The organism is Pseudomonas halotolerans (assembly GCF_039581215.1).
Taxonomy (GTDB): Bacteria; Pseudomonadota; Gammaproteobacteria; order Pseudomonadales; family Pseudomonadaceae; genus Aquipseudomonas; species Aquipseudomonas tehranensis.
The window spans coordinates 173,015-288,357 of record NZ_JBCNTJ010000003.1 but is presented as its reverse complement, the minus strand read 5'-3'; the positions used below and the strand labels follow the sequence as shown (position 1 = coordinate 288,357).

96 protein-coding genes and 2 pseudogenes (2 of these 98 running past the window's edge) are annotated in these 115,343 nt (G+C 59.7%); 50 read left to right on the top strand and 48 right to left on the bottom strand.

Features of this window, described 5'->3' with window-relative positions:
- From AAIS01_RS06020 to AAIS01_RS05930, 19 genes and pseudogenes are all read left to right on the top strand, one after another.
- Window positions 1-2,257, top strand: partial view of an efflux RND transporter permease subunit gene (locus AAIS01_RS06020; protein WP_343468241.1) — the 3' portion only. The gene continues 839 nt to the left of window position 1, outside the view; the window shows 2,257 of its 3,096 coding nt (coding positions 840-3,096); the start codon falls outside the window, past its left edge; it ends in the stop codon at window positions 2,255-2,257.
- 297 nt (window positions 2,258-2,554) lie between these two features.
- The gene (locus AAIS01_RS06015) at window positions 2,555-4,780 is read left to right on the top strand and encodes a type VI secretion system Vgr family protein (RefSeq protein ID WP_343468240.1); all 2,226 of its coding nucleotides are present in this window, start codon (window positions 2,555-2,557) and stop codon (window positions 4,778-4,780) included.
- Window positions 4,781-4,798: 18 nt separating this feature from the next.
- The gene (locus AAIS01_RS06010; protein WP_343468239.1) at window positions 4,799-5,245 is read left to right on the top strand and encodes a DUF6484 domain-containing protein; all 447 of its coding nucleotides are present in this window, start codon (window positions 4,799-4,801) and stop codon (window positions 5,243-5,245) included.
- Window positions 5,246-5,260: 15 nt separating this feature from the next.
- Window positions 5,261-6,373 carry a DUF2169 family type VI secretion system accessory protein gene (locus AAIS01_RS06005; RefSeq protein WP_343468238.1) on the top strand — a complete coding sequence of 371 codons (1,113 nt, stop codon included), beginning with the start codon at window positions 5,261-5,263 and terminating at the stop codon, window positions 6,371-6,373.
- Window positions 6,370-7,410 (top strand): hypothetical protein, encoded by a 1,041-nt coding sequence (locus tag AAIS01_RS06000; RefSeq protein ID WP_343468237.1) that lies wholly within the window; start codon window positions 6,370-6,372, stop codon window positions 7,408-7,410. The genes AAIS01_RS06005 and AAIS01_RS06000 overlap by 4 nt, the downstream gene beginning before the upstream one ends.
- Window positions 7,410-7,830 (top strand): annotated as a pseudogene (locus tag AAIS01_RS05995) (DUF4150 domain-containing protein); the annotation flags it as partial. The gene AAIS01_RS06000 and the pseudogene AAIS01_RS05995, both read left to right, overlap by 1 nt.
- A 560-nt stretch (window positions 7,831-8,390) precedes the next feature.
- A complete protein-coding gene (locus AAIS01_RS05990) occupies window positions 8,391-9,107 on the top strand; it encodes a hypothetical protein (RefSeq protein WP_343468236.1) in 717 nt (238 codons plus the stop codon).
- Entirely contained in the window at window positions 9,107-10,369 is a 1,263-nt protein-coding gene (locus AAIS01_RS05985) for a TIGR02270 family protein (protein ID WP_343468235.1), read from the top strand. Before AAIS01_RS05990 ends, AAIS01_RS05985 begins: the two co-directional genes overlap by 1 nt.
- Window positions 10,370-10,444: 75 nt before the next feature.
- Complete coding sequence (locus AAIS01_RS05980; protein WP_343468234.1) at window positions 10,445-11,224, top strand: SDR family NAD(P)-dependent oxidoreductase; 780 nt, start codon at window positions 10,445-10,447, stop codon at window positions 11,222-11,224.
- A gap of 127 nt (window positions 11,225-11,351) precedes the next feature.
- Window positions 11,352-11,801 (top strand): MFS transporter, encoded by a 450-nt coding sequence (locus tag AAIS01_RS05975; protein WP_431191905.1) that lies wholly within the window; start codon window positions 11,352-11,354, stop codon window positions 11,799-11,801.
- A gap of 130 nt (window positions 11,802-11,931) precedes the next feature.
- Window positions 11,932-12,951, top strand: coding sequence for a LacI family DNA-binding transcriptional regulator (locus AAIS01_RS05970; RefSeq protein ID WP_092398276.1), 1,020 nt, complete (start codon window positions 11,932-11,934; stop codon window positions 12,949-12,951).
- Window positions 12,935-13,939 carry an ABC transporter substrate-binding protein gene (locus AAIS01_RS05965; RefSeq protein WP_343468233.1) on the top strand — a complete coding sequence of 335 codons (1,005 nt, stop codon included), beginning with the start codon at window positions 12,935-12,937 and terminating at the stop codon, window positions 13,937-13,939. Before AAIS01_RS05970 ends, AAIS01_RS05965 begins: the two co-directional genes overlap by 17 nt.
- Before the next feature lie 48 nt (window positions 13,940-13,987).
- Window positions 13,988-14,809, top strand: a complete 822-nt coding sequence (locus AAIS01_RS05960) for an ABC transporter permease (protein WP_343468361.1) — start codon at window positions 13,988-13,990, stop codon at window positions 14,807-14,809.
- Window positions 14,806-15,600, top strand: coding sequence for an ABC transporter permease (locus AAIS01_RS05955; protein WP_343468232.1), 795 nt, complete (start codon window positions 14,806-14,808; stop codon window positions 15,598-15,600). Before AAIS01_RS05960 ends, AAIS01_RS05955 begins: the two co-directional genes overlap by 4 nt.
- A complete protein-coding gene (locus tag AAIS01_RS05950) occupies window positions 15,597-16,628 on the top strand; it encodes an ABC transporter ATP-binding protein (protein ID WP_343468231.1) in 1,032 nt (343 codons plus the stop codon). Before AAIS01_RS05955 ends, AAIS01_RS05950 begins: the two co-directional genes overlap by 4 nt.
- Window positions 16,629-16,653: 25 nt before the next feature.
- A complete protein-coding gene (locus tag AAIS01_RS05945; RefSeq protein WP_343468230.1) occupies window positions 16,654-17,484 on the top strand; it encodes a phosphodiesterase in 831 nt (276 codons plus the stop codon).
- Window positions 17,485-17,662: 178 nt separating this feature from the next.
- Entirely contained in the window at window positions 17,663-18,982 is a 1,320-nt protein-coding gene (locus tag AAIS01_RS05940) for an OprD family porin (protein WP_343468229.1), read from the top strand.
- 184 nt (window positions 18,983-19,166) lie between these two features.
- Window positions 19,167-19,640, top strand: coding sequence for a (2Fe-2S)-binding protein (locus tag AAIS01_RS05935; protein ID WP_343468228.1), 474 nt, complete (start codon window positions 19,167-19,169; stop codon window positions 19,638-19,640).
- A gap of 12 nt (window positions 19,641-19,652) precedes the next feature.
- A pseudogene (locus AAIS01_RS05930) lies at window positions 19,653-21,892 on the top strand (xanthine dehydrogenase family protein molybdopterin-binding subunit).
- A gap of 49 nt (window positions 21,893-21,941) precedes the next feature.
- On the opposite strand, the gene AAIS01_RS05925 reads toward AAIS01_RS05930, so the two are convergent.
- The 4 genes from AAIS01_RS05925 to AAIS01_RS25650 all read right to left on the bottom strand — a co-directional run bounded on the left by AAIS01_RS05925 (window position 21,942) and on the right by AAIS01_RS25650 (window position 25,750).
- The gene (locus tag AAIS01_RS05925) at window positions 21,942-22,850 is read right to left on the bottom strand and encodes an AraC family transcriptional regulator (protein WP_343468227.1); all 909 of its coding nucleotides are present in this window, start codon (window positions 22,848-22,850) and stop codon (window positions 21,942-21,944) included.
- Between the two features lie 244 nt (window positions 22,851-23,094).
- Window positions 23,095-23,841 (bottom strand): YkgJ family cysteine cluster protein, encoded by a 747-nt coding sequence (locus tag AAIS01_RS05920; RefSeq protein ID WP_343468226.1) that lies wholly within the window; start codon window positions 23,839-23,841, stop codon window positions 23,095-23,097.
- A 214-nt stretch (window positions 23,842-24,055) separates the two neighbouring features.
- The gene (locus tag AAIS01_RS05915; protein WP_343468225.1) at window positions 24,056-24,895 is read right to left on the bottom strand and encodes a hypothetical protein; all 840 of its coding nucleotides are present in this window, start codon (window positions 24,893-24,895) and stop codon (window positions 24,056-24,058) included.
- 147 nt (window positions 24,896-25,042) lie between these two features.
- A complete protein-coding gene (locus AAIS01_RS25650) occupies window positions 25,043-25,750 on the bottom strand; it encodes a methyl-accepting chemotaxis protein (RefSeq protein ID WP_431191908.1) in 708 nt (235 codons plus the stop codon).
- A 988-nt stretch (window positions 25,751-26,738) separates the two neighbouring features.
- On the opposite strand from AAIS01_RS25650, the gene AAIS01_RS05905 reads away from it, so the two are divergent.
- Window positions 26,739-27,887, top strand: a complete 1,149-nt coding sequence (locus AAIS01_RS05905; RefSeq protein ID WP_343468223.1) for a MalY/PatB family protein — start codon at window positions 26,739-26,741, stop codon at window positions 27,885-27,887.
- Between the two features lie 189 nt (window positions 27,888-28,076).
- Here the strand turns inward: AAIS01_RS05905 and AAIS01_RS05900 are convergent, their stop codons facing one another.
- Window positions 28,077-28,481: a VOC family protein gene (locus AAIS01_RS05900; RefSeq protein WP_343468222.1), complete on the bottom strand. Its 405-nt coding sequence runs from the start codon at window positions 28,479-28,481 to the stop codon at window positions 28,077-28,079.
- Window positions 28,482-28,635: 154 nt separating this feature from the next.
- On the opposite strand from AAIS01_RS05900, the gene AAIS01_RS05895 reads away from it, so the two are divergent.
- Complete coding sequence (locus AAIS01_RS05895; RefSeq protein WP_343468221.1) at window positions 28,636-29,493, top strand: SDR family oxidoreductase; 858 nt, start codon at window positions 28,636-28,638, stop codon at window positions 29,491-29,493.
- A 68-nt stretch (window positions 29,494-29,561) separates the two neighbouring features.
- Here the strand turns inward: AAIS01_RS05895 and AAIS01_RS05890 are convergent, their stop codons facing one another.
- Genes AAIS01_RS05890 through AAIS01_RS05880 form a run of 3 tightly spaced genes read right to left on the bottom strand, consistent with a single transcriptional unit; the run spans window position 29,562 to window position 31,043 of the window.
- Entirely contained in the window at window positions 29,562-30,008 is a 447-nt protein-coding gene (locus AAIS01_RS05890; protein ID WP_343468220.1) for a DUF421 domain-containing protein, read from the bottom strand.
- Between the two features lie 7 nt (window positions 30,009-30,015).
- Entirely contained in the window at window positions 30,016-30,534 is a 519-nt protein-coding gene (locus AAIS01_RS05885) for a hypothetical protein (RefSeq protein WP_343468219.1), read from the bottom strand.
- 8 nt (window positions 30,535-30,542) lie between these two features.
- Window positions 30,543-31,043, bottom strand: a complete 501-nt coding sequence (locus tag AAIS01_RS05880) for a CinA family protein (RefSeq protein WP_343468218.1) — start codon at window positions 31,041-31,043, stop codon at window positions 30,543-30,545.
- Between the two features lie 163 nt (window positions 31,044-31,206).
- On the opposite strand from AAIS01_RS05880, the gene AAIS01_RS05875 reads away from it, so the two are divergent.
- Window positions 31,207-31,818 carry a Yip1 family protein gene (locus tag AAIS01_RS05875; protein ID WP_343468217.1) on the top strand — a complete coding sequence of 204 codons (612 nt, stop codon included), beginning with the start codon at window positions 31,207-31,209 and terminating at the stop codon, window positions 31,816-31,818.
- 23 nt (window positions 31,819-31,841) lie between these two features.
- Here the strand turns inward: AAIS01_RS05875 and ligD are convergent, their stop codons facing one another.
- Genes ligD through AAIS01_RS05855 form a run of 4 tightly spaced genes read right to left on the bottom strand, consistent with a single transcriptional unit; the run spans window position 31,842 to window position 37,942 of the window.
- Window positions 31,842-34,415 (bottom strand): DNA ligase D, encoded by a 2,574-nt coding sequence (gene ligD, locus AAIS01_RS05870; RefSeq protein WP_343468216.1) that lies wholly within the window; start codon window positions 34,413-34,415, stop codon window positions 31,842-31,844.
- Window positions 34,412-35,575, bottom strand: a complete 1,164-nt coding sequence (locus tag AAIS01_RS05865) for a carboxylate-amine ligase (protein ID WP_343468215.1) — start codon at window positions 35,573-35,575, stop codon at window positions 34,412-34,414. The genes ligD and AAIS01_RS05865 overlap by 4 nt, the downstream gene beginning before the upstream one ends.
- Complete coding sequence (locus AAIS01_RS05860; RefSeq protein WP_343468214.1) at window positions 35,547-36,548, bottom strand: methyltransferase; 1,002 nt, start codon at window positions 36,546-36,548, stop codon at window positions 35,547-35,549. The genes AAIS01_RS05865 and AAIS01_RS05860 overlap by 29 nt, the downstream gene beginning before the upstream one ends.
- Before the next feature lie 8 nt (window positions 36,549-36,556).
- Complete coding sequence (locus AAIS01_RS05855; RefSeq protein ID WP_343468213.1) at window positions 36,557-37,942, bottom strand: iron-containing redox enzyme family protein; 1,386 nt, start codon at window positions 37,940-37,942, stop codon at window positions 36,557-36,559.
- 219 nt (window positions 37,943-38,161) lie between these two features.
- Here AAIS01_RS05855 and AAIS01_RS05850 point away from each other — a divergent pair, with 219 nt between their 5' ends.
- Window positions 38,162-39,499 carry a cation:proton antiporter gene (locus tag AAIS01_RS05850; protein ID WP_343468212.1) on the top strand — a complete coding sequence of 446 codons (1,338 nt, stop codon included), beginning with the start codon at window positions 38,162-38,164 and terminating at the stop codon, window positions 39,497-39,499.
- Window positions 39,500-39,503: 4 nt separating this feature from the next.
- Here the strand turns inward: AAIS01_RS05850 and AAIS01_RS05845 are convergent, their stop codons facing one another.
- Entirely contained in the window at window positions 39,504-40,040 is a 537-nt protein-coding gene (locus AAIS01_RS05845; RefSeq protein WP_092453516.1) for a hypothetical protein, read from the bottom strand.
- Between the two features lie 156 nt (window positions 40,041-40,196).
- Here AAIS01_RS05845 and AAIS01_RS05840 point away from each other — a divergent pair, with 156 nt between their 5' ends.
- Entirely contained in the window at window positions 40,197-40,427 is a 231-nt protein-coding gene (locus AAIS01_RS05840) for a hypothetical protein (RefSeq protein ID WP_343468211.1), read from the top strand.
- Window positions 40,428-40,452: 25 nt separating this feature from the next.
- Here the strand turns inward: AAIS01_RS05840 and AAIS01_RS05835 are convergent, their stop codons facing one another.
- The 3 genes from AAIS01_RS05835 to AAIS01_RS05825 form a co-directional block, all read right to left on the bottom strand.
- Complete coding sequence (locus AAIS01_RS05835; RefSeq protein WP_343468210.1) at window positions 40,453-42,384, bottom strand: hybrid sensor histidine kinase/response regulator; 1,932 nt, start codon at window positions 42,382-42,384, stop codon at window positions 40,453-40,455.
- 110 nt (window positions 42,385-42,494) lie between these two features.
- A complete protein-coding gene (locus AAIS01_RS05830) occupies window positions 42,495-44,816 on the bottom strand; it encodes an ATP-dependent DNA helicase (protein WP_343468209.1) in 2,322 nt (773 codons plus the stop codon).
- Complete coding sequence (locus tag AAIS01_RS05825) at window positions 44,813-46,480, bottom strand: VRR-NUC domain-containing protein (protein ID WP_343468208.1); 1,668 nt, start codon at window positions 46,478-46,480, stop codon at window positions 44,813-44,815. The genes AAIS01_RS05830 and AAIS01_RS05825 overlap by 4 nt, the downstream gene beginning before the upstream one ends.
- 205 nt (window positions 46,481-46,685) lie before the next feature.
- Between AAIS01_RS05825 and AAIS01_RS05820 the strand changes: the two genes are divergently transcribed.
- Window positions 46,686-46,910, top strand: coding sequence for a YgdI/YgdR family lipoprotein (locus tag AAIS01_RS05820; RefSeq protein WP_343468207.1), 225 nt, complete (start codon window positions 46,686-46,688; stop codon window positions 46,908-46,910).
- Between the two features lie 43 nt (window positions 46,911-46,953).
- Here the strand turns inward: AAIS01_RS05820 and AAIS01_RS05815 are convergent, their stop codons facing one another.
- The 8 genes from AAIS01_RS05815 to AAIS01_RS05780 all read right to left on the bottom strand — a co-directional run bounded on the left by AAIS01_RS05815 (window position 46,954) and on the right by AAIS01_RS05780 (window position 57,178).
- Window positions 46,954-47,340 carry a hypothetical protein gene (locus AAIS01_RS05815; RefSeq protein ID WP_343468206.1) on the bottom strand — a complete coding sequence of 129 codons (387 nt, stop codon included), beginning with the start codon at window positions 47,338-47,340 and terminating at the stop codon, window positions 46,954-46,956.
- 78 nt (window positions 47,341-47,418) lie between these two features.
- The gene (locus AAIS01_RS05810; RefSeq protein WP_343468205.1) at window positions 47,419-49,269 is read right to left on the bottom strand and encodes a polyurethane esterase; all 1,851 of its coding nucleotides are present in this window, start codon (window positions 49,267-49,269) and stop codon (window positions 47,419-47,421) included.
- Between the two features lie 115 nt (window positions 49,270-49,384).
- Window positions 49,385-50,734: a TolC family outer membrane protein gene (locus AAIS01_RS05805; RefSeq protein ID WP_343468204.1), complete on the bottom strand. Its 1,350-nt coding sequence runs from the start codon at window positions 50,732-50,734 to the stop codon at window positions 49,385-49,387.
- A 14-nt stretch (window positions 50,735-50,748) separates the two neighbouring features.
- Window positions 50,749-52,083 carry an HlyD family type I secretion periplasmic adaptor subunit gene (locus AAIS01_RS05800; protein WP_343468203.1) on the bottom strand — a complete coding sequence of 445 codons (1,335 nt, stop codon included), beginning with the start codon at window positions 52,081-52,083 and terminating at the stop codon, window positions 50,749-50,751.
- The gene (locus AAIS01_RS05795; RefSeq protein ID WP_343468202.1) at window positions 52,080-53,852 is read right to left on the bottom strand and encodes a type I secretion system permease/ATPase; all 1,773 of its coding nucleotides are present in this window, start codon (window positions 53,850-53,852) and stop codon (window positions 52,080-52,082) included. Before AAIS01_RS05795 ends, AAIS01_RS05800 begins: the two co-directional genes overlap by 4 nt.
- A gap of 133 nt (window positions 53,853-53,985) precedes the next feature.
- The gene (locus tag AAIS01_RS05790; RefSeq protein WP_343468201.1) at window positions 53,986-54,423 is read right to left on the bottom strand and encodes an AprI/Inh family metalloprotease inhibitor; all 438 of its coding nucleotides are present in this window, start codon (window positions 54,421-54,423) and stop codon (window positions 53,986-53,988) included.
- A 58-nt stretch (window positions 54,424-54,481) separates the two neighbouring features.
- Window positions 54,482-55,939, bottom strand: a complete 1,458-nt coding sequence (locus AAIS01_RS05785) for a serralysin family metalloprotease (RefSeq protein ID WP_343468200.1) — start codon at window positions 55,937-55,939, stop codon at window positions 54,482-54,484.
- Window positions 55,940-56,281: 342 nt separating this feature from the next.
- A complete protein-coding gene (locus tag AAIS01_RS05780; RefSeq protein ID WP_343468199.1) occupies window positions 56,282-57,178 on the bottom strand; it encodes a LysR family transcriptional regulator in 897 nt (298 codons plus the stop codon).
- 133 nt (window positions 57,179-57,311) lie between these two features.
- On the opposite strand from AAIS01_RS05780, the gene AAIS01_RS05775 reads away from it, so the two are divergent.
- Window positions 57,312-58,778, top strand: a complete 1,467-nt coding sequence (locus AAIS01_RS05775; RefSeq protein ID WP_343468198.1) for an MFS transporter — start codon at window positions 57,312-57,314, stop codon at window positions 58,776-58,778.
- 189 nt (window positions 58,779-58,967) lie between these two features.
- Window positions 58,968-59,246, top strand: coding sequence for a DUF1652 domain-containing protein (locus AAIS01_RS05770; protein ID WP_343468197.1), 279 nt, complete (start codon window positions 58,968-58,970; stop codon window positions 59,244-59,246).
- Window positions 59,247-59,308: 62 nt separating this feature from the next.
- On the opposite strand, the gene AAIS01_RS05765 is transcribed toward AAIS01_RS05770, so the two are convergent.
- From AAIS01_RS05765 to AAIS01_RS05745, 5 genes are all read right to left on the bottom strand, one after another.
- Window positions 59,309-61,777, bottom strand: coding sequence for a UvrD-helicase domain-containing protein (locus tag AAIS01_RS05765; RefSeq protein ID WP_343468196.1), 2,469 nt, complete (start codon window positions 61,775-61,777; stop codon window positions 59,309-59,311).
- 225 nt (window positions 61,778-62,002) lie between these two features.
- Window positions 62,003-63,649: a phosphoglucomutase (alpha-D-glucose-1,6-bisphosphate-dependent) gene (pgm, locus tag AAIS01_RS05760; RefSeq protein WP_343468195.1), complete on the bottom strand. Its 1,647-nt coding sequence runs from the start codon at window positions 63,647-63,649 to the stop codon at window positions 62,003-62,005.
- 122 nt (window positions 63,650-63,771) lie between these two features.
- Window positions 63,772-65,166, bottom strand: coding sequence for an aminotransferase-like domain-containing protein (locus AAIS01_RS05755; RefSeq protein ID WP_343468194.1), 1,395 nt, complete (start codon window positions 65,164-65,166; stop codon window positions 63,772-63,774).
- Window positions 65,167-65,262: 96 nt separating this feature from the next.
- Complete coding sequence (locus tag AAIS01_RS05750) at window positions 65,263-66,750, bottom strand: hypothetical protein (RefSeq protein ID WP_343468193.1); 1,488 nt, start codon at window positions 66,748-66,750, stop codon at window positions 65,263-65,265.
- A 682-nt stretch (window positions 66,751-67,432) separates the two neighbouring features.
- Complete coding sequence (locus AAIS01_RS05745) at window positions 67,433-68,458, bottom strand: zinc-dependent alcohol dehydrogenase family protein (protein ID WP_343468192.1); 1,026 nt, start codon at window positions 68,456-68,458, stop codon at window positions 67,433-67,435.
- Between the two features lie 256 nt (window positions 68,459-68,714).
- Here AAIS01_RS05745 and AAIS01_RS05740 point away from each other — a divergent pair, with 256 nt between their 5' ends.
- A complete protein-coding gene (locus AAIS01_RS05740) occupies window positions 68,715-69,629 on the top strand; it encodes a LysR family transcriptional regulator (RefSeq protein WP_047226434.1) in 915 nt (304 codons plus the stop codon).
- 799 nt (window positions 69,630-70,428) lie between these two features.
- On the opposite strand, the gene AAIS01_RS05735 is transcribed toward AAIS01_RS05740, so the two are convergent.
- The 3 genes from AAIS01_RS05735 to AAIS01_RS05725 all read right to left on the bottom strand — a co-directional run bounded on the left by AAIS01_RS05735 (window position 70,429) and on the right by AAIS01_RS05725 (window position 72,498).
- Window positions 70,429-71,199, bottom strand: coding sequence for a molybdopterin-dependent oxidoreductase (locus AAIS01_RS05735; protein ID WP_343468191.1), 771 nt, complete (start codon window positions 71,197-71,199; stop codon window positions 70,429-70,431).
- On the bottom strand, window positions 71,192-71,815 hold the full coding sequence (locus AAIS01_RS05730; protein ID WP_343468190.1) for a cytochrome b/b6 domain-containing protein: 624 nt from the start codon (window positions 71,813-71,815) through the stop codon (window positions 71,192-71,194). The genes AAIS01_RS05735 and AAIS01_RS05730 overlap by 8 nt, the downstream gene beginning before the upstream one ends.
- Before the next feature lie 71 nt (window positions 71,816-71,886).
- Window positions 71,887-72,498, bottom strand: a complete 612-nt coding sequence (locus AAIS01_RS05725) for a hypothetical protein (RefSeq protein ID WP_343468189.1) — start codon at window positions 72,496-72,498, stop codon at window positions 71,887-71,889.
- Between the two features lie 215 nt (window positions 72,499-72,713).
- Between AAIS01_RS05725 and AAIS01_RS05720 the strand changes: the two genes are divergently transcribed.
- The 5 genes from AAIS01_RS05720 (at window position 72,714) to AAIS01_RS05705 (ending at window position 76,447) form a co-directional block, all read left to right on the top strand.
- A complete protein-coding gene (locus AAIS01_RS05720) occupies window positions 72,714-73,409 on the top strand; it encodes a heavy metal response regulator transcription factor (protein ID WP_343468360.1) in 696 nt (231 codons plus the stop codon).
- Complete coding sequence (locus AAIS01_RS05715) at window positions 73,382-74,776, top strand: heavy metal sensor histidine kinase (protein WP_343468188.1); 1,395 nt, start codon at window positions 73,382-73,384, stop codon at window positions 74,774-74,776. The genes AAIS01_RS05720 and AAIS01_RS05715 overlap by 28 nt, the downstream gene beginning before the upstream one ends.
- A gap of 290 nt (window positions 74,777-75,066) precedes the next feature.
- The gene (locus AAIS01_RS25645) at window positions 75,067-75,159 is read left to right on the top strand and encodes an NAD(P)-binding domain-containing protein (protein WP_431191904.1); all 93 of its coding nucleotides are present in this window, start codon (window positions 75,067-75,069) and stop codon (window positions 75,157-75,159) included.
- Between the two features lie 150 nt (window positions 75,160-75,309).
- Entirely contained in the window at window positions 75,310-75,657 is a 348-nt protein-coding gene (locus tag AAIS01_RS05710) for a chorismate mutase (protein WP_343468187.1), read from the top strand.
- 136 nt (window positions 75,658-75,793) lie between these two features.
- The gene (locus AAIS01_RS05705; RefSeq protein WP_343468186.1) at window positions 75,794-76,447 is read left to right on the top strand and encodes a hypothetical protein; all 654 of its coding nucleotides are present in this window, start codon (window positions 75,794-75,796) and stop codon (window positions 76,445-76,447) included.
- Between the two features lie 377 nt (window positions 76,448-76,824).
- On the opposite strand, the gene AAIS01_RS05700 is transcribed toward AAIS01_RS05705, so the two are convergent.
- The 5 genes from AAIS01_RS05700 to AAIS01_RS05680 all read right to left on the bottom strand — a co-directional run bounded on the left by AAIS01_RS05700 (window position 76,825) and on the right by AAIS01_RS05680 (window position 80,667).
- Complete coding sequence (locus AAIS01_RS05700) at window positions 76,825-77,904, bottom strand: hypothetical protein (protein ID WP_343468185.1); 1,080 nt, start codon at window positions 77,902-77,904, stop codon at window positions 76,825-76,827.
- A complete protein-coding gene (locus AAIS01_RS05695) occupies window positions 77,891-78,145 on the bottom strand; it encodes a hypothetical protein (RefSeq protein ID WP_343468184.1) in 255 nt (84 codons plus the stop codon). Before AAIS01_RS05695 ends, AAIS01_RS05700 begins: the two co-directional genes overlap by 14 nt.
- A complete protein-coding gene (locus tag AAIS01_RS05690) occupies window positions 78,142-78,594 on the bottom strand; it encodes an SRPBCC family protein (RefSeq protein WP_343468183.1) in 453 nt (150 codons plus the stop codon). The genes AAIS01_RS05695 and AAIS01_RS05690 overlap by 4 nt, the downstream gene beginning before the upstream one ends.
- Window positions 78,595-78,608: 14 nt before the next feature.
- Window positions 78,609-78,827, bottom strand: coding sequence for a hypothetical protein (locus tag AAIS01_RS05685; RefSeq protein WP_343468182.1), 219 nt, complete (start codon window positions 78,825-78,827; stop codon window positions 78,609-78,611).
- Between the two features lie 721 nt (window positions 78,828-79,548).
- Entirely contained in the window at window positions 79,549-80,667 is a 1,119-nt protein-coding gene (locus AAIS01_RS05680; protein WP_343468181.1) for an NADH:flavin oxidoreductase, read from the bottom strand.
- Between the two features lie 101 nt (window positions 80,668-80,768).
- Here AAIS01_RS05680 and AAIS01_RS05675 point away from each other — a divergent pair, with 101 nt between their 5' ends.
- Window positions 80,769-81,152, top strand: a complete 384-nt coding sequence (locus AAIS01_RS05675; RefSeq protein ID WP_343468180.1) for a winged helix-turn-helix transcriptional regulator — start codon at window positions 80,769-80,771, stop codon at window positions 81,150-81,152.
- Window positions 81,153-81,177: 25 nt separating this feature from the next.
- Here the strand turns inward: AAIS01_RS05675 and AAIS01_RS05670 are convergent, their stop codons facing one another.
- Window positions 81,178-82,740 carry a carbohydrate porin gene (locus tag AAIS01_RS05670; RefSeq protein ID WP_343468179.1) on the bottom strand — a complete coding sequence of 521 codons (1,563 nt, stop codon included), beginning with the start codon at window positions 82,738-82,740 and terminating at the stop codon, window positions 81,178-81,180.
- A gap of 167 nt (window positions 82,741-82,907) precedes the next feature.
- On the opposite strand from AAIS01_RS05670, the gene AAIS01_RS05665 reads away from it, so the two are divergent.
- The 6 genes from AAIS01_RS05665 (at window position 82,908) to AAIS01_RS05640 (ending at window position 89,748) form a co-directional block, all read left to right on the top strand.
- A complete protein-coding gene (locus AAIS01_RS05665; protein WP_343468178.1) occupies window positions 82,908-84,182 on the top strand; it encodes an ABC transporter substrate-binding protein in 1,275 nt (424 codons plus the stop codon).
- Window positions 84,183-84,203: 21 nt separating this feature from the next.
- Entirely contained in the window at window positions 84,204-85,166 is a 963-nt protein-coding gene (locus AAIS01_RS05660; protein WP_343468177.1) for a carbohydrate ABC transporter permease, read from the top strand.
- Window positions 85,163-86,005: a carbohydrate ABC transporter permease gene (locus tag AAIS01_RS05655; RefSeq protein WP_343468176.1), complete on the top strand. Its 843-nt coding sequence runs from the start codon at window positions 85,163-85,165 to the stop codon at window positions 86,003-86,005. Before AAIS01_RS05660 ends, AAIS01_RS05655 begins: the two co-directional genes overlap by 4 nt.
- Before the next feature lie 30 nt (window positions 86,006-86,035).
- Window positions 86,036-87,181: an ABC transporter ATP-binding protein gene (locus AAIS01_RS05650; RefSeq protein WP_343468175.1), complete on the top strand. Its 1,146-nt coding sequence runs from the start codon at window positions 86,036-86,038 to the stop codon at window positions 87,179-87,181.
- On the top strand, window positions 87,178-88,680 hold the full coding sequence (locus AAIS01_RS05645) for a glycoside hydrolase family 32 protein (protein ID WP_343468174.1): 1,503 nt from the start codon (window positions 87,178-87,180) through the stop codon (window positions 88,678-88,680). The genes AAIS01_RS05650 and AAIS01_RS05645 overlap by 4 nt, the downstream gene beginning before the upstream one ends.
- Window positions 88,681-88,755: 75 nt before the next feature.
- A complete protein-coding gene (locus AAIS01_RS05640; protein ID WP_343468173.1) occupies window positions 88,756-89,748 on the top strand; it encodes a LacI family DNA-binding transcriptional regulator in 993 nt (330 codons plus the stop codon).
- Between the two features lie 56 nt (window positions 89,749-89,804).
- Here AAIS01_RS05640 and AAIS01_RS05635 read toward each other — a convergent pair whose 3' ends face one another.
- The 4 genes from AAIS01_RS05635 to AAIS01_RS05620 form a co-directional block, all read right to left on the bottom strand.
- Entirely contained in the window at window positions 89,805-92,480 is a 2,676-nt protein-coding gene (locus tag AAIS01_RS05635) for a M10 family metallopeptidase C-terminal domain-containing protein (RefSeq protein ID WP_343468172.1), read from the bottom strand.
- A 123-nt stretch (window positions 92,481-92,603) separates the two neighbouring features.
- Window positions 92,604-93,923, bottom strand: a complete 1,320-nt coding sequence (locus tag AAIS01_RS05630; protein ID WP_343468171.1) for a TolC family outer membrane protein — start codon at window positions 93,921-93,923, stop codon at window positions 92,604-92,606.
- 1 nt (window position 93,924) lies between these two features.
- The gene (locus tag AAIS01_RS05625) at window positions 93,925-95,244 is read right to left on the bottom strand and encodes an HlyD family type I secretion periplasmic adaptor subunit (RefSeq protein ID WP_343468170.1); all 1,320 of its coding nucleotides are present in this window, start codon (window positions 95,242-95,244) and stop codon (window positions 93,925-93,927) included.
- Between the two features lie 18 nt (window positions 95,245-95,262).
- Window positions 95,263-96,978, bottom strand: a complete 1,716-nt coding sequence (locus AAIS01_RS05620; protein WP_343468169.1) for a type I secretion system permease/ATPase — start codon at window positions 96,976-96,978, stop codon at window positions 95,263-95,265.
- Window positions 96,979-97,305: 327 nt separating this feature from the next.
- Here AAIS01_RS05620 and AAIS01_RS05615 point away from each other — a divergent pair, with 327 nt between their 5' ends.
- Window positions 97,306-97,911, top strand: a complete 606-nt coding sequence (locus AAIS01_RS05615; protein ID WP_343468168.1) for an SCO family protein — start codon at window positions 97,306-97,308, stop codon at window positions 97,909-97,911.
- Window positions 97,911-98,387: a copper chaperone PCu(A)C gene (locus tag AAIS01_RS05610; RefSeq protein WP_343468167.1), complete on the top strand. Its 477-nt coding sequence runs from the start codon at window positions 97,911-97,913 to the stop codon at window positions 98,385-98,387. The genes AAIS01_RS05615 and AAIS01_RS05610 overlap by 1 nt, the downstream gene beginning before the upstream one ends.
- A 49-nt stretch (window positions 98,388-98,436) precedes the next feature.
- On the opposite strand, the gene AAIS01_RS05605 is transcribed toward AAIS01_RS05610, so the two are convergent.
- On the bottom strand, window positions 98,437-98,862 hold the full coding sequence (locus AAIS01_RS05605; protein WP_343468166.1) for a VOC family protein: 426 nt from the start codon (window positions 98,860-98,862) through the stop codon (window positions 98,437-98,439).
- Between the two features lie 102 nt (window positions 98,863-98,964).
- Here AAIS01_RS05605 and AAIS01_RS05600 point away from each other — a divergent pair, with 102 nt between their 5' ends.
- The 8 genes from AAIS01_RS05600 to AAIS01_RS05565 all read left to right on the top strand — a co-directional run bounded on the left by AAIS01_RS05600 (window position 98,965) and on the right by AAIS01_RS05565 (window position 111,546).
- Window positions 98,965-99,834 carry a LysR family transcriptional regulator gene (locus tag AAIS01_RS05600; RefSeq protein ID WP_343468165.1) on the top strand — a complete coding sequence of 290 codons (870 nt, stop codon included), beginning with the start codon at window positions 98,965-98,967 and terminating at the stop codon, window positions 99,832-99,834.
- Window positions 99,835-99,998: 164 nt separating this feature from the next.
- Window positions 99,999-100,763, top strand: a complete 765-nt coding sequence (locus AAIS01_RS05595; protein ID WP_343468164.1) for a substrate-binding periplasmic protein — start codon at window positions 99,999-100,001, stop codon at window positions 100,761-100,763.
- Between the two features lie 209 nt (window positions 100,764-100,972).
- On the top strand, window positions 100,973-102,226 hold the full coding sequence (gene mexE / locus AAIS01_RS05590; protein WP_343468163.1) for a multidrug efflux RND transporter periplasmic adaptor subunit MexE: 1,254 nt from the start codon (window positions 100,973-100,975) through the stop codon (window positions 102,224-102,226).
- A gap of 15 nt (window positions 102,227-102,241) precedes the next feature.
- Entirely contained in the window at window positions 102,242-105,421 is a 3,180-nt protein-coding gene (locus tag AAIS01_RS05585) for an efflux RND transporter permease subunit (RefSeq protein ID WP_343468162.1), read from the top strand.
- Window positions 105,418-106,839, top strand: a complete 1,422-nt coding sequence (locus tag AAIS01_RS05580; RefSeq protein ID WP_092398134.1) for an efflux transporter outer membrane subunit — start codon at window positions 105,418-105,420, stop codon at window positions 106,837-106,839. Before AAIS01_RS05585 ends, AAIS01_RS05580 begins: the two co-directional genes overlap by 4 nt.
- A 328-nt stretch (window positions 106,840-107,167) precedes the next feature.
- The gene (locus AAIS01_RS05575) at window positions 107,168-108,223 is read left to right on the top strand and encodes a tetratricopeptide repeat protein (RefSeq protein ID WP_343468161.1); all 1,056 of its coding nucleotides are present in this window, start codon (window positions 107,168-107,170) and stop codon (window positions 108,221-108,223) included.
- Window positions 108,224-108,376: 153 nt separating this feature from the next.
- A complete protein-coding gene (locus AAIS01_RS05570; protein WP_343468160.1) occupies window positions 108,377-109,879 on the top strand; it encodes an ATPase domain-containing protein in 1,503 nt (500 codons plus the stop codon).
- Window positions 109,876-111,546, top strand: a complete 1,671-nt coding sequence (locus AAIS01_RS05565; protein WP_343468159.1) for a response regulator — start codon at window positions 109,876-109,878, stop codon at window positions 111,544-111,546. Before AAIS01_RS05570 ends, AAIS01_RS05565 begins: the two co-directional genes overlap by 4 nt.
- A 100-nt stretch (window positions 111,547-111,646) precedes the next feature.
- Here the strand turns inward: AAIS01_RS05565 and AAIS01_RS05560 are convergent, their stop codons facing one another.
- The 5 genes in view from AAIS01_RS05560 to AAIS01_RS05540 are tightly spaced (at most 5 nt apart) and all read right to left on the bottom strand, a layout consistent with a single transcriptional unit that may run on beyond the window.
- Window positions 111,647-112,024: a response regulator gene (locus AAIS01_RS05560; protein ID WP_343468158.1), complete on the bottom strand. Its 378-nt coding sequence runs from the start codon at window positions 112,022-112,024 to the stop codon at window positions 111,647-111,649.
- Entirely contained in the window at window positions 112,017-113,297 is a 1,281-nt protein-coding gene (locus tag AAIS01_RS05555) for a hybrid sensor histidine kinase/response regulator (RefSeq protein ID WP_343468157.1), read from the bottom strand. Before AAIS01_RS05555 ends, AAIS01_RS05560 begins: the two co-directional genes overlap by 8 nt.
- Before the next feature lie 5 nt (window positions 113,298-113,302).
- Window positions 113,303-113,890, bottom strand: coding sequence for a chemotaxis protein CheB (locus AAIS01_RS05550; RefSeq protein WP_343468156.1), 588 nt, complete (start codon window positions 113,888-113,890; stop codon window positions 113,303-113,305).
- The gene (locus tag AAIS01_RS05545; RefSeq protein ID WP_343468359.1) at window positions 113,887-114,702 is read right to left on the bottom strand and encodes a CheR family methyltransferase; all 816 of its coding nucleotides are present in this window, start codon (window positions 114,700-114,702) and stop codon (window positions 113,887-113,889) included. The genes AAIS01_RS05550 and AAIS01_RS05545 overlap by 4 nt, the downstream gene beginning before the upstream one ends.
- Window positions 114,702-115,343, bottom strand: the 3' portion of a protein-coding gene (locus tag AAIS01_RS05540) for a response regulator (RefSeq protein ID WP_343468155.1). The gene runs 2,841 nt beyond the window's last position; only the last 642 of its 3,483 coding nucleotides appear in the window; the start codon falls outside the window, past its right edge; the stop codon is at window positions 114,702-114,704. Before AAIS01_RS05540 ends, AAIS01_RS05545 begins: the two co-directional genes overlap by 1 nt.

The following is a 115,343-nucleotide window of genomic DNA, read 5'->3' as shown; positions in this document are numbered from 1 at the left end:
CCAATCGGGCGTCGTACTCGTGATCCGGCGACAGCCGGGGGCCAACATCGTCGCCACCGTCGATCGGATTCAGGCAGCCCTCCCCCAACTCAAGGCGTCCTTGCCAGCAGACATGACGGTCGAGGTGTTGAACGACCGGACCCGCACCATCCGCTCGTCCTTGCATGAGGTGGAGTTGACGCTGGGCATCGCGATCGTTCTGGTCATCGGCGTCATGGCGTTGTTCCTGCGACAACTGTCAGCCACGCTGATCGTCACCACTGTACTGGGGGTATCGTTGGTGTCGACATGCGCGGCGATGTACCTGGCCGGTTTCAGCCTGAACAACCTGACGCTGGTGGCGATTGTTATCGCGGTCGGTTTCATCGTCGATGATGCGATCGTAGTGATCGAAAACATCCACCGACACCTGGAGCTGGGTGCGGACAAACGCACAGCGGCGCTCAAGGGCATCAGTGAAATCGGCTTTACGGTGGTGTCCATCAGTGTGTCGCTGATTGCCGCCTTCATCCCCCTGCTCTTCATGGGCGGGGTGATCGGTCGATTGTTCCGCGAGTTTGCCCTGACCTCCGTGGCCGCCATCATGATTTCGGCAGTGGTCTGCCTGACCCTGGCCCCGACGCTCGCCTCCCTTTTCATGAAGGCGCCCAGTCATCGTGTGAAGTCGGACAAAGACTTCTTCGCCGCTTTGCTGAAGCTCTACGATCGCACATTGACTTGGACCCTGGGTCATCAGCGAATCATGCTAGGCGTGTTTTTTGGAACCGTGGCCCTCAGCGTGGCCAGTTTCATCGCGATTCCCAAAGGCTTCTTTCCGTTGCAGGACACAGCCTTCATCCTAGGATTTACCCAGGCCTCGGCTGACATCCCCTATGAGGAGATGGTCGAGAAACACAAACAACTGGAAGCGATTTTCAGCAAGGATCCTGCGGTCATCAGTTATAACCACGCCGTCGGTGGCACCATCACCGACTCGATCGGCAATGGTCGGGTCTGGCTGGTGTTGAACGACCCGGGGGAGCGCGACGAGACGGTCAGTCAGGTTATCGACCGGTTACGCCCGCAACTGGCACAAGTGCCTGGCATCCAGGTGTTTCTGCGCGCCGTGCAGGACATCAACCTCAGTGCCGGCCTGCCCCGTGCGCAGTACCAATACGTGTTGCGGGCGCAGAGCAGTGCCGAGCTGGCGACCTGGGCCACCGCGCTGACTGATCGGCTGCGAGCCAACCCGCTGTTCCGTGATGCTTCCCATGACTTGCAACTGGACGCCAACACCACCCGTATCACCCTGGATCGCGACGAGGCCGCACGCTATGGCTTCACCGCCCAAGACCTGGACAACGCGCTGTACGATGCCTTCGGGCAACGGCAGATAAGCGAGTACCAGACCGAGGTCAACCAATACCAAGTGATACTCGAGCTGAGCACGGCACAGCGCGGCAATACCGAAAGCCTCAGTTACTTCCATCTGCGTTCCCCGCTGACCGGGCAGATGGTGCCACTGCTCACGTTTGCGCGGATCGAGCCGCCGGCGAGCGGCCCTGTGGTCATCAACCACAACGGCATGCTGCCGGCCGCCAATCTGTCTTTCAACCTCGCCCCTGGCGTGGCACTCGGGCAGGCGGTGGCGGCACTTCAGGACATCGAACGCGAGATCGGCATGCCGACGTCAGTCAACGGCACCTTCCAGGGCTCTGCCCAGGCGTTCCAGTCGTCCCTGGCCAGCCAACCGTTTTTGATCCTGGCGGCGTTGGTGGCCGTCTACATCATTCTGGGTGTGCTTTATGAAAGCCTGGTGCATCCACTGACCATCCTTTCAACCCTGCCGTCAGCCTGCATTGGCGCGATTGTGTTGCTGTGGGCCTGGCAATTGGACTTTTCGATCATGGCACTGATCGGCCTGATCCTGCTGATCGGCATCGTCAAGAAAAACGGTATTCTGCTGATCGACTTCGCCATCCACGCGCAGCGCGAACGCAACCTCTCCGCTCGCGACGCCATCCATCAGGCGTGCCTGGCGCGTTTTCGGCCGATTCTCATGACCACGCTGGCCGCCCTGCTCGGTGCCGTGCCCTTGATGATGGCCTTCGGTACGGGTGCCGAGTTGCGCGAACCGCTCGGGGTCGCAATTGTCGGTGGCTTGATGCTCAGCCAGGTGCTGACATTGCTGACGACGCCGGTGGTGTTCGTGACACTCGATCACCTGTGCCACCGGAAAAAAGCTCAGCCTGTCGCCAACCTGGAGCACTCCGTGTGATTTGCAGACCGTCACGCCTTGCCAAGGAAGGCTTCGACACCAGCCGCCCGCCCTCCGGCAGTTGCCCCCCGACACATGTGCTATTGTCAGAGAGACGGATCTAATCGTACGTCTGCTCTGGCTCAGTGCAGATCGCAGGGCCGATATGGAGATCACCTCTGTGGTGAATGTACACCGATTGTTCGACACAAGATTGTTCGACACAACGCCTCCTGCTCCCCCCTATGGCGACGACCTTGAGTACGCCGTCTTCCTTACGGCCAACTGACGCCCGAACACGAGCCAAGGAAGCCGTCGATGGCAATCACTCAAAACAACCGTTTGGTACAGGTCGACAGCCCCCTCGGCGGCGATGTCCTGGTGCTGCAGAGCATGGATGGCAGCGAAGAGTTGGGGCGGTTGTTTCACTACGAACTGGACCTTACCTCCGAGGACCGGGCGATCAAGTTCGATCAATTGCTGGGCAAACCGATGGGTCTGACCCTGGAGTTGTACAACGGAGGCAAACGCTATTTCCACGGCATTGTCAGCAGTTGCCGGCAACTGACCGGCCACGGCCAGTTCGCGGGTTATCGGGTGAGTCTGCGACCATGGTTCTGGCTGCTCACGCGGACCTCGGACTGTCGGATTTTCCAGAACAAGACCGTGCCGGACATCATCAAGCAGGTGTTTCGCGACCTCGGTTTTTCTGATTTTGAAGACAGCCTCAGCGCCAGCTACCGTGAGTGGGAATATTGCGTTCAGTACCGCGAGAGCAGCTTCGATTTCGTCAGCCGGCTGATGGAACAGGAAGGCATCTATTACTACTTCCGCCATGAAAAGGAGCGTCATGTACTGGTGCTGGCCGACGCCTATGGCGCTCACTCCGCGCCGGCGGACTACGACTCGGTCCCCTTCTATCCGCCCGATCGGCAAATGCGCGAACGCGATCATTTCTACGACTGGCAACTGGCGCGGGAAGTCCAGCCCGGTTCACTGGCGCTGAACGACTATGACTTCCTGCGCCCGCGCGCCAGCCTTGAGGTGCGCTCCAGTGTGGTACGCAACCACAGCAACGCTGACCACCCGCTTTATGACTACCCGGGCGAATACCTGCAAAGCAACGATGGCGATCACTACGCACGCACCCGCATCGAAGCCATTCATAGCCAGTTCGAGCGCGTGCAGTTGCGTGGCCGGGCCCGTGGGCTGGGCTCCGGCCATTTGTTCACGCTGACGGGGTACGACCGTGCGGACCAGAATCGCGAATACCTGGTGGTGGTCGCGCGCTATCAGATCCGTCAGGAAGTCTATGAAAGCGGACAGTCAGACTCGGCTGAACAGTTCGTCAGCGAGCTGGACTGCATGGATGCCGGCCAGGCCTTCCGCCCTCTCCCTCTGACGCCCATGCCCATTGTCCGTGGGCCGCAGACCGCCGTGGTGGTTGGCCCCAATGGCGAGGAGATCTGGACCGACCAGTATGGCCGGGTCAAGGTGCATTTCCACTGGGATCGCCATGACCAATCCAACGAAAACAGTTCCTGCTGGATTCGCGTGTCCCAAGCCTGGGCTGGCAAGAACTGGGGGGCGGTACAGATCCCGCGGATCGGTCAGGAAGTGATCGTCAGCTTCCTCGAAGGCGACCCGGACCGGCCGATCATCACCGGTCGCGTCTACAACGCCGAACAGACCGTGCCCTACAAGCTGCCCGCCAATGCCACTCAGAGTGGCGTGAAAAGTCGTTCAAGCAAGGACGGTTCACCGGCCAACTTCAATGAGATTCGCATGGAGGACAAGAAAGGCGCGGAGCAGCTGTATATCCATGCCGAGAAGAACCAGGACATCGAGGTCGAGAACGACGAGACCCATTGGGTCGGCCACGACCGCAGCAAGACCATCGACAACGACGAAACCGTGCACGTCAAACACGACCGTACTGAGACGGTGGACAACAACGAAACCATCCAAATCGGGGTGGACCGCAAGGAAACCGTCGGCAACAACGAAACCATCTCCATCGGCGTGAACCGCACCGAAGATGTGGGCAGCGACGAGAAAATCACCATTGGCGCCAACCGCACTGAAAAGGTGGGCCGCAACGAGACCATCACCATCGGCGCGGACCGCACGGAAAAGGTCGGTGCCAACGAAAATATCACCATCGTCAGCAACCGCACCGAAGACGTGGGCGGTAACGAGACCATCGGCATCACCGGCAACCGCAACGAAACGGTCAAAGGCAACGAAGGGATCGAGATCAATGGCAACCAGAGCACCCAGATCGGCCAGAACGAATCCCGCGACGTCGCCCGCAACCGCACCACCAACATCAAGCAGAACGACAGCCTGGACGTTGGCAAGAACTTTGTCCTCAACGCCGGCGACTCCATCAGCCTGACCACGGGCGATGCCAGCATCACTTTGAAAAAGGACGGCACCATCATGATTCGTGGCAAGAACATCACCATCGATGGCTCCGGCGCCATCAACGTCAAGGCCAACAGGAACGTGGTGATCAAGGGACAGAAGATTTTGCAGAACTAGAACAGTGGAGATATCTCTATGACGGTTCAACAGCCCCTCCCCACCCAGGCCCGCATAGACACAGTCGTCATCGGCACCCTGCTCGATCTGCCGTACGCCAACGCGCCCACGGTCACTTACCCAGGTTGCGCGAACAGCAGTGGCATCGTTGCGCGTAACACTGCGTTGCTAAGCCCTGGGGACATCGGTTGTCAGGTGGCGTTGATGTTCGAAGGAGGCGACCCGGCCCGTCCGCTGGTGATCGGTCTTCTGCTTGGCGCGCCGGCCTCACCAGCGCCCTTCGCCAGCGTGCGGCTGGATGAGCAACGTCTTGAGCTGAGCGCCGAACGCGAGATCGTCCTGCGTTGCGGCAAAGCCAGCATCACCCTGACCCGCGCGGGCAAAGTGATCATCCAGGGCGTCTACCTGTCCAGCCGTTCCAGCGGGGTCAACCGCATAAAGGGTGGTTCGGTGCAGATCAACTAGACAGGTCAGCGACCTATGGAACTGCTCAACGCCAGCAAACTGCTTGCTGCCTATACCCTGGGCCTGGGGTCCGATGGGCGCGAATCCTTGGTCGTGGTGGCCAAAGGTACGTTCAGTCTACCGCTGGACGGCCGCGCCGCGACCCTCGCAGAGACCCAGCAACCGCTGCTGATGGCCGACACCTTCCTCGGCGAGCCTGGTCTGAGCCCCCCGTTGCAGGAAATGGATTTCGCCCCAGTCAAACCATGCTGCGATGTGCTGGTGTGTGGCAAGGCCTATGCACCCGGTGGACGGCCGGTGACGCAGTTGGCCGCCGGCATTCGCGTCGGTCGGGTGAGTAAGGCTTTTTCCGTCCTCGGCCCCCGACAATGGCAACAAGGGCTCCTGGGCGTCTCTCCCGGCTTGCCGCAACCTTTTACCGAACAAAGCATCTCCTACGCCCAGGCCTATGGTGGCTCTCATCCCGTGGCGAATGCACCGCAAATGCGTGACTGCTATCCGGATAACCCAAACGGTTGCGGCTGGTACTCACGCCGCATTAATAGCTCCGACATCGTCGGCATGCCCATGCCGAACACCGAGGAACTGGGCAAGCCGATCGACAGCCCCTTTGGCGACTTCCGCCCCATGGCCCTCGGCCCACTCGGGCGTAGCTGGCCGCAGCGTGTCCGCTACGCCGGTACTTATGACGATGCCTGGCTGGCCGACTGCTTTCCGTTTTTGCCAGGGGATTTCGACAACCGCTATTTTCAGGCAACGCCTGAGGATCAGCAGCTCGATTACTTGCGCGGCGGCGAAGAGGTGTTGCTGCTAAACCTCACCGCCCAGGAGCGCGCAGGCTTTCGCATTCCCAAAATGGACGTTCCGGTGACCTTTTTCCTGAAAAAAGGCGGTCATGAGACGGTGCACGCGATGATCGATACTCTGCTGATCGACACAGACGCTCGCCAGGTGCAGTTGACCTGGCGTGTTTCTCGTGCGCTTCGACGCAACATGTTCGAGATTGCCCAAGTGCTGGTCGGCACTGTGTCCACGGGCTGGTGGCGCGCCCGTGAGTTGGGCAAGGAGTATTACCCGTCGCTCGGCGCCCTGGTCAAAGCCACGCGTGCCCCCAAGGAAACGCCGTGATGAGCGCTCTTTGGATCATTGGCTCCGGCATGGTCAGCGCTGTCGGCCTCAGCGCACCGGCAAGCTGCGCGGCGATCCGCTGCGCCATCGACAACTTCCAGGAAACCCGCTTTATCGACAGCGGCGGCGAATGGCTGATCGCCGCCAGCGTGCCCTTGGAACAACCGTGGCTCGGCCGCACCAAGCTGATCAAGATGGCCAGCCGAGCAATCGCCGAGGCACTGCAGAGCACCCTCGGGGTCGATCCACACAAAACGCCGCTGCTGCTGGGTGTCGCGGAAGCCGAGCGCCCCGGCCGCCTCGCCGGTCTCGATCAGGGGTTGCTGCACGCCATCGAAGCCGAGCTGGGCCTGCGTTTTCATCCCGACTCGTCCATCATCGCCCGTGGCCGGGTCAGTGCCGCCGTGGCCCTGCTCAATGCGCGCACGCTGATTCATCAGGGCGGCCATCGCCACGTGCTGATTGCCGGCGTCGACTCGTTTCTTGAGGGAGCGACCCTGGCCGCCTTCGAAGAACGCGAACGTCTGTTCACCAGTCAGAACTCCAACGGTTTTATTCCCGGCGAGGGGGCCGCCGCCGTGGTAATCGCCGCCCCCTTTGCCAGCGATCAGCCGCAATTGGCCTGCATCGGCCTGGGTTTTGGCATGGAGCCAGCCACGGTGGAGGCCGAAGATATCCCGTTGCGCGCTGAAGGCCTGACCCAGGCCATACGCGCTGCGCTGAACGAAGCCGGCTGCGGGTTGGAGCAGATGGATTATCGTCTGACTGATATTTGCGGCGAACAGTACTACTTCAAGGAAGCCTCTCTGGCCCTGAGCCGCAGCCTGCGGGTACGCAAAGAGTTCTTTCATCTCTGGCATCCGGCCGACTGCATCGGCGAAGTCGGCGCCGCCATCGGCCCGGTGATACTCGCCGTGGCACTGGCCGCCTGTCGCAAGGGCTATGGCGAAGGGCCGAACATCTTCTGCCACCTGGGCAACGACGCCGGCCAGCGCGCGGTCGCGCTACTCAGTTATCAGACCGCGAGGGCTGCCTGATGGCCAATGAGGTTTTTGCCAACAATCGGGAGATTTCCTGCAAGGCGGGAGACGGAGTATCGATCGCCAGGTTTCCGGATGTCTGCTTCACCCCACCTCAGGCGCCGCCTACCCCGCTGGGTGTACCCATCCCCTATCCGAATACCGGTTATGCAAAAGACACGTCGCGCGGCAGCCGAACGGTCAGGATCAGTGGTAAAGAAGTCATGCTCAAAGACCAGAGCTACTTCAAAACCAGCACCGGCGACGAGGCCGGCAACGCGCCCAAGAAAGGTATAGTCACCAGCAAGATCAAGGGTAAGGTGTATTTCGTTTCATGGTCGATGGACGTCAAGTTCGAGGGGCAGAACGTCGACCGGCACCTGGACCTGACCACTCACAACCATGCGTCGATGCCAGCCCAGACGCCCCCGGGCCCGACCACTGACGGCGTCGCCCAGGATTCGTCCTGCCCTCATACCAACCTCAAGCGTGACCCACCCAAGGACGAACACGAGATCAACCAGCAGGTGCGCATCAGTCGACAGAAAAAATTGCAGCAGCGCAAGGAGCAAAAGCTGGATCGAATGGTGGACAAGGCCAACAAGGCCAATAGCCCCAGTGAGAAGCAGGAGCTGTTCGAGGCGGCGCTGAAATACGACACCCTGATCAAGGGTGAGCGCTTCGAGGTAAAAGTGGCTGAGCAGACCCAAGCGAAGGAAGTGGCGGTCAAAATAACCTGCCGGGACTGCGGCCTGGTGATCCAGGAGTTCGACGTGGTGACGCGTGAGGGTGTGGTCAAGGAGTGCAAGGCGAGCTGGGGCCAGGTCGGGCTCTCACAGTTCAAGCGGGAAGAACAGTTGGCACAGCGACCGGATGTGTTTGGCCCGGGAACCGTCGTGCACGTCGCCGTCCCGAAAGGCCAGCGGAGTAACCTGGAAAAAAAGTTCGGGAAGGAAAACAAGCCACACATGTCCGGAAAGATTCAGGAGCACTAGCGTATGGCGTTTTCGTATCCGATATCGCTCCATTTCCCTTCGCTACCTCGGGACAGTCTGAGAGGGAAGTTGCTGGCCGTGATTACGGCGTTGAAGACCCGACACATCATGGCCGCGAAATTGCCGGACTGTGTGTCAGAGTTGGTAGTAGACCCTGTTTCCGGCGAGTGGCTCGATACTGCCTCGATCGCGACCGACTGTGTGTCTCTGGAACAATGTCTGCAGCGGTATCGCTGGCTGAGCCTGGAGGTAGAGCTACGGCTCGGACAGGGACGTTATTTCGCGGCGCTGTGCAGTTTTCCTGATGGCGAAGGAACGGATCGCGGCGGGCTCCAGTTTAATTTCAGCGACCGTGCGTTTCCGGCAATCTTTGAGTTTGAGGACGGTACGGACGGTCAGTTCGATGCCGAGGTCAAGCGTGACTTCCTGGCCGTGTGCATGACGGTCGTGCGGCAGGTGGATGTCGAAGCATTCATCCTGCTTGCGGATCAGGGCAAGTTCCACAGCATCTCGCTGGATGAAATCATGCAGCGCCTCACCGCGCCGCAAATGAGTCTTCACGGACGCAGGCCGGGATCGATCACCGGGGTGCGCGAGCGCTATTTGTCCGCGCAACGGATGCGTGAGCTGTGGGAATTGCCCGAAGATGATCCGCGCTGTTTCAATGCGGCCGGCTATACCGTGCTGGACATGATCCAGCGGTTCGCGTGGAAGGATTGATGGACGGCGTGGTGGCTCAGACGGTCGCCCTTCACGCCGAGGAAGTTTCTTTTCTCAGCATGCTTCGCGGCTACGCCGTACGCGCCTCGCACTACGACCTGCAAGAGCTGCGCAAACTCGACCTGCGCATCGAGGCGCACATCGACGGCCTGGCCATCGCTGGCCAGGTGGGCTACGACACCTTGCTGGCCCAGATTGGACCAGACGCTGTCGGCGAGATGTTTGCCTGCGTGGTGCTGGCCTTCCAGTCGGCCGATGGGAAAATGTTGTCGTGCCTTAGCGAGCACTTACGACATGCGCCGGAAACAGAACGCGGTTATTTGATGGCCTTGGGGTGGCTCGACTGGGAACGGGTATCGCCCTGGATCGACCGTATGCTCGCCTCTCCCTCCCCGCTGTTCCGTCACCTCGGTCTGGCCGCCTGCGGCATGCATCGCCACGACCCTGGCCCCGCCCTGCTTGCCGGACTTTCCGATGCCGACCCCAGCGTGCTGGCACGGGCGACCCGTACGGCCGGCGAACTGCGCCGGCGTGACCTGCTGCCGGCGATTCGTACCCATCGTCTGCATGAGAATGCGGCCACACGCTTCTGGGCCAACTGGGCCACCGCACAGATGGGCGACGCGCAAGCCCTGGAGCCATTGCGCCAGTTTGCCGAGCAACCGGGCGAATTCCAGTACCGCGCACTCTGCGTATTGCTGGCCTGGCAGGAACGCGAACCCAGCATCGCCTGGATACGCCAGTGGGTACAGGATCCCCGGGATCGGCGCATCGGCATCCAGGCCCTTGGGCTGCTGGGCGATCCAGTCTGTGTACCGTGGTTGATTCAGCAGATGAGCGACCTGCCCTATGCCCGGGTCGCCGGTGAAGCCTTCAGCCTGATCACCGGCGCTGACCTGGCGTTGCTCGACCTGGAATTGCAGGCCTTGCCGGTTTTCGATGCGGGTCCGAACGACAACCCTGAAGACCCCAATGTCGCAATGGACCCCGATGAAAACCTGCCCTGGCCCGACCCGCAGGCAATCGAAAGATGGTGGCAAGCCAATAGCGGACACTTCCCGGCAGGTACTCGTTATATGCTGGGATTGGCCCATAGCGAACACAGCTTTCAGCAAGCCCTTATCCACGGCCAGCAACGCCAGCGCATCGCCGCCGCCTGCGGCATCGCCCGCTATCGACCGACCGAAGTGCTTTTCCCCACCAGCGCACCGGCCCGACGGCAAAAGCACCTGTTGGGGAGGACGGGGGTGTTCGGGTGTTGATCAGGGTGTTTATATAGCTCAAACGCAACTCAAGCTCCGACACCTGATCATCACTTGCACCCCTCTGGAGACGCCATGCCAAACGCAACCGGACAGAACCCTGTGGCCCTTGTCAGTGGGGTGGGAAGTGAGATTGGGATCGGCATGGCCATCGCGCGCAGGCTGGGTACTGCAGGTGCCAGACTGATCGTCACCGCCAGCAGTGCGCGAATCAATGATCGAGTCGCAGAGCTGCGTGCCGAAGGATTCGAAGTTCAAGGGCGGGCCGTCGATCTTACCGATGAGCATCAGGTGCGCGAGTTTATCCTATGGGCAGAGTCCGTCTGGGGGCAGATCGATATTCTGGTCAACAACGCGGGCATGGCCATGCAAGGAAGCCCGGAGTTTTTTTCCGACTTGGAGACCATGGATCTGCACACCTGGAACCTTACCCTGGCGCGAAATCTGACCACGGCTTTTCTGCTTACCCAGGGCGTTCTGCCTGGCATGCGGGCGCGTCGTTACGGGCGCATAGTAAACATCAGTTCCACGACCGGCACCCGCTGCAGTAACCCCGGTGAAGCGGCTTACAGCGCCGCAAAGGCCGCGATGGTTGGAATGAGCATGAGCCTGGCGCTTGAAGTCGCCCAGCAAGGGATTACCGTGAACAGCGTCGCTCCCGGCTGGATCACCACGGGGTCGACCACTGCCGAGGAAGCCAAGGCGGCAGAATACACGCCGATGGGCCGGGCCGGACGTCCCGAAGAGGTGGCCGCAGTGGTTGCTTTCCTTGCGTCTTCAGAGGCGAGCTACCTCACTGGCGAAGTCATCGTGGTGGATGGCGGAAACTGCCTGGTCGAGAACAAGGCCCCTTGACCTGTATCCATGGCCAGCACCTTTTCCCTGTGGGAGCGAGCTGGCTCGCGATGAAGGCTGCCAATCCAGCATCCCTGTCACTGAACCACCGCGATCGCGAGCAAGCTCGCTCCCACAGGGGGCCGAGGTGCTCGCGATCATAGTGGGCCAGTCACTTGAACAATTCGCTGCTCATGAAATCAATGAACCCCGCAGTTTCGGTGATCGCCATCTACGGGCATTGACCCTTGCCAGCACGGCACTGTTCGCCATCTCGGCCCTGATACTGGGTGCCATGAGCGCCAGCCCTGCTGCGGTCTACATCGCGGCGGCGGCCTGGGGAGTCGCTTTTGGCGGGGCCGGCACGTTGTTCCAAACGGCAATCGCCAAAACGGCCGGAGACGCGGCGGATCTCGCCCAGTCGATGCTGGTCACGGCCTGGAACGTCGCCATTGCCGGTGGCGGGATCGTGGGGGGCATTCTGCTCGATCATCTGGGTGTCGTTGCGTTTGCGCCTGTGCTGGTCGCGCTCTTGCTGCTGACGTTGGCGGTGGTGTGGTCCGCCAGGCAGTACGGGTTTACCGCAAACACGCGCTGAGCATGCGCCCTGGATAATCCTCAACGAAAGACCTCTGCAACTGACATCAAATCGTCATCATTGCGTCGCCGAAACGCCATACGCCCTGAGTAATGTCCTCGCCAATGAGATCGATCTCAAGCGAGTGACAATGACTGATTTGAAAGAAGTTGCACGGCTGGCAGGGGTTTCGCGGGCGACCGCGGCGCGAGCCTTTGCCTCCCCTGAAGTGGTCCGTCCGACCACCCGGGAACAGGTCTTCGCCGCGGCGCGGCAGCTGGGTTTTCGGCCCAATCGTCTCGGCCGGCAACTGCGCCTGCAGGTGACCAAGCTGATCGGTGTCGTGGTGCCCAACCTGCTCAATCCGGTGTTCGCCGAGCAGTTTCAGGCGATGGAGCGCGCTGCGCGTGCCCACGGCTACAACTTGTTGTTGGCAACCACCGACTACAACAGCGAGCGCGAAAGCGCAGTGGTTGAGGAGTTGTTACGTCAGCGTGTCGACGGGTTGGTCCTCACGGTAACCGACGCCGAGAGCAACCGGGTGCTGCAAAGCCTGGACAGTGAGGACACGCCCTTTGTGCTGGCTTATCACCAGCCGGGTAATCCGGATTACAGCGCGGTGTCGGTGGACAACCGCGCAGGCATGGCGCTCGCCACCCGTTATCTGCTGGAGGCGGGACACACTCGGATCGGCATGGTCGCCGGCCCTGCCCTGCAGTCCGACCGTGCTCGCCTGCGTTATGCCGGTTATTGCGAGGCAATGCGTGGGGCCGGTCTCGCCAGCCTGCCGGTGATTGAAATGCCCGCCCATACCCAGGCGGACTTCGCCGCCATCGAGCCGCTATTGCATGGCCCCCAGGCGCTCAGTGCGCTGGTCTGTTCCAACGATTTGCTGGCCATCAGCTTGATCGCCGAACTGCGCCGCAATGGCTGGCAAGTGCCCCGGCAACTCTCGGTCATCGGCTTTGACGGCATCGCCCTCGGCACCCAAATGCACCCGACGCTGTGCAGCGTTGTTCAGCCCATCGAGGCACTGGCCTGCACCGTGATTGATCAATTGTTGGCGCAGATTGCTGGCGCCACCCCGGTTTCCCATTGCCTGCCTTGTCATATCCGGCCGGGCGAAAGCACTCAACCCTACGAGGAGACGCTTGATGATCCACTTGCGTAAAACCCTGGCGACACTGCTGTTATGCGGCGCGGCCAGCCTGGCCCAGGCCGGCGAAACGGCCATTTGCTACAACTGTCCACCCGAATGGGCCGACTGGGGCACGCAGCTCAAGGCGATTGCCGATACCACTGGCGTGCAGGTTCCGCTGGACAACAAGAACTCCGGACAGTCATTGGCGCAACTGGTCGCCGAGAAAGCGGCGCCGGTGGCGGACGTGGTGTATTACGGCGTGACGTTCGGTTTGCAGGCGCAAAAAGCCGGGGTGGTCGGCACGTATAAACCCAAGGGTTGGGAGCAGATCCCGGCGGGTTTGAAGGATCCCGAGGGACACTGGTTTGCCATTCACTCCGGCACCCTGGGCATCATGGTCAACGTCGATGCCTTGGGCGGCCTGCCCGTGCCACAAAGCTGGGCCGACCTGCTCAAGCCTGAGTACAAAGGCATGGTCGGCTATCTCGACCCGTCCAGTGCTTTCGTCGGTTACGTCTCGGCGGTAGCGATCAACCAGGCCATGGGCGGCAATCTGGATAACTTCGCTCCAGCCATCGACTACTTCAAAAAGCTGGCGAAAAACTCGCCGATCGTGCCCAAGCAAACGGCTTATGCGCGGGTGCTGTCCGGTGAGTTGCCGATTCTGGTGGACTACGACTTCAACGCCTATCGGGCTCGTTACAAAGACAAGGCCAACGTTGCCTTTGTGATTCCCAAGGAAGGCAGCATCAGCGTGCCTTACGTGATGAGCATTGTTGACAATGCCCCCCATCGGGCCAACGCCGAGAAGGTCCTGGATTTCGTTTTGTCCGAGCAAGGCCAGGCGCTCTGGGCCAAGGCGTACCTGCGGCCGGTGCGGGCAATGAAAATGCCGGCCGACATCGCCGCGCAGTTCCTGCCCGACAGCGATTACGCCCGGGCCGGCGTGGTCAACTACGAGCAGATGGCCGCCGCGCAGGAAGCCTTTTCCGCACGTTATCTGAGCGAGGTCAAGTAAGTGACCGTCTCGGCAGTAAAAGCCCGGGACGTACGCTCGGGCTGGGCCATGGTGCCGCGCTTGCGGCCGACCGCTGCCTGGGCGCTTGCGCCCGCGGCGGCGGTGCTGTTCGCCTTCTGGTTGTTGCCGCTGGCGCACCTGGTCTTGCTCGGTGGGCAACGTCGCGATGGCAGCGACAGCGGCTATTGGCAGGTGCTGAGCAGCGCGCAATACCTGGGCAGCCTGGTGCAGACCTGCCTGCTGGCCCTGGCAACGACCCTTGCGGCGTTGTTGGTGGGCGGCTTCAGTGGTTTTTTTCTCAGTCGCCAGCGTTTCTTCGGCCGTTCGGTACTTGTCGCTTTGTTGACCTTCCCGCTGGCATTTCCCGGCGTGGTCGTTGGTTTCCTGGTGATCCTGCTGGCCGGCCGCCAAGGCTTGTTCGCCACCCTGGGGCTGGCCCTGGTGGGTGAGCGCTGGATTTTCGCCTACTCGTTGATGGGCTTGTGCATCGGCTACCTGTACTTCTCGATTCCGCGGGTGATCCTTACGGTGATGGCTGCTTGTGAAAGCCTGGATCGCAGCCTGGAAGAGGCCGCTCGTTCACTGGGGGCCAATCATTGGCGTGTGCTGTGTGACGTCATTGTTCCCGGCCTGGCGCCAGCATTGGTCTCCTGCGGGGCGATCTGCTTTGCCACCTCCATGGGCGCGTTTGGTACCGCCTTTACCCTGGGTACCCGGCTCAACGTGACGCCCGTGGCGATCTACAACGTGTTTACCAACTACGCCAATTTCGCCGTGGCCGCTGCGCTGTCGGTGGTGTTGGGGCTGGTGACCTGGGCGGTCCTGTTGCTGGCCCGGCGGCTGGCCAAAAATTCGAGGACAGTCTTGTGAAACGCTCAACCCTGTTTGTCGGGCAACTGGCGTTTACCCTGCTGGTGTGCGCATTCATGTTGGTGCCGGTGGTGATGTCGCTGCTGGCCGGGCTGACGCGCAATTACTTCCAGGGTTTGTCCAGCGGCCTGACCTTCGACTGGCTGGTGCAAGTCTGGCAGGCGTATTCGCCGACGGTCTGGCTGTCCCTGCAGTTGGCCGTCGCCTGTGCGCTGTGTGTTTGTGTGGTGGGGGTGCCGGCGGCTTACGCACTGGTACGGATGAACAACCGCTTCAGCCGTGCGTTCGAGGAACTGATGGTATTGCCGGTGGCGATGCCGGGTCTGGCCAGTGCCTTGGCATTGCTGCTCACCTATGGTCAGTTCGGCGGGTTTCGCAGCAGTTGGTTATTCATTCTCGTCGGCCATGTGCTGTTCACCCTGCCCTTTCTGGTGCGACCGGTGATGGCGGTGATGCAACGCCAGCACCTGCCGGTCCTGGAAGAAGCCGCCGCCAGCCTGGGCGCCGGGCCGATCCGGCGCTTCTTCAGCGTGGTGGTGCCCAATTGTCGGGCAGGGATTCTCGCCGGGGTCTTGATGGTCGTCACCCTGTCGTTGGGTGAGTTCAACCTGACCTGGATGCTCCACACCCCGATGACCAAAACCTTGCCGGTGGGCCTGGCCGACAGCTATGCCTCGGCCAGGCTGGAAGTCGCCAGTGCTTACACCCTTATATTCCTGTTGATGATTGTGCCGCTGCTTGTTGCATTGCAGGCCATCAGTGCGCGCCTTTCCCATGGAGCAAATCGATGAGCGGAACCACTATTCGCCTGAAGGGTTGTCGCAAGGCGTTCTCTGACGGCACCGTTGCCGTACATGACCTGGACCTGACCATTGAGGCTGGAGAAACCCTGGCGATCCTCGGCCCGTCCGGTTGCGGTAAGACCACCACCCTGCGCCTGATCGCAGGCCTCGAGCGCCCGGACGTGGGCCAGGTTCTTTTTGGCGACAGTGACGTCACCCGCCTCCCCATCGAACGTCGCGACGTGGGCATGGTGTTCCAGAACTATGCGCTGTTTCCCAACCTGGATGTGGCCGGCAACATCGTCTATGGCCTGAAAGTTCGCGGTGTGTCCCCCGCCGAGCGCAACAAGCGCTGTTCGGAGTTGCTGGAACTGGTCGGCTTGCAGGATCACGGCAAGCGCAGCATTCACGAATTGTCCGGCGGCCAGCGCCAGCGGGTCGCCCTCGCCCGTGCCCTGGCACCCAGGCCCCGGGTGTTGTTGCTCGACGAACCGTTGGCGGCGCTGGACGCGCAGTTACGTGAACGCCTGCGCAGCGAATTGGCCCAGTTGCTGCGCGGTTTGGGCATTACCGCCGTGTTCGTCACCCACGATCAGGGCGAAGCCATGGCACTGGGGGATCGCATCCTGGTCATGGAGCACGGCCGCGTCGCGCAACTGGCCAGCCCGCGGGACATCTATCAGCAGCCTGCCAACGCTTTCGTCGCTCGTTTTGTCGGCAACCTCAATGCTTTTTCGGTGATCGAGCACACCCCCCATGGCCTGAAAGTCAGTGGCGGTGAGTTGCCCTGGAATGACGCCGACTTGCCCGCCACGGTCTATTGCCGCCCCGAGCATTTGCGGGTGATGGACAGCGAAGGCCATCTGCACGGGCGTCTGGTGGGCCAGTTTTTCCAGGGGGCTCAAAGCCGTCTGCTGGTGGATGTGGGGGCGGCTCAACCTTTGCTGGTGGACAGCACCGATAGCGCTATCCACGCCCCCGGCGCCCTGATTGCCCTGGCCGTCGAACCACAAGCGCTGTTCACCCTGTCATCGTGATCGTTGTGTTTTCAGAGGGCTTATTTTGAATCATCCGTTTCTCATCGCGCAGATCAGTGATCTGCACCTTAAAGCCGGGCAAAAACTGACTTACGGCGTTGTCGATACCCTCGCTGCATTGCGTCGCGCGGTTGATCATTTGAACACCCAGGTGCCGCGTCCCGACATCGTGGTGGTCAGTGGCGACCTGGTGGACTTCGGCCGCCCTGATGAATATGCCGCGCTGCACCCTGAACTGGCGCGCCTGCACATGCCTTGCTACCTGGTGCCTGGTAACCACGACAATCGCGAGCATTTGCGGGCGGCATTTGCCGACCACCGCTACCTGCCGATACGGGCTGACGCCCCCCTGGACTGGGTGGTGGAGGAGCATCCGATACGCCTTATTGGCCTGGACTCCACCATCCCCGGCGCCCATGGCGGTCAACTCCTGGACAGCCAATTGCGCTGGCTCGATGAACAACTGGCCTGCCGCCCCGATGCGCCGACGCTATTGGTGCTGCATCACCCGCCGTTCGTAAGCGGCATTGGCCATATGGACCGTGAACCCTTCATCAACGCGGCGGCACTGGAGCAGGTCATCGCCCGACACCCGCAGGTGGAGCGCTTGCTGTGCGGGCATTTGCATCGGCCGATGCAACGGCGTTTCGGCGGCAGCCTGAGTTGCGTGTGCCCCGGTACCTCGCATCAAATCGTCCTGGACCTACAGCCCACCGCTCCCGCGCATTTCAATCTGGAACCGCCCGGGTATCTGCTGCACCACTGGCAGGGGCAGGCACTGGTGACCCATAACGGCGTGTTTGGCGAGTATGCCGGACCGTATCCGTTTTATGACGCTCATGGATTGATCGACTGATAACCCAGGGACTTTCACTGATGGCTTGCTTTGGAGATTTAATCCCTACCCCACTCTATTTATTGAAGATTTTCTAACGAGTTATTGACCGCATCGGCCAGTCATGTGATTGGCCGAGGGCTTCCTGCTGCCTTTTCACTGTGCCCGGAACAGAGGTTCCGCGCTGGAGTTCGTCCTGATGAAAGCTCTATTCAACGTACTGAGTTTATTAACCGGCGGCGTGAGTATTGTCCTGAGCCCGTTGGCCTCTGCTGATTTTATCAGCGACAGTAAAGCCAACTTGAGCTTGCGCAATTTGTACTTCAACAATGACAACCGTGACGGTACCGCCGCACCCTCGAAGACTGAGGAATGGGGCCAGGCCTTCATGCTCAATTATCAGTCCGGTTTCACCGACGGCACTGTGGGGTTTGGTCTGGATGCCATCGGCCTGCTGGGTTTGAAACTCGACAGCGGCGCGGGTCGCCATGTAGGCAGCTCGATGTTTCCCAACGACGGTGACAAGGCTGCCGACCAATGGGCTCGTCTCGGCGCAACGGCGAAGATGCGTGTCTCCAAGACCGAGCTGCGCTACGGCACCTTGCAACCGAAACTGCCGATCCTGGTGTCCAACGATGGCCGCCTGCTGCCGCAAACGTTCGAAGGTGGCCAAGTCACCAGCAATGAAATTGACAACCTGACGTTCACCGCCGGCCAACTGGAGCACGCCACCGGGCGTGCATCGAGTGACCGCGCAGGGCTGGCGGTGGCGGGCGGCAGCCAGGAAAGCAATAAATTTACCTTTGCCGGTGGCGACTACAAGCTGACCAAGGATCTGACTGCGCAGTACTACTACGCCAATCTCGAAGACTATTACCAGCAGCACTTCGCCGGTTTGTTGCATATGTTGCCGCTGGGCGAATACGGCTCGCTGAAAACCGACTTGCGCTACTTCAAGACCACCTCCGACGGCAAGAACAGCAGCGCCGCCGGTCGCGCCAGTGGTTACAAACTGGGCGGTTACACCAAGGACGGTAGCGGCGAAATCGACAACGATACCTGGAGCGCGGCGTTCATTTACTCGCTGGGTGGCCATGCCATTACCGCCGGCTATCAAAGCGTGTCCGAAGACAGCAACTTTGTCCAACTCAACCAGGGTGGCCTGGTGGATAAAGGCGAAGCCGGCGCCAGCCTTTACCTCTACACCGACCGGACCATTCAGACGTTCATCCAGGCGGGTGAGCGCACGGCATTTGCCCAGTATGCCTACGACTTCGCAGCGCTTGGCGTTCCGGGCTTGAAGGCGTCGGTGATGTACCTCAAGGGCGACAATATCCAGACCGCCAGCGGCCAGGACGCCAGTGAATGGGAACGCGATATCTCCCTGGACTATGTGATCCAGAGCGGTACATTGAAAAACCTGGGTTTCGGCTGGCGCAACGCGATGTCCCGAAGTGAAGTGGCTCGCGACCAGGACCAGAATCGCTTGATCGTGAGTTACAGCATTCCCCTGATGTAAGCGTCCAGCGCCATTCAGGGCCAGGGAGTGGAACTTGCGTGAAACTCTCCTGGCTCTCTATAGCGCTTGCCCAACGTCGGCCGATTCGCACGATTGGGCAATCATCCGCGCGGATTATGCAATCAGCCCCCCGAATTGCTTCCTATAGTTAACCAGAGCCAAACCTTCCGGAGCTGGAACCGCTATGAGCGCCCTCAACATCAATGGCCGTGAATATACGGTCGACGTAGACCCAGGCACCCCGATTCTCTGGACCCTGCGCGACACGCTGGGCATGACCGGCACCAAGTTTGGCTGCGGCGCCGCCTTATGCGGCGCCTGCACCGTTCATCTGGATGGACAGGCCATTCGTTCGTGCGTAACGCCAATTGCCGCCGCCCAAGGCAAGAAGATCACCACCATCGAAGCGGCCACCGATGGCAGTGACCCGGTCGGCACCGCCGTGCATGAGGCCTGGGTCAAACACGACGTGGCGCAGTGCGGCTACTGCCAGAGCGGCCAGATCATGAGCGCGACGGCGTTTCTCAAAGCCCAACCCAAGGGCAAGCAGCCTACGGCGGCTGAAATCGATTCGGCGATGGCCGGCAACATTTGCCGCTGTGGCACTTACGCGCGCATCCGCGTGGCTGTGGCCGATGCCGCCAAGACCCTTGCCTGACCGGAGTTCGCCATGTTGAACGAGATTTTTCCAGACGAGATCCCCCGCGCTTTGCAGCACATGCTTGAGCGTGATCAGGCTGAGGGCCTCACCACCCTTCCCCGCCGCAGTTTCCTCAAGATCGTCGGCATCGGCGGCCTGGCCTTGGGTGCGTTTCCTCACCTGGCCCTGGCGCAAGAAGCCAGCGGCGGCGTGACAGCGCCCCTCAAGCCGAATCAGCAACCGTCGGCATTCGTGCAGATCGCGCCCAACGGCGAAGTCACCGTGACGATCAACCGGTTGGAGTTCGGCCAGGGCGTGCAGACCAGCCTGCCGATGATTCTTGCCGAAGAACTCGATGCCGACTGGAGTCTGGTGCGAGCCCGCAACGGCAACGGTGACGCGGCTTACCAGGATCCGATCTTTGGTATGCACCTCACCGGTGGCTCCAATTCGATCAAGAACAGCTATACCCAGTACCGCGAACTGGGCGCGCGCGCCCGCGCCATGCTGCTCGCCGCGGCGGCCGCGCGCTGGAACGTCGACGCCAACAGCCTGAGCACCCAGGCCGGTACGGTACTCGGCCCAGCGGGCCGTAAAGCCAGCTACGGCGAATTGGCCGAGGCCGCTATGGCGCTGCCGGTGCCCGAAAAGGTGACGCTCAAGGACCCCAAGGACTTTCGCATCATTGGCCATGCCACCACGCGCATCGATGCCAAGGCCAAGAGCAGCGGTCAGCAGGACTTCGGCATCGATATGCATCTGCCTGGGCAACTCACTGCCGTGGTTGCTCACCCGCCAGTGTTCGGTGCCAGAATCGCTTCGTTGGATGACAGCGCCGCCCGCGCCACCCAGGGCGTGAAAGCTGTGCTGCGCGTGCCGCTGGACGGTGGCGCTGAAGGTGTCGCGGTGCTCGCCGATGGGTACTGGCAGGCGAAGCTCGCCCGCGATGCCTTGAAGCTGGAGTGGGACCTGGCGTCCGTCGAAAAGGTGGACAGCGAAAAACAATTGCTCCAGTACCGGGAGCTGGCCGGTCAACCCGGCCCACTGCGCTTCGATGCCGACATGACGCCGCTGGCAACCGCAACGCATCAACTGGAAGCCGAGTTCGTATTCCCCTATCTGGCTCACGCCCCCATGGAGCCGTTGAACTGTACGGTGAGCTCAACGAAGGCCGCGCCGAACTGTGGGTCGGTACGCAGTTTCCCGGCGGCGACAGTGCAGCGGCCGCGAAGGTACTGAACCTCAAACCCGAGCAAATCCAGATGAATGTGCAGACGGCCGGCGGTGGTTTTGGCCGGCGTGGCGTGCCCACAGGCGACTTCGTCGTGCTGGCTTGCGAGGTGGCCAAGGCCGCCCGTGCTGCGGGGCTCAATGCCCCCGTCCGTACACTCTGGAGCCGGGAAGACGACATCAAGGGCGGCTACTACCGTCCCATGCAACTGCACCGCGCGCGCATCGGTTTTGACGAAAGCGGCAAGGTCCTGGCCTGGGATCACGCCCTGGTCGGGCAATCCATTCTCACCGGCACCGTGTTTGGTGGCCGGGTGAAAAACGGCATCGACCCCACCGCCACGGAAGGGATGCGTGATCCTTATCCGCTGCCGATGCGCCTGACGGTCCATCACCCAAACGTCAACGTCCCCATCCTGTGGTGGCGCAGCGTAGGGTCCACCCATACGGCGTTTGTGATGGAAACCTTGATCGATGAGATCGCCCGTACGACGAAGCAGGATCCGGTGGCCTACCGGATGAAACTGTTCGCCGATCAAAGCCCGCGCCATCGCGCTGCGTTGCAATTGGCGGTGGACAAGAGCGAATACGGCAAACGCCCGCTACCGGCTGGGCATGCCTGGGGCGTGGCGGTGCATGAGTCGTTCAGTTCGGTGGTGGCTTACGTGGTGCAAGCTTCGCTACAGGACGGTCGCCCGGTGCTGCACCAAGTGACCGCGGGTGTGCACTGCAACCTGGTGGTCAACCCGCGCAGTGTCGAGGCTCAGGTGCAAGGTGCCGCGTTGATGGGATTGTCGATGTGCCTGCCCGGTGGCGCCATCACCTTGAAGGACGGCGTCGTGCAGCAGAGCAACTTTGCAGACTTCAGCGTGCCGCGCATCACCGACATGCCGGAGATTGCCGTGCACATCGTGCCAAGCGCCGAACCGCCCACGGGAATGGGCGAGCCCGGCCTGCCGCCGCTGGCTCCGGCCTTTGCCAATGCCATCGCCAGTCTTACGGGCAAGCCATTGCGGGAGTTGCCGTTCAAGATGGCGTAACAGCAACGTGAGGCACGTCTGGTAGCTGCACCGCCAGACCTGCGCCCTGTTACAAACGAATGCGCTTGATATCCCGTTGCGGCGGCTCGCCAAACAGGCGGCTGTACTCGCGACTGAACTGCGAAGCGCTTTCGTACCCAACCTGCCCCCCTGCACTGCTGGCGTCGACGTTCTGGCTGAGCATCAACTGCCGGGCCGCCTGGAGCCGCAGCTGCTTCTGGTATTGCAGCGGGCTCATTCCTGTCACGGCGCGAAAGTGCTGACGAAAGGTAGAAGGGCTCATGTGCGCTTGTGCCGCCAAATCGTCCATGCGCAATGCCTGACGAAAATTGAGTTTCAACCAGGCGACGGTCTTGGCAATGTGTTGGCTGGGCGAGCCGGCGGTGACCACATGAAGCAACTGCGGGCCGTGGGAACCGCTTAACAGGCGAGCGATGATTTCTTCCTTGATCAGCGGAGCCACCGCCTCCAACAATTGGGGCTCTCTGAGCAGATTCACCAAACGCATCAGGGCATCCAGCACCCCGACATCCAGGGGTTGCACGGTAATCGGTCGAAACGCACCATCTTTCATGCGCTGGGACAGGTGCATACGCTCAGCCACTTGCATCACCGTGGCGCTTTCAAATCTCAGCATCATGCCCAGAAATGGCTTGGCGGCACTGGCCTGAGAGATATGTGAAATAACCGGTAGATCTACGCTGGTCACCATGGACTGGCCAGGCACATAGGTCAGGATTTCGTCCCCTATCATGGCTTGCTTGCGGCCTTGCAAAGTGACGCCAATGCCCAAGCCATAGATACAGTGCATGGGGGCGGTGACCGCTTGGCGCCGATGCAGGCTCAAGCCAGGAATGTCGGTAACCCGATCGCCTTCGCTGGATAAAATCTGGCTGACCGCGACGGCCAGGCGGTTGATATCGCCAGCGGTTTGGTCGTGTTCAGTATTGGGTTGCACCTTCAACTCCTTAAACCATCAGCCCCATCGCTGCCCACGGGGCAACCGCGAATGACCTTCGCCGTTACGCAAACAGGGTCAGCATGGCCGCAGTATGGAGGGCCGGCGGTTCGAGTCGCTTGCCTGATCGGCGCAATTTCTTGCACGATTCAACGAGCCGTCCGTGACGCCCGTCGCGCATGGCTAGATATAACAAGATGTTTCAGAAGCGCAGCATGCCCAAAGTGATGACTCCCGCTTGAGCCTACAGCCGGTGGAAGATGTAATCGGTTGAGGGTTGATCGTCCAACGCCACCCCTTTTTGATGCAGTTGGTGGCGTAATGCCGGGGCGTCGACCCGCACCTTCCAATCCGGACCTACTGGAGCAGCTGTTCCGCAGTCGTAGCGATCCAAGGTCTCCAGCAACTGCGCTCGGTCAGGCAGATACACGGCCATCGCGTTACCCTTCCACGCCGCAACGTTCAGCCCCATGGCCTCACACAGTGCAATTTTGGCGTGGGCGTCGTCCCTGTCAGCCTGACGGGAGCGCTCGATCTGATCAGCCAGGAGCGGATCAACCACCCTGTCGGTGAACAAGATGTCACCCTCCTCCCAGACTTCAGGAGGGCAAATTTTGTTTCCGGGGTCCAAGGCAATGAAGGGATTGATTTCCATCGGGTAGATTCGACAGACCAGTGGCCGCTCCTCATAGATACCGCAACGGCCGTCGTCACCGAGATTCCGGCATTGTTCCAACGCGTTGCCCGCCAACACCGCAACGACCCGGATCCTAGCCTCGCCGCTGGTCACTTCCACGGCTCGCTGGGCACTGTGAGTGAACTGATGAGGTTGCGAAACCCACGTCGACTCATCAAACGCCTCCAGTATCACCGCCACCTCATGCCCCCGTTGTAGCCACTGTCTGGTTTCCGCCAGTGTCAGCGGAATCAGACGGCCTTTGCAGCAGATCCCGCAGCCGTTGCAGGCAAACCGGATAGCGTTGTTTTCCATATCAAACACTCACACACATGTTTTCGACCAGACAGGCCTGCCACGCGCATACATCCGTGGCAGGGTCTCAGGGTCGTGAAAGTATGTGGAGCGAAGAACAGATCCGCTTGCCGGATCCGCCGGAATAGTTGCCCGATTCAAGGTGATTTACAGTGGCTGCACTGGGCCGATGTCTCAATGCTCCAGACAGACTCCCATCGGATACTGCAAACCTTCACTTAGCAGCAAATTTATAGGGAATGAAATTCTCTTTTGAAAGCACTGCAGTAAACTCAAAAGTGTCAAAAAAGCAAAAATTTATAATGTATTTTTCTGGATCATTAGTGTCAGGATCGACGACGGTGAGCACATCATAAAAAAACACCTCTTTATGCTCCCCTTTGGCAGACTGGCGATTCAACATCTGACGAAAGTGATCACTGAGCTTTTTTTCTGCGTCAGATGCATCGTCTCTAAGGAAGGTGTGTGGCAATAAAATAACCTTGCCCAACCACGTCCACTTTGCCTCATGGTAAAACAGTCCTTTTGCAATACACTCGAAGAAGTTATCAAATCTTTGTCGATCATAAACAAATGAGCTCGTTTGTTGTTCTTCACCGTTTGCATCCACAATGGTTTCATCTTTCAGGTCGACACTTAACAAACCCAACAAACCGGTGCCAATTCCTGCCTGCGCCATATCTGAAAAGCTCTTCATCCCAGCGACAGGATCACCCGTATGCTTTTCGATGATGTCTAAAATTTTTTTGGCCTGTTGTTTATCCTTAATACAATCACCCAAACGGTTACCTGCATGCCACAACGCCCTCTCGTGAACATCTCTCAGGGGGGCGAGATGCGGCTTATCGTCGAGCTTGGCAGAAGAGAGTAAAATCGCACGAATATACTCATCATCCTTGGACTTTTTTTGGTTATGCAAATCGCAGGATGGAACAGTGATCAACCCGCCTCGTTCGCCCTTGAAAAAGAAGCTTTGCGGAGGCACATGCTCCCACCCCGTAAAGTCCCCCTCGCAGTGATAGCAGTGCACCTGATCGGCTTGGTTTTTGCTCATTCCGTTTACCTCCGTCAACTTTTAACGCCAAAAGCTCCAGGAACAACTCCCCATGTCTGTTGGCACTGCCGATGCAGGGTCAGTACGAAGCTGCCTTGCGTGAAATCCGCCCTGCACTTGTGTATCCGCCAGCGCGAAGCAAGCCAGTCAAACCGCCCCACCTTTGCGATGAAACGCCTGCCCCAACGCCGCCAAGCGTTCCGCCAACGGCGGCAGGCACTGGCTGCTCCGAGTCAAAATGCCGATGTTGTCGGCGTTGCGCTCAGCCACGGTCTGGACACTTTGCAAGCGCTCATTGATGCCCATCGACGCCTCGGACTGTTCTTGGGTGGTGCTGGCGATCAGGTCGTTGAAGTGGTTGATCGCCGCGATGTCTTCCACCACCGCATGCAGCAGTTGCGAGGCGAGTTGGCTGGCCGATACGCAGCGCTGTACCCCTTCCTGGCTGTCTTGCATGGCGAGGGCTGCCTGACGGCTGCCCTGTTGCAGCTTGGCGATGATCTGCTGGATTTCGGTGGTGGACGTCGAGGTCTTTTGCGACAGGCTCCGGACTTCGTCCGCCACCACCGCAAAGCCGCGTCCCTGCTCCCCGGCCCGGGCGGCCTCGATGGCGGCGTTGAGGGCCAGCAGGTTGGTTTGTTCGGCGATGCTGTTGATGACGTCCAGCACCTGGCCGATCTGTTGCGCCTGCTCGGCCAGGCCTTGCACGGTTTCGTTGGTCAGGTTGAGGCGACCGGCCAACTCGACAATTTCCTCGCGGGTCTGGTCAACCGTGCTGCGTCCGCGGTTGACCTGTTCGCTGGCCTGACCGGCGCGTTGAACCGTCTGGTCGACATGCCCGGCAATGCTGTCCATGGCCTGGACCAGATGGCCAATCGCGCCGCTCATCTGCGCCACTTCATTAAGCTGATGCCGGGCGCCGTGTTCCAGTGTCTGGCCGACCTGAGAAAGATCCTCGCCCAAGTCCGAGAGGTTGCGGGTATCGCGCACCACGCCGTCTACCAGGTTGGTGATTTGCTGCAGGAAATGATCGAAACGCTCGGCCGAAGAAACTTTGTCTCCTGGGTTACGTTGGGTCTGGGTGTCACTGCTCAACTGCATGGCGGCGGCCAGCACTTTGTCGAGCACCTCCTGGTTTTCCGTGGCATCGGCCAGGCTCTGGTTCGCCAGGTAAATCAGGATCACGCTTTCCACCACCACGTAGAAGGCGTGAATGAAAATCATGGTCCAGCCGCCGTGGTTGGCCATGACAAACACCGGATAACCCTGATGCTGAAGCCAGTGAAAACCGACGTGGTGAATGGCGATGGTTGCCGCCGCCACGACGATCGGCAGCCAGTCGCGGTAAAACGTCAGGACCGCCAGCAGTACGAAAATCCCGAAATGGAACTCGATCACGCCACGGGTCTGGTTGATGTGCAAGGCGGCCATGACCATCAGCGCCACGGCAATGATGCAACGCATGGACCGAGTGCCGCTCAGGCCACGATAAAGCACGGTGGTCAGCAGGCAGGTCGTCGCCCCTATCAGCAGCGCCTGGCTGAAGGTGGAGTGCAAGAAGGCCAGGCACAGGGAGTAGACAAAAGTGAGCCAGAGCAGCCCCAGCATGATGCGATCAGCTTTACGGTGGTGATCGTTAAAGCGCACGGGCGATGTCATGAGGGCTGTCCTTTTCGGGGGCTTGGAGGGTCCGTTACCAATACTGGCTTCAGGCCTTATCGGCGTCTCGGAATGGAACTGTAGCCGATTACCTGCGATTAGTGGCACTGCGCCACCTTCCTTTTTTCATTGATCTTTGCTTTATGATGTTCGCCATCTCATTCCCAGACCTGATGGAACCACCATGACTTTCGATTTCGACACGGTATTGGAGCGCCACGGTACCGGTAGCACCAAGTGGAGTCGCTACCCCGCCGATGTGTTGCCCATGTGGGTGGCTGACATGGACTTTCCTGCTCCGCCGGTGGTCATCGACGCGCTGCACAAACGCCTCGAACACCCGATGCTCGGCTACAGCGTGGCCCAGGACTCGCTGCGCACCGCCATCGTTGCGGACCTCTGGAACAAGTACGCCTGGCGTGTCGAACCCCAGCAGATTGTATTTCTGCCAGGCGTCGAACCAGGGTTCAACATGGCGCTGCACGCCTTGGTGGAGCCTGCGCAGAACGTTGTGGTACAGGTGCCCAATTACCCGCCGCTGCGCCATGCCCCCGCCCATTGGCAACTGAACAAGGTGGAACTGCCGTTCAACCCGCTCAACGGCGAATTCCACACGCCCCTGGCCGCGCTGCGTGATGCGTTGCACGGCGGCGGCGCACTGTTGCTGAGCAACCCTCACAACCCGCTGGGTAAAGTGTTTAGCCGGGAAGAACTCAAGGCCGTGGCGGACATCTGCCTGGAACAGAATGCCTGGATCATCTCTGACGAAATCCATGCCGAACTGTGCTTCGACGGTCGTGTACACATCCCCACCGCCACCCTCAGCCCGCAGATTGCCGAGCGCACCATCACCCTGATGTCGGCCAGCAAGGCCTACAACATTGCCGGGCTGAAAACTTCATTCGCCATCATCCAGAACGCCAAGGTCCGCGAGCGGGTCAACAGTGCCCGGGCCGGCATGGTCGACAGTGTCAACGCCCTGGGCCTTGAAGCGACCCGCGCGGCCTATAGCGAAGCTGGGCCGTGGCTGGAAGAATTGAAAACCTACCTGCAAGCCAACCGCGACTACCTGGTCGACGCCGTAAAGACCCGTCTGCCAGGCATCACCATGACCGTACCCCAGGGTACTTACCTGGCCTGGCTGGATTGCTCGGGATTGGGGCTGGACGACCCACAGGGCTTCTTCCTGAAAGACGCCAAGGTCGGCCTGAGCGCCGGACTGGATTTTGGCGACGATGCCGGGCAGTTCGTCCGCTTGAACTTCGGCTGCCCACGGGCGCTGCTGGAGGAAGGGCTTGCGCGGATGGAGCGAAGCTTGAAGGCCAGGGGCTGATCACTCCGATTGACTGGAACACATCTGTGGCGAGGGGATTTATCCCCGCTGGGCTGCGCAGCAGCCCCAATGAAAAGCCCATGAGATTAACCTGACACACCGAGCGATCCGTTTTAGGTCTGCTGCGCAGCCCAACGGGGATAAATCCCCTCGCCACAGATAGGTCCACTCCAGCAACAGGATGCTCAGTTAATCGCACATATCCGGCGCATAAACAAAACATAACTTGTTCCCCTCCGGATCCCGGCAGTACGCCCCGAAGTACCCTTCCGAGTACTGGGGACGCGGGCCCGGCGGGCCTTCGTCGGTGCCGCCCAGGGCGATGGCCTGCGCCCAGGCGGCGTGCACGGTGTGCGGTGAGTCGGCGGCAAAACTCACTTGCATGCCATTGCCCCAAGTCGCGGGCAAACCATTGAACGGCAATTGAACGAACACTTGGGGCCAACGCTTGCCGGGTCGATGCCAGCCTTCTCCCGGCGGCCCCGAGTCGTTTTCGCTGGGCAGGCGTACCAACCCGAGGCAGCCCAGCACGGCATCATAAAACGCGACCATTGCTGGCAGGTCCCGCGCGCCGATTTGTATGTGACTGAACATATGGCCTGCTCCTTATTCACATTCGCCCCACATTAAGTCGATGTCGATCGCAAGGCACCTCGCGCTCATCGACCGGCCCCGGAATCCGACCGAACTCTGCCTGAAGGCCCACAGTCCACCCTCCATCGACGATACATCCAGCCTGGAGAATGTCATGACTGACTACCCTACCCCTCCCTTTCCCAAACAAAGCCAACCGGTGCCCGGCACTCAACGCAAGATGGACCCATATCCAGACTGCGGAGAACAGAGCTACACCGGTTCTGGACGCCTGGAAAGCAAAATTGCCTTGATCACGGGCGCCGACAGCGGCATCGGTCGTGCCGTAGCGGTTGCCTTCGCCCGCGAGGGCGCGGACGTGGCCATTTCCTACCTGGACGAACATGAAGACGCCAGGGAGACTGCCCGCTGGGTGGAACAGGCCGGTCGCCAATGCCTGTTGCTGCCCGGCGACCTGGCAGACAAGGCCCAATGCCGCAAGATCGTCGACGAAACCGTCGCCCGTTTCGGGCATATCGACATTCTGGTCAACAACGCCGCGTTCCAGATGACCCACGAAACCCTGGAAGACATCCCCGACGAAGAGTGGGTGCGCACGTTTGATATCAACATCACCTCGATGTTCAGGATCTGCCAGGCCGCCGTCCCGCATATGAAAGCGGGTGGCTCGATCATCAACACCAGTTCGGTCAACTCCGACATGCCCAAGCCGACTCTGCTGGCCTACGCCACCACCAAAGGCGCCATCGCCAACTTCACCGGCGGCCTGGCGCAGATGCTCGGGCCCAAGGGCATCCGGGTGAACAGCGTGGCGCCAGGGCCGATCTGGACACCGCTGATTGTCGCCACCATGCCTGAGGAAGAAGTGCAGAACTTCGGCTCCCAGACGCCCCTTGGCCGTCCTGGCCAGCCGGTGGAAGTGGCGCCGATCTATGTACTGCTGGCTTCGGATGAGGCGAGCTACATTTCCGGTTCCCGGTATGGGATTACGGGCGGCAAGCCGATCCTGTGAGTCAAGCAGTGATACGCAGCTGTTGTGGCGAGGGGATTTAGCCCTCGCCATAAATCATGTGAAGGGGATTACGACTCCTTGGCAATCACCGAAATCTTGCCGTTACGCTCGATAATCGCGAACCTGATCTGCTCCAGCCTCTCGATCCCCTGGCTCGACCGTGCCGCTTCCATGATGTCTTCTTCTATGAGTCGGGCATGGCGCATGCGTGCCTTCAGTATTCGCCCATCCTCCACAATAATGGTCGGGCCGCCGTCAATCAGTTGCGAGACCCATTGGGAGCGTTGCTTGAGCAACGACAAGCCTACATCGATGGCAATCAGCGTCACGATCACCATCAACGAATTGGTCAACGAGAAATCGTCCCCCAGCAACGCCTGCTGAGTGGCCTCACCGATGATCATCAGCAGAACAAAATCAAACGTGGTGATGTCCGCCAGGGAGCGACGCCCAGCGATCTTGAACAGTACCAGCAACGCCATATAGATCGCGGCAGCCCGCAGCACAGAGTCCATACGTCACCTAGGGAAAAATGAATTGATCGAAACTGACCGTCGCGCCCCCGGGCGTGGCAATACGACTGTGATAGAGCCCCAGCCCATCGCCCAGCAGTGACAGATAAAGGCTGGCCTCTCCCTTGGCATCCGCCTGGACCCAAAGCTTCAGGCCCCGCTCCGCACTCGCCGAGCGCACGGGCTGGGGCTGCAGGGTTTGCACCTCGAAACCCTCCAGCCACTGGCCGACCAGTTCCACCTCCAGCACGGCATTGGGCTGCCCCTTCAGATGGATGACCATGGGGTTGGTAGAACCGTTGCGGTGGAACATTTCGTACTCGACGCCGAGTCGGCCATCGCCGCTGTGTACATCTCGAGTGCTCAACGGGCCGCGAGAGAACAATCCAAGCAACGTCAGGATCACCAGCAAAACCAACACGTACCAACCCACCCGCTCGAAACGCCAGACTTTGAGCTGGTAGACCATGTCTTCGCGGACCGGGAACTGGCGGCTGCGCAACTCCTCGGATTCAGTGGGAGGGGTCATGGGGGCTCCTATCTGCGCTCACCCGCCAGCGCGCGTTGATGAAAGTGCCGCAATTGCACAAGCGCATGCTCAGCGGCCCACCGTTGGACCTGGTTGCGACTGCCGAAAAACCTCTCCTGGCGACTGAACAGCGCTCGCTCGCCGCGCATGTCGAACGCCCAGGCAAAACAGACGGTACCGGCCGGAATGCCGTCCATGTCATCCGGCCCGAGAATGCCGGTGGTGGCCACGGCGACGTTGGCATTGGCGTCGCGCAGCGCGCCGAGGGCCATTTCTTCGGCCACTTCACGGCTGGTGAGATTGAAGGTCTCGATGGTGCACGGGTTAACCCCCAGCAAACGTTGCTTCGCCTCTGGGGAATACACCACGTAACCGCTTTCGATCAGCGCGCCGCTGCCCGGCACCTCGGCCAGCAGGGTGACAATCTTACCGGCTGTGCAGGACTCGGCGGTCGTCAGGCGCAGCCCGTGTTCACGCAAGTAATCAACCAGAGAGCAAGCAACGGTCATGGCATACAGTCCTTCAGGGATCTGATGGATTGACCCCGGCCGTGTTGATTCATTCCTTCGGATCGCGCCCCCGCGGGCACTCCAAATAAATGAACCCGCGACCGATCCTGTACCTCAAATCCGTATGGGCCTCACCAGAGGCTGTACTGATCAGGAGGTCGTCATGTCCGCCCCTTTCGTCAAACTGTTCACCCACCCCGAGTTTGCCTGGAAAGACATCCGCGAGCAGGAACAAGCTCACCCGCGCCACTATCTGGCTCACCTGTTGTTACTCGCCCTGATTCCCGTGGTGTGCCTGTTCATTGGGACCACCTGGACCGGCTGGAGCCTGGCTGAAAACGAAACGGTACGGCTAAGCACGGCCAGCGCCCTTCAACTGAGTGTGCTGCTGTACCTGACCATCGTGGCCGGCGTGATGCTCATGGGACTGTTCATTCGCTGGATGTCGCGCACCTTCGAGGCCCGCCCGACGATCAACCAGTGCATTGGTTTCGCTGCCTACACCGCCACGCCTTACTTCCTGGCCGGGATCTTCGGGCTTTACCCCAACCGCTGGCTGGCAGTGATCGCACTGGCGATGGCGTCGGCCTACTCGACCTTTTTGCTGTTTGTTGGCCTGCCCAAGTTCATGAACATCAAGAAGGAACAAGGTCTGTTGTACTCGGCCAGCGTGTGGGGCGTCGGCCTCTTGGTGCTGGTGACCATCCTGGTGGAAATGATCCTGCTGTGGTTCAACGTCTTGCAGCCGGAATACCTGCGCGTTCCGGTGAGTTGACAGTCGGGAGGCACCGAACAAGATTACTTCTCGGTCTTTTTCATGCCAATGCGTCGGCGCATGTCGGCGGTGATGCTTTGGCGGGTCTTCTTCAGGTCCGCCCACGGCTCGTGACCCACTTGTGCCAGGCGCTCATGGACGTTGTGCACGTTCCACAGATTCGCGCCTTTGAGTTCGGCCACTTCCTCGCGAAAGATCGGCACCGACACCGGCAACCCTTCACGGGTTCGCGCGGCATAGGCGCAGATCGTGGTGGCGCCAAGACCGTTACGCAGATAGTCGATGAAGATCCGCCCTACCCGGTTCTTTGGCCCGGAGACCGCCGAGAAGCGATCCGGCAGCAGTTTGGCCATGTGGCTGACAATCGCATGACTGAAGCCCTTGACCTCGTCCCAGCCCAACTTACGGGTCAAGGGCACGACAATGTGGATGCCCTTGCCGCCGCTGGTCTTGAGAAACGCCTTGAGTCCCAGTTCATCGAGCACCGACAAGGTCAGTTGTGTCGCTTCCACCATGCTTTTCCAAGGCAGCGCCGGATCCGGGTCAAGATCGAGCACAAAGCGATCAGGCTTGTCCAGGTTCACCGAAGTGGCATTCCAGGTGTGCAACTCCACCGTGCTCATCTGCACCGCGCCGATCAGCGCTTCGGCATTGTTGATGATCATCACCGGGTGCCCGGTCACGGATTTGTCCAGGCTGGTGATGCCGGGGATCGCCAGACGCTCGGCGTTTTTCTGGAAAAACAACTCACCGGCAATGCCGTCCGGCGCCCTGACCAGGGCCACGGGGCGATCGGCCAATTCCGGCAAGATGAATTCGGCGACGCTGGCGTAGTACTCGGCCAGTTGCCGCTTGGTGGTGCCGCTGCTGGAGTCGATGACCCGCTCCGGGTGGGTAATGCGCACCTTGCCGTCCATGGCCGGCGCTTGAGTCTTTTTCGCGGTCTTTTTCGCGGTCTTTTTCACGGGCTTGGCCAGCTCCTGGGTGATCGCCTTCGCCGGTTTATCGTTGCGCAAACCATGAAATACGGCGTGGCGTACCGAGCCGTCCTTGGTCATCTCGGCAAACGCCACTTCAGCCAGCAACGTCGGCTCCAGCCAATGCACGCCTTTGGCGTCGTATCCGGTGGGTGGGTTGACCACGGCGGCCTTTTTTCTTTCCAGGGGCAACAATTGCTGGTGAATGCTGTTGAGGGTTTTCTCGTTAAACCCTGTGCCGACCTTGCCGGCATAGCGCAGTTGCCCGCTGTCGGCATCGTGCAGCCCCAGCAACAAGGCGCCGAAGCCATTGCGGGCGCCCTTGGGGTCGCTGAAACCGACGACAACGAACTCCTGGCGATTCTTGCATTTGAGCTTGATCCAGTCGTTGCTGCGCCGGGACACGTAGGCACTGCCCATGCGTTTGCCGATCAATCCTTCCATCTGCATTTGGCAAGCACTGTTGAGCAAGGCTTCAGGGGTTTCTTCGAAGGCATCGGAGAACCGCAACAGCGGATTCTTGTTGCTCGCAAGCACCGCCGCCAACGCGGCCCGCCGCTCTTGCACGGGCACCTCGCGCAGATCCATGCCATTGAGGTAAGGCAGATCGAACAAGTAGTAGGCAATCTTGTTGCTGCTGCCGGCGTCGAAAGCGTTTTGCAGGGCCTGGAAGTCCGGTACGCCTTGGTCGTTGGCCACCACCATTTCGCCGTCCAACCAGGCTGATTCCAGCCCTAATCCGGCCAGGGCCTCGGCCTGTTTGGGCAGCTTGTGGGTCCAGTCATGGCCGTTGCGGGTGATCAGCCTGACGTCGTCGTTTTCAATGCGGGCCATCACGCGATAACCGTCGAACTTGATTTCATAGAGCCAGTCGCCGTCAGGCGCGCTGTCCACCAATGTGGCCAGTTCCGGTTTGAGTGTCTCGGGCATTGGCCCGGCCACCGCGCCGCTGAGGGTGGTGGACGAGGTTTTTTTGGACGGTTTGGGCTTGGCGGCCTTTTTCGGTTGCTCCACTGCCTTGACCTGGGCGGCTGCTTTGCCACGGCGCTTGGGCACAATGCTGCGATCGCTGAGCACGCTGTCCGGCTCGGCCTGGACCACGTCGTACTCGCTTTCGGGGCGTGCCGCTGCGTCCTGGTGCTTGATCAGGAACCACTGCTCCTGCTTGCCGGGCATGTGGGTGCGCACCAGGTTCCACAGGCCGCTGAGTTTTTCCCCTTGCAATTCGAACTTGAGCCGGCCTTTTTCATAGGTCTCGTGGGCATCGCCCTGGGGAATCCACACGCCCCGATCCCAGACAATGACGTCGCCGGCACCATAGTGACCTTCGGGGATGCTGCCTTCGAAGGTCGCGTAATCGAGCGGATGGTCTTCAACATGCACTGCCAGGCGCTTGACCTTGGGGTCCAGGGACGGCCCCTTGGGCACCGCCCAGCTCTTGAGCGCACCGTCCAGCTCCAGCCGGAAATCATAATGCAGCCGTGAGGCGTCGTGCTTTTGAATACAGAACTGCAAGGCATGAGCGGTTTTCGCCGATTTACGTGAACGCTTGGCCGCCGGTTCCGGGGTGGCGGCGAAGTCACGCATCCGGTTGTAATCCTCCAGGGTCTTGCTGCTCATGGACCACCTGCCACTTGCAACAGCGACGGGTCGGCCACGGGCATCCCAGCGGTTTCGGCCAACAATTGATCGACCACCCTGCTCAAGGCGTGCTCGGTGGAGTCACCCAGCAACAGCCCCTGTTCGTAGAGCACGATTTGCCGATCGGAACTGGAGCCTTCCTGGACGATACGCCGTGCCTGCTTGAACACATCCTCAACACCCAGCGCGGCGGCCGTTTCGCCAAAGGTTTGCTCCGCCAGTGTGATCCACTCCCCGATCATCATCGGCTGTTCCTGGCCCTCGCAGATGAACTCGGCCAGGGTTCCATGACGTTTGGCCCGCCAGCGATTCTCCTTGAGGATCCAGTGGGAGGTCAGGCTGAAGTGCGCGCCGGGCGCAGGTTGTGCAATGGCATGAGCCACCATCAGGCGAAACAGCGAGGCCAGGCACAGGACATCTTCAACGCGCGGGCAGGCATCGCAGATTCGCAGCTCCAACGTGGGATAACGCGACGAAGGCCGCATCACCCACCAGCAATCGCTGGGCTGGCGAATGGATCCGGTGCGCATGAGCATGTCTACGTAGCCGGCGAACGCCGATTCGTCCTCGAAGTACTCTGGCACACCCATGCGCGGCCATTCATCGCAAGCGACCTGACGGTAGCTGCTGAACCCGCTGTAGGCGCCGTTCCAGAAGGGCGAAGAAGCACTCAGGGCCAGGAACATCGGCAGCCAGGGCAGCACTTCGTTCATGACCCGGATCCGGTCCTTATTGGCCGGCACCTCTACGTGCACATGCAGGCCCGAGACCACACTACGGCGGGCCACCCGCTGGTAATCGTCGAACAGTTGCTGAAAGTGCAATTCATCGGTGGGCTGCAAACCCTGGGTCGCCATGGGATGCGAGCCGGCGCTGAGCAGGCCCAGGCCATGGGCGGCCAAGCGCTGAGTCAGGCCTGCGCGCACCTGGGCCAGGTAATCGGCCGCCTCGGCCAGGTTGCGAAAAACAGGCGACGCCATCTCGATCTGACACTGGAACATTTCATGGGCGAAATGCTTGCCCAGTAGCGCCTGGCACGCCGCGACCACCTCTGTCGAGGGCTGATCCGGCATGCAACGGGTTTGCAGATCAGTGATGAAATACTCCTCTTCAATGCCGAACTTCAGTCGCCTGTTCATCGATAGTCCCTCCGATACCCGCGCCGATGCGGGTTACAACCAACGCCACCACGGCGATCCTTTCTACGTCCTGGTAACCCGGGGTGAGCAGTTCTTCACCAAACACGTCCGGGTCCAATTCCTTGTAGGTCCAGCCGAAATCCGGCGAGTCGCGCCAAGGCTCAAGCGCCTCGAGAAACGGATCACGACCATCGACCATCGCCACGCCGGTGTAGAGCACCAGCGAGCCACCGGGCGTCAGCCGTGGCAGGGCCTGTTCGACGATGCGCAGCGACAGCCCGGCGCCCAGTGCGCCACCGCCATGGCGGTAGGCCCGTTCGCTGGGGTCGGCCATGTACGGCGGATTGGCGACGATCAGGTCGAAGTCGCCCTCTACATCCTGGAGCACATCGCTGCGGGCGATCTCGACGTTGGACACCTCGGCCAGCGCCGCGTTGACCGCGCTCAGGCGCAGGGCCATTGGATTGATGTCCACCGCCAGCACCTGAGCCTCGCGCCGGGCGCGGGCAATGACCAGCGCCCCGACACCGGCGCCACAGCCAATGTCCACGGCCCGATGTATTGCCGTGAAGTTCTGTTGCAGATAAGTATGGATCAGTTGGGCGAAACGATAGCTGTCGGGGCCGAAAAACACCGCGTCGTTGGCTTGGGTGGGAAATTGCGAATGAGCGAACAACAGGCCGTCCAGACTCGACCAGCGCACACGGCTATGCAGCAGCCCATCGCGCGCTTCCAGCACCTCGGCTTCCTGCAATTGACGCTGCTCGTCGGCGCTGATCAGCCCCGGGGCAAACGGGCGCGACCAGCCGAACACATCCCTCAGGGTCCTGGAGCGCTCATTACCAGGCCGTTGGTTGACGCGTTCGTGGGTCAGCGGTGTCGGGGTAATGAAGCGATAGCCGTCGGCTTGCAGGCGTCGGCCCAATTGCAACAGCGCCAGGTCGGTTTCTGATAGGCGTTCTTCCTGATTCATGCGGGCTCCTAGCGCAGCGCGGATTTGAGTTCGATGAAACGACGAGTCGCCAGCAGGCCGGCCGGATGGCTGTGGCAGCGTGCGGAAAGCCACGGCATCAGGGTCTGCATCTGCGCATCGGGCGCTTGGCCGCGCAGGGTCTGTTGCAGGCTCTGTACATCGGGGTCCTCGATCGGCGTCGGCGGTTCCCCCGCTGCGCCGTGGACGCGGCGAGGGACCTTCTTGGCGCCCTCCTTCAGCCAGTCACCGGCGATCCAGTCGTGCAGCAACTGTTTTTCATAGGGGCTGAACACCCCGAACATGGCCGCGCCCGCCCCTTCGATCAGCGTCCAGAACCGGCTGTTCTGCGGATCTTCATGGCGTTTGATCCAGCCTTTGTTTTGCATCGCCCTCAGGAAGCCCTCCAGTTGTCCAGGTGCGGCGAGCCATTGATTGACGGTCTTGCCTTCGAACTTGCAGTAATCGGAATGCATGTGCTGGCCGAACGGACGTTTGCGTTCGAGCATGTCCAGCACTTCGCGATGCAGGTCGAACGACTCGATGATGGTTCGGCTGCCTTGGCCCAGATCATTGAGGCGATAACCCAGGGTGACCCGGCGCCAGAAGGCTTCGCGGTCCGCCTCCATCGGCATCAGTTGCAGCAGCGACTGGATGGCCTTGTGGGCATGACCGGTGCTGGCGTTGTCGATCGTGACGTGGAGGGTGAAGTAGTAAGGGTCGATGTCCAGCTCAGTCAGCTCATAAGCGCTGATCAACAGGTGCAAGGGCAATTGTTCGTAACCCAGGTTGTAACCGATCACTTCAGGCAGGTATTCATCGCCGGCATAGCCCAGGGCCAATTGCACAGCCCCTTGCAGGTAGCACTCGTCTTCAATGTCCGGCGCGTCCGACAGGTCGTGTTCAGCGAGCAGCTTGCGATAGATGACCACATGGTTTTGCGAAGGGTTGCCGTCGCCCAACTCTTCCAGATAGGTGCACAGCAGGCCTTCGAAACGATGGTCGTGCCAATGCTTGAGCACGCCATACAACCACGCGCCATCCACCCGTTTGGTCGGCGCCACCGCCTGCAGGAAATACAAGGCGTGGGCCTTGCAAGTGAAAAACTCACGCGGCCCGGCGTTTTTGCGCCGCTCCAGATACTCGGCGTACTGGCCGGCCACACCGGCGCTGTGTTGTTCGACCCAGGTTTGCAGGGCCGTGAGGTCGTCGGGCAACTCCAGGGGCAGTGCCGCGGCTTGCCCCACGCATTGTTGGAGGAAGGCCTGGACGATGGCCTGCTTTTCAGCATCGTCGGGGCCATGGAGCAGCCGTTCATAGCATTGGCGCACGTTCCCGGCATCTGTGAATGAATGCTCGGTGGCAGGCCGGGATTGGAGGGGTGTCAGCGCAGTCATAAGGGCCTCTTGGGTTCTCGGCAGGACGCTGAATCAACACGTCTCTCTTTTTGCAGAGCGCCGGGAATGACGAAAAATTCCCTTGGGGTGAAATGCCACCGGACAAACGGGGCCGTACCGCTTCGATGGGAACCCCTGCTTCGCTGCGGCGCTCGAATCACTGACAGGAGCCGAACATTGGCTCCCCTGTTTGACCTGTCCGCTATCCAAGGAGCAGCAATGATTTTTACGGTATGGGTAGCGGTGCTCGGCGCCGTATTGCTGACCTTGGCCCTGACGTCCTCCTACCTGCGCTGGCTGCCGGTGACTACCTCGGCGATCTGCCTGGGTTTGGGCGTTGCCATCGGGCCGGCGGGCCTGGAGCTGTTGAGGCTGGACATTGCCGACTCCTCGGCCTGGATGGAACACCTCACGGAAGTCGCGGTGGTGTTTTCGTTGTTCGTCAGCGGCCTCAAGTTACGCTTGCCCCTCAAGGACCGAAGCTGGCGCGTGGCTTATACCCTGGCCGGGCCGGTGATGATCCTGACCATCGCGGGCCTGAGCCTGATACTGCATTTTCTGTTCGGCCTCGGTTGGGGCGTGTCGGTGTTGATCGGGGCAATCCTGGCGCCGACTGACCCGGTGCTTGCCGCGCTGGTGCAGGTCAACGATGCCCGGGATGACGATCAGGTGCGGTTTGGCCTGTCGGGGGAAGCCGGTTTGAACGACGGCACGGCCTTCCCCTTTGTGATTCTGGGTTTGTTGTTGCTGAGCGAGGACGGCCTTGGTTTTCTCAGCGACTGGATGCTGCAGGATGTGCTGTGGGCGGTGCCGGTCGGTTTGCTCACCGGTTACTGGATGGGCCGGGGTATCGGCTGGTTGACCCTGTCGATGCGCATCAAGAACGCCGACAGCACGCTCTCGCCCAACGATTACCTGGCCCTGGCACTGATTGCCCTGGCCTATGTCGTGGCCGAAGCCCTCCAGGGTTATGGTTTTCTTTCGGTGTTCGCCGCTGGCCTGGGCCTGCGCCAGGCCGAGGTGCAATCGACGGATGAACACTCACTTCCGGCCGAACACCTGGTGCAACCGGTGGTGGGGCACGAAGCGGTTACCCCCCGGGACGCGGTCCGGGGTGACGCCGAGTCTCTGGAGGATGGTCAGGTGGCCGCCGGCGTCATGATGAGTGACATGCTCGCCTTCGGCAGTCTGGTGGAGCGTTCCATGGAAGTGTTTTTGGTGACGCTGTTGGGGGTGGTGCTTGCCACTCATTGGGACTGGCGGGCGCTGGTCATCGGCGGCCTGCTGTTTGCCGTGATTCGTCCGTTGAGCTTGTGGGTACTGCCATGGGGGCGGCTGCTGGACACACCGCAACGGCTGCTGATTGGCTGGTTCGGCATACGTGGCATTGGCAGTCTGTTTTATCTGTTCTATGCGGTGAACCATGATTTGCAGCCAGAGCTGGTCCGGCTGTGCATCGATATCACGCTGTCGGTGGTGGCCCTGAGCATTCTGGTCCATGGCCTGAGCACCCAACCCATACTGGCCTGGTATGAGCGCCACAAAAAATCGAACTGAGCCCTCAGCCGCCTGGATCACTCACTTGGATATAGATCGAGTACACCCCCAGCAACACCCAGAACGTGGCAAAGATCCATGGGGTGCGCAGCGAAAACAGCAACGACTTGCGATAACCCTTGTGGGTTGATTCCTGCTCGCTGAACAGCGGGGATTCATCGTAGGCCAGGCCCATCAACGGCTCTGCGCGCAACAACTCGCTTTGCTTGAAATGCCAGTGATCGATGATCTCGTAAGCCGCGCGAATCCCCGGCCAGGCGTTGAGCGAGCTCAAGAAGCCCAGCAGCGCCAGGAACGGCGGAACGATCAACGTGAACAACTTGCCCCACTCGGGGTTCAGGTTGGCCATGCATGAAGCAAAGGCGATCACCAGGAAGGACTGGGCGGCCAGGTACGCATCGGTTCGATTGGCCAGGATGCTGGTTTCGTACTGGATCTCCCGGCGATAGAAATCCAGGCGGTCCTTGGGGGAGCCGAACAGCTTGGCATTGTGTTCTGTCAGTTCTTCATCCTGGGGCTGACGGGTGAGTATTCTGGGCATTGCGCAGGCTGCGCCTCGAGTAAGGGCTTGGGACTTGTTAGAAGAAATGAGGGACAGGCAAGTTCCGACCACCGGACCAGAGGTGCAACCCGGGTTCAACGAAACACTCACCGATCGTCACGGTCTCTAAATCACCAAAAGCTTGAGGAGGGATCTGTGGACTATCTTGGATGGGTGCAATGGCCGGCGATGGTGGTCACGGTTCTGGCCGCCTGGCTGATCGGCTCACGTCAGCCCCGGCGGCGGGTGGTCGGGTTCAGTTGCTTTATCGCGAGCAATATCCTGTGGGTCGTCTGGGGGCTGCATACCGACGCCTATGCGCTGATCGTGCTGCAATTCTGCCTGTGTGCGATGAATCTGCGCGGGTTCAAGAAAAATACCGAATGAACCTGTGGCAGGTGCATGCCTGAGGCTACTTCATCGCCTGCCCAATGACCTGCACCAGGTCGATCTGCTTGAACGGTTTGGTCAGCCGCGGCAGTTGTGTAGCGAACCCTTCCAGGCGCTCGGCGTAACCGGTGGCCAGGATGATGGGCAGGGTCGGATGCCGGTCACGCAACAGTTTCGCCAATTGCGCACCGTCCATCTGCGGCATGGCCATGTCGGTGATCACCAGATCGATGTCCGGGTTGAGTTCGAACATCTGCAGCGCCTGAGCCGCTGATGGGGCACAAAGCACCCGGTGGCCCAGGTCTTCGATCAGCAACCGAGTGCTGGTCAGCACCAGGCTGTCATCGTCCACGACCAACACCCGTAGCTCGTTCACCGGCTGTGTGGTCGTGGCCTGGGGCTGCGCCTTGTCTGGCGCCGAACTATCAGCTACTGGCAACCACAGCTCAGCGGTAGTGCCTTCGCCTTTGCGGCTCTTGAGCATCAGGCGGCCACCCAATTGCTCGGCCAGGCCATGCACCATGGACAAGCCCAGGCCCGTGCCCTTGCCGACGCCCTTGGTGGTGAAGAACGGGTCCACGGCCGAAGCCAGCGTGGCCTCGTCCATGCCTTCGCCCTCGTCGGTGATGGACAGGCAAATGTATTGCCCTGGCGCCATCGGCGTGTCCTTTCCGGCCTCGGTGCCTGAGCGTTCCCGGGCGGTGATCAGTATCCGCCCACCATGTGGCATGGCATCCCGAGCGTTCGTCGCCAGATTCAGGATGGCCAGTTCCAGTTGGTTGACATCGGCCAGCACCGGCGAAAGCGCTTGGGCAAAGTCGGTCTGGATGTGTATCGAAGGGCCGATGGAGCTTTGCAGCAAACCACTGATGCCCTGCACCAGCGCCGACAGTTCCACCGATTCGGAGGACAGTTTCTGTCTGCGGGCAAATGCCAGCATGCGTTGCGTCAGCGAAACACCGCGAAGCGCGCCCTGGCTGGCGTTATCCAGCAATTGCATGAGCTTGGGGTCGCTGGGCATGCGTTTGCGCACAATTTCCAGGTTGCCGAGGATCACCGTCAGCAGGTTATTGAAGTCATGGGCGATGCCACCGGTGAGCTGGCCGATGGCTTGCAGTTTCTGGGACTGGAACAGCGCTTCGCGTGCCTGCTCCAAGGCTTGCTGCGCTCGCGTGGCATCGGTGATGTCGCGGGTGATCTTGGCAAAACCCAGCAGTGTCCCCGTGTCGCTGCGGATCGCATCAATGACCACATGCGCCATGAACCGCGTGCCATCCTTGCGTAACCGCCAGCCCCTTTTTTCGAAGCGCCCTTCATTGGCGGCGATGCTCAAAGCTCGTTGTGGCTCACCGGCCTGGCGGTCCTCAGGGGTATAGAACATCGAAAAATGCCGGCCGATGGCTTCCGCCGGAAGATAACCCTTGATCCGTTGCGCACCCAGGTTCCAGTTGGTCACCTGGCCGTCAGGGTCGAGCATATAGATGGCGTAATCGGTGACACTTTGCACCAGCAGGCGAAACTGCTGTTCGCTTTGCTTGAGGGTTTCCTCGGCCATCTTGCGATCGGTCAGGTCGCGGGTGATCTTGGCAAAGCCCAGCAAGTCGCCGCTCTGGCTATCGATGATCGGGTCAATGACGACATGGGACCAGAACAACGTTCCGTCCTTGCGCACCCGCCAGCCCTCGCCTTCGAAACGGCCCTCGCGCAAGGCCGTGTCCAGCGCCCGTTGCGGAAGACCGTCTGCGCGATCCTGGTCGGTGTAGAAGCGTGAAAAGTGTTGGCCAAGGATCTCGGATTCCTCGTAGCCCTTGAAACGCCGGGCGCCGGAGTTCCAACTGGTGATGATGCCCGAGGGGTCGGTCATGTAGATGGCGTAGTCGACCACGGCGTCGATGAGCAGGCGAAAACGCTGTTCCTGGTTGATAAGCGCGGTCTTGGGGGCGTCTTCGAGCATTTTTTTGGCCAAGGCATCCAGAAGGATTTTTTGCGAAGTATGGAGCAAGTGCGGCATCGGAAATAGTGATTAAATCCGTGGGAATCAGCAGCTTGGTCGCGATATGAGATTCAGCACAAATCCTCTGTGGGGGCGAGCTCCCTCCCACAGCCGTTGCGCTGCTCTTGACTAACTGACCACCAGCGCGGCAACAAGTGCTGCACCCTCGCCTCACCGAAGCGATCGTCGATCAACATCACCACCCCGCGATCCTGCTGCGTACGAATGACGCGGCCCGCAGCCTGCACCACTTTTTGCAGGCCAGGATACAGGTAGGTGTAATCGTAACCGTCGCCGAAAATAGCCGCCATGCGCAGCTTCATCTGCTCATTGACCGGGTTGAACTGCGCCAGCCCCAAGGTCGCGATGAACGCCCCGATCAGGCGGGAGCCCGGTAAATCGATGCCCTCCCCGAAGGCGCCGCCCAGCACCGCAAACCCAATCCCCTGGCTGTGCTCCATGAATCGCTCAAGGAACGCCTGCCGGGGGGCTTCGCCCATGCCGCGTGATTGCGACCAGGTGGCAATCTGCGGATGCCGCTCGGCCAACAGGCCCGCCACTTGCTGCAAGTAGTCAAAACTGCTGAAGAAGGCCAGGTAGTTGCCCGGACGCTCGCTGAACTGACGGGCCATCAACGCGACGATAGGTTCCAGGGACGCCTGGCGATGAGCAAACCGGGTCGAGATCCGGCTGACAACCTGTACATCAAGCTGTTGCGCCTGGAACGGCGACTCCACGTCGATCCATACCGTGTCCGCCGGGGCACCCAACAGGTCAGCATAATAATGCCGGGGGCTGAGAGTGGCGGAGAACAGCACGCTGCTGCGGGCGGCGGTCAGCCTGGGCCGCAGGAAAGCGGCCGGCACTACATTACGCAGGCACAGGGTCGATGCGCTTCGCTGGCGGCCATATTCTCGCTTGTGTATGTCGAACAGAAAATGCTCATCAAAGGACTCCGCCACCCGGGCAAACTGCAAGGCATCGAAGTAAAACGTCTGCAAACCGCTATCCAGGCCCTGAGGATGGTCATTGAGGTAATCGCTGATAGCCGTGGTGCACAGCGACAGGGCCTGGAGCAGTTTCTCCGGTGGTTTTTCATACGCCTGATAGACCGCAACCTGGGGCTCATGCAGCGCGTTCCACTGGCGATTGACCCGCTGCAAGGGTTTCTTCAAGGCGTCGGGGGCGGTTTTGCGCACCACCGCCAGGCTGGCCTGATCGAGGGTCGCGCTGTACATCTGCCGGCCCCGCTCTACCAGATTGTGTGCTTCGTCCACCAGGGTCGCGACGGTCCAGCCATTGGCCTGGGCCAGGCCGAAGAGCAAGGCGCTGAAGTCGAAGTAATAGTTGTAGTCGGCGACCACCACGTCTGCCCAGCGAGCCATTTCCTGGCTCAAGTAGTACGGGCAGATATCATGGGCCAGAGCAATATCGCGCAACGCCGCCTGATCGAGCAGCGTGACCTGGCTCGCCGCCGCCCGGGCGTGCGGCAGTCGATCATAGAACCCGCGGGCCAACGGGCAGGCTTCGCCATGGCAGGCCTTGTCCGGGTGCTCGCAGGCTTTGTCCCGGGCGATCATCTCCAGCACCCGCAACGGCATCGACGGCGCGCTTTGGGTGATCACCCTGGCCGCATCCAGCGCCAGTTTGCGCCCTGGGGTCTTGGCCGTGAGGAAGAACACCTTGTCCAGTCGCTGAGGCGCCAGCGCCTTGAGCACCGGAAACAAGGTGCCCACGGTTTTGCCAATGCCGGTGGGCGCTTGGGCCATCAGACAGCGGCCGGTACTGACGGCCTTGAACACCGATTCAGCCAGGTGTCGTTGCCCGGTCCTGAAGCCGGCGTGAGGAAACGCCAGCGTCTGAGCACCGAGGTTGCGCGCCTGTCGGTGAGCCATCTCCTGTTCGGCCCAAGCGAGGAACAGCGCGCACTGTTGTTCAAAGAAAACCTCAAGCTCCACCGCTTCAACGCTTTGCGTCAGGCAGGTTTCCTTTTCGCTGACGATGTCGAAGTAGACCAGCGCCACGTCGATCCGCGGCAATTGCAACTTCTGGCACATCAGCCAGCCGTAGATTTTTGCCTGGGCCCAATGCAACTGGCGATGATTGGCCGGTTGCTTGTCCAGGTCGCCCCGGTAGGTCTTCACTTCTTCGATGCGATTGCAGGCCGGGTCGTAGCCATCTGCCCGGCCTTTGATCTGCAGCGTCTGGTAGCGGCCCTCCAGGCTCACTTCGGCCTGGTAACCCTCGCTACGCCGCGAGGCCACGGTACGGTGGCCGACGATCCCTTCCATGGCCGTGGGCGACGGTGTGAAGCGCAGGTCCAGGTCGCCAGTCTTGGCGGTGAACTCGCACAGTGCCCGAACGGCGATGCTGTAGCTCGGCGCCTGGGTCATGCGCCCTGCTCCGCCCACTGCACATAGCAGACGGCGACGGGCATCTGGTGTTCATGGCAGAACTCCAGCCAGCGCAATTGATTGTCTTGCAGGCGGTCGCCGGGGCCTTTGACTTCGATCATGCGGTAGGTCTTGTGCTGCGGCCAGAACTGGATCAGGTCCGGCATGCCGGCGCGGTTGGCCTTGATATCCAGCAGCAGGCGGCTGAACCAGTGCTTGAGGTGTTCAGCAGGCAGGCAGTCGAGGGCCTGATGGAGCAGCTCTTCGGACAGCGCGCCCCAGAACACGAAAGGCGACTGCACGCCCCATTTTTCTGTGTAACGACGGACAATGGTGTCCCGGTAGCGTCCATCGTCGAGCTGAGCGAAACAGGCGGCGAACAGCGCGGCGCGGCGCTCGTGAAAGTCCTCGTTGAGCAGGTCCACCGGGCCGCGCTGGAACGGGTGGAAAAACGCCCCTGGTAACGGGGCAAAAATCACCGGCCAGCACAGCAGGCCAAACAGCGAGTTGATCAGGCTGTTCTCCACGTAATGCACCGGCGCGGTTTCATCGTGCAGATGGGCCTGAACGTGATACTCCACCGACAAGGCCGGATCGACACGCGGCAGGTGCAGGTCCAACCGCTCGACCTTGCGCGCCATGGTGCGCGGCACCGGGGGGCCGCCCAGCTTGCGCCGCAGCCGGGGCAGGATCCTGAGCAGGGCCTGGGTTTCGGCGGCGTTTTGCGGCGTTCGTGCCGCCGTCTCCGCCCATTCCAGGACCAGGGTGTATTCACCGATGCGCTCCATCACCCGGATCATCCGCAGCCGTGCGCCGGGGTAGCTGCAATCCTGATAAATGCGCAAGGCCAAGGTGAAATCGCCGATGCGCTCCGCGTGCTGGCCTATCTGGAATAGCAGCTTGCCCCGGCGTCGCTCCAGCCACGGATTGTCCAGGCTCAGGGCATGGATGTGGGCAACGATCTCTTCAAGAGGCTCGCCGGCTTCGAAACGCTGCTGACATTCGTGCAGGAAGAGGCAGGCATCGACATCCTGGCGGCTGCGCAATCCACGGGACTGGGCACTGAACTCGACGGTCTCATAAGTGAAGATGCCCAGGTCCGCCAATACGAACTCCGACCAGTCCTGATAGAGATTGCCAAAAAACAGCAACCGCAGACGGTCGCAGAGGTTCATGATCGTCAGGCTGAAGAGTCGGTCTTCCAGCGACGGGCACCAGGTGTGAAAAGGCTGTGGTTGATCGAAATGGTCCTGCAAGGACTCGAGCCACTGGCCCTTTGTCGCCTTGGGGTGTTCGATCAGGTGACCCAGGCACAGGATGATCTCCTGTTTGCGCAACACCTCGAACAGCTCGACAAGGCCGAGAGGCGCCTGATCCTCGACCCAGCCCAGCGCCAACAAAGGTTCGACGGCGCGGCCAATATCACCGATCTCAGGGTACTGCAGCTTGCTATGGCGAAAGTGCCGTCCCTTGCGCATCACCATGCGCACCAACAACCCCTGGGATGCACGGGGCAAGCTGGCGAAATCGTCGATGAAGCGTTGCTCCTCGACGCTGAGTACATCGGCATAGCGCGTTGCCAACCAGGCGAGCACTTGCTCGAAGTTGTTCAGATAGTAGAAAGGGTCGTCGAGAGGGTTATTTGTCACGGAAAGAAGTGCCATGCCTGCCGGAATACTGGTTATGCGTACAGATATCAGCTGCGGCGGGCGCAGGCAACTGCAAAAGATGAGCGGTTGCCGGAACTTAGGGAGAAATCCTGTACGCGATGATGAACTTTCCTACGGTAAGCGAGACCAATGGCGGTTAACACAGTGATGGCGCGGCCTAATTAGCTGAGCTACGTCCTTTGAATGAGAGGTTATGGATATGAACATCAGGATTCTGGGTCTGCCCCTGGCCGCTGCGGCGCTCCTGGCCCTGGCCGGCTGCTCGTCGCCCACAGTGGTGACCTTGCAGAACGGTACCCAGTATTTGACCAAGGATGCCCCTAACACGCGCACCGCCGACGGCTTTTACGAGTTCGAAGACATTTCCGGCAAGAAAGTGCGGGTCCGCGCCGATGAAGTGGCGACGGTACGCAAGGAGGACTGAGTGTATTGCGGCCCTCTGCGTCCGCAGAGGGCCTGATCTCATGTCATCGGCTGAATCCGGTGCCCGTTACGGGTGTTGGACTTCCTGCTTCGCAACTGATCAGCCCACCTTTTCGCTGCATCATCTGATCCCTCAATCGTAGGCAGCGGTGGTATTCCTGTTCAGCGCTGTGATCAATGCTGATGTTTCCGGTCATGGCCGGCTTCTTCGCCTCGCCGAGGCTCACCGATACCCAAGGTTTTTCTGCCTGCACTTCGAAGCGCGGCCGGGGTGGCGGCGCCTCGACGGACGCGCCAGCCTGGGCGTTGGGCAATTGCTCCGATGTGACGCCGTAGCGGGTCAGAATGGATTGATCCGGCCATTCGGCCAAGGCGCCAGCCGAGGCCAAGGCCGCCATCAAGCCGATGATGGGGCTTTTTTTGCTGCTCACTGCTTCACTTCTCCTGAAATCAATTACTGTGGCGAGGCATAAACCCCCTCGCCACACGCGACTCAAAACGATCCTGAATCAGGCGAATACAATGTCGCCTCCCAACTGGCCGGGGTTGACCCCCACCAGGGTCACGGAGCTGTCACCGACCTCAAGCAGCGTGTCACCGCCGACTTGAGACAGGTGCTGGCGGTAGTCGAAACCTTCCCCGGCGCCCTGCACGCCCAGGAACACCAGTGTGTCGCCGGCATCATACCCGCTGATCTGGTCGTGGCCGAACGCGCCATTGAAAACGAACGTGTCAGCGCCGCCGCCTGATTGCAGCCGGTCATTGCCCGAGCCGCCGACAAAGGTGTCGTGCCCCTTGCCGCCCACCAGTACGTCGTTGCCGTCGTGCCCGAACAGCCAGTCTCCCGATGATCGCGCGGTCAAGGTATCGTCAGCCGAGGTGCCGGCGGTCGACGATGCATAGGCCGTCAGCTTGTCGCCCGCCACCAGGCCGTTGGCCGCGACACTGTGGCTCACCTCGTCCTTGAGCAGGCCCCAGAACAAACCGGGTTCTTTGCTGACAAGCGTGTCGATGTCGCGGGTGATGCTGATCGCACCCTGGGCGCCGCGGATATACAGCGTGCCGGTTCCGTCCTGGACGAAGCTTGCATCGTTCACCGAGTGCTGCAGTTGCAGGGTGTTGCTGCCCTGCCCGCCCAGTATCACGTTGTACCCGCCAGCGTCGCGGAAGGTGTCGTTGCCGGCACGGCCCTCCAGATAGTCATTGCCCTGTCCGCCCTGGATCAGGTCATCACGGTCGCTGCCGATGATGAACGTGCTGCCGGTGTGGGTGTCAGCGTTGCGATTGAGGTCCTGGACCCACGTATGGTTGCGTGCGGGATCCGACAGGTTGGCGACGATGACGGTGGAGTCTTTCTCGGTGAGGTCGTAGAACGCCGAATCCAGGATCCGACCCATGCCGTCGCCGTAACCGGTGGGCAGGTGGGATATCCAGGTGGGGATGTTGAGGATGGAAAACGGCAACACGTTCCAGGCCGCCGAAGCGTAATGGTCGTTGAAACTGACGATGTTGTTGGTGGCCGACGCCTGCTGAACATCATGCACGCCCACCGACGCGGAGGTGAACGTGGAGCCGTCCAGTGCCCGGAACACCGGGTCATTTTCATAACCGATGTTCAGGACCTTGTCGGTGCTGCTTTGGGTGGGTGAGGCGTAGGCGATGTAATGGGCGCTGCTGTAGAAGCCCGCCCATTGACCGGCGCTCAAGTCCGCCAGGCTGTTGACCGCCAGCCCCCCGAGGCTGTGGCCACTGACCAGTACGTCCTGGCCCGTCAGGCCGTGGGCCTGGGCAAACGCCGCGACGTCCCCGAGCAAGTTGCCGAATGCTTGGCCGACGTAGTTTTTCGCGTAGTCCTGGGGTCCGAAGGCCGCCATCAGATCGCTGATGACGTCGCCAATGGAGTCGCTGATCAGGGTTTCCCGTGGGCCGCTGGTGCCACGAAACGACACCCCGATTTGCGTCAGTTGCCCATCGGCGTCGTACTTGCCGAGAATTTCCACCTGCGCGGTGGTGTAGCCGGCCTTCTCACCAAAAAACGTTCCGCGATCATCCACTTTGCCGGTATAGCCCAGTTGCGATGCGCTGATCGGGGTCCAGCCGGCCTGTTGCACCGCCTCCAGGGCGAGTTGCTCCGAGTCGGGATTCCACGGTACGCCGGGGATCACCCCTTGCGAATCGGTGCCGCCCAGCAATGCCGTCACCAGCGTGGCGGGCAGCCCGGCACCGAAACCGTTCTGTTGATACCCGGCGGCAAAGCCGTGGTCCAGGTTATGGTAGGAATACAGCATGATCGCCATTGCATCGCTGACCAGCGCCTTGGACTCGGTGGTGCCGAGGTTTTTATAGTCGTAGATACCCATCGTGATGACCTCTTTTCTTGTTGTTGGAAAGGTTGCTGATAGCGGCGAAGCTCTTGTGGGTGGGGCTGCTTCGCAACCCAGCGGGGATAAAACCCTCGCCACACAGCCCTGCCCGTCATTGGGTCAGCGCCGGGGACACAAACGCCTCATCCACCTGGGCCAAGTCTTGCGCGCCCAAGGTGCCGGCGTAGTAGTGCAACTTTGTCCAGGCCATGAGGTAGTCATAACGGGCCTGGGCCAGGTCGCGTCGGGTGGTGTAGAGCTGTTCTTCAGCGTTCAGGGCATCGAGGTTGACCCGTTCGCCGCCGAGGATGCTTTGCCGGGTCGATACCACCAACGCCTCGGCGGCGCTGAGGGCTTTGCGGTATGCCCGCAGTTTGTTCACCCCCGACATACAGGCGCTGAACTGACGGCGCAGTTCGATCAGGGTTTCGCGGGTCTTGGCATCCAGCTCGTACTCGGCCCGCTCCATGTTGCGACTGGCCTGGCGGGTTGACGCCGAGACCCCGCCACCGGCGTACAACGGCACACTGATTTCAAGACCAATGGTGTTGGTGTCGTAGCGCTGGTTGTAGGTGTTACCGCTTTCCGACTCGTTCTGGCGCATCGTCGCGTAAGCGCTGACCTTGGGCAGGTGTCCGGCGCGGTTGCGTTCGACTTCGTAGCGCGCCACGTCCACGGCCTGGCGCTGGGACGCCAGGGTCGGATTGTTGCTCACGGCCAGTTCGTGCCATGCCTGAAAACTGGCCGGTTGCAAGGCAAAGGTCTGGAACGTTTCGTTCAGGGGCGCCAGGTCGCCGATGTTCAGGGTCGGGACGCCAATCAGTGAGCCCAGTTCGCGCAAGGAAGCGTCCTGCTCGTTGCGGGCCTCGATCTCTTCGGCAATCGCCAACTCATAGCGTGACTCGGCTTCGAGGATGTCGGTGCGCGTGCCTTCGCCCTGGGCAAACAGCTGCTCGTTCTGGTGGAACTGCTGTTCGAAAGCCTTTTTCCTGGCCTGGGCAATGTCAATCTGATCCTGGGCGAACAACGCTTGGGTGTAAGCGCTCAATACCCGTACCAGCAACTCCTGGCTCTTGCCACGAAAGCTTTCGTCGGCGAACAGCGCCTGGGCCACCCCTTTGCGGTAGGCGGCGTAGGCCTCATAGTCCAGCAGTGGTTGTTGCAGGGTCAGGCTGGAGCCATAGCTGCTGTAGTTGCGGTCGTCATGCTGGCTGGCGCCGCGCTCGTTGAGGTACGTGACCTTGGACTGGTTGCGGCCCTTGTTGTAGCTGTAGCCCAGGTGCGGCAGCAGCCCGGCGCGGCCGATGGCGCGGTTCTCCAGGCCGGCATCGCGTTCCTTGATCGCGCCCAGGTAGACCGGGTCATTGCGCAGGGCTTGTTCATAGAACTCGAATGGGCCCATGGCCCAGGCACTGTTGCAGATCACCGCCGCCAGGGCGGCGAGCCAATAAAGTCCCTTCATACCCCCAGACATCCTTATTCTTCGGTCAACGCGGAGCCGGCTCGGTCGAGCAGCGGTTTGAACAGGTAGTTCATGAGCGAACGCTCGCCGGTGCGCACGAACATTTGCGCTGGCATCCCGGGCTTGATCACCAGCCCGTTGAGTTGTTCCATCGCCACTTCGCTGACGCTGCTGCGCAGGATGTAATACGGCTCAGCGGTTCTTTCATCGATCATCTGGTCGGCGGAAATCAGCCTGACCTCCCCTGGCACCCTTGGTGTGCGGTTCTGGTTGAAGGCGGTGAAGAGAATATCCACTGGCAAATGGTTGCCCACCTTGTCGATCAGGTTGACCGGCAGGCGCCCTTCCACTTCCAGTCGTGTGCCTTGGGGCACGATTTCCAGCAAGGTATCGCCCTGACGGACCACGGCGCCTTCGGTGTGTACGCCCAGGTTCACGGCGATGCCGTCGGCGGTGGCGAGGATCTCGCTGTGTTGCAGCTCAAACGCGGCAGACTTGAGCTGCTGTTGCAGGGTTTCGCACTTGAGTTGCGCCTCGGCCAACTGACTGCGCACTTCCTTCTGGTATTCCTCGTTGTGTTGCTCAAGCGTGAGGCGGGACTCGACAATGCCCTGCTCCACCCGACCGCTTTCGCCCCTGTTCTGCGCCAGCTCCTGCTGCACTTGCGACAGTTGCCGTTGATAATCCAGCAGACGGTTGCGCGGGATGTAGCCATTGTCCGCCAACGGTTGCAGGTTGCTGAGCTGCTGGCGCAGGGACTGGGCTTGGGCATTGAGGTCAGTGCGAGCCCGGCGCATGCCCGCCAGCTGCGCCATGGCGCCTTCGATATTGGCGCGCAACGCGGCCTGCTCCCGGGCAACCGCTTCGCGGCGGCTGCTGAACAACTGCCGCTGGCCTTCGAGCACCAGCGCCAGGCGGGGGTCGGGATCGTGGCTCAGTTCATCGGCAAAGTTGACCTGTGGGAGGTTGTCCCGCTCGCTTTGCCAGCGTGCCAGGCTGGCCCAGGCCATCCGGTACTGGGCTTGCAGCGATTGCACATCGGCTGCCGCCTGAGTCTGGTCCAGCCGGAACAGCGGCTGGCCTTGCCTCACGGTCTCGCCTTCGCGCACCAGAATCCGGCTGATCACGCCGCTACTGATCGATTGCACGGCCTTGCGCTTGCCGGACACCACCACGGTGCCTTGCACCGCAATACCTTGGTCCAGCGGCGCCAGGCTGGCCCAGGTGAAAAAACTGCCGGCCCCCATGATTGCCAGTGCCCATCCCAGGCGGGTGAAGAAACGGGCATCGCGCTCGGGACGTTCGAGCGCCTGAAAGTGTTCCAGATTCATGTCGCGATCCTTGCTCATGCGCCGCTGGGTTTGCTGGTTGCCCGGTACTGGCGATTCATACTCAGTCCGTTGGGGGCTGCCTGGGGTTTGTCGTGCGATTGCGGCGAGCCGGACAATGCCCGTAGCACCTCCTGGCTTGGACCGAACGCCTGCAGGTGGCCTTCATTGAGCACCAACAGTTTGTCAGCCTGCGCCAGCGCCGAGGAGCGATGGGTCACCAGCACGACCGTGGTGCCCTGGGCCTTCATCTGCGCGATGGCGCTGGCCAGTGCCGCTTCGCCGACCGTGTCGAGGTTGGAATTGGGTTCATCGAGCACCACCAGGCTCGGCTGGTCATACATCGCCCGAGCCAGGGCGACACGTTGTTTCTGGCCGCCGGACAAACCGCCGCCATCCTCTCCCAGCACGGTGTCGTAGCCTTGGGGCATGCGCAGGATCAGTTCATGCACACCGGCCTGTTGCGCAGCGGCGACGACCTTTTGCGGATCGGCCTGGCGAAAACGGGCAATGTTCTCGGCAATGCTGCCGCTGAACAACTCAATGTCCTGGGGCAGATAGCCGATGTGCGGGCCGAGCTGGTCGCGATTCCAGCGATGGATGTCGGCCCCGTCGAGCCGCACCGTGCCTGCGAAGGTCGGCCATACCCCCACCAGCACGCGGGCCAGGGTGGATTTGCCGGACCCCGACGCGCCCAGCACACCGAGCACTTCCCCGGCGTCCAGGCTGAAACCGAGCTGATGCAGCGTCGCGTTGCGCCGCCCCGGTGGGCCGGCGCTGACCTGTTCAAAGCTCACCTGGCCCTTGGGCGACGGCAATGTCATCGCCTCGTCCTGCTGCGGATAAGCCTGCAGCAGCGCGTCGAGACGGCGATAAGCCAGTTTAGCCCCGCTCCACTGCTTCCACACCGCGATCAACTGGTCGATGGGGCTCAAGACCCGGCCCATCAGGATTGAGCCGGCAATCATCATTCCAGCGGTCATGTCGCCCTTGATCACCAACAGCGCTCCCAACCCCAGTACCAGCGATTGCAGGCACAGACGCAAGGTCTTGCTCAGGGAGCTGATCACCGCGCCGGTATCACTGGCCTGGTTTTGCAGGCCGAGAAAGCGCGAATGCACGGCAAACCAACGCCCGCGCAAGGCGCCGAGCATGCCCATGGCCTGGATGGTCTCGGCATTGTGCAAATGGCTGGTCGCCAGTTGGCTGGACTGTTGCGAGTAAACACTGGCCTGCCCCAACGGCTTTTGGGTCATGGCTTCGTTCAGACAGGCCAGGCCAATGAGCAGCAACGTGCCAATGGTGGCGAACACGCCGAGCCAGACGTTGAACAGGTAGATCACCAGCAAATACACGGGAAACCACGGGGCGTCGAAGAAAGCGAACAGCGCAGGTCCCGTGACGAACTGGCGGATGTGGGTAAGGTCACCCAACGACTGCCCGGCGTTGCCCTCGCCCTGGCACAGGTTGCGCTCGAACGCGGCCTTGTACACCTGAAGGTTCAAGCGTCTTTCCAGCTGGCTGCCGATACGGATAACAATGAAACTGCGGACCATTTCCAGCAGCCCGATAAATACGAAAAAGCCCACCACCATTAACGACAACATCCACAGCGTGGTTTCGTTTTGTGATGACAGGCCCCGGTCATACACTTGGAGCATATAAATCGAAGGTGCCAACATCAGGACATTAATCAGTGCGGTAAAACAACCGACGCTGATCAGAATACTTTTATAGTCGCCCAGCGCTCTAAACAGCGGCACCGTCGCAGCGCGCCTAGTCATGTTCATGTAGATATCCTTGCTGTTGGCTTTGCCAGGTTATTCAACTTGCCAATCTTTAAATGTTTTACGTCGGGCCGCAGTGCGGTGCACACCTGTTTAAACAGGCGCGCCAGGGGCATTGGCACACTGTACTAACGTGTTAAGGAATGGTTTGGGGTGGACTCCGTTCGAGCGTCACTACCTGACCTGATTTCAAGGTGACTTGATAGTGTTGCTCTTGACGCAGTTGCAAGTGAATCCGGCTGTTCTGTTTGCCAATCAGTGAAAGACCATCGGGCTCGGTGAACCAACGGACCGGCTCATCGCCCAGCCACTGTCCCAGGCAGGTGGTTTGCCCGCCCAGGGTTTGATCCGCCCGCAGCTCGACAAGGCAGGCGCTGGCCGGCGCGTCTTGGGGCAATGGGGGCTGCGCAGGCGCCTGCGGCCCCGACAGAACAGCCTGCCACTGACCGGCCAACTGGGAGGGTTCTACTAACAACAGGCTGCGCGCCATGGCGACTTCTCCGGTAAATATCATCAGCGTAGCGAGTAACCAGGCTCTGGCCTGGGCGCCACGGGGCTTAGGGCTTTTGCACATATGTTCAATCCTGAGGGATCCCGCAAGAGCGCTGGCCGCTCCCACGGGATCGAGGACATCAGGCCACGATATCCGAGGCTGCCGCCTGGCCGACGGTACTGACCAGGAAGTCAGCCACGCCGTGGCCGGAGAAGTCCACCGACAGCAGGCTGTTGCCACCTGATGTCGACAGCACCGCATCACCCGCCGCACCGGTGAATGCATTCACAAAGTGCAGGCCCGAGCCCTGGGTGATGGCGGTCAGGTCGATCTTGTCCAGGCCGCTGACGAAATCGAGGATCTGATCGACCGCACCTGGCCGTGAGTCAGAACTGGCGACGAACACGAAGGTGTCCGAGCCCGAACCGCCCCACAGTTTGTCGGCACCACCGGCGCCCCAAAGGATGTCGTTGCCGGCACCACCCTTGAGTTCGTTGGCCACGGAGTTGCCGATGAGCAAGTCACTGCCCGAACCGCCAATGGCATTCTCGACAGTCACACCCTGAGCGATGGACACGTTACCCACCATGCCGCCAACGTCGGAAAACGAGGCGCCATTGAGGTTGATTTTCTGGTTCTGTGTGAAGCCTGAAAAGTCCAGGGTGTCGCGGCCACCGGCGTCCCATACCGAGAACACGACCTTGTCCGAAGACGAGGATGCGCTGTAGAAGTCGCGACCGGTGTTGGAGTTGAAGCCGTAGGTCGAGTCGCCGGTCCGGGTGCTGGTGTTGGCACCGTAGAGCTTCTGAATGGCCGCAATGTCATCCATCAGCGGACCCGAGGCGTAGGCTTCGACGCCGCCCTTGCTGAAGTCCTGGCTGGTGTTGGCTTCACTCCAGTAACTCATGAGGCTGTAGCCACGGGTGTCCTGTGCATAGGTGGCGTCATCGTAGGTCGGGCTGCCTTCACCGGCGTTATAGTCGCCAGGGTGCGCCAAGCCCAGGCTGTGACCGATTTCATGGGTCAGGGTCTGGCGGCCATAGTTGTTCAGTTCAGGGTTCTTGTTCTGGGTGTAGCGGCTGTTGATCAGGTACCAGGAGGTCCCGTCATAACCGGCGCCCGTGCCCGGCAGATAGGCAAATGCCGCTGCGCCGTCCTGGCCGCTGCTGTAGTTGCCGAAGGTCATGTGGCCGTCGCCGCCGCTGGTCCTTTCGGTGAACGTGACATTGGCCACGTCCGCCCAGGATTGCATGGCCAGGACCGCCTGGCCTTTCTGCTGGGCGCTGAACTGGCTGAAACCGCTGATGCCGTGCTTGTTCATCGTGCTCGAAGAGGCGGAGGTCAGGAACGTGTAGGTCAGCTCGATCCTGCCGCTGGCGTCCCGGTCCTGGTAGGCCGCACCGTCGCGCAGCAATTGGGTAGCCGCTTCGTCCACGGAGTACGAGGGTTTGCCATTGACGGTCAGGTTACCGCCCCGATCGTATTGGTGGCTGAAACTATTGATCTGATTGAATGCATTGCTGGCCGCCGCCAGTGACTGCGGCGCCCAGAGCAGTTGTTCGGCAGAATCAATAGCGCTGCTTTTGACTTTCGACATAAACACACTTCCTTGTTTGCAATGGAACAGTTTTTGTCAGATAGAACAATCTCTGGCGAGAGCGTCCTATCACTCGCCCAATTGAGGACGCAAGGAAACTGACACAATTGGAAATCAAACGTCCAGCGAATTTTTTGACGCGTTTACACGTTCTTGCCATCAACCATGGCAAGAGATACGCGGGGTCCCGTTAATACAGGTACTTCGTGGGCAATATTTAAAATTGTCGGACAAAACTCTATTTAAATATTAAATGGAGTTAACCACCCATTTGCCAATCACATCGCACTTCTATCCACTAAGTGCCAGCGAAACGCTATTAATTTAAGGGCGACTCAGCCTTTACGGTTTTGCTGAACATACTTCCCGCAGACACCCCCGCAGCCAGCGATGCACAGGGTCGGCATCCATCCGGGGGTGCCAAAGCATGGAAATCGTGAATGTCGGCAGCGCAAATGGCAACGCAAAGCTGTGCATGCCTTCACGCAGGCGGGTGGTATAGCGCTCAGGGACGCTGGCGATCAGATCGCTGGACCGGGCAAGGCCCAGCGCAGTGGAGAAGCCCGGGACGGTGATCGCGATCTGCCGTGTCAGGTTCAACGACCGCAAGGCCTGGTCGATGACACTGTGGTCCAGGCCCCGCAAGGAAACGCCGATGTGCCCACCCGCGACGTAACCGGCGGCACACACCGCGGTCTGGCTCAACGGGTGACCCGCACGCACCACGCCAATGAGCTGATCGGTAAATAACGCCTGGGTTCGTAGCTCCGGGCTGGTGCCCTTGTCCACGACGGCCGTTTCCAAGTCCACGCTGCCCTCGCGCAGCGCCGTACTGTCCTTGTCGGCCTTGTCCAGGAAATGCAGCCGCACACCGGGTGCCTGCTCGTTGATGCGGTTGATCAAGTCGATCGCGAAGTTTTCAACGAACCCTTCCCGGGTGCGCAGCGTGAAGGTTCGGCTCAACCGTCCCAGATCCGGCACCTGGGACGGCCGCAGTGCCGCTTGGGCATCCTGCACCAATTGGCTGACCTGCTCGCGCAACGCCAATGCACGGGGCGTGGGCACCAGGCCGCGCCCGGCGCGCACCAGCAGCGGATCACCCGTGGTTTCGCGCAACCGCGCCAACGCCCGGCTCATGGCCGAAGGGCTGAGTCGCAGCCGCCGAGCGGCGCGGGCCACGCTGCCTTCGGACAGCAAGACATCGAGGGTAACCAGCAGATTGAGGTCGGGTGTGGACATGGCGCAGCCCTGGTTTGGAATAGATGGCGCTGGATGCAGTTATAAAGTGCAATCCGTGCGTCTTCCGCCATGTTATGCCCGAGCGTAACGTTCTGACAGCTCCATTTGCAGAGCAGCAGAACCAGAGGACATGATGAAACCAGCCACTACCCAACCCCGCCCGCCAAGCGCGACGGGCGCACAACGGGTCTTTTCACCCCGCTGGGCCTTGACCAGCCTTTCACTGTCGACCTTGCTGGCCTCCCTGGGCGCCAGCGTGGCGACGGTGGGTTTGCCGACACTGGCCCATGCGTTCGAGGCCTCCTTCCAGCAAGTGCAGTGGGTCGTTCTTGCCTATTTACTGGCAATTACCACCCTGATTGTCAGCCTCGGGCGATTGGGGGACTTGCTCGGTCGTAGCCGGTTGCTCCTGGCCGGGATCATGCTATTCACCCTCGCATCAGCGTTCTGCGGCATGGCGCCTTCACTTTGGCTGTTGATCGCAGGCCGGGCGTTACAGGGGCTTGGTGCGGCCATCATGATGACGCTGACCCTGGCCCTGGTGGCCGAAACGGTCAGCAAGGAAAAGTCCGGCAGCGCGATGGGGTTGTTGGGCACCCTCTCCGCAGTCGGAACCGCCCTTGGCCCCTCACTGGGTGGTGCGCTTATCAGCGGTTTCGGTTGGCAGGCGCTATTTTTGATTAATGTTCCTCTTGGACTGCTGACGTTTGTCCTGGCCTGGCGCTCATTGCCCGTCCCACCACCCAAACGGGTAGTCGGGCGCCCGCGCTTTGATGCCCTGGGCACGCTGTTGCTGGCGGCAACGCTTGCTGCCTATGCATTGGCCACGACGTTGGGGCGGGGCAACTTCGGCTGGCCGAATATGGCGTTGTTGCTGGCGGCGATCCTGGGCGGTTGTCTGTTTGTTTTGGCCCAGCGGCAGGTCGCGGCGCCGTTGATTCCCTTGGCGTTGCTGAAGGACCGGCCACTGGTTTGCGGGCTGACGACCAGCGCTCTGGTGGCAACGGTCATGATGGCGACGCTGCTGGTGGGGCCATTCTATCTGTCCGTCGCCCTGGGGCTGCCTGCGGCGCTGGTGGGACTGGTATTGGCGGCGGGACCGTCGGTGGCCGCGCTGGCGGGTGTGCCTGCCGGGCGGCTGGTGGACCGGTTCGGCGTGCGCTCTGTGCGGCTCGTCGGGCTGTTGGTCATGATTCTCGGCTGCCTGATGCTGTCGCTGATGTCACCGACCCTCGGCGTGGGCGGCTATGTCGCCGCTATTGCGGTAACGACCCTTGGCTATGCGCTGTTCCAGACGGCCAACAACACCGCGGTGATGGCGAACGTGCCAGCAGACAAGCGTGGCGTCTTCTCAGGGTTGCTCAACTTGGCGCGCAATCTGGGTTTCCTGACCGGGGCATCAGCACTCGGCGCGGTCTTTGCGCTCACTGTACCGACGAATGGCATCGCCCGGGCTACCCCCGAAGCGGTGACAAATGGCTTGCATCTGACCTTTGCCGTCGCCTCATCGTTGATGTTGATGGCCTGGGTAGTGGTCGTGAAATGCCGTGAACCAGAGCCTCTGGATGGGCGTGGCGACATCCTTGCCCAGAGAAAATGAGGGCCCGATCAAAACGGCATAAGTCGTGATGCAAATCAAAAAAAGTGAACCAATCGCCAAACGGCCTGAAAAAAGCCACATGACATTCATTTTCAGGTGCTATTTTTAGTTCTCACTGGTAGAGCCATGATGGCTCTTCCTTCCTGATATGAGCAAACGGAAGCGCTTGATGAAGAAGGTGGGCAACAGATGAATAGAGGATCTTTCAGCAAGGTTACGTTTCCCAACGCCTGCCAGCTGATGCGCTGGCATTTCCATCCCATGGGATTCGAGGCCAGCATGGACGCACCGGACAGCATGGTCGCCCGGCTGTTTGACCGTGCCAGTGGCGAGACTATGATCGCGATTGCAGGTATCCCCTGCGCGACGGTGATGAACGCTCCTGACGTGGAGCGAATAATCGAAGCGGTGGAAGCCGAGCTGGAAGCTTTCGTGCCACCCGTTGGCTTACGACGATTTGCCTCCTGAAGAAGAAGCCCACATCAGTGGGCTTCTTTTTGGCTGATGGTTTTGTTCGTGCATCGAGGTTCTCAGCTGCGGGCGCGGCGATGATCGGCAAAGAACGGCTTGCCAGTCCCTATCCGATCTGACGCCTTGGGCGCCTTGTTTACCTGTGTGTCCTGCCCATCGACATACCAATAGCAATGCTGCACCGCCCGGGTAATACCGACATAGGCCAGACGCAGAATCTCGTCCTTCTGCGCCGTGTCGTACGGTTCGACATCGCCCTCCTGGCCCAACCCGGCCATTCGGTAGACCTGATTCTTGTAGGGCGAACTGGTTGAGTGCTGGCAGTCACCAAGCAAAAACACCGCATCGGCCTGAAGCCCCTTGGCGCTGTGGTAAGTCATCTGCCTGAGGCGACGCGCCGGGTACGGCAAGCTAGAATCCACATTAACTGTTGGTTGAATATGCTTTTCAATCAATAGCTTATCGCTACTTTTTCGATACAGCATCAAGATTGAATCGCCGTTACGGTAGTGCTCATCCAGCCGCTTCGCCAGGCCTTCGTCGTCTCTGTCCAGCACATTGACCGGGCTCAAGGTCCGAGGCGCGCCGCTGGCCTTGGCCTTTTTGCCGGGAATAGCCGCCGCCGCACGCACGACATGTTCGGCGGCGTCAATGATGTGCTGATGGCTACGGTAATTGTCGGTGAGCATGACCCGGGTGGTCGCCGGTGAAGGAAACTGTTTGTTGAACGCCATGAAATAGCTCGGCGAGCTGCCGCGCCAGCCGTAAATCGACTGCCAATCATCGCCCACGCACAGCAAGGAGGAACGCTGGGCGCCCCGCCCCACGTGCATGGCGGGACCGCGGCTGCGTACTTCCCGCAGGCTTGCGCGAAGCCAGGAAACGATCTGCGGTGAGACATCCTGAAACTCGTCGATCATCAAGTGCGACAGAGGACGCAGTACCGCATCGCTCAGCAGCTTGAAGTTCTCGGGGGAATGCTCACTGAACAGCGCGAACATCCGGTTATAGGTCATGACGGGGGGCGACTGATCCAGCAAATGATCTTCAAATGCCCGCCAGTAGCGACTCAGGGCCTCAAAGAAATAACGATCCGGGTCATCCTGGGCAAAACACATCCGGCCCACGGCGTCGGGGACGTCCAGGCCCAGGTTCTCGATAAAGCCGGCCGCCGCGACAAAACAGTCCAGCAACGGTGCCGAACCCAGTTCGCCTTTTACCTTGTAGTCGAACCCTGGACCCGCACTGGCGTCCCCGGCCAACACGCTCAGTACGCGCTTTGATGCTTCATAACTATCCAGCCATATCAGTGGCTTAGCGCAGAAAGCTTGAAACAGGGTTCGCTTGACTGCCCATTCCGCCCGGATACTCAGTTTGGCGCCCGGCCGGCTGAGCCGGGCGTCTTCCCGCGGATCGAAACCCAGCATCACCCACGCGTCCAGCGAAGGGACGTAGCCGTGGCAATGGAACGTCGCGCCGTTGATCTGGAATGCCTGACGCTTTGGCTCGATGCCCTTGATCGGCCAGGCACCGGCGCGAAACCACAGGTCTTCGATCGCATCGCACAGCTCTTCATCGCGCTGAGCGGCCAGTTCGGTCACGGCTACCCGCTTCTGCACATCAGGGTGGTCGCGTTCCAGCTCCTTGAGCTGCAAGGCATGGCGGGACATCGGCTTGATCAGTTCGCGAAAACGCTCGTCGCGTTGATAAAGACGGTGATAGCAGGCATTGAGCTGTTGGCGCTGAGCATCGTTGATGCGCAATTCAAAGGGGTTGCCTTGGGCGTCATCATCGGGCGATTCGCTACGATGGCTCAGGGTTTCAAACGCCTGAAGCCGCTCGAACCCAGGCAGGCTGCGCACCATGGGCAAGATGCGTGAATGAAAGGTCCGCGCCAGGTCGCGAGCGTCCTTGAGGCTGATTGTCCGCCCCCAAAGGGCGAAAACCTCAATGAGTTTGTGAATGAAATCCTTGCGCGACTCCCGCGTGAAGGTCACCACGGTCATCGAATCCAACTCAAAACCCAGGTAATGGGACAGCAGCACAATACGCAGCACCAGGGTCGTGGACTTCCCGGCGCCTGCGCCCGCAACGACCGAGGTAGACGGCGTATCGCTCAGGATCATCTTCCACTGCGCGGCGCTTGGCTGGGCGTGAGCAGGAAGCAATCGGGCAACATCGGCTTTGATGCGTTTCTTGAGTTCGGCGGTCAGCGGCAGGCGCCAGTCATCGAACAACAGATCATCGACTTTCGGTGCCGGGTGTTCAGTGCTTCGGGAATCCCGAATCAACAGGACCTGACGGCCCTCTTCCAACCCTTCGGCCTTGCCTTCCTTATGGCCGTAGTCAAAACCGGCGCTATGGCCGCTGCGAAAGCCGTCGGCCTGGCCGTGTAGCCAGGAAGCCCGATGCTGGGCTCTAAGTCGCGTCAGGCCATGACCTAAAAACCGCGCGGCCAGGCGCTTGAGCAAAGGCATCTGCGCCAAGGACAGAAGTTCGGGGGGAAGATCGGGAGTGTGTTGCGGCACGCTGGGGGACTCCGGTGTTCAGAACCATGGCAGCTATGGTGTCTGTATTCGCGAGCGGATTCCACCCAAAAGCTTGTAAGTCATGGATTTAGGCGATGAAGTGAAAGTGGTGTCGCACATTGCCATCAGTGTCTCCCGACCCACCGTAATCGTGAGCAGGCTCGCACACAGAGGCCGCGTGCACCGCAAAGCCAATGTGGGAGCGAGCCTGCTCGCGATGGGTTTTCACTGTCCAGAGATGGCGCCGTCGACCAACGCCTGCGCCTCGACCACCAATTGCTTGAGGTGCTCGTCACCGATGAAGCTTTCAGCGTAGATCTTGTAAATGTCCTCAGTGCCTGACGGACGTGCAGCGAACCAGCCGTTTTCAGTCATGACTTTCAGGCCGCCAATGGCCTGGTCATTGCCCGGTGCATGGCTGAGGATGCACTGGATGGTCTCCCCGGCCAATTCGGTGGATGCGACCTGGTCCGGTGCCAGCTTGCTCAGCAGCGCCTTCTGTTGCGGGCTCGCCTTGGCATCGACGCGCACGGAGAACGGCTCACCCAGTTCATCCGTCAGGGCACGGTAGGCCTGGCTTGGGTCGCGACCGGTGCGCGCGGTCATTTCGGCTGCCAGCAACGCCGGGATCAGGCCGTCCTTGTCGGTACTCCACACACCACCGTCCTTGCGCAGGAACGAGGCGCCGGCGCTTTCTTCGCCGCCAAAGCCCAAAGAGCCGTCGAACAGACCGTCGGCAAACCACTTGAAGCCTACCGGCACTTCATACAGGCGCCGACCCAGGCGCTTGGCCACGCGATCGATCAGACCGCTGCTGACCACCGTCTTGCCCACGGCGGCATCGGCACGCCACTGCGGACGGTTCTGGAACAGGTAGTCGATGGACACCGCCAGATAGTTGTTCGGCGCCAGCAAGCCGCCGGACGGCGTCACGATGCCGTGGCGATCATGGTCCGGGTCGCAGGCGAAGGCCACATCGAAACGCTCTTTGAGGCCAATCAAGCCTTGCATGGCATGGCTGGAGGACGGGTCCATGCGGATCTGCCCGTCCCAGTCGACGGTCATGAAGCGGAAGGTGGAATCCACCTGGGTGTTGACCACGTCCAGATCCAGGCGGTAATGCTCGGCAATCGCGGGCCAATAGCGCACCCCCGCTCCGCCCAGCGGATCCACGCCCAGACGCAAGCCGGCAGCGCGAATGGCATCGAAGTCGATGACATTGATCAGATCCGCTACGTAGGTATTGACGTAGTCGTGACGGTGAGTGGTGTCAGCCTTCAGGGCCTGCTCATAGCTGATGCGCTTGACGCCGGCCAGCTGGCTTGCCAGCAGCTCGTTGGCCTTGGCTTCGATCCATTTGGTGATGTGGGTATCGGCCGGGCCACCGTTGGTGGGGTTGTACTTGTAGCCTCCGCTCTGCGGTGGATTGTGGGACGGCGTGATGACGATGCCGTCTGCCAGACCGGAGGTGCGGCCACGGTTGTAGCAAAGAATGGCGTGGGAAATTGCTGGCGTGGGCGTGTATTCGTCGGCCTCGGCGATCATCACAGTGACCCCGTTGGCAGCGAACACCTCCAGCGCACTGGCCCCTGCCGGGGTGGACAGCGCATGGGTATCAATCCCCAGGAACAAGGGGCCGTTGATACCTTGGGCTTCGCGGTACAGGCAGATCGCTTGGCTGATGGCCAGCACGTGCCATTCATTGAACCCCAGGTCGAAGGAACTGCCCCGGTGGCCGGAAGTGCCGAAAGCCACACGCTGGGTCGACACCGAGGCGTCGGGTCGGCCAGTGTAATAGGCCGTCACCAGTCGCGGGATATCGATCAACAACTCTGCCGGTGCCGGCTTGCCCGCAAATGGACTGACTGTCATGCAAAACCTCTGGATGGGATGGCTCGATAAAATGGATGCAGTTTACTGACAGTTCGACCGTGGCGCGACGGGTTCGATCCATCGCCCTGCATCACGATTGCTCAAGTCTCAAGTCTCAAGTCTCAAGTCTCAAGTCTCAAGGCATCGGCCAGCGCGCAGAGTGCTGTATCCAGATCGTGCGAACCGCCTAAGGCATGGGTCAGGCGCATATGCTGTGTGTATAGCCCTTGCAGACTGAACAGTTCCCCTGGCGCTATGACGATTCGCTGCGCAAGCAGCCGCTGGAAGACTCGCCGTAAATCGACGTGCCGCGAAGATCGCACCCAGATCGTCGCGCCACCCTGAGGTTCCAGCCATTGCAGGCTGTCCCCCAGCCGTTCGCGCAGCAATTGCGTCGTCGAGACCGCCCCTTCACGCAGCAGACGCCGCAGGACCAGCAAGTGCTGATCGATCCGGCCGTTACTGTACAGGCGGGCAATGGCTTTCTGGCGAATCGGCGACAGGCTAAACGCACGCAGCAGGAAATGGCGCTGCAACTCCAGCGTCAACTGGCGCGACAGCACATAACCATAGGGCGCCTCGGGGCCGATGGTTTTTTCGAATGTGGAATAGACGATCAGTCGATCCGGGTCGAGCAAGTCTCGAAAAGGCGTAACCATGGTTTCGAACGCCAGGTCCGTATAACTGTCGTTCTCCAGCACCCATGTGCCGTGCAGATCCAGCAAGCGCGCGACGGCGCGACGGTTGTTTTCAGGAACAAGCGTGCCCCTGGGCATGTTCAGGACGGAGGACAGGATGACCAGGCGTACCGTTTCCCCCGTCAGTAATTGCTCCAACTGCTCGACATTGATGCCCCCATCCGCCAGCAGTGGCAGCTCAATCACGTCGATATCGGCCGCCTGCAGCAAGCGCAGGATGGTCCAGTCGCAGGGTGACTCGATCAGCACTGTAGCGCCCTTGAGCGCCAGCACGGCGATCAGGATTTCCAGTACTCCGCGCAGATCAGCGCCGATATAGACATCGTCGGCGTTCCAGCACCGAGCCGGCGAAGAAGTGTAGCGCGCCGCCAGCGCGGTACGCAGTTCCAGTTCGCCCCAGGGTTGCGAAGGCATCTGTGAGGAGCGCGGATACTGGCGAAGCAGCTCACGCTCAAGCAACAACAGAGGGCTGTCCAGCGGTTGCAATGATGCAGGCTCGTCAGCACTGAGCACCAGCATTCCCGGGCGCCGCGCATTGACGTACAGGGTCTCGAGCAAATCATCACCACCGCCCAACGTTGCAACGCAAGGTACGGGCAACGCGTAATAACCGGACTTGGCGACCGAGTAGACCCGTCCCTCCTTTTCCAGTAACGAATAGGCGTACTGGATGGTGGAGATCGACACGCTCAGGCGCTCGGCCAGTTGCCGTAACGACGGCAAGCGCACACGGGCATCGGCGCCCAATTCGTTGATCAGGGTCGTCAGATAACGATAAACCGCCTGATAAGCGAAGTCTGGTTCTCGGCAACCTTTCATGGGGTTTGGCCAACAGTAAGGGCCGTGACCGGCTCCGCCGGATGGCCAGGAACAACGGCCGGATACGTGGCGAGTGAATCCGTCAAACCTCGGCCCTCAATGCCGTGCCGAACGTTCGCGCATGGCATCGGCGCCCTGCCCGGCTTCTTCAGCGTCGACGTCATCAATGGCGTTGTGCGAATCAATCCCCGGCGCTACTTCCTGTTCCGCCGGCGTAATGCTCGCGCGATACAGCTTGCCGAGCATGTCCAGGGGCAGGCCGCTGACATCGACCATCCATTGGGCCACCTGATCGGCGATACCCGCGCCCTGCATAGCCTTGTGCAGGTCCGGCATCGCCACCAGCATGCCGGGATGACAGCAACGCAGAAAGTGCTCCAGGCCTGCGCCTTGCTCAACGAATGGAGCGAACAACATGCACACCAGTTGCGTTTCGTTGAGTCCGAGTGTCTTGTGCGCCTCGCTGGCGGCCTGGGCACGGCGCTCGGGGATGGCCGAGGGTGGGCCAAACAACATCCTGGCCTGTTCGCAGACGTGCTCGGGCAATTGCTTGCGGTGCATGATCATGATGGCTCGTTGTACGTAGTCCCCGTAACCCGCTTCGTAGCTGCGTCCCTGCAGATAGCAGGCCTGAAGGCCATGCAAATGAGCCGACAGCAGCGGGCTGAGGTACTCGTTTTCCGGCGCCGATGCGACGAGCTCATCGGTCCGTACCCGCAGAAACTCACTGAACAGTGGCCAGTTGGTTTCCTCCGAGCTGTCGACGATCAGATCGTCGATACCAATGTGGCTCACGCGTCGGCAAGCCTCGAAATGCCCCTCGGGTCTCCACACGCCCAGGTGGTCGTGGCCATAAAAACCCTGGTAGGGATGTGCGCCCAGCGTATCGAGTTGCGTGAAGAGACTGTCGAAGCCGCCGGACGGGTCAGTGGCCAGGCCTACCTTGCGGGCGGCACGCCGAAGGCCCGACATGAACTGTTTTTGCTCGCGAGGCGTATCACTGCTGACTAACGAGTCGACCCCGCTCTCCCAGCGGGCCATATGCCGATAGAACTCGGCCATCGCCAGGTAGCCGTGATCACCTACCTCCAAGGGACTGTCGACCGAGCGAAGGTGGCCCAGAACCAGCGCGTCCATGCGATTGGCCTCATGCCCGGCCACCGACAAAGGCTGCTTGTGATTGAATGGCACCACTTCGCGGTTATCCGCCATCAGCAACTCCACCCGAGGATCGTCGTAGACGAACAGCGCGCTATAGCAGCGGTGGATGTTTTCCAGCGTCGCCTGGGTAGTCTCGCTCAAACGTGGGGTGGCGACACGCAGGTCGAAGGTCACCGGATGCCTGCCCGCGATGCTCAATTGCGCGGCACGCAACGCCGTCAGGACATAAAAGCTGTCCCGGCTTCCGTTCTGGACTGTCAATACGCGATAGTCGCCGATCCGGTCAATGCCTCCGGCCGCGACAATTAAACGCTGGATCAAAAGCTGCAACGCGGTACGTTCCGCGCGGGAATAAAAACCTGACAATCGCTGCAGTATCTGCTGATACACGTGAGTCATTGCCTGCTCATGAATTGCACTCATAGCCATTTACCTGGAAATTCAACTATCGGCGTCGCACCCGCACAACGTGACCGAGCGACGGGTTGGTCTGATGGATTGTTCTAGTACTGCAAAGAGTATTGGTAATACGCTCAAGCTTTGCTTGTCGTAATTATTTGATACACATGCTGGAGAGTTCGCCTCCTTTGTTTTGGGGCTTGCCTGCAAGCCGCTAAATCAAAGGGTTTTCCCGTTTTTTTAGCACGTCCTAGGAGAATTCTGACAACGTCCTTCAGACAATGAGTACGAAAAACAAAGAACATGCCTAACTTGAATTGCCCCCCTACCCCCGCCTGTATTCCCCAAAGCCGACTGATAGCGTTAAACCAAGTAATGCCTGAAGCGCCTTGAATCGGCCCTGAAGGATGACAGTCTTCTAAAAACTTGTATTGCGCCACGACTTCTTCCTTGAGATGGAAATCAGCGTTCAATTATCAGGACTTAAATAACGATTAGAAGATACAGATTGAGGGCAAAAACCAGTTCAGTTCCGTGGCGGTTAAACAGTTTTCTGGTTCTTGGCGAACAGCAAAGCCCAATCGAGGGGAATTGCCGGGCACCGGGCATCACCGCCAGACTTCAGGAGCAGGGGCATGAGAACGGAGGGGGGGACAGGTGAAGGCAGCGCAAGAGTCTGGAGGATGACTCTTGCGCAGGAGAGGGATCAGCTAGGGTCGACTACCTGAAGGGCAACGCGCTCGCGGCAGGGGCATTCGCCCATGTAACGGTGTGCTTCGACAAACTCGGAGAACGGAAACACCCGAGTCTTGAGCGGCAACAGCACGCGATCGGCGGTCAGTTGATTGATATCACGCAACGCCCGTTGCAATGCCACCTGGTCCTGGATGATGCCCAGTTCCGGCTTGCCGGTAAAATTGCCGATGCAGTGTACGAAGAACTGAATGTTCTTCTGGAACGCCGCGCAGGCGGGAAACGGTGTCTGATTGCCGCCCTGCAAGCCATACAGCACCAGGCTGCCCCGCGGCGCGAGTACATCGCCGAGCAGGGACATCTGCGGCCCGCCGAGGCCATCGAATACCACATCGACGCCACGGTTATCAGTCAGCTTGTTGATTTGCATCAGCAAGTCCTGCTCTTCGGTGACGATGACTTTTTCCGCACCGAGCGACACCAGGTACTCACGCTCATCGGCGGTCTTGGTGGCCGCGATCACTCGTACACCCAAGGCCTTGCCCAGTTGCACGAAGGATGGGCCGGCGCAATGACTGGCATCGGTGACCAGGGCAAACTGCCCCGGCTTGACCCGTGCCAGGTCCACGTAGGCGAAATAGGCGATCAGCAGCGGCGTGTAGTGCACGGCGGCTTCGATCGGGGTAAGCACGTCGGGATAACGGGTCAGCGCAGTACGCGGCAGCACGATGATTTCACCGTACACCGGGTAATCGTTCGGGCTCTCGGCAGGGAAGCTGGCCACTTTGTCGCCTACCGCCAGGTCGTCGACACCGTCTCCGATGGCCGTTACCACCCCGGCCATTTCATGACCCAGGCCCGAAGGCAAGCGCGCCTGGGACGACGCCAGATTCTGGCGCCACAGGGTGTCATACCAGCTGATGCCGATCGCTTCGACACGGACCTGCACTTCTCCTGGCGCAGGAAGAGCCGCCGCATGCTCTTCGCATTTGAGCACCTCGGCACCACCAAACTTGTGAAAACGGATCGTGCGGGACATCGCAAACCTCGTCAAAGTAACCTCTAATGCCATGAACTCTATCCGGGCTTTGTACCCAAGACCATCAGTGGCTATTAATAGTCGACATGCCTGTCATTGATTCCGCAGCAAAAAATTGAGCCATTCCTGTGGGGTCTACCCTAAGAAAAAGCAATTAGCCGGTGCAGAGTACCAGTCTTTCCCCGTAAGATTCATGCCGGTCATTGTTCTCATATGGCCGCTCACGTCAAGCTTGCTGAATCTGCCAGGACCCCAGATGAATCGTAATGACCTGCGTCGTGTCGACCTGAACCTGTTGATCGTGTTCGAAACATTGATGCATGAACGCAGTGTGACCCGAGCCGCCGAGAAGCTGTTCCTCGGCCAGCCGGCCATCAGTGCCGCACTGTCGCGTCTGCGCAACCTGTTTGATGACCCGCTGTTCGTGCGCACCGGTCGCAGCATGGAACCCTCGGCCCGGGCGGTCGAGATCTTCGCCCTGCTCTCCCCGGCCCTGGATTCGATCTCCACGGCAGTCAGCCGCGCGGCGGAGTTCGACCCGGCCACCAGCACCTCGGTGTTTCGCATCGGCCTGTCGGACGACGCCGAGTTCGCCCTGCTGCCGATGCTGCTCAAACGCCTGCGGGCCGAGGCGCCCGGTATTGTGCTGGTCGTACGCCGAGTCAACTACATCCTGATGCCGGGCTTGCTGGCGTCCGGTGAAATCTCCATCGGTGTCAGCTACACCGAGGATCTGCCGGCCAACGCCAAGCGTAAAGTCTTGCGGCGCAGCATGCCCAAAGTGCTGCGGGCCGACACCGCGCCCGGACGGCTGAATCTGGACGAATTCTGCGCCCGGCCCCATGCGCTGGTGTCCTTCGCCGGGGACCTGAGCGGTTTCATCGATGAAGAACTGGAGAAACTGGACCGCAAGCGTCACGTGGTACTGGCCGTGCCGCAGTTCAATGGCCTGAGCACGCTGCTGGCGGGCACTGACATCATCGCCATCGTGCCCGACTACACCGCCGACGCACTGACCGCCGCCGGCGGTGTTCGCGCCGAAGACCCGCCGATTCCGGTGCGCAGCTTCGAACTGCACATGGCCTGGCGCGGCTCCCAGGACAACGACCCAGGTGAACGCTGGTTGCGTTCGCGGATTCAGATGTTTTTTGGGGATCCTGAGAGTCTTTAGGTTTCGTCGGGCAGGCTGTTGCCTAGCAGATAAATTATCGCTCTACAGCGACGCATTTGATCTCCACGAGAAGGACGGGTCGAAAAGATGGCTCTCGGCTGAAGAGGGTTTGCGACGGCGCAAAAGCCGAATGTTGGGCGATCGCAGTGGCGCTCGAACAATCTCAATCGGAATCCAGGTCAGGGTTATCGCGGACAGAGCCACTGCGATTGCGAATGCATTCAGCCCCCCTCCGCAGATAACGTCAGAGGGGAATTCGCTTTCTTCGCCACCAGAAGTACACGTGGTCCGGTCATCAAAAGACTTCAAGTAGAGCGGCCTACCCTCTTCATTCAGGCAGCCCTGCTGGGTAACCTCACTGCTAGCCAAAACGCCTCGAACCGGGAAGTTGAAATCCCCAATATCCAGGCCACTGGCTCGCGTACCTGGCGCTGATCGACCGGGTCTGCTCGGAGCGCTGTCCGTATGCTTGCGCCACGCCAACATTTGAAGCATTGCTTCCATCTCCGGTCGGCGTGACAAGTTCGTGGTCGAGTCTGATAACGCCTGTGCGCTTGTTGTCTCCGGCTGCTGCACATGTGACCTGGACTGAGCCTGCAAGTGGGAGCGAAAATCCGCTCCATTGGTAGGCGCTCGCATTTTGTTTTCTGAAGGCGACAACACTGTTGGAGCTGGCGGTACCGCCGAAATACCGGTCATAAGAGCACCTCATACCCTAGCTGATGTCATCACTCACTCCGATGCTCCTGGCGTTGCCATGCACTATCAGGACGGAACTGCGCTACCTCGACCTGCCTCATCAGATCCCGCTGAACCAGTTATATCCCTGGTCTTCCCAATACCCGCCCGGGTTGTCGTTGCTCACGACAATCTCGACAACATGCTTGGGGTTTTTAAAGCCTAACTTGGTGGGTACTCGAACCCTGAGGGGATAGCCGTACTCGGGCGGCAGTGCGACGTCAGCGTAATCCAGTGCCAGCAGTGTTTGTGGGTGCAAGGCTGTTGGCATGTCCAGACTGGAGTAATAACGATCAGCACATTTGAAACCGACAAATTTCGCTGTGGTGTCGGCGCCGATGTGTTCCAGGAAGGTTTTGAGCGGTACACCTCCCCATTGCCCGATGGCGCTCCAGCCTTCAACACAGATCAAACGGGTGATATCGCTACGTTGCGGCAATTTGCGTAAGCTTTCGAGTGTCCAGGGTGCCTTGTCCCTGACCCGGCCGGAGACGGCGAGCGAGTAACTTGCCAAGTCCACCTCTGGGATGTCGTCCTGACCATAGAATGCGTTGAACGGAAATGGCGTGGTGATCTGCGCCCTTGTGAAGGTCGGGGCCAGTTTCCGTCCGCTGAACAGCCAGGCCTGGACCCGATCGTTCCAGCGCGACATAGCCCAAAGGACCTTGTCGACCTGATCGCCGTCCTGCAGGTTGCAACCGGTCAGCATCGACATCGCGCCTACGGTCAAACCGGCACGAAGGAAATGGCGGCGCTGGATATTCTCCAGCTCAAGCTGTTGCGCAGGTTCAAGCCTGATAGGCTGAACAGTTCTTTTTTGGCGTTCAATCATGGCCTTTTTCTCCGGTTTTCAGAGACCGCACACCACCTGTAATCATTGGCAGCAGGGTTCTGGGCACCAGCATGACCAACGCAAGATGAATCACGACGAATGCAGCAATCATCGCCATCGCCCCGAAATGTACATAACGTGCAGTGTCATAGCCGCCCAGTAGCGCGACCAACTCTTGAAGTTGAATGGGTTTCCAGATCGCCACGCCCGAGATAACGACGAGTGCGCCTGCCGCCAGCACCATCCAGTACATCAGACGCTGCACTGCGTTATAGACGCCCTTTTCATGCACCAGCCGTAAGCGCAAAGCGTCCGTCAAATCATGCTTCAACGCGGCAAGCCCGATGGGCAGCAGCTCACGTTTGAAATGCCGACTGGCGAACCCATACAGCATATAAATTGAGCCGTTGATCAGCAGCAGCCACATGAATGCGAAATGCCAGGCCAGCGCTCCACCCAGCCAACCGCCCACGGTCACAGCCACCGGAAACCTGAAGCCGAACAGTGGCGAGGCGTTGTAAATGGCCCAACCGCTCATGAACATGCAGACCATGCAGGCGGCGTTGATCCAGTGGGTGAGGCGAACCGGCCAGGGATGAAGCTTTTTCTGTCTCACGTGTTTCCCCTTGGAAGCCATCCATGTTGCGGAGCGTTGCCAAACGGCAGCGCTCCTGCCTTTTCAGGTGATTACATCGGTGGTTGGAAGCCATCCTTGCCAACCGCAATGCCGCGCGCGGTGGTTCCATCTGCGGCCGGGAACACGACAATTTTCGCACCTTTGACCAGTTCATCGGCTTTGCCTGGCTCGACGTAGGCGATTGGCACATCATTCGGTACGACGATTTGTTTCTCGCCGCCCTTGTAGTTGACGGTCAATGTGCGGCCGTCAGCTTTGGAGAGTTTCCCCACGGTACCGTTGGTCATGGTGCCTGTGCTGCCATCCGCGTTCTGCCAGCCGTAATGACCTTCGCCGCTGCCCTTGAGGCTGGCGTCGAATACCGTGACCTCCAGCGCCTTCAATGTTCCGTTGGCCTGTGGAATGGCCGCCGAGCCAATGAAGCTGTCGGATTTGATCGAGTCGATGTTGGCCTTCGATACCCGGTTGATACCGGTCTTGTCAGTCAGTCCGATAGTCTGCTGAGCGCCGGAGCGGACAGTGAAAGTCAGGGTATTGTTGCTGACGCTTTCCACCGTGCCACGCAGCGGTTTGATGACCGGCATGTCGGCCGCGGTGGCAATGACGGCGGCACTGAGCATCAACAAACCGAACGTGGTAGACAGGGCGTTTTTGAGTTGCATGGAGACGATTCCTCATGGGTTGATGTGCCGCCATCCTCGACCGCAGACCGGGACGTCACGATGACCGCCGAATGACATTTTTGTCATTCGTCAGCCCTGCCCATGAATGACAGAAATGTAACCGACTGCGCCCGCGCATCCCGTTACACTGCACCGCCGAGATACCGATGTCGCGGGCTGAATCCCGTCATGAAGAGACCCGAGCGCACCTCACGATGCATATCCTGCTGATCGAAGATGACACCAAAACAGGTGAGTACCTCAAAAAGGGACTCGGTGAGTCCGGTTACAACGTCGACTGGACCCAGCATGGTGCCGACGGCCTGCACATGGCCCTGCATACAACCTACGACCTGATCGTGCTGGACGTCATGTTGCCTGGGATTGACGGGTTTCAGATCATTGAGCTCTTGCGCGCCAGACAAGACGTACCCGTGCTGTTCCTCACCGCGCGCGACCAGTTGCATGACCGCATTCGCGGCCTGGAACTGGGCGCCGATGATTACCTGGTCAAACCTTTTTCGTTTACCGAACTGCTGTTACGCATCCGCACCATTTTGCGGCGCGGCGTAGTGCGCGAAGCCGACCATTTCCACCTCGCAGACCTGGAGCTGGACCTGGTGCGGCGCCGCGTTACACGCCAACAGCAGGTGATCGTGCTGACCAACAAGGAGTTTGCCCTGCTGCATCTGTTTCTGCGCCGGGCAGGCGATGTGCTGTCCAGGACACAGATCGCTTCGGAAGTCTGGGACATGAATTTCGACAGCGATACCAACGTGGTGGACGTAGCGGTCAAGCGCCTGCGCAACAAGGTCGACCAGCCCTATCCGATCAAGCTGATCCATACCATTCGCGGTATCGGCTATGTCTGCGAGGTGAGGCCATGCGGTCCCGACGCCAACCCTCTCTGACACTGCGATCGACCTTGGCGTTTTCCATGGTAGCGATGCTGGCCGTGGCCGGTGCGGGCGTTTACCTGTATCAGACGATGAAAGCCTCGGTATTGGTATACAGCGATCATGCGGTCATGGGCCGTCTGGAGCACTTTCGCAAGCTGCTGCACTACGAACTCGCCATCGAGAAGCTGCGCGACAGCCCGCAGATTTTCAAGAACATGCTCGACAGCGAAGACGACATCTTCATCATTGAAGAGCCCGGGCAGCAACCGGTAATCCAGGTCAATCCACTCAACGTCACGCTGCCTGAACTGCCGGTGATCGGCCAGAATACAAAGCTGAGCGTCAGTGATCTGCGCAGCGGCGTGACCGATTCGGGAACGATGTTGCGTGCCGCTACCGTCGTCACGACGTCTGGTGGACGTGAAGTCCGACTGACAGCCGCACATCTCATGGGCAAGGAAATGGCTATGCTCGCGGCGTATCGCGAACGTATCTACCTCGCCGTTGCCCTTGCCTTTCTGGCAACAGCCTTGCTGGGTTACCTGGTACTGCGTCGAGGGCTGCGTCCGTTGCGCAAAATGGCCGCCCATGCGGCAGCCATCACGCCCGAGCGTCTCCACAGCCGCATGGACAGCGCCGATACGCCGGTTGAACTGCAACAGCTGAGTGACGCCTATAACGCGATGCTCGATCGCCTTGCCCAGGGTTATCAGCGATTGACGCAATTTTCCGCTGACCTTGCCCATGAAATCCGCACGCCGGTGGGGTCGCTCATGGGGCATTGCCAGGTCGCCCTACGCCAGCGCCGTAGCGAGGACGACTATCAGGCACTGATCGCTTCGAACCTTGAGGAGCTCGAACGGATCTCGCGCATCGTCGAAAGCATTCTGTTCCTTGCGCGCGCCGATGAAGCGCAAGCAGTGGTGGAGCGCCAACAACTATCGCTGCATGACGAATCAAAGCGCATTGCCGAATATTTTGAAGGCTTGGCCGAAGAGCGGCGAATGAGCTTCCAGATAACAGGCGATGGCAACGTTCTCGCTGACCCCTTGCTGCTGCGCAGAGCCTTGAGCAACCTGGTGGCAAACGCCGTTCGCTATGCCTACGAGGGCACCGAGATTCTGATACGAGTGATAGCCCCCGCCGGCGGAGCCCGGATTGAAGTGGAGAACCAAGGGCCTGTGCTGAGCGACGAAACCTTGGGCAAACTCTTCGACCGCTTTTATCGCGGCGATGCGTCTCGCCACCAGAACTCCGACTCCTACGGCCTTGGCCTCGCCATCGTCGTGGCAATCATGCAACTGCATGGAGGTCACGCGTGTGTCGAACAGCCAAAGCCTGGGATTATCCGTTTTTCGCTGTCATTCCCTGGCGCTTGAACGACATCAGCGGGCAGCACTTGATCTGCTCAACATGCTGGCGCAGCGCGGCAATGTCGCTTTCGCTCATCTTCAAGCCGTTATCCATCAGAGGGGTGCGGGGTCAGCAGATCCGACGGCTGCATACAACTCATAGCTCAGGCGAGAGAGGCCCGCACATCACTCCAGTCCATGCTCTACCCCGTACAAAAATGAACAGTGAGAGTGCAGCAATGGCACTGCTGTAGCAATCCCGCGCCGGACATACTTGTCTGCATTCTCCTTCGTCGAATACCAACCGGGGACTGCAAATGAAGATTGGTTTTATCGGTGTGGGAAGCATGGGCAGAGCAATCATTCCACTGCTCGTCCGGGCTGGCCATCACCTCTCCTCGAAGGCGTAAGTGTTCTCAAATCGCCGACCTCGGCCTTTCAGCAATCGTTGAGCATGCCCGATCCCGCGTAAAGCGCCTGCTCAGGTTCTCCGTGCAACCATGAAGGGACCAAGGATGGGTACAGACAAAACCCTTAGAGCAACCGCCATGAGGTTATCCATGGAAAGTTCAGACATCACGCGTCAACTCTCGGCATTCAGACAAACCATCGACAATATCGACGCCGCACTCATCCACATGCTTGCTGAACGGTTCCGCTGTACTGATGAGGTCGGCTTGCTCAAAGCCCGACATCAATTGCCTGCGGTGGACCAGAAGAGAGAGCAGCATCAATACGAACGTCTGACAGCCCTCGCCCAGGAGGCCAACCTCGATACGGCCTTCGTCCAGAAGCTGATGCAGTTTGTCATCGGTGAAGTGGTCGACCGCCACAGACAATTTGCGGCCGGGCATGACCCAAGATTCTGCAAGGACGCAGTCCTCAGGGCGGAAAACACCGCCGGCTAACCCGCCACCTCTCCCCACTAGACGCCCGGGAACTGCTGATAGATCGCAGATAACTCGATAGAGAAGCGACTGAATAAGCCCCTTCCTCCGACCGATTCCTGCAAGGCAATTAGACAACCAAGACGAGCAGAACCGCATGAAATGGCCAACGATCGATCAAATTCGCAGTTTCACTGTTTTACCCTCTGGCTACACATGGGGTTACCTGAAACGCGAGGAGATCGATGCAGCGATAGTTTTTTTCCAGACGTGGTTCCCCTCCATTAGGGTGGGGTTAGGGAGCCCTTTTCTGAACCAGCAATTTTATGAAGACAACGTGGTGCTCGAAGACGATCTGGAGCGGGGAATGTGCGCTATCGTGGTCCGCCGAAATCATGAAATCGTCGCGATAGCAACATGGGAAAAAATTGATGGCGCTGATGTCATCTTCGGGCGAGTGGGCGCGGTAGCCAAACATCATAGGCAAACCAAACTGGCCGTGGCTGCCCAAGACCTCGGAGAAAAAATGGGAAGGTTCATGGGCGCGGGCTTGATCTATGGTATGGCGACAACCAGCGCTCCGTATATGCAACAAGCATTGGAACATGCGGGTTACAAAGCCGTAGGAATAATGCCTGGCTTCGACCAAGAGGAAACAGAGCCAGGAATCGTGCGCAGGGTTTACGAAGTCATCTACGCAAAACGACTCGCCCCCCACTCCAATTTTCTGATTCCTTCAGTACACAACCTCACACCTACCGTCGCTCGGCTTTATGCAGAAATATTTCCCGAAACAATCAAGATTGGCTGAGACGCAAGCATAAAAACCAGCATGTTTCTGATCAAATAAAGATCCCCGCTCACGCTTATTGCGCTGCTCGGGAGCGCCGCTTTAGCTTGCGTGCCAAAAGAACGCGAAGGCGCACCAAATACTCGCTACTGCCATACTGGAGCCAGTCGCAGGTCGCCGTTCAAGATCATTCGCACACTCGATGCAATTGGGGGCAAAAGTAGGGGCAAATAACAGCATTATCGACCTGAAAATGCCTTCCTAGAGCCTAGTCAAAATGTTTTTTGGCGATCCTGAGAGTCTCTGGTAAGGGGGGATGCACACCCGTTCTCAACACGCCCCCTTAGACAGAGTTGCCATCGGCTACAGGAATGAAATTAACGAAGCACATGCCCCCACTAAAAAGAATAACGCACGGCATTGACCCACCGGCTTTGCTCATCAAAATAACCGAAGCTGCGCTGACTTCCCTCGAATACGTCTACACCTGTGCGTAATTGCCAGTGAGCATCAACGTCGTACCTCATTTCCAACGAAGCATATTGCGCATCCAGACGCAGGTCCTGCGCAACGTAAGCGGTGAGGTAAAGCCGGCCCTGCCACAGCTCGCGGCGTGCCGCCAAGCTGATCATCTGCGTGCGATCTTGATCGACGGCGCGCGCCACGGCATCCTTCCAGACGTTGTAGTACTGCATGCCGAAGAACCAGTCCCCACTCAAGTAATCCACGCCCAGCAGCAATTGCTTTTGACGGTTCTTCTGAAGTTCAACGATGCCCGTCTGTGTCTGGGAGTAGCGATAGCCATCAGGTACGAAGGCCGCTTCACCCTTGAATACCACCGGCCCTATCGGCATCGCAAATGAGCCACCAAGCAGTGTGCGACGCTTCAGTGCTTCTCGATAACTCAAACCAGCTTGTGTCAGCCGGGCGGAGTAGGTCTCCTCAGTCTGCCAGCCATGCCAGGCATTCAGGGAGTAGTCCATCCCATGGACGTTACCGCTCCAACGCAAGGCAGGTGTCCAGTCGGCCGGTTTACGCCAATCCGGGCCATCCGCGTCGGACTGAGGGATATTTCCCAAATAATCGCTGACTCTGGTTTCAGCAAAACGGGCACCGCTATCGGGAAGGAGGTCCTTACGCGTTTGCGGGATTAACAGCATCTGTAAAGATTGATCCTGAAATACCGAGCATTCACTGTTCAGCATGGCCAATGGTCGGCGTTGCTGGACGTAGTCGCCGAAATAGCCTTCGCGACGATCAAACGCATGGATCACGTCCAAGACCCTGATCCTGTCAGCGCTGCCCCAGACGACTTGTTGAATCCCCAGCATGGAGGTACATCGCTCGCCTTGGTATTCAGCGAAGAATTCACGGGGCTCGACCTCCTGATAATCGCCGTCCAGCTTATTTTCCTGCAAAGCTCTGACTTGCAACTTGTAGCGCCAGCCCGATGCACCCTGCCAGCTACTCCCCAACAATGCGGAGTACTCGTTGAGCCCCCACTCTGACTCGGCCCTGAGCCTGGCCTCGATCATCCAGCGCCAGAAAATGCTCGATCTGCGCTTCGCGAAAGAACGGGTTATGGCGCGGTGACAATATCCGTTTCATGTCACTGCGCAATGGCGCAACCCAATGCGGGTCGTCGGCGTACAAACGAAAAGGCAAGTCGATAAACTGCTTTAAACGCTTTGCTGTATCCACTGTTTCGATAGCGATCATGAGATATCCAAAAGCTGTTGCATGTTGCGGTGACGTGCTTCAAATATCCGGTCCATATAAGCGTCGACAAACAGCCACTCAAGCAGCGCACCGCCTATTGCGTGATAAGTCACTCGATCCGTATACAGCGTCCCCCCGGCTGCGGATTCAACGCGATGCTCATGCCGGAACGCACTCAAGGGGCCCTTGATCATTTCATCGATGAAATACTCGTTGTCTTTGACTTCACGGATGCCAACGGTCCAATTGGCAGGGATAAACCCGAACATCCAATGCCGGAAGCGGAACTGACGTCCTTGTTCGATGCGCAGATCAGCAATATCTATGTTTCCAAGTGGGGTAACGCGTTCCGGGAAGATCTTCGGGAAGTTCACACCTTCCATGCAGAAGTCGAATACCTCAGCACAGCTACGCCCCTTGATGAGGGTGGTTTTTTCCAATACTGGCATGCACGGATCCTCTCTTAGATGGTTTCGACAGTCGTGGCGGTGCTGAAGCGTTCGGCATATCTGCGCCACTGATCGGGATCGAGGGCTTTATCAAAACTGCGAAATCCGGCCAGCATGAAACCGTGACGCACGGACAGCGCCTGAACCAACTCGAGATCATCATTGCTGAGGTCCAGCCCCAGACTCGTGTGACAGGAAATACCTTCGAGTGCGAGCATCATGGTTTCGGCCATACAGGCGTACGCCAGATCTTCCGGGATACCGTAACGGGACCCCAAGCGTGCGTCCCCAGGCATTTCGACAATGCCACCGTCAAGCACCAGCACGTCCGGCCGGCGACTGGAGATGTTCTGACTGACATTGGCGGGTCGGGAACCGTTGTGAGGCGGTCCGGTGCAACTAATCCATTAGTCATCGCGTTCAGTCCTTGAAACATACTGTAAAGACTAAATTTCGTCGGACAATCTGTCAATATGGCTTCTTGATATCAATCAGCCAACAATCCGACGAAAACATAGAGCATGTACCAAATATAAATTACCTTGTTGATTTATATATTTTTTATTTATCGACTCGATAACTTTCGACCACATCAGCCAAAGTTATCAATGGTCAAAGGCCTGCATATTACGTACGGGGGGCAAAACTGGGGCGCACAATTCGATTTTTTCAGGCTGTAGCTACCGGTCTAGAGACCCGTCAAAAATGTTTTTTGGCGATCCGGATAGCTTGTAACCGAACGCCTCCGAGGTTCAAAAAACGTTTAATACGACTGCTGCAACGCAATCCTATTTACGTAGGTGTTGAGTGGCCTTAACAGGTTCAGTCATTGAAACCATCATGGCGCACTCAACAACAGATTACGATCTCGACCTCGCAGAATCCGAGGCTAGACCTCTGATTCCTTCAGACTAAAACCTGTGTGGCATGACACTCTCCACTGTGCTGCATAGCTCAAACCAATTCGGCTAAAGATGCCGGATTGAAGCCCTTCAGATCTGCGTAATCGCCTTTTTCCACTTTGGCGACCCACTCCTTGTCACTCAGCAGAACGCGCCCTACTGCAATCAGGTCAAACTCTTCGCGCTCCATGCGCTCGACGAGCCGCTCCAGGCTCGCAGGGGTAGAGCCCTTGCCGGCGAAGGCGTGAGTAACATCATTGTCCAGCCCGACCGAACCGACGCTGATGGTTGTGGCGCCAGTGACTTTCTTTGCCCAGCCCGCGCAGTTCAGCCCGTTCTCACCATCGACTTCGGGAAACTCAGCGTCCCAGAAACGTCGTTGCGAGCAATGCAGCACATCAACACCCGCCTCAACCAACGGCAGCAACCACTCTTCCATTAATGCAGGGGTCTCGGCGAGGCGCACGCCAAAGTCCTGCTGCTTCCACTGGCTAACGCGCATGATGATAGGGAACTCAGGGCCCACCGCATGACGAACGGCAGACACGATCTCAGCGGCAAAGCGTGAGCGGTCCTTGATCGAGAGTCCACCGTAACGATCGGTGCGCTGATTGGTACCCGCCCAGAAAAACTGATCGATCAAATAACCATGAGCCCCATGGATCTCGACTGTGTCGAAACCCAGCCGTTTGGCATCCGCCGCTGCCCTGGCAAAAGCAGCAACTGTGTCTGCAATATCCTCTTCGCTCATTGCCACACCGCGCGGGTCGTTTGGCGAATCGAGGCCAGATGGGCTTTCAACCGGTGCGTCAGGCTCCCAGCCGCTGACGTCACGCACTGCACCGGTATGCCAGAGTTGCGGCCCCATGCAGCCACCCGCCTTGTGAACCGAATCGATCACGTTCTTCCAGCCAGCTAGCGCTGCTTCACCGTGGAAAAAAGGAATGCCGGAACCGTTACGCGAAGCGGGACGGTCAATGACGGTGCCTTCTGACAAAATCAATCCGACCCGCCCCTCAGCCCGCCGCCGGTAGTAGGCAGCGCTCCCTTCACCGGGGATGCCCTGCGGCGAAAATTGCCTCGTCATCGGCGCCATGACAATCCGATTTTTCAGTTCAAGCGAGCGGATCGAAAAAGGGCGAAATAAAATGCTGGTATCAGGGTTCGACACTGGATGGACTCCATTGCTTTCGGAAGCCATATAAGTATATTTTGTAAACCAAATGTCAATTAGGCACTTAGAGTCGCCTAGGTATATGCGAGGAAACTTCGATGCTGGAATTAAAGCCGCAATGTTTCTCGTCGGAGTGCCCAAGCCGGGCTCTGTTCGACCAGATCGCCGATAAGTGGTCAATGATGGTGCTGGCGGTGCTGGATGATGGCCCGCACCGCTTTAATGCCATCAAGCGCCGGCTGGAGGGCGTTACTCAGAAAGCACTTACACAGTGCCTGCGGCGGCTGGAAAGAAATGGCCTTGTCTCACGCAAGGTGATTTCGTTCTCGCCCGTGGCGGTCCAGTATGAGATCACTTCACTTGGTCAAACGCTGCAGCAGCCATTTCGCGAACTGCATAAATGGACGCTCGACAAATTGCCGGAGGTTGAAGCGGCCCGGTTGAAGTTTGACGAGGCCGCGGAGGTCAACCTGACGGTGTGATTCTCTTCGAAGATGCCCCAGCCCTTTAGAACCAGGTTTCCATCTGTATCCCGTATTGCCACACGCCGCCTGAATTGAAGTCAGACTTGCCGAACGAATCGGCGGCGCTGTATCTGTCCAGATCCGAGGACCAGTCCATGACACTGGCAAACACACGCAGTTCGGGGCGTGTGAGAAGGTCCCCAAAATCAGGCTTGAAAGTCGGGGCAATCGTGAACTTCCAGAAGTTACCGTTGACTGCATTGCGCTGCAGGTAGCCCTTGGGATCGAGGTCCATGGTTTGCCAGCTCATCTCGTAGGCCATTTCGAAATTGCTGTTGATTTCATTGGCCAGGCGCACATTGAGTGTCATCCAGCGGTAGTCATCCCCTTTGACGTAGCGGTCCTTGCTCTGCTCGGCCAGTAAACTCGGACCGATGCGCCAGCCGGGAGCGATGGGTGTCTCACCGTAGAGCGCCAGACGCAAAGCGCGGGCGTCGTCGATCAGTTCGCCGTCCGAGCCAATGTTCTTGACCTCTGCCCCCAGGCCTTGGCCGTAGAGCAACGCCGTTTTGAAGAAGCCTTCCCTGCCGAAAAAGGTCTTCTGGTGATTGGCCACCATACTGTGCAAGCCGGAGTCCGCAGGCGTCAGGCCCGCTTCATTGCTACGTGTACCGATGTCATTTTCCTTGGCGCCAATGGCGTTGAACATCCATTGCCACTGCCCATTGTCGAAAAACTGGTTGGAGGTCAGGACGTAGCTTTCCACATCAGCGTTGACGCCGCCGTCACTGAACTCCCCGTAGTTTCGCCCGACCAGCGAGTAATTCGAGCGCCAGTTCTTATTCATCTGCACGTCGTAGATGCCACCACCGGTGCCCGCCAGGTAGACGATGTCCGAGTCCAGCCAATGGATATCGAAATTGTCCCGGTCAAACCGCTTGCCTGCCCAAAGGGTGGAGTTCTCGAACACCGAGTTCCCCTTGAACGCCGCGATATGGTCCAGTTCGGTAAACACCTGGCGCACGTTCAGGTTACTTTCGTCGGCGGTCCAGTCATTGGAGCTTTCTACGCCATCGGCAATGGACACCGTGAATTTCGAGCGGGTGCCGTTCTGCGCGTACTGCTCTTTCGACAGGTCGATACGCATGTAGGTGTCGTCCTCGTTACCGAGTCGTCCGACGGCGCCGCCCACCGAACCGGCCGGGGTCGTATAAGGGCCGCCACGACCGCCCCCCAGCCCGTCATTGACCAGCAAACCGGAGCGGGCGTAGCCCTTGAAGCTGAACCCGTCGGTGAGGTGTGCACCGCTGTCCTTTTTTTCCGGGCTCTGTTGATGGGCTTCGAGTTTTGCCAGCCGCGTGTCCAGCGTCGACGTGGCGACACTTGCAGGGGATGCCATTGATTGGAGGGCGGGAGCGGCGCGTTTGAGTTGTTGCAGTTCCCTGGCCAGGGCCTGGGTTTGCTGTTCGGCGGCCGCTGCACGTTTTTCCGCGGCACTGGCACGAGCCTCGAACGCGGCCATGCGTTCTTCCAGCGTCGCTGCGTGAGCGGTGGCTGCCGAGGTGCCGAGCACGCCTGCGAGAAGCCAGCTTGATGCTTTCTGCATGTGGATTTCCCTGTTTTGTTTTTATTTTTGTGTTCCCGCAATGGTCTTTTTTCTCGGCCTTTGAATTGTCAAAAACCATGAAAAAAAGGATGCCTCATCGCAAATACGCTGCTACATTTGGCGATGTTAACGTTAACTTTTCTAAAAACAAAAATAAAGAGGGCTTTATGAAACAGCTCAAATCGCTCCTTCCTGCTGCGCTGCTCGGCCTTTGTGTCGGGCTTCCATCCCTCTCGACCGCCGCCAACCTGACAATCTCCTGCGGTGCGGTGGGTGCTGAATTGCAGCTGTGCAAGGAGGCTGTCGACGCCTGGTCGAAGCAGACCGGCAACAGTGTCGAAGTGGTTTCGACGCCTAACTCGGCCACCGAAAGGTTGTCGTTCTACCAACAGATCCTGAGTGCCCGGTCCAGCGACATCGACATCATTCAAATCGATATGGTGTGGCCGGGGATGCTGGCCAAACATCTGATGGACCTGCGCGAGGTGCTCCCTGCCAACGCGACCGAGGGCTACTTCCAGGCCCAGGTGGACAACGCCACGGTAAACGGTCGGCTGGTGACGATGCCTTGGTTCACCGATTCGGGCCTGCTGTATTACCGCAAGGACTTGCTCGAGAAGTACCACAAGCAGGTGCCGCAGACCTGGGAGCAAATGACTGCAACTGCCCGGGAAGTCCAACAGGCTGAGCGCAATGCCGGAAACGCCAATGCCTGGGGGTACGTCTTCCAGGGTCGCGCCTACGAAGGCCTGACGTGTAATGCACTGGAGTGGATCAGCAGCCAGCCGCAAGGTGGGCTGGTCAATTCACAAGGCGACATCGTGGTCAACAGCCCGGCGGCAAGAACGGCGTTGACGCTGGCCAAGAGCTGGGTAGGAGATATTTCCCCACGCGGCGTACTCAACTACACCGAAGAAGAAGGAAGAGGTGTATTCCAGTCGGGCAATGCGCTGTTCATGCGTAACTGGCCGTATGTCTGGGCCCTGGTGCAAAGCCCGGATAGCGTCGTAAAAGACAAGGTCGGCGTGGCTCCCCTGCCCCGCGGTGGCGAGACGGGCACCCACGCGTCCACCCTCGGTGGCTGGGGCCTGGCGGTGTCGCGTTACAGCGCCAATCCCAAGCTGGCCGCAGAACTGGTGAGCTACCTGAGCAGTGCTCAGCAGCAGAAACATCGTGCCCTGGTCGGCGCCTATAACCCGGTGATCGAATCACTTTATCAAGACCCCGAGTTGCTCGCGGCGATGCCTTATTACAGCCAACTGCGCAGCATTCTCAATGACGGGGTCATGCGCCCCGCGTCAATAACCGCCGACCGCTATCCACGGGTCTCCAATGCCTTCTTCGATCAAGTGCATGGCGTGCTGGCCGGCGAGGTGCCGGTCGATCAGGCGCTGACTGAACTGGAAAGCGAACTGACACGCATCAAGCGCCGGAACTGGTAAGCCACAAGGAAGGAAATCACCATGTCTGTCTCCACTACCCTGGCGTCCGGTGACGAGCTGCTGCCCGTCCTGGAAACGCCGGTACAACGCCGCCGGGTTCGCGCCGCCTGGCTGTTCCTGACTCCGATGCTGCTGTGTCTGGCCCTGGTGGCGGCCTGGCCGCTGCTGCGTACATTCTGGTTCAGCCTGACCGACGCCAGTCTGGCCGACACCGGCGACGCAACCTTCGTGGGCTTGAGCAACTACCTGTTCCACGACAGCTCCGGCTGGTCGGGCATCCTGGTCGATCCACAATGGTGGAACGCAGTGCGCAACACCCTGCATTTCACCGTGGTCTCAGTGGGGTTGGAAATGGTGCTGGGGCTGTTGGTGGCGCTGCTGCTGAACGTCAAGTTCACCGGGCGCGCCCTGGTACGGGCACTGATTCTGATTCCCTGGGCAATACCCACCATTGTCTCGGCGAAGATGTGGTCATGGATGCTCAACGACCAGTTCGGCATCATCAATCATCTGATGCTGGGCGTCGGCTTGATTGACGCGCCCCTGGCCTGGACGGCAGACGCAGACCTGTCGATGTGGGCAGTGATCATCGTCGACGTCTGGAAGACCGTCCCGTTCGTCACGCTCCTGATGTTGGCGGCCTTGCAGATGTTGCCGGGCGATTGCTACGAAGCCGCCCGCGTCGATGGCATTCATCCGCTGAAGGTGTTCTGGCGGGTCACCCTGCCGCTGCTGATGCCGGCGTTGCTGGTGGCGGCGATCTTCCGCATTCTCGATTCGTTGCGGGTGTTTGACGTCATCTATGTGCTGACCTCCAACTCGTCGAGCACCATGAGCATGTCGGTCTACGCCCGCCAGCACCTGGTGGAGTTCCAGGATGTGGGCTACGGCAGCGCGGCCTCGACGCTGCTGTTTCTGGTGGTTGCGGTGATCGCCATGGCTTACCTGTATCTAGGACGCCGTCAAATGGAGGTTCGCTCATGAGCCCGCGCCTACTGAAAAAAGCGCTGTTGCGCGTCGGGTTCTGGTGCCTGATCGGGATTTTGCTGCTGTATGCGGTGTTCCCTTTCTACTACGCCATTGTGACTTCGTTGAAGCCGTCCAGCGCCTTGTTCCAGGTGAGCTACTGGGTCGACAATCCCGACTTCTCCAACTATGCCGCCGTGCTCCAACAGGCCTCATTCTTGCGGGCGATCGGCAACTCGCTGGTGGTTGCCCTGAGTGTGGTCGCACTGGCGCTGTTCCTCAGCCTGACCGCCGCCTATGCCTTGGGCCGGGTGAAGTTTCGTGGGCGGGGCACGGTGCTGATGATGGTCCTTGGCGTGTCGATGTTTCCCCAGGTCGCGGTGCTGTCAGGGCTGTTCGAGGTGATCCGCGCCCTGGGCCTGTACAACACGTCCTGGGCGCTGATCTTGAGCTACACGATCTTCACCCTGCCCTTCACCGTCTGGGTGCTGACCACGTTCATGGGCCAACTGCCCCATGAGCTGGAAGAGGCGGCGATCATGGACGGTGCTTCGCCCTGGGTCACCCTGACCCGCGTGTTGTTGCCGCTGCTCTGGCCGGCGCTGGTCACTACCGGCCTGCTGGCTTTCATTGCTGCGTGGAACGAGTTCCTGTTTGCCCTGACCTTCACCCTCACCGACACGCAACGCACGGTGCCGGTGGCCATCGCCCTGATTTCCGGCGGCAGCGCCCATGAGTTGCCTTGGGGGCTGCTGATGGCTGCTTCGGTGCTGGTCACCGTCCCACTGGTGATTCTGGTGCTGATCTTCCAGCGCCGAATCGTTTCCGGCCTCACTACCGGCGCGTTAAAGGGTTGATGCCCAACAAAGACAAGAAGGAACAGCATCGTGATCAAGTTGAAACTGGATAACGTGAACAAACAACTGGGCGGCATGCGCATTCTTCGCGACGTCAGCCTGGAAATCGCCGCCGGTGAATTCGTGGTGTTCGTCGGCCCTTCGGGCTGCGGGAAATCGACCCTGCTGCGACTGATCGCCGGGCTGGACTCCATTTGCGCCGGCGACCTGCTGATCGACGGCCGCCGGGTCAATGACCTGGAGCCGCGCGAGCGTGGCGTCGGTATGGTGTTTCAGTCTTACGCGCTCTACCCGCACATGAGCGTCTACGACAACATCAGTTTTGGTCTGAAACTGGCCAAGACCGAAAAGACCAGCCTGCGTGAGCGCGTGTTGAAAACCGCGCAAATCCTGCAATTGGATAAACTGCTGCAACGCAAGCCCAAGGAACTGTCGGGCGGGCAGCGTCAGCGGGTGGCCATGGGCAGGGCCATGGCGCGGGAGCCGGACATTTTGTTGTTCGATGAGCCGCTGTCCAATCTGGACGCTTCCTTACGGGTGCAGATGCGTAACGAAATCGCCCGTCTGCATGCTCGACTGGGCACCACCATGATTTACGTGACCCACGATCAGGTTGAAGCGATGACCCTGGCCGACAAAATTGTCGTGCTCAAAGGCGGCCGCATCGAGCAGGTTGGCTCGCCGCGAGAGCTCTACGAGCGCCCGGCCACTCGCTTTGTCGCCGGTTTCCTGGGTTCGCCCAGGATGAACTTTCTTGCTGCGAGCCTGCATACGCCAGGCGCAAACAGCCTGGTTGAAAGCCTCGTATTGGGCAGGACCGCCCTGCCCTTTGACAGCTCGGGCCTGGCGGCCAACACCCAACTGAGCCTGGGGATTCGCCCGGAGCATGTAGCGCTCAAGGCGACACAGGGCACTGCTGGCATCGCCGTGATTGGGGTCGAATACCTGGGCAGCGAAACCTATGTGCACCTCGATACCGGCCAGGAGGAGCCAATGATCTGTCGTTGCGAGGTTCACGCCGGGTGGCGCGTGGGGGATCGGGTCGAACTGCAGGTGGAGAGCGACAATCTGCATCTGTTCAATGCCGACGGTACGGCCTTGAGGCGCCATCCCCAAACCCTCGAAACCCCATTGGATGACATTGCCCAGCGCTCGGCACGAGCAGGCGCCCTATGACCGTGTGTGTGAATCCCATGAACGCTCCAATGTCCGCTACCCTTGAGCTTGCGCAACAGGCGCTGAGCGCTGGCCTGTCTCGCGTCACCGACGACTATCGCCCCGATTACCATCTTGCCCCGCCCGCGGGCTGGATGAACGACCCGAATGGGGTGGTGTACTTCCGTGGCGAGTATCACGTGTTCTATCAACATCACCCCTTCGATGCGAAATGGGGCCCGATGTATTGGGGGCATGCCAAGAGTGCTGACCTGGTTCATTGGCAGCACCTGCCCATCGCACTGGCGCCGGGTGATGACTTTGACCGCGACGGGTGTTTTTCCGGCAGTGCGGTGGTGTGTGATGACACGCTGGCGTTGATCTATACCGGGCACACCTGGCTGGGGGAAGTGGGTGACGAACGCCGCATCCGTCAGGTCCAATGCCTTGCCACCAGCATTGACGGCATCCGGTTCGTCAAGCATGGCGCCGTCATCGAAACCGCACCGCAAGACACGATCATGCATTTTCGTGATCCCAAGGTCTGGAAAGACAACGACGATTGGTACCTGATTGCTGGCGCACGCCAGGGTGATACGCCTTTGCTCCCGTTGTACCGCTCCACCGATCTGCGTGCCTGGGAGTTCCTCGACTATGTGTCCAGCGGCAACGAGGGCGATGGTTACATGTGGGAGTGTCCGGATCTGTTTCGCCTCGATGGCCGCGATGTCCTGCTGTACTCCCCTCAGGGCATGCACCCCGAGGGCTACGACCGACTCAACAAGTACCAGACCGGTTATCGCGTAGGGCAACTCGACCGCCAATGGCACTTCAACGGCGGGCCGTTTATCGAGCTGGATAACGGCCATGACTTCTATGCCGCGCAGACGCTGGAGGCTGCTGATGGTCGACGCCTGGTATGGGCGTGGCTCGACATGTGGGAAAGCCCGATGCCGAGCCAGGCCCATCACTGGTGCGGCATGCTCGGACTGCCCCGCGAGCTGCAATTGCATGCTGATCGCCTCAGGGTGTTCCCGGCCCGGGAATTGACGGCGTTGCGCAAGGCGTCGTTGCCAAGCACGCCTGCGTGGGGTGAATCGGGCAGTCGGTGGGTGCCGCAAGTGAACGGCGACAGGCTCGAGATTCATGTGCAGTTGAATTTACTCGACTGCACCGAAGGCACCCTGGGCATCGCCTTGCGATGCAGTGCCGATGGCGATGAATACACCCTGCTTTACTACGATGCGTCACTGCAGCGCCTGGTGCTCGACCGCAGTCGTTCAGGGTCACAAGTGAGCGGTCAACGCAGCGTGGCGATCGACCGGGAGCAAGAGTCTCTGCAACTGCGTGTGTTTCTGGACCGCTCGTCCATCGAGGTGTTTGAGCAAAGCGGCCGCTTCAGTCTCAGCAGCCGCATCTACCCCCAGCCCGACAGCCTGGGGGTGAAATTACTCGCAAGCGGAACTGGCGGGGACGTCTCCATCACCCATGCATGGCCTTTGGCCTCGGGGTGGCTATGAGCATCGTCATTCGAGTCGCGAGAAGCCTGGGGCCTGTGTCATGATTCGGTGTCAACCTGACTGGCCGCACCTCGCATGACTTCAGTGAAAGACGTTGCACAGCTGGCCGGCGTATCCCTGATGACGGTTTCTCGAGCGCTCAACAATCCGGAAAAACTGAGCCCCGAAACCCTCCAGCGGGTGCGTCGCGCCATTGACGAACTGCAATTCGTACCGAGCCTTTCGGCACGCAGGATGCGCGGGGACAATCTCCAGGCGCGAACCATCGGTGTGTTCGCACTGGATACCGCCACCACCCCCTTCGCCGTCGAGCTGCTGCTGTCCATCGAGCAGACCGCGCAGCAAGCCGGTTGGAATGTGTTCATCCTCAACCTGTTGAGCAACCCGCCCACCGAGCAGAACATCGACCTGATGATGTCGCACCGTCCCGACGGGCTGATCTTCAGTGCCATGGGGTTGCGCCAGGTGAGCATCCCCGAACGTTTAAAGAGCAAACCGCTGGTACTCGCCAATTGCCTGGGCGATGACACTCGCCTGGTCAGCTATGTGCCCGACGATGAAACGGGGCAGCATCGAGCGGTGCATCACGCCTTGAGCCAAGGCTATCGGCGCCCTCTGTGTATCAATCTGCCAAAACAGAGCCTTGCCTGGAGCCTGCGACAAGAAGGTTTGCAACGTGCCTGCCAGGCCTTTGGGCTGGCGCCTGAAGCACTCCTGCAATACGTCCTTTCCGATCACGATGCCTACGGTGAAACCGCAGCCATTCTCGACCGGCACATCATCGAGGGGCGACCGCAGTTCGACATTCTGATCTGCGGCAACGACCGTATCGCCTTCTGTGCCTATCAGTTGTTGTTGGGCCGTGGCCTGAAGATTCCCGGCGACGTTGCGGTGCTCGGCTATGACAACATGATCGGCATCGCCGAGCTGTTCATTCCGCCACTGACCACGGTCCAACTGCCGTACTACGAGATCGGTCGCAGGGCTGCCCGGCACCTGATCGAGAACCTCGAGGTGTCGGGCGCCCAGCCAGTCGATTGCCCATTGGTAGTCAGGGCGTCGCTATAAGCCGAGTCGGTATTGGGCAAGCTCTCACTGCCTCAAAGCGTCCGGACACCGCTTGATCAAGCAATCAGATCGTTGGCACTGAAGGTATTGACGCCCAGTAGCTGGATTTCGAAATCCGCATCCAGATTGCCGTTGATGTTGCCGTAAAGCACTTGATCAACGAAGCGCAATTGTCCCGCGCCGGTGAAGTCGTTCGAGTCGATGAAGCTGAACCCGTTGATTGGCGTGGTCAGGATATTGGCGTCCAGTTTCGACAGGTCAATCTTATCGCCCAGGATGCTGCTGAAGTCGTTAATAACGTCGCGAGCGCTTCCCTTACCCAGTTCATTCAGCGCATTGAAAACAAATCGATCGGCTCCAGTGCCGCCGGTCAGGACGTCAGCGCCAATGCCGCCGATCAACATGTCGTTGCCTGCGCCGCCGTTGAGTTTATCGTTGCCTGCTCCACCGTTCAGCACGTTGTTGCCGGTGTTGCCGGTCAGCACATTGCTCAGGAAGTTGCCGCCACCATTGATACTGGAAGTGCCGGCCAGCGTCAGGTTTTCCAGGTTGGCGCCCAGGCTCCAACTCAGCGAAGAGTGTACGGTGTCGATTTCGCTGACCAGGGCGCTGCTTTCACTGATGATGTCCTGGAGGCTGTCGACCACATAGATGTCGTTGCCAGTGCCGCCAATCAGCGTGTCGTTGCCCGCACCGCCGTCAAGTCGATCATTGCCGCCTCCACCGCCCAGCACGTTGTTACCGGCATTGCCGGTCAGCACATTACTAAGGAAGTTGCCGCTGCCACTGATATTGGCAGTGCCGGCCAGCGTCAGGTTTTCCAGGTTGGCGCCCAGGCTCCAACTTAGCGAAGAGTGCACGGTGTCTATTTCGCTGACCAGGGTGCTGCTTTCATTGATGATGTCCTGAAGGCTGTCGACCACATAGATGTCATTGCCAGTGCCACCGATCAGCGTGTCGTTGCCTGCACCGCCGTCAAGTTGATCATTGCCGCCTCCACCGCCCAGCACGTTGTTACCGGCATTGCCGGTCAGCACATTGCTAAGGAAGTTGCCGCTGCCACTGATATTGGCAGTGCCGGCCAGCGTCAGGTTTTCCAGGTTGGCGCCCAGGCTCCAACTTACTGAAGAGTGCACGGTGTCGATTTCGCTGACCAGGGTGCTGCTCTCACTGATGACGTCCCGTAGGTTTTCGACTACGTAGATGTCGTTGCCGGCACCACCGATCAGAGTATCGACCCCCCTGCCGCCGTCTAGCAAGTTGTTGCCCGCGTTGCCGGTGAGTACGTTACTCAGGAAGTTGCCGCTGCCATTGATGCTGGCAGTGCCGGCCAGCGTCAGGTTTTCCAGGTTGGCGCCCAGGCTCCAACTTACCGAAGAGTGCACGGTGTCGATTTCGCTGACCAGGGTGCTGCTTTCACTGATGATGTCCTGGAGGCTGTCAACGACGTAGATGTCGTTGCCAGTGCCGCCGACCAGCGTGTCGTTGCCTGCACCGCCGTCAAGTCGATCATTGCCGCCTCCACCACCCAGCACGTTGTTGCCGGTGTTGCCGGTCAGCACGTTACTCAGGAAGTTGCCGCCGCCATTGATACCGACAGTGCCGGTCAGCGTCAGGTTTTCCAGGTTGGCGCCCAAGCTCCAACTTACCGAAGAGTGCACAGTGTCGATTTCGCTCACCAGGGTACTGGTTTCACTGATGATGTCCTGGAGGCTGTCGACCACATAGATGTCGTTGCCTGCTCCGCCGGTCATAGTGTCCCCGCCGGCGAGACCATTCAAAACGTTCCCTAGTGCATTGCCAATCAGAGTGTCGTCAAGGGCCGAGCCAACGGCATTTTCAATTTTAGCGCCATAAGCGATCGCCAACCCTTCATTGAAGGCAGTTTGGGTGCTGAAATCCGTGAACGTCTGGCCGATTTTGCTGAACTGGCCCTCATTCAGGTTGATGCGAACCGCTTCTGCCTGATTGCGTGCATCGATAGTGTCATTGCCGCCAGCGTCCCAAATAGTCTCGAAAACCGATTGACCAGTTGCCCAGCTATAGGTGTTATTGCCAGTCTGCCATTGGGCGTTCGCACCATAGAGACTCTGGATGGCCGCGATGTCCAGTAACATTGGGGTTGTTGGCTGATAAGAATATGCCGCGTTGTAACTCATGACCGTATAACGAACATCATCAAACTGAGGTGAAAGCACCGTAGGGTTTGACAGTTCTTGGGAAAACGGATGTTTGAGTCCCAGCGCGTGGCCGATCTCATGTGTAAAGACCATGTAATCGTAGGTGCCCTTGTCGGGAGTCGGGGCATTCGTCACTGGCCCTATCCAGACATCACCGCCCCTGGGGCTTTCATCAGGGTAATAGGCCCAGGCGGCAGTGTTGTCATCCATGCCCTGAAAGCCGCCGAATCGCAAGTCACCAACGTTGATGAGGGATTCGTCGACTTTTGTAAATTTGATGTTGGCGACTGAACTCCAAGCGTCGAGCGCACTGATTATGCCGTTTTGTTGCGCAGACGACAGGAGATAGATGGCCTCATACTCATTGTCACTGCTGTAATTGAAGGCGAAACGTGAACCTGCGGTGACGAAACTGTATGTCAGGGGCGTGGTGAAGGTGCCGGAGCTCCATGAGTTGCCCAACCAATAGGTACCGGAAAGTAAGCTATCGACTTGCGCGTTGCCGGTCAGCGTTGCAGTCGAAGTAAATGAAAAACCAATTGGACTAGGCATACTAAGTCTCCTGTGAGCAATCTACGGCCCTTCCTGGATGCGGCCGCTACAAGGGGTTTATTTTGCATTAAAACGGCGGATTTAACATCATTTAGCCACTACTCATAATCTAAAATCCGCTGGCTATGGCGCAACAAGCCATTCGTTGGCCCTGCGAATATCACTCTCCCCAAGCCTTCCGCTCCAACGATGCAGCACGAGTAAACGGGTCACGAACTTGTATTGGGACTGATAAAAATCACGCCGTGCACGAAACTCTTCTTTGATACTGTCCAGCACATCGATGGCATTCTTGACGCCGTATCCGAAGGCTTTCTCGGTGGCTATCCGTGACTTTTCAGCGGATTGCAGCGCGCGACGCGTGGCCTTGATACGGCTGAGCTCGGCTGTCATGCCCAGATAAGCCGTGCGGGTTTCCCTGATGACCTGACGCCTTAAGGCTTCCAGCTCTTGCTGGGCGACTTCCTTATCGCTTTCGGCGCTTGATACTCGAGCTCGGATGGAACCGCCGCTGTAAAGCGGCACATTCAAGTCGAGGGACGCGACGAGGTTGTCCGAGCGGGGTGTCAACGTGCCTTCATAGCCGATATCACTGCGTTGTGCCGTCAAATTCAGGCCCAGCCGTGGCAGATGACCGGCCCTGGCTTCAGCGATAGCCGCCTCGGCCGCCCGAATATTGTGCTCGCGAGCATGCAGCGCCGGATTGCTATCGAGTGCCGTCTGCACCCAATAGTCCTGCTCTTGCGCTGGCAGACTGAAAGCCGGATTGTCGCCGATGCGCTTGAACGGTTCCTGGACGGCGCGCCCCACCAGTTCGGAAATGGCTTCACGACTGACCTCGACCGTGTTGTGAGCTTCAATCTCGTCAGCCTTGAGGGCATCCACTCGAGACTCAAGATCAAGCGCATCGGTAACCGTAGCCATCTGGCGCGCATACAAGGCATTGACTCGCTTGAGGTTGCGCTCGGTCGCGTCCAGCTCGCTGCGTACCAGGGCCAATTCGTCCTCTGCCGCGAGAACCGCGAAGTAGCGCTCAGACAAATCAATGCTGGCCTGCACCTGGGTGTCATCGGATTCGTACTCGCTCTGGCGGGCCAGCTCTACGTACTTTTGGTAGCTGCGCCAGACCTGCGGATCGTAAATAACCTGATTGAGCATCATCGCCAGGCGTTTGCCGTTGTATTGAATACGATTCAAATCGTCGTCGCGGCGACTGCGGTTAACACTGCCGCTGGCATTGAGCTGTGGCAGCAGTTGACCAAAGGCCGCCCGCTCGCTGCCCTCACCACTACGGACCATGGCTTGTGCCCGTAAAATACGCGGATCAGCCCCTTGGGCTTCCTGATGCAGTTGCAACAGGTCTGTGTAAGGGGGCGTCGAGCTGTCGTCAGCGAGAGCGCCAAGCGGCACGAGGGCCAGACTCATCGCGATCAGAAGCTTCATGTCAATCCTCGATCAACGAACGGGCAAAAGCATTGCTGGCCGGCTGCATCAAATACTGCAACAGCGTCCGCGCGCCCGTATTAATCAGCACTTCGACCGGCATTCCTGGCACCAGGGTCAGATCACCCAGGGTCAGACGTCCCTTGTCGGTCAGGGCCACGCGTGCCAGGTAATAAGCGGCGCCGGTGTCCTTGTTGATCAGGCGATCAGCTGATATCTGCACCAGTTGCCCTTCGATGACTGGCGTGGTGCTGCTCTTGAACGCACTGAAGCGAATGTCCGCCAGTTTGCCCAGTGCGACGCGGTCGATGTCCATCGGTGACAGCTGTGCTTCAACAACCAGTTCTTCGTTGGCCGGGACGATGTCCAACAGCGCAGTACCTGGACTGACCACTGCGCCCAGCGTGTGTACGGTCATACCCATGACCATTCCCGACTCGGGCGCGAGGATATCGGTGCGTTGGTCGCGGTCCTGCAGGGTGGCCAGCCGCTCGCGCAATTCATAGACCTTGGTCTGCGCATCGCCCAGCAGACCTGCGACCTCGGTGGCAAAAGTCTTTTTCAGTTGCAGTATCTTCAACCGCGCCTCGTCGATATGAACCCGCGCACGCGCGCTTTCGGAGCGGCTTTCGGCGATTTCGGCCTGCAGACGAGAGAGACTTCGCTCTTGCTCGCGCAGACGCTGCTTGTCCACGTAGCCTTCGGCAAGCAATGCACGCAAGTCGACAATCTCTTCTTCATAGGAAGCGGCCAGGCTCTGCTTGCTGGCGATGACGGCATTGAATCCGCGAATCTGTTCTTCGATTTGTCCGATGGACTTCTCCAGCAAGCCGATTTCGCCCAGCAACGAGGTCCGTCGGGTCTGGAAGATCCGTCCTTCACTGTCGCGAGCCTCGCGCACTCGGGGATCATTGGGATCCAGCGTAGGTACGAGCGGTGGCTCGGGCAGCGCATCACGTTCAGCCACCAATCGGGCCTGGAGTTCGAGCGCGGCGATCAACTGGCTACGCATGGCTTCCATTTCCGAGCGCGCTTGGGTGTTATCGAGTACCAACAACACATCGCCGGCTTTCACCAGATCGCCGTCGCGCACGCGCAGTTCGCGCACGATGCCGCCCTCAAGATGTTGTACGGTCTTGCGATAGCTCTTGACGGTGACCACGCCCGGCGCGAGCGCAGCACTGTCGAGCGGAGCCAGGGTTGCCCAGCCGCCAAACAGGCCAAAGGTGACCAGCAGCATGAGGTAGCCAATGCGCCGTACGGGTTTGTCATCGATTGGCAGCCCCGACATATCGACGGATGAGTGCTTACTGTCTTGCATAACGTTGTTCATCCGTCCCTACGATTCAATCGCGGCAGCCTGGTGGTCCGAGAGCGTCGCGCCCTGCAGCCGTGCCAGGACTTTGTCGCGCGGCCCGAACAGACTCAGCTCGCCATGATTGAGAACCAACAGCTTGTCCACCTGCGCCAGCACTCCGGATCGATGGGTAATGACAAACACCGTGGCCCGACTCTGCCGCAGTTTCTGCAGCGCTTGGGCGAGCATTTTTTCTCCAGCGTCATCCAGATTGGAGTTCGGCTCATCGAGCACCACCAGACGCGGCTCACCATACAAGGCGCGGGCCAGCCCGATGCGTTGCCGCTGGCCGCCAGAGAGCCCACCGCCATTGGCGCCAATCAATGTGTCGTAGCCATCGGGCAGCTGCAGCACCAGTTCATGGACGCCGGCCATGCGCGCGGCGGCGACCACTGCAGGCGCATTCACCGGACCGAAGCGTGAGATATTCTGGCTGATGCTGCCCTCGAACAGTTCTATGTCCTGGGGCAAATAGCCGATGTACTGGCCCAGTTCGTCCCGGCGCCATTGGCTGATGTCTGCACCGTCCAGGCGCACGGTCCCGGCCAGGTTTGGCCAGATCCCCAGCAACGCCCTGGCCAGGGTCGACTTTCCTGCGCCGCTGGGACCGATGATCCCCACCACTTCACCAGCGGCCACCTGGAAGTCCACGCCGCGAATAATCGGCTTGCGATTGTCCGGGGAACCCACAGAAAGCCCCTCGACGCGAATCGCCCCTTCAGGTGCCGGCAACGACATGCGCTCAGGCTCGGCGGCGATCTTGACCAGCAACTCGTGTAATCGGGCATATTGCGAGCGTGCACCAAGAAAGCCTTTCCAGACGCCGATCAACTGATCGATGGGCGCCAGGGCGCGCCCCAGTAAAATGGAGCCGGCAATCATCAGTCCGGGCGAAATTTCATGATTGATCGTCAAGTAGGCGCCCAGGCCCAGCATCAGCGACTGAACAATCTGACGGAACGTCCTGGACATCGCCATCATGGTCGCGGCGCGGTCACTGGCCAGGCTTTGCAGGGTCAGGACCTTATGGGTTTGGCCGTTCCAGTGCTGACGCAGACTTGCAAGCATGCCCATGGACTCGACCACTTCGGCATTGCGCAGACTCTTGTTAGTGAAGGTGGTAGCCGCGATCTGCTCGCGGTTGGCAGCCTGCAGGGGGGCGTGGGTGAGCTTTTCGTTGACGAAGGCCAGCGCTCCCAGCAACACCGCACTCCCCACCCCCATCCACCCGTACCAGGGATGAAAAATGAACATCACCGCCAGGTAGATCGGAATCCACGGAGCATCGAAAAAGGCAAACAAACCGTTACCGGTCAGAAACTGGCGCAAGGCGTTAAGGTCGCTCAACGGCTGGGCGGTGGCATTCATGCCATTGGTGTTGAGTGCCCGCTTGAAACTGGCGTCGAACAGACGCTGGCCCAGCAGCGTGTCCAGGCGAGTACTGATTCGTACCATAATCCGCGAACGAACCCACTCCAGGCCGCCCATCGTAATCATCAACAGCAACATGATCAGCGTGAGCATCAACAGAGTCGACTGGCTGGCGCTTCCTACGGCGCGGTCATACACCTGCAACATGTAGAACGATGGAACCAGCATCAGCAAATTGACGAAAAAACTGAAAAAACCAACGCAAAGAAAACTGCCTTTGCATACGGCCAGGGCGTCCTTCAGCTCGGTCCCGTGGTGGGTTGACATGATTCTTACCTGAGGTGCGCTTATGTGCAGACCTGCGAAAAACGTAGTGAGGACAGGCGCACATACGCCTTGAGTATTTGGGGCTAGCTCCTCTGAAGCGCATGCGCAATCAGGATCTACGCGCGCTGTATCGGCATGTGTGTGCAGTTCTGAAGGGGCGATCACAGAATCGCCCGTCACCTTTTCTTACACCTTTTGTCGCCTCACGCCGTTCTGCCCGGTGATCGCAAACCGGCGCATCCGCGCACTTTGGTATCATGCGCCGCTTTCACGGCTAACCCGCCCGCCAGTCCTGCTGACTGACGGGCATGCAAAAGGCGGTAATAAATGACGGCTTTGTTGACTCGCCGCAAGGTGATTGCAGGCATGGGCGTGCTCGGGCTGGGCCTGGTCGCCGGCTGCGACACGCGTGGCGAACTGTCGTACAAGTACGGCAAGGATCTGAGCGACAAGATTCTGGGACGCACTTTCAAGCTCAAGGACACCGAAGGCAACACCCAGTCGTTGTCGAGCTTTCGCGGCATGATGCCGATGATTTTCTTTGGGTTTACCCAGTGCCCGGCGATCTGTCCGACTACCCTGGCCCGGGCCGCGACCATCAAGAAATTGATGGGACGCGACGGCGAGCGGCTTCAGGTGATCTTCATCACCCTGGATCCTGAGCGCGATACTCCGCAAATTCTCGACGCCTACGTCAAGACGTTCGACCCTTCATTCGTCGCGCTGTATGGCTCACTCGAAGAAACCGCGGCCACGGCCAAAGAGTTCGATGTGTTCTACGAAAAAGTGCCGGCAGGCTCTACCTACACCCTGTCGCACACCGCCACCAGTTTTGTCTACGACTCTCGGGGCACGCTGCGCCTGGGGCTGTCCCAATCCCTTTCGGCACAAGAGTGTACCGAAGACTTGCTCACTGTCATGGAGGTCTGCTGATGCGCCCTGTGTTGAACAGAACTGTAAAAGTATTCGGCCTGTCATTGCTGGGGCTCGCTTTCCAGGTTTCGGCACAGACCAAAGTCGATGACGCATGGGTGCGCGCCACCGTTGCGAACCAGTCGGCAACGGGCGCATTCATGACCGTCACCGCCGACAGCGACAGCAAGTTGCTCAGCGTGACCTCGCCTGTGGCCAGGGACGTGCAGATACACGAAATGACCATGAGCAACGACGTGATGAGAATGGGGCCGGTGGCATCCGTCAATCTGCCAGCTGGCAAGGCCATCAGCTTTGATCCCAACGGCTATCACGTGATGCTGATGGGCCTGACCGGCCAAATGAAAGAAGGCGATAGCGTTCCGCTGACCCTGACGGTTGAAAATGCCAGGGGCGAGCAAGAAACGGTTGAGGTGAAAGCACCGGTGCGAGCGCTCAACAATATGGAAAGTCACGATCACAGCAAAATGCATTGATCGTTTTCAGCCAAAGCGCTGCTCTCGGCCCGTTGCGCCTTCGTCTCTACTACTTTGCGAAGAGCTGACTCATATCCTTGAACGCCTTGAACTCAAGCGCGTTCCCGCAAGGGTCGAACAGAAACATTGTGGCCTGTTCACCCACCTGCCCCTTGAAACGAATGTAGGGCTCAATCACAAACTGGGTGCCGAAGGATTTCAATCGTTCGGCCAGTGCCTCCCATTCTTCCCAGCCCAAAATGATGCCGAAATGAGGAACAGGCACGTCATGGCCGTCCACCGGGTTGCTGTGGACGCTGTCCTGGGCTGCGGTTTTTGGCTGCTCATGAATCACCAGTTGGTGGCCGTAAAAATTGAAGTCGACCCACTGGGCGCTGGAGCGCCCCTCTTGCAGTCCAAACACTTCGCCATAAAAGGTCCGTGCGCCAGCGAGGTCGTAAACCGGGATTGCCAAGTGGAAGGGAGAGAGGCTCATCAGGGTTCCTTGTGTGCTTTTTGGGGGAGCAGCCATCGTAGAGCGGCGCTGGCTGCGGAAAAATCAATATATATTGCTTAAAAACACAATTAATATTTGTGAATGATCAAAGAACTCAAGACACTCATCGCCGTGGCACGGGAAGGCACTTTCGCGGCGGCCGGGAACAGGATCGGCCTCACCCAGGCTGCCGTGAGCGCGCAGATCCAGCGCCTGGAGGCGCAGTTGGGCTTCGAAATATTCGACCGCAAAGGACGCTCGGCCCACCTCAACCGCAAGGGTCAGCAAGTCCTTTTGCAAGCGCAAGAATTGCTTCGTCTCTACGACAACCTGGGCGGTGGTTCCCCAGAACTTGCGGCCAGTGTCCTGGTGAACATTGGCGCCATTGCGTCCGTCCAGCGTTCCTATTTGCCGGACGCGCTGGCCAGGTTCCATCAGCAATGCCCTCAGTGCCGTACTCGGGTGCTGCCGGGGCTGTCGATGGAGCTGGTCAACCTGGTGGACGCTGGCGAAATCGACATGGCGGCCATCATCCGTCCGCCCTTCTCGCTTCAGAGCGATCTGCGCTGGACGACCCTGACCCTTGAGCCGTATCGATTGATCGTTGCACGCCAAGTGCCGGGGGAAGACTGGACGACACTCCTTTCCAGCCTTCCATTCATTCGATATGACCGTGCTTCATTCGGTGGCCGGCAGGTGGATCGTTTCCTGCGGCAAATGCATTTCACCGTGCGCGAGGTGTGTGAACTGGATGAACTGGAAGCCATCATCAAGCTGGTTGAAAACGGTGTGGGGGTGGCATTGGTGCCACAAACATCGGCGCATGACTGGCCGACGGGTGTGAGAGCCCTCGACCTTGGCCAGCACACCTTCCATCGGGATATCGGGCTCGTGCATCGGTCCAGTCTCACCGAACCGGTGCGCATACTGGCCCAACTGATTGCTGAACAAGCCAGGAGCGATCCTGGGTAAAGAGGTTTTTGTCGGCCGGATGATCTATACCTTCAGATACCCGCAATCAAGCCGACAGCGTTGATATGCACCCATAAAAAAGCCGTGGTGAACATGGCAGGACGATGTTTCTGGCGCCAAGCGTTTGGAACGGCGCATCACTTTCAATGCCTGAAGTATCGATCATGAGCCGGATCAAACGCGTATCGGAAGGCCGTACAAAAGTACTCTCGCGCCTGAATCTGATGCTGTCGATGCTGATTGTCGATAGCGCGTACGCCGCCCCCTTGACGATTGAACTGCACATTCTCGACGCGCCGCCGCTGACGTTTGTCGACGACCCCAAGGGGCACGGAATTGTCGGCGATGTGGCGGTGGCGGCCATGACCCAGGCCGGGTATGCCGTCAAGCTCCATATCCTTCCCTGGGCCCGGGCACAGAAACACGTCAGCGAACAGCGCAATCAGTTGATCGCGCCCCTGTCGCGTACGCCGGAACGCGAGGATCGCTTTACCTGGATCGCTTCGGTCATGCCCATGGAGCGAGCGTTCTTCACCCTCGACCGGCCAGTGAGCAGCTTCGCCGAAGCCAGGCAAACCTACCGCAAGATCGGCGTCGGCCTGGGAAGTGCACAGCAGGAGATCCTGCGCACCGAAGGGTTCAGCGACGACCAGATCTACCCGCTGGCCATCGGCGACAACCCCGCCCAGATGCTCTTGATGGGGCGTATCGACGCCTGGTTCAACGGCGTCCCTGAAAGTCAGTACATTTGGCCAAAGGTGTCCAAGCGCAAACTGCTCATGAGTCCGGTCAATAGTCGCGCCGATCTGTATCTGGCTTGTTCCAGACAATGCTCCCCGAAAATGGTCGAAAAGCTGCGGGCGGCCGTTGAAAGCCTTCGCGCCAGCGGCGAAATCCAGCGCATCCATGACCGTTATCTACCGCAGTAACGGGTCTTCCCGCAGGCAGGGTGGCGCCTCCAGCCACCTGAAGGGATATCAGCAGGATTGATAGCAGCCTAACGAAAGCCCCAGGCTAGACACCTGGGCGATGGCTTATATCATTCCGAATGATAGTTACCTTTGTTTCATTCGATTCGTGCCTCACCGCCTCCCCCCGCATCATCCGCCCATCTCAATACTCTTGGCGGATGCTATCCATGGAATATTCACTTTCAAAACTGCGCTTTCCCCTCGCACTGATGGCGGTGCTGGTGATGAGCGCGTGCGGCAAGACCCCAGATACGGCGGCGTCCATGCCGGCGGCCAAAGTCAGTGTGGCCAAGGTGCTGGAGCAGCCGGTCAATGAGTGGGACGAATTCACCGGGCGCCTCGAGGCGCCGGAAACCGTCGAGATCCGACCACGGGTTTCGGGGCAGATCGATAGCGTAGCGTTCACCGAAGGCGCGCTGGTCAAAAAGGGCGATCTGTTATTCCAGATCGACCCGCGTCCGTTCCAGGCTGAAGTTCGACGCCTTGAAGCCCAACTGGCCCAGGCCCGTGCCACCGCCACTCGCAGCGAGAACGAAGCCAAGCGTGGCGAGCGCCTGCGCTTGAGCAACGCCATTTCCGCCGAGCTGGCGGATTCGCGCACCAGCGCTGCCCAGGAAGCCCGTGCTGCCGCTGCGGCGATCCAGGCGCAACTGGACCTGGCCAAACTGAACCTGAGCTTCACCCGAGTCACTTCGCCCATCAGCGGTCGCGTGAGCCGTGCGGATATCACCGCCGGCAACCTGGTAACCGCCGATGTCACGCCGCTCACCAGCGTGGTGTCCACCGACAAGGTCTACGCCTACTTCGATGCCGACGAACGCGTCTTCCTCAAATACACCCGCCTTGCCCGCGAGGGCCAGCGCGGTCAGGCGACTCCGGTCTACATGGGCCTGTCCAACGAGGAAGGTAATCCGCACCTGGGTCACATGAATTTCATCGACAACCAGGTCAATCCACAGACCGGTACCATTCGTGGTCGCGCGGTGTTCGACAACCAGGATGGCGCCTACACCCCAGGGCTGTATGCCCGGCTCAAACTAGTGGGCAGCGGCACTTACTCGGCCGTGCTGATCAACGACGAAGCGGTCGGCACCGATCTGGGCAAGAAGTTCGTGCTGGTGATGGACGCCGACAACAAACCGGCCTACCGCGCCGTCGAGCTGGGGCCGAAGATCGAAGGCCTGCGCATCGTGCGCAAGGGCCTGAGCAAGGACGACACCATCATCGTCAAGGGCCTGCAACGCGCTCGTCCCGGTTCGCCGGTCACGCCTGAAACCGTGCCGATGGCCAGCGAAGAAACCATCGCCGCCCTGGCACAACAACGAAAAGCGCTCGAAGCCAGCAACCTGCCCCAAGTCGCGCCTGCCAAGGCTGCTTCCGGATCGGCAGGCAAACTGGCCGCAGCGACCCCACGCGGTTAAGGGACTGAACTCAAGATGAAATTTTCCCAGTTCTTCATTTCGCGGCCGATCTTCGCAGCGGTGCTTTCGCTGCTGATCCTGATCGCCGGCGCCATCTCACTGTTCCAGTTGCCGATCAGCGAATACCCGGAGGTCGTACCGCCGACCGTGGTCGTGCGCGCCAACTTCCCGGGCGCCAACCCCAAGGTCATCGGCGAAACCGTGGCCGCGCCTCTGGAGCAAGCCATCACCGGCGTCGAGAACATGCTGTACATGTCCTCGCAATCCACCGCCGATGGCAAGATCACCCTGACCATCACCTTCGCGCTGGGCACCGACCTGGACAACGCTCAGGTGCAGGTGCAGAACCGTGTCACACGGACCGAACCCAAGCTGCCGGAAGAAGTCACGCGTATCGGCATCACGGTGGACAAGGCCTCGCCCGACCTGACCATGGTGGTGCACTTGACCTCGCCGGACCAGCGCTACGACATGCTTTACCTGTCCAACTACGCCCTGCTCAACATCAAGGATGAGCTGGCACGCCTGGGCGGCGTGGGTGATGTGCAGCTGTTCGGCATGGGGGACTATTCCCTGCGGGTCTGGCTTGACCCGAACAAGACGGCTTCGCGCAACCTGACCGCCACCGATGTGGTCACCGCCATCCGTGAACAGAACCGCCAGGTCGCCGCCGGTGCCTTGGGCGCGCCTCCGGCCCCCAATGCCCAGGCATTCCAGCTCTCGATCAACACCCAGGGACGCCTGGTGAATGAGGAAGAGTTCGAAAACATCATCATTCGTTCCGGCGAAAACGGTGAAATCACCCGCCTCAAAGACATCGCACGCGTGGAGCTGGGCTCGAGTCAATACGCCCTGCGCTCCTTGCTCGACAACCAGCCGGCGGTGGCAATCCCGATCTTCCAGCGCCCCGGCTCCAACGCCATTCAGATCTCCAACGACGTTCGCGCCAAAATGGACGAACTCAAGCAGAACTTCCCGGCGGGGATGGACTACAGCATCGTCTATGACCCGACGATCTTCGTGCGCGGCTCCATCGAGGCGGTGGTTCACACCCTGTTCGAAGCGCTGATCCTCGTGGTGCTGGTGGTGATCCTGTTCCTGCAGACCTGGCGCGCCTCGATCATTCCGCTGGTGGCCGTGCCGGTGTCGCTGATCGGTACGTTCGCCGTGATGCACCTGTTCGGCTTCTCGCTGAACGCGCTCTCGCTGTTCGGGCTGGTCCTGGCGATCGGTATCGTGGTGGACGACGCCATCGTGGTGGTGGAGAACGTCGAACGGAACATCGGTTTGGGCCTGACTCCGGTGGAAGCCACCAAACGCGCCATGGGCGAAGTGACCGGGCCGATCATCGCCACGGCACTGGTGTTGTGTGCGGTCTTCGTTCCCGCGGCGTTCATCAGCGGCTTGACCGGGCAGTTCTATAAGCAGTTCGCTTTGACCATTGCCATCTCCACGGTGATCTCGGCCTTCAACTCCCTGACCCTGTCACCAGCGTTGGCTGCCGTGTTGCTCAAGAGCCACGACGCGCCCAAGGACCGGTTTTCCAGGTTCCTGGACAAGATTTTCGGCGGCTGGTTGTTCCGCCCTTTCAACCGTTTCTTCGACCGTGCCAGCCACAGCTACGTGGGTACGGTAGGCCGAGTGATTCGCAGCAGCGGCATCGCCCTGCTGGTGTACGCGGGCCTGATGGTGTTGACGTTCTTCGGGTTCTCCAATACCCCGACCGGTTTTGTACCGGGCCAGGACAAGCAATACCTGGTGGCCTTCGCGCAACTGCCCGACGCCGCGAGCCTGGATCGCACCGAAGACGTGATCAAGCGCATGTCGGACATGGCCCTCAAGCAACCGGGCGTTGAAAGCGCCGTGGCCTTCCCTGGCCTGTCGATCAACGGCTTCACCAACAGCCCGAACGCCGGCATCGTGTTCGTGACCCTCAAGCCTTTCGACGAGCGCAAGGACCCCAGCATGTCTGCCGGGGCCATTGCCGGGGCCTTGAACGGCCAGTACTCGGAAATCCAGGAAGCCTACATGGCGATCTTCCCGCCGCCGCCGGTACAGGGTCTGGGCACGATCGGTGGTTTCCGTCTGCAAATCGAAGACCGGGGCAACCTGGGCTACGACGAGCTGTACAAAGAAACCATGAACATCATCACCAAGAGCCACAACGTGCCGGAACTGGCCGGGCTGTTCACCAGCTACACGGTGAACGTGCCGCAGGTCGATGCTGCCATCGATCGTGAAAAAGCCAAGACCCACGGCGTGGCCGTCAGCGACATCTTCGACACCCTGCAGATCTACCTGGGCTCGCTGTATGCCAACGACTTCAACCGCTTTGGCCGCACCTATCAGGTCAACGTTCAGGCCGAGCAGCAGTTCCGTCTCGAGTCGGACCAGATTGGCCAGCTCAAGGTGCGCAACAACCGTGGCGAGATGATCCCGCTGGCGACCTTCATCAAGGTCAGCGATACCTCGGGACCTGACCGGGTCATGCACTACAACGGCTTCATCACTGCGGAAATCAACGGTGCCGCTGCGCCGGGCTACAGCTCCGGCCAGGCAGAAAAGGCTATTGAGAAACTGCTCAATGAAGAATTGCCCAACGGCATGACTTACGAGTGGACCGACCTGACGTACCAGCAGATTCTTTCGGGCAACACCGCGCTGTTCGTGTTCCCGCTCTGCGTCCTGCTGGCGTTCCTGGTGCTGGCGGCGCAGTACGAAAGCTGGAGTCTGCCACTGGCGGTGATCCTGATCGTACCGATGACCCTGCTGTCGGCCATTACCGGGGTGATTCTCTCCGGCGGCGACAACAACATCTTTACCCAGATCGGATTGATCGTACTGGTGGGGCTTGCCTGCAAGAACGCCATTCTGATCGTCGAGTTTGCCAAGGATAAACAGCTCGAGGGTCTGAACCCCCTGGCTGCGGTGTTGGAGGCCTGCCGCTTGCGTCTGCGGCCGATCCTGATGACGTCCTTCGCGTTCATCATGGGCGTGGTGCCGCTGGTCTTCTCCAGCGGTGCCGGTGCGGAAATGCGCCATGCCATGGGTGTCGCGGTGTTCTCGGGCATGCTCGGGGTGACCTTCTTCGGCCTGCTGCTCACGCCGGTGTTCTATGTACTGATCCGCAACTTTGTCGAGCGCAGCGAGGCCCGCAAAGCGGCCCGTGCCTTGAAACTGGAGGCGCAACAATGAGTTTGAAAGTGTTTGTGCCAAGCCTGCTGGTACTGGCCTTGAGTGCGTGCGCCGTGGGCCCGGACTACAAGGCACCGCAAACGGAGGCGGCGAACATCACCACCGCCACCGACGGTGCCGCCGGTCAAAAGAATTTCGACCGGGCGCGTTTCGAAGGGATCTGGTGGCAGCAGTTCGAAGACCCGACGCTCAACGCGCTGGTCACCCGGTCTCTGGAGGGCAACCGCGAGTTACGCGTGGCGTTCGCCCGTTTGCGAGCGGCCCGGGCAATACGCGACGACGCCAGCAATGACGTCATGCCGACCATCACCAGCCGTGCCAGCAGCAACCTGGGCAAAGGCCAGGTGCCGGGCGAAACCACCGACCGGGTCAGTACCGAACGCTATGACCTGGGCCTGGACATGGCTTGGGAACTGGATCTGTTCGGGCGTATCCGGCGCAACCTGGAAGCCACCGATGCCGATCAGCAGGCGGTCGAAGCCGATCTCTATCAGTTACAGGTGACGATGATCGCCGAACTGGTGGACGCCTACGGTCAACTGCGCGGGGCCCAACTGCGGGAAAAAATCGCCCTGGCGAACCTTGAGAACCAACAGGCCTCGCGCAAGATTACCGAGAGCCTGCGCGACGCTGGCGTCGGCGATCAGCTCGACGTGGTCCGCGCCGATGCGCGCCTGGCCTCGGTCGAAGCCAGCGTGCCGCAGTTGCAGGCCGAACAGGTACGCCAGCGCAACCGCATCGCTACCTTGCTGGGCGAACGGCCGGACAAGCTGAGCGTGGACCTGAGCCCTAAACAGCTGCCGGCCATTGCCAAGGCCCTGCCGATTGGCGACCCGGGCGAACTGTTGCAACGTCGCCCAGACATTCTCAGTGCCGAGCGCCAACTCGCTGCCGCCACCGCGCGCATCGGTGTGGCCAAGGCCGACCTGTTCCCACGGGTCAGCCTCAGCGGTTTCCTGGGCTTTACTGCCGGGCGCGGTTCGCAGATTGGCTCCTCGGCGGCCAATGCCTGGGCGCTGGGGCCAAGCATCACCTGGGCCGCCTTCGATCTGGGCAGTGTGCGGGCTCGTCTGCGCGGTGCCGACGCCGAGGCTGACGGCGCGTTGGCGACCTACGAACAGCAAGTGCTGCTGGCCTTGGAGGAGTCGGAAAACGCCTTCAGCGACTACGGCAAGCGCCAGCAACGCCTGATTTCACTGATCCGTCAGAGCGAATCGAGCCGAGCCGCCGCTGACCTGGCCGAAATCCGCTACCGCGAAGGCACCGAGGATTTCCTCGTGCTGTTGGATGCCCAACGTGAGCGTCTGGCCGCCGAGGACACTCAGGCCCAGGCCGAAGTGGACCTGTATCGCGGCATTGTCGCGATCTACAAGGCCTTGGGCGGCGGCTGGCAACCGGAAACCGTAGCCAGCAACTGACCGATCTGATTCAACCGAGCTCCTTTGGTTGGCCGCAACCAACCAAATGTTTGCCCCGCTTCCCCTATTGGACGCGGGGCTTTTTTTGCCTGTTGCAAACCCAGTCTCTTGCGGGGCACCGAATCGAGGTTCGCCGCAGCTCCATTGTGGGAGCGGGCTTGCTCGCGAAAACGGCGGATCGGCTTGAGGAGATGTTGGATGTGCTGCCGCCTTCGCGAGCAAGCCCGCCCCCACAGGATCATGTGCAAACGCTTCACAAGGTTTGACTCAAGCCTGCGCCTGACCGAAGCTGGCGGCATTTCACGCTTCCTGGTTATGGACTACCTGCATGCCCTCGCCTCGCCGCTATCTGTTGCTCAGCCTGCTCGTCCTGGTGGTCATCGGTCTAGTCGCAATGTGGCTACGCAGCACGACGCCGCAAATCCCCGAGGCAATCAAGCGTGGCTACAGTGAAGCCCTTGAGCACGCACGCAATGGGCAGCCAGGGGCCGCGCGGATGCTCTATCAGCAATTGGGGCGCCCGGACCTGTCGCCCAAACGCCGGGTATGGCTGCACGCCGAGCTACCAAACTATCCAAGCCCCCAAGCCCTGAAATTGGCGGACGCAGACCTGCACAGCGAATCGCCGGACGTGCGTCGAGCGGCCATCGGCAGCATCGGCGGGCTAGTGCCAACAGGCCAGCGCAGCCTGTTGCTGGGGCCGTTACTCGAAGATCAAGACCCAAGCGTGCGGTTCGCCGCAGTGAACGCGCTGCTGGGTTTATCACCGGATGAGCTTGGTTTGTACTTCGGGCCCATGCAGCTTGCCATCGGCATGTGGCAGCAGACGCTTGAAGACGGTCCACAAACCGCCGAATCCTACTATCAGCTCGCCCGGCTGTATCTGCACAACGCTGAACTGAAAAAGGCTCAATTGGCGCTGGAGCAGGTCTTGCGCCTGCAACCGGACAACCTGCCGGCACTGGTCATGCAGATCGAAGTGCTGGACAAACAGGGCCAGGCCGACGCCGCACGTCAATTGCTGGCCCAACAGTTGAAAGCCCAACCGGAGTCGGCTTATCTGCAGCATGCGTTGGGCATGTGGCTGCTGCAACACGGCCAGACCGAGTTCGCAGTGCTTGGCTTGGTAAAGGCAGTGGAGCTTGAGCCCGATAACCGGCATTACCGCTATGACCTGGCAACCACCCTGTATGCCGAACAGGAACTGGAAGCGGCGCAAAAACAGTTGCAGGAAATCGTTCAGCGCTACCCGGCTGATCGCAGGGCGCGAGTGTTGCTGATCCACTACTGGAAGGAGTCCGGGCAATTACAGAATGTGCAGATCCTGTTGGCGCAACTGGAGCAACTCAACCCAGACGATCCGGCGTTGCAGCAGGGTCTGTAGCGGTCGCGCCGAGCGTCAAAAGTTGTGCGGTGCACCGCGTTTTGTCGATGTAAGCGGAACCGCCATGACGGCCAAAGGTCAAGTGATCAGGCAGTTCATTTTCAGGCGTTATGCAGCCTGCTGCCCACTTCCCTAGTCATGAGAGGGCTTTTTTTGTCTACATCTAACGAGTTGATCAGCGCAAAAGCCGCCACCGGTATTGAAGGGCTGGATGACATCCTTTCCGGTGGCTTGTCCCGCGGCCATGTGTTCCTGCTGGAAGGGGAACCCGGGACCGGCAAGACCACGGTCGCGTTGCAATTCCTGTTGGCCGGCGCCCAGGCCGGCGAACGTTCGTTGTACATCACGTTGTCGGAAACCGAGCGTGAACTACGCCAAGGCGCAGCGTCCCACGGTTGGACGATCGATGAAAACGTGCATATCTTCGAGCTGACCCCTCCCGAAAGCCTGCTCAACGCCGAGCATCAGCAAAGCCTGCTGTACTCCTCGGACCTGGAGCTGGGGGAAGCGACCCGGCAGATATTCGAAGTGGTCGAGCGGGTCAAGCCGACCCGGGTGGTGCTCGACAGCCTGTCGGAGATCCGCCTGCTGGCGCAAAGCTCACTGCGCTATCGCCGCCAGATCCTGGCGATCAAGCATTACTTCGTGCGCTACGACGCCACGGTGCTGCTGCTCGATGACCTGACCACCGAATCCCTGGACAAGACCGTGCACAGCGTCGCTCATGGGGTGATTCGCCTGGAAGAACTGACGCCCAATTATGGCGCCGAGCGGCGACGCATTCGGGTGGTCAAATATCGCGGGCAGAAATACCGGGGTGGTTATCATGACTTCACCATCATGGGCGACGGCATTCATGTCTTCCCGCGTCTGGTGGCTGCCGAACACCGCGGGCAATATCTGCGCCAGCAATTGTCCAGTGGTCTTGATGGCATGGACGCCTTGCTGGGCGGCGGCATCGAAACGGGTTCCAGCACCTTGATCCTGGGCCCGGCCGGCACCGGCAAATCGCTGATTTCGATGATTTTCGCCGCGGCCGCCGTGCAGCGTGGGGAAAAAGCCGCACTGTTCATCTTTGATGAAGAACTGGGTCTGCTGTTTGAACGCATGAGGAACGTCGGCATCGACCTGGAGGCGCTCAGAGCGACCGGGAACCTGGTGATCGAACAGGTGGACGCCGCCGAGTTGTCTCCCGGCGAGTTTTCGCATCGGGTGCGCCGTTGTGTCGATGAAGGCAACATCAAGACTGTTGTGATCGACAGCATCAATGGCTACCAGGCCGCCATGCCGGAGGAAAATGCCCTGGTGCTGCACGTCCATGAGCTGCTGCTCTACCTCAACCGCAGGGGTGCTGCGACCTTCATGACCGTGGCGCAACACGGTCTGGTGGGTGACATGCAGGCGCCGGTGGACATTACCTACCTGGCCGATACGGTGATTCTGTTGCGTTATTTCGAAGCGCTGGGCAAAGTCCGCCGAGCGATCTCCATCATCAAGAAACGCACCGGCAGCCACGAATCCACGATTCGCGAGTACCGCATCGGCAGACAGGGCATGACCATTGGCGAGCCGCTGGAAGCTTTCCAGGGTGTATTGCGTGGGGTGCCGAACTACATGGGAGCGGATAATCCGTTGCTCAAGGATGATCAACAGTGACGTTGGTCGAGCCCCTGTCGGAGCGGGCGTTGATCCTCGCGCCACTGGGGCGCGACAGCCAGATTGCCCTGATGATCCTGCGCGAAGCCGGCTTCGGCGGCCTTATCTGCCAACATCTGGGTCACCTGTGCGAAGAGCTGCAGCACGGCGCCGGCCTGTTGGTGATTTCCTCCGAAGCCCTGGTGGGGCCGGATCTGGAAACGCTGTTGTCGCATATCGAAGAACAACCGGCCTGGTCAGACCTGCCGATTGTTTTGTTGACCCACCACGGCGGGCCGGAACAGAACCCTGCGGCGCGTATCGGCACCCAGTTGGGCAACGTCACGTTCCTCGAGCGGCCTTTTCACCCGGTCACGCTGGTGAGCGTGGTCACCACCGCCCTGCGTGGTCGCCGCAGGCAATATGAAGCCCGAGACCGCCTGATCGACCTGAGTAACAGCGAACTGCGCCTGCAAACCACCCTCGAGACCCTTGAGCAACAAGTGGAAGAACGCACGGCCCAGCTACGCCACAATGAGGAAGCCTTGCGTCAGTCGCAAAAAATGGAAGCGGTCGGGCAACTCACGGGGGGTATTGCCCATGACTTCAACAACATGCTCACCGGGATCATCGGCAGCCTCGAACTGCTGCGCCGGCGCCTGGCCCGCGGGCGCACCGAAGACCTGGACAGCCTGATCGATCTGGGGGTGACATCGGCCAATCGCGCAGCCGGCCTGACGCACCGTTTGCTGGCCTTTTCCCGGCGACAATCGCTGGACTCAAAAGCGGTGCAGATGAACACCCTGGTGCTGTCTATGGGCGAGCTGTTGCAGCGTAGCCTCAACGAGAGCGTCCGGCTGGACATGCAACTGGACGATCAGCTCTGGATCGCCGAAGCCGACCCCAACCAACTGGAAAGCGCCCTGCTCAACCTGGTACTCAACGCCCGGGACGCAATGCCCGACGGTGGGCAATTGGTGGTCAAGACCTTCAATCAACAGCTGGAGGCCGACTTCACCGAGGCTTATACCAACCTGGAGCCGGGCGATTACGTGGTATTGAGTGTGCAGGATTCCGGCTGCGGGATGCCTGAAGCGGTCATCAATCGTGCGTTCGACCCGTTTTTCACCACCAAGCCGATCGGCCAGGGCACCGGGCTGGGGCTGTCGATGATCTATGGGTTCAGCAAGCAGTCGCGGGGTCACGTGACCATTGACAGCGAAGTCGGCAAAGGCACCACCGTGAACCTCTATCTGCCGCGCTTCGTGGGTGAAGAGGTCAATGAGCCACAGGTCGCTACACAGCACGCCCCTTACGCCCAGGACGGCGAGACCGTACTGATCGTCGAGGACGACCCGGCGGTGCGGGTGCTGGTCAGCGCCGTGTTGAGCGAGCTGGGCTATGCCTTCGTCGAGGCCGCCGATGCTGACGGCGCCGTGCCGATCCTTCAGTCAAGCCAGCGCATCGACCTATTGATCAGCGACGTGGGCTTGCCGGGCATGAACGGCAGGCAACTGGCGGAAATCGGCCGGCAGATCCGCCCGGACCTGCGGGTGCTGTTCATCACCGGTTATGCTGAACATGCAGCGGTGCGCGGCGGCTTTCTGGATCCCGGCATGCAGATGATCACCAAACCGTTCACCTTTGACCTGTTGACGGCCAAGGTGCGGGAGATGATCAAGGTGTGAGCCGGCCAAGTGTCAGCACAGCGTTCGCCCGTGACCAGGGATTTTGTGGCAGCAAGGCCTGCTCCCACAAAATCTCGCCCTCCTTCATCCTTCTACACGCCTACGACAACATCGTGCGCATCATGTGCTGCAACACATCCAGGTCGAACGGTTTGCCCAGGATCGGGGCCTTGCGGGTGATGGGACTGTCGGTGTCGCGCACTTCCTGTGCGTAACCACTGATAAAGATGACTTTCAGGTCCGGGCGCAGGCGGACCGCCGGTTCCGCGATTTGCACGCCAGTGATGCCACCGGGCAGGCGGAAGTCGGTGATCATCATGTCCAGGTGGGGCTTGCTGGCCAGGATCTCGAACGCCTGCTCACCGTTTTCGGCCTGCAACACTCGATACCCCTCGCCCGACAGGTAGGCCGACAATACCATCAGGATCGACGGGTCATCCTCGACGATCAGTACAACGTCTTGCGCATCTTCACTCATGAGAAGCCTTTGTTCGATCAATAGCTGCTGATACGACCGTCGGGTCACTCAGAGGTTGCGTCTGTTCGACGGTTTTGGGCAAGACCGTTTTTTGAAAAGGCAGACAGACGCGAAACAACGCCCCTTCATTGAGGCGGCTATTGACCGTGATAGTACCGCCATGAGCGGTCACAATCTGCTCGGAGATGAACAACCCCAGCCCCAGGCCTGAAACGACGGCCTTGGACGATACCCGCTCGAACTGCTGGAAGATCCGTTCCTGGTTCTCCTCGCTGATGCCGATCCCGTGGTCCTGGACTTCGACGCAGGCATGGTCGGGGGTCTTGTAGACACGCACCTCGATAGGGCTTTTACCGCCATAGCGCAAGGCGTTGGTCAGCAGATTCGACACCACCTGCTCAATACGAAATTCATCCCAATGCCCTTCCACCGACGGCTCGGCCGTGCAGATCAATGAGCATTCGGCGGCCAGCGCTTGCGGCTGAAAGTTGTGTAGCAGGTTTTCAACCAGCGTCGTCAGGTTGAAGCGGCTCGGACGGATGGACAATTTGCCGGTGCGAATCCGCGACACGTCGAGCATGTCCTCGATCAACCGGATCAGGCTTTTGATCTGGCGCTCGTCACGCTCAACCATCGCCTGAACCTTATCCAGGCTGAAGGCAGCGGCATTGTCCCGGGCCAGGTGCATCTTGCGCAGCTGCGTCTCGAGAATCAGGCCGTTGAGAGGCGTGCGAACCTCATGGGCAACGATCGACATGAAGTCGTCGCGCATACGCACCGCCTGCTCCAGCTCGCTGCGAGTGGCTTGCAATTGCGCCAATAACGCCTCCTGCTCCCGGCGACTCTCCTGCAGTGCAATGACCTGCTCTTTCATCGCCTTTCTCTGGCGATACAGCTCAACAAACACGTTGACCTTGCTTTTGACCGCGTGGTTGTCCAGAGGCTTGTGCAGGAAGTCCACCGCGCCACTTTCGTAACCGGTGAAGGCATAGTTGCGCTCACGGCCAGCGGCGCTGACAAAAATGATGGGAATGCTGCGGGTTTTCTCGGTGCCGCGCATCAATTCGGCTAGCTCAAATCCGTTCATTCCCGGCATCTGTACGTCAATAATGGCCAGGGCAAAGTCGTGTTGCAGCAGCAGAGACAGCGCCTCATCAGCCGACAAGGCTTTGAAAACCTCGCGGTCATCAAGCCTGATCAGTGCTTCCAGGGCCAACAGATTCTCGGGCAGATCGTCGACGATCAGCAGTTTGGCTTGAATATCTCTTGGCATGGGGTTCATTCCAGCGCGGCCAATAACTGGCCGATGCCTTGCAAAGTAAGGAGATGGTCGGGCTCTTGAAGGGCAAGCGCCGCTTCGGGCATGGTCGAAACCTGTGCTTCGTCGGGGTCCTGGATCACCGTGATCCCGCCCAGTTCCCTGACCTTGGCCAGCCCCCGGGCGCCATCGTTGTTAGCGCCGGTCAGCACCACCGCCAGCAGATTCGGGCCGAAGACATCGGCGGCGGATTCGAACAGCACGTCGATGGATGGCCGCGAGTGGTGCACCGGTTCCTCCAGGCTCAATGACAGGCTGCGATCAGCTTCGACCGACAGGTGATAGCCGGGCGTGGCAACGTATAAGGTGCCCGGCTGGATATCCTGCTTGTCCTGAGCCTCCTGCACCGGTACCGCAAGGCGATGGTTGAAAACACTGGCCATCTGGCTGTCGCGTTCGTCGGGCAGGTGCAGCACCACCAGGATAGGCACCCTGAAGCCCTTGCGCAGTTGCCCAAACACCTTGAGCAGCGCTTCGACGCCGCCGGCAGAAGCCCCGACGACAATGGCTTCGATCGGGGCTCTGGATCTGTTGGTCATCTGGCTCATAACTTGCGGTAGATCCGTTCCTGTTTGACCAACGGCTCGAACTGTTTGCCGAAAGACGAAAACTCCAGGGTCTCCTTGCTGCCCAGCACCAGGAAACCACGGTGACAAAGAGACTCATGAAACAGTCCAAAGGCGCGATCTTGCAGCTTCTTATTAAAATAAATCAATACGTTACGACATGAAATTAATTGTGTTTCTGAAAATACACTGTCGGTCGCCAGGCTATGATCGGCAAAGGTCACGTTCTCGCACAGGGTCTTGTCGAACATCGCGTAATCGTAGGCGGCGGTGTAATAATCGGCAAATGATCGCCGCCCTCCAGCGCGCTGATAGTTCTGGGTGTAGGCCCGCACATTCTCAAGGGAAAAGATGCCCTGCTTGGCTTTCTCCAGAGAGCGCGGATTGATGTCGGTGGCATAGATCAGCGTGCGGTCCAGCAGGCCCTCCTCGCGCAACAGGATCGCCATGGAATAGACCTCCTCCCCCGTGCTGCAACCGGCGATCCAGATTTTGATCGACGGGTAGGTCTTGAGCAGCGGCACCACTTCTTCGCGAATCGCCAGGAAATGCGACGGGTCGCGAAACATCTCGCTGACAGGGATCGTCAACAGCTGCAGCAGTTGCATGAACATGCCCGGGTCGTGCAACACGCGCTCCTGCAGTGCCGAGATGGTCTTGCACTCGAACTGACTCAGCGCGTGCTGGACCCGGCGTTTGATGGAAGCGCCAGAATAGTCCCGAAAATCGTAGCTGTACTTGAGATAGATCGCGTCGATCAACAAACGGATTTCAATATCAGTGTTACGTTCCACTAAATTCTTTCCATATTCGGCAACCACACGCGAATCAGCGAGAACAGACGATCCAGATCGATCGGCTTGGCCAGGTAATCGTTGGAACCGGCTGCCAGGCAGCGTTCCTGATCATCCTTCATGGCCTTGGCCGTCACGGCAATGATCGGCAGCTTGCGCCAGCGCGGGTCCTTACGGATCAGCGCGGTGGCTTCGAAACCGTCCATCTCCGGCATCATCACATCCATCAGCACCAGGTCGATGTCGTCGACTTCGTTCAGACGCTCGATCGCTTCATAGCCGTTACGGCCGATGACGACGATCGCCCCCTTGGCCTCCAGGGCACTGGTCAGGGCGAAAATGTTTCGCACATCATCGTCCACCAACAGCACTTTACGCCCCTCGAAAACCTTGTCGCGGCTGCGGGCGGTTCTGAGCATCCGCTGCCGTTCATGGGACAACCGGGATTCGACTTTGTGCAGAAAAAGTGTGACCTCATCAAGCAAACGCTCTGGTGATCGGGCCCCCTTGATGATGATCGAACGCGAATACTTGCGCAGCTCGGCTTCCTCGTCGCGCGTCAGGTTGCGTCCGGTGTAGACGATCACGGGCGGGAACGAACAGATCTCTTCGGTGGACATGCGCTTGAGCAGGTCATTGCC

Coding starts and splice junctions, on each gene's coding strand:
- AAIS01_RS05915 (WP_343468225.1), bottom strand. CDS start 24,895: ATGAGCAAAAACCAAGCCGATCAGGTGCACTGCTATCACTGCGAGGGG.
- AAIS01_RS05895 (WP_343468221.1), top strand. CDS start 28,636: ATGACTGACTACCCTACCCCTCCCTTTCCCAAACAAAGCCAACCGGTG.
- AAIS01_RS06010 (WP_343468239.1), top strand. CDS start 4,799: ATGACGGTTCAACAGCCCCTCCCCACCCAGGCCCGCATAGACACAGTC.
- AAIS01_RS05775 (WP_343468198.1), top strand. CDS start 57,312: ATGAAACCAGCCACTACCCAACCCCGCCCGCCAAGCGCGACGGGCGCA.
- AAIS01_RS05850 (WP_343468212.1), top strand. CDS start 38,162: ATGATTTTTACGGTATGGGTAGCGGTGCTCGGCGCCGTATTGCTGACC.
- AAIS01_RS05835 (WP_343468210.1), bottom strand. CDS start 42,384: ATGCTCGAAGACGCCCCCAAGACCGCGCTTATCAACCAGGAACAGCGT.
- AAIS01_RS05635 (WP_343468172.1), bottom strand. CDS start 92,480: ATGCCTAGTCCAATTGGTTTTTCATTTACTTCGACTGCAACGCTGACC.
- AAIS01_RS05720 (WP_343468360.1), top strand. CDS start 72,714: ATGCATATCCTGCTGATCGAAGATGACACCAAAACAGGTGAGTACCTC.
- AAIS01_RS05810 (WP_343468205.1), bottom strand. CDS start 49,269: ATGGGTATCTACGACTATAAAAACCTCGGCACCACCGAGTCCAAGGCG.
- AAIS01_RS05550 (WP_343468156.1), bottom strand. CDS start 113,890: ATGAGCCAGATGACCAACAGATCCAGAGCCCCGATCGAAGCCATTGTC.
- pgm (WP_343468195.1), bottom strand. CDS start 63,649: ATGACAGTCAGTCCATTTGCGGGCAAGCCGGCACCGGCAGAGTTGTTG.
- AAIS01_RS05585 (WP_343468162.1), top strand. CDS start 102,242: ATGAAATTTTCCCAGTTCTTCATTTCGCGGCCGATCTTCGCAGCGGTG.
- ligD (WP_343468216.1), bottom strand. CDS start 34,415: ATGAGCAGCAAGACCCTGGAGGATTACAACCGGATGCGTGACTTCGCC.
- AAIS01_RS05780 (WP_343468199.1), bottom strand. CDS start 57,178: ATGTCCACACCCGACCTCAATCTGCTGGTTACCCTCGATGTCTTGCTG.
- AAIS01_RS05740 (WP_047226434.1), top strand. CDS start 68,715: ATGAATCGTAATGACCTGCGTCGTGTCGACCTGAACCTGTTGATCGTG.
- AAIS01_RS05770 (WP_343468197.1), top strand. CDS start 58,968: ATGAATAGAGGATCTTTCAGCAAGGTTACGTTTCCCAACGCCTGCCAG.
- AAIS01_RS05985 (WP_343468235.1), top strand. CDS start 9,107: ATGGACGGCGTGGTGGCTCAGACGGTCGCCCTTCACGCCGAGGAAGTT.
- AAIS01_RS05820 (WP_343468207.1), top strand. CDS start 46,686: ATGAACATCAGGATTCTGGGTCTGCCCCTGGCCGCTGCGGCGCTCCTG.
- AAIS01_RS05900 (WP_343468222.1), bottom strand. CDS start 28,481: ATGTTCAGTCACATACAAATCGGCGCGCGGGACCTGCCAGCAATGGTC.
- AAIS01_RS05605 (WP_343468166.1), bottom strand. CDS start 98,862: ATGAGCCTCTCTCCCTTCCACTTGGCAATCCCGGTTTACGACCTCGCT.
- AAIS01_RS05745 (WP_343468192.1), bottom strand. CDS start 68,458: ATGTCCCGCACGATCCGTTTTCACAAGTTTGGTGGTGCCGAGGTGCTC.
- AAIS01_RS05735 (WP_343468191.1), bottom strand. CDS start 71,199: ATGATTGAACGCCAAAAAAGAACTGTTCAGCCTATCAGGCTTGAACCT.
- AAIS01_RS05845 (WP_092453516.1), bottom strand. CDS start 40,040: ATGCCCAGAATACTCACCCGTCAGCCCCAGGATGAAGAACTGACAGAA.
- AAIS01_RS06005 (WP_343468238.1), top strand. CDS start 5,261: ATGGAACTGCTCAACGCCAGCAAACTGCTTGCTGCCTATACCCTGGGC.
- AAIS01_RS05860 (WP_343468214.1), bottom strand. CDS start 36,548: ATGAATCAGGAAGAACGCCTATCAGAAACCGACCTGGCGCTGTTGCAA.
- AAIS01_RS05755 (WP_343468194.1), bottom strand. CDS start 65,166: ATGAAAGGTTGCCGAGAACCAGACTTCGCTTATCAGGCGGTTTATCGT.
- AAIS01_RS25645 (WP_431191904.1), top strand. CDS start 75,067: ATGAAGATTGGTTTTATCGGTGTGGGAAGCATGGGCAGAGCAATCATT.
- AAIS01_RS05785 (WP_343468200.1), bottom strand. CDS start 55,939: ATGTCGAAAGTCAAAAGCAGCGCTATTGATTCTGCCGAACAACTGCTC.
- AAIS01_RS05950 (WP_343468231.1), top strand. CDS start 15,597: ATGAGCGGAACCACTATTCGCCTGAAGGGTTGTCGCAAGGCGTTCTCT.
- AAIS01_RS05675 (WP_343468180.1), top strand. CDS start 80,769: ATGCTGGAATTAAAGCCGCAATGTTTCTCGTCGGAGTGCCCAAGCCGG.
- AAIS01_RS05965 (WP_343468233.1), top strand. CDS start 12,935: ATGATCCACTTGCGTAAAACCCTGGCGACACTGCTGTTATGCGGCGCG.
- AAIS01_RS05620 (WP_343468169.1), bottom strand. CDS start 96,978: ATGTCAACCCACCACGGGACCGAGCTGAAGGACGCCCTGGCCGTATGC.
- AAIS01_RS05645 (WP_343468174.1), top strand. CDS start 87,178: ATGACCGTGTGTGTGAATCCCATGAACGCTCCAATGTCCGCTACCCTT.
- AAIS01_RS05610 (WP_343468167.1), top strand. CDS start 97,911: ATGCGCCCTGTGTTGAACAGAACTGTAAAAGTATTCGGCCTGTCATTG.
- AAIS01_RS05940 (WP_343468229.1), top strand. CDS start 17,663: ATGAAAGCTCTATTCAACGTACTGAGTTTATTAACCGGCGGCGTGAGT.
- AAIS01_RS05890 (WP_343468220.1), bottom strand. CDS start 30,008: ATGGACTCTGTGCTGCGGGCTGCCGCGATCTATATGGCGTTGCTGGTA.
- AAIS01_RS05865 (WP_343468215.1), bottom strand. CDS start 35,575: ATGAACAGGCGACTGAAGTTCGGCATTGAAGAGGAGTATTTCATCACT.
- AAIS01_RS05805 (WP_343468204.1), bottom strand. CDS start 50,734: ATGAAGGGACTTTATTGGCTCGCCGCCCTGGCGGCGGTGATCTGCAAC.
- AAIS01_RS05660 (WP_343468177.1), top strand. CDS start 84,204: ATGTCTGTCTCCACTACCCTGGCGTCCGGTGACGAGCTGCTGCCCGTC.
- AAIS01_RS05575 (WP_343468161.1), top strand. CDS start 107,168: ATGCCCTCGCCTCGCCGCTATCTGTTGCTCAGCCTGCTCGTCCTGGTG.
- AAIS01_RS05655 (WP_343468176.1), top strand. CDS start 85,163: ATGAGCCCGCGCCTACTGAAAAAAGCGCTGTTGCGCGTCGGGTTCTGG.
- AAIS01_RS05960 (WP_343468361.1), top strand. CDS start 13,988: ATGGTGCCGCGCTTGCGGCCGACCGCTGCCTGGGCGCTTGCGCCCGCG.
- AAIS01_RS05685 (WP_343468182.1), bottom strand. CDS start 78,827: ATGGCCGAAACCATGATGCTCGCACTCGAAGGTATTTCCTGTCACACG.
- AAIS01_RS05800 (WP_343468203.1), bottom strand. CDS start 52,083: ATGAGCAAGGATCGCGACATGAATCTGGAACACTTTCAGGCGCTCGAA.
- AAIS01_RS05980 (WP_343468234.1), top strand. CDS start 10,445: ATGCCAAACGCAACCGGACAGAACCCTGTGGCCCTTGTCAGTGGGGTG.
- AAIS01_RS05555 (WP_343468157.1), bottom strand. CDS start 113,297: ATGCCAAGAGATATTCAAGCCAAACTGCTGATCGTCGACGATCTGCCC.
- AAIS01_RS05920 (WP_343468226.1), bottom strand. CDS start 23,841: ATGGAAAACAACGCTATCCGGTTTGCCTGCAACGGCTGCGGGATCTGC.
- AAIS01_RS05875 (WP_343468217.1), top strand. CDS start 31,207: ATGTCCGCCCCTTTCGTCAAACTGTTCACCCACCCCGAGTTTGCCTGG.
- AAIS01_RS05880 (WP_343468218.1), bottom strand. CDS start 31,043: ATGACCGTTGCTTGCTCTCTGGTTGATTACTTGCGTGAACACGGGCTG.
- AAIS01_RS05830 (WP_343468209.1), bottom strand. CDS start 44,816: ATGACCCAGGCGCCGAGCTACAGCATCGCCGTTCGGGCACTGTGCGAG.
- AAIS01_RS05795 (WP_343468202.1), bottom strand. CDS start 53,852: ATGAACATGACTAGGCGCGCTGCGACGGTGCCGCTGTTTAGAGCGCTG.
- AAIS01_RS05715 (WP_343468188.1), top strand. CDS start 73,382: ATGCGGTCCCGACGCCAACCCTCTCTGACACTGCGATCGACCTTGGCG.
- AAIS01_RS05615 (WP_343468168.1), top strand. CDS start 97,306: ATGACGGCTTTGTTGACTCGCCGCAAGGTGATTGCAGGCATGGGCGTG.
- AAIS01_RS05670 (WP_343468179.1), bottom strand. CDS start 82,740: ATGCAGAAAGCATCAAGCTGGCTTCTCGCAGGCGTGCTCGGCACCTCG.
- AAIS01_RS05625 (WP_343468170.1), bottom strand. CDS start 95,244: ATGCAAGACAGTAAGCACTCATCCGTCGATATGTCGGGGCTGCCAATC.
- AAIS01_RS05990 (WP_343468236.1), top strand. CDS start 8,391: ATGGCGTTTTCGTATCCGATATCGCTCCATTTCCCTTCGCTACCTCGG.
- AAIS01_RS05695 (WP_343468184.1), bottom strand. CDS start 78,145: ATGATCGCTATCGAAACAGTGGATACAGCAAAGCGTTTAAAGCAGTTT.
- AAIS01_RS05690 (WP_343468183.1), bottom strand. CDS start 78,594: ATGCCAGTATTGGAAAAAACCACCCTCATCAAGGGGCGTAGCTGTGCT.
- AAIS01_RS05855 (WP_343468213.1), bottom strand. CDS start 37,942: ATGACTGCGCTGACACCCCTCCAATCCCGGCCTGCCACCGAGCATTCA.
- AAIS01_RS05885 (WP_343468219.1), bottom strand. CDS start 30,534: ATGACCCCTCCCACTGAATCCGAGGAGTTGCGCAGCCGCCAGTTCCCG.
- AAIS01_RS05825 (WP_343468208.1), bottom strand. CDS start 46,480: ATGGCACTTCTTTCCGTGACAAATAACCCTCTCGACGACCCTTTCTAC.
- AAIS01_RS25650 (WP_431191908.1), bottom strand. CDS start 25,750: ATGGACAGCATTGCCGGGCATGTCGACCAGACGGTTCAACGCGCCGGT.
- AAIS01_RS05600 (WP_343468165.1), top strand. CDS start 98,965: ATGATCAAAGAACTCAAGACACTCATCGCCGTGGCACGGGAAGGCACT.
- mexE (WP_343468163.1), top strand. CDS start 100,973: ATGGAATATTCACTTTCAAAACTGCGCTTTCCCCTCGCACTGATGGCG.
- AAIS01_RS05790 (WP_343468201.1), bottom strand. CDS start 54,423: ATGTGCAAAAGCCCTAAGCCCCGTGGCGCCCAGGCCAGAGCCTGGTTA.
- AAIS01_RS05630 (WP_343468171.1), bottom strand. CDS start 93,923: ATGAAGCTTCTGATCGCGATGAGTCTGGCCCTCGTGCCGCTTGGCGCT.
- AAIS01_RS05905 (WP_343468223.1), top strand. CDS start 26,739: ATGACTTTCGATTTCGACACGGTATTGGAGCGCCACGGTACCGGTAGC.
- AAIS01_RS05665 (WP_343468178.1), top strand. CDS start 82,908: ATGAAACAGCTCAAATCGCTCCTTCCTGCTGCGCTGCTCGGCCTTTGT.
- AAIS01_RS05710 (WP_343468187.1), top strand. CDS start 75,310: ATGGAAAGTTCAGACATCACGCGTCAACTCTCGGCATTCAGACAAACC.
- AAIS01_RS05580 (WP_092398134.1), top strand. CDS start 105,418: ATGAGTTTGAAAGTGTTTGTGCCAAGCCTGCTGGTACTGGCCTTGAGT.
- AAIS01_RS05560 (WP_343468158.1), bottom strand. CDS start 112,024: ATGAGTGAAGATGCGCAAGACGTTGTACTGATCGTCGAGGATGACCCG.
- AAIS01_RS05595 (WP_343468164.1), top strand. CDS start 99,999: ATGAGCCGGATCAAACGCGTATCGGAAGGCCGTACAAAAGTACTCTCG.
- AAIS01_RS05750 (WP_343468193.1), bottom strand. CDS start 66,750: ATGAGTGCAATTCATGAGCAGGCAATGACTCACGTGTATCAGCAGATA.
- AAIS01_RS05935 (WP_343468228.1), top strand. CDS start 19,167: ATGAGCGCCCTCAACATCAATGGCCGTGAATATACGGTCGACGTAGAC.
- AAIS01_RS05725 (WP_343468189.1), bottom strand. CDS start 72,498: ATGCAACTCAAAAACGCCCTGTCTACCACGTTCGGTTTGTTGATGCTC.
- AAIS01_RS05705 (WP_343468186.1), top strand. CDS start 75,794: ATGAAATGGCCAACGATCGATCAAATTCGCAGTTTCACTGTTTTACCC.
- AAIS01_RS05970 (WP_092398276.1), top strand. CDS start 11,932: ATGACTGATTTGAAAGAAGTTGCACGGCTGGCAGGGGTTTCGCGGGCG.
- AAIS01_RS06015 (WP_343468240.1), top strand. CDS start 2,555: ATGGCAATCACTCAAAACAACCGTTTGGTACAGGTCGACAGCCCCCTC.
- AAIS01_RS05640 (WP_343468173.1), top strand. CDS start 88,756: ATGACTTCAGTGAAAGACGTTGCACAGCTGGCCGGCGTATCCCTGATG.